This window comes from Patescibacteria group bacterium, from assembly GCA_041674405.1.
In the GTDB taxonomy this organism is placed as follows: domain Bacteria; phylum Patescibacteriota; class UBA1384; order XYA2-FULL-43-10; family XYA2-FULL-43-10; genus JBAYVT01.
Map to the genome: position 1 here is coordinate 1 of JBAYVT010000003.1, position 113,721 is coordinate 113,721.

120 protein-coding genes and 5 tRNA genes (1 of these 125 only partly in view) are annotated in these 113,721 nt (G+C 41.7%); 50 read left to right on the forward strand and 75 right to left on the reverse strand.

Features of this window, described 5'->3' with window-relative positions:
* Window positions 1-37: 37 nt before the first annotated feature.
* The 7 genes from WC080_02180 to WC080_02210 all read left to right on the forward strand — a co-directional run bounded on the left by WC080_02180 (window position 38) and on the right by WC080_02210 (window position 8,984).
* Entirely contained in the window at window positions 38-838 is an 801-nt protein-coding gene (locus tag WC080_02180; GenBank protein ID MFA7244070.1) for a hypothetical protein, read from the forward strand.
* Window positions 839-906: 68 nt separating this feature from the next.
* Window positions 907-1,659 carry a hypothetical protein gene (locus tag WC080_02185; protein MFA7244071.1) on the forward strand — a complete coding sequence of 251 codons (753 nt, stop codon included), beginning with the start codon at window positions 907-909 and terminating at the stop codon, window positions 1,657-1,659.
* Window positions 1,660-1,871: 212 nt separating this feature from the next.
* Window positions 1,872-2,828, forward strand: a complete 957-nt coding sequence (gene rsmH, locus WC080_02190) for a 16S rRNA (cytosine(1402)-N(4))-methyltransferase RsmH (GenBank protein ID MFA7244072.1) — start codon at window positions 1,872-1,874, stop codon at window positions 2,826-2,828.
* Window positions 2,825-3,379 (forward strand): epoxyqueuosine reductase QueH, encoded by a 555-nt coding sequence (locus WC080_02195; GenBank protein ID MFA7244073.1) that lies wholly within the window; start codon window positions 2,825-2,827, stop codon window positions 3,377-3,379. The genes rsmH and WC080_02195 overlap by 4 nt, the downstream gene beginning before the upstream one ends.
* A 252-nt stretch (window positions 3,380-3,631) precedes the next feature.
* Window positions 3,632-3,898: a hypothetical protein gene (locus tag WC080_02200; GenBank protein MFA7244074.1), complete on the forward strand. Its 267-nt coding sequence runs from the start codon at window positions 3,632-3,634 to the stop codon at window positions 3,896-3,898.
* 210 nt (window positions 3,899-4,108) lie between these two features.
* Complete coding sequence (locus WC080_02205; protein MFA7244075.1) at window positions 4,109-5,227, forward strand: AIR synthase related protein; 1,119 nt, start codon at window positions 4,109-4,111, stop codon at window positions 5,225-5,227.
* A gap of 244 nt (window positions 5,228-5,471) precedes the next feature.
* Window positions 5,472-8,984 carry an Ig-like domain-containing protein gene (locus WC080_02210; protein ID MFA7244076.1) on the forward strand — a complete coding sequence of 1,171 codons (3,513 nt, stop codon included), beginning with the start codon at window positions 5,472-5,474 and terminating at the stop codon, window positions 8,982-8,984.
* 3 nt (window positions 8,985-8,987) lie between these two features.
* Here the strand turns inward: WC080_02210 and WC080_02215 are convergent, their stop codons facing one another.
* The 12 genes from WC080_02215 to amrB form a co-directional block, all read right to left on the reverse strand.
* On the reverse strand, window positions 8,988-9,218 hold the full coding sequence (locus WC080_02215; protein MFA7244077.1) for a hypothetical protein: 231 nt from the start codon (window positions 9,216-9,218) through the stop codon (window positions 8,988-8,990).
* 146 nt (window positions 9,219-9,364) lie between these two features.
* Entirely contained in the window at window positions 9,365-10,510 is a 1,146-nt protein-coding gene (locus WC080_02220; GenBank protein ID MFA7244078.1) for a MiaB/RimO family radical SAM methylthiotransferase, read from the reverse strand.
* A 54-nt stretch (window positions 10,511-10,564) separates the two neighbouring features.
* Window positions 10,565-11,263: a 50S ribosomal protein L25 gene (locus WC080_02225; GenBank protein MFA7244079.1), complete on the reverse strand. Its 699-nt coding sequence runs from the start codon at window positions 11,261-11,263 to the stop codon at window positions 10,565-10,567.
* Between the two features lie 40 nt (window positions 11,264-11,303).
* On the reverse strand, window positions 11,304-11,606 hold the full coding sequence (locus WC080_02230; protein ID MFA7244080.1) for a hypothetical protein: 303 nt from the start codon (window positions 11,604-11,606) through the stop codon (window positions 11,304-11,306).
* 48 nt (window positions 11,607-11,654) lie between these two features.
* Window positions 11,655-13,655 carry an excinuclease ABC subunit UvrB gene (gene uvrB, locus WC080_02235; GenBank protein MFA7244081.1) on the reverse strand — a complete coding sequence of 667 codons (2,001 nt, stop codon included), beginning with the start codon at window positions 13,653-13,655 and terminating at the stop codon, window positions 11,655-11,657.
* Window positions 13,652-14,323 carry a tRNA (guanosine(37)-N1)-methyltransferase TrmD gene (gene trmD / locus WC080_02240; protein MFA7244082.1) on the reverse strand — a complete coding sequence of 224 codons (672 nt, stop codon included), beginning with the start codon at window positions 14,321-14,323 and terminating at the stop codon, window positions 13,652-13,654. The genes uvrB and trmD overlap by 4 nt, the downstream gene beginning before the upstream one ends.
* A gap of 156 nt (window positions 14,324-14,479) precedes the next feature.
* Window positions 14,480-14,836 carry a KH domain-containing protein gene (locus WC080_02245; protein ID MFA7244083.1) on the reverse strand — a complete coding sequence of 119 codons (357 nt, stop codon included), beginning with the start codon at window positions 14,834-14,836 and terminating at the stop codon, window positions 14,480-14,482.
* 48 nt (window positions 14,837-14,884) lie between these two features.
* Entirely contained in the window at window positions 14,885-15,403 is a 519-nt protein-coding gene (rpsP, locus tag WC080_02250; protein ID MFA7244084.1) for a 30S ribosomal protein S16, read from the reverse strand.
* A 46-nt stretch (window positions 15,404-15,449) separates the two neighbouring features.
* Entirely contained in the window at window positions 15,450-16,784 is a 1,335-nt protein-coding gene (gene fmt, locus WC080_02255) for a methionyl-tRNA formyltransferase (protein MFA7244085.1), read from the reverse strand.
* Window positions 16,781-17,938, reverse strand: coding sequence for a UDP-glucose 4-epimerase (locus WC080_02260; GenBank protein ID MFA7244086.1), 1,158 nt, complete (start codon window positions 17,936-17,938; stop codon window positions 16,781-16,783). Before WC080_02260 ends, fmt begins: the two co-directional genes overlap by 4 nt.
* Before the next feature lie 65 nt (window positions 17,939-18,003).
* Entirely contained in the window at window positions 18,004-19,947 is a 1,944-nt protein-coding gene (gene priA, locus WC080_02265; protein ID MFA7244087.1) for a primosomal protein N', read from the reverse strand.
* Window positions 19,944-20,747 carry an AmmeMemoRadiSam system protein B gene (gene amrB / locus WC080_02270; protein ID MFA7244088.1) on the reverse strand — a complete coding sequence of 268 codons (804 nt, stop codon included), beginning with the start codon at window positions 20,745-20,747 and terminating at the stop codon, window positions 19,944-19,946. The genes priA and amrB overlap by 4 nt, the downstream gene beginning before the upstream one ends.
* Window positions 20,748-20,822: 75 nt before the next feature.
* Between amrB and der the strand changes: the two genes are divergently transcribed.
* Window positions 20,823-22,133 carry a ribosome biogenesis GTPase Der gene (gene der, locus WC080_02275; protein ID MFA7244089.1) on the forward strand — a complete coding sequence of 437 codons (1,311 nt, stop codon included), beginning with the start codon at window positions 20,823-20,825 and terminating at the stop codon, window positions 22,131-22,133.
* A 1-nt stretch (window position 22,134) separates the two neighbouring features.
* On the opposite strand, the gene lepB is transcribed toward der, so the two are convergent.
* Entirely contained in the window at window positions 22,135-22,767 is a 633-nt protein-coding gene (lepB, locus tag WC080_02280) for a signal peptidase I (protein ID MFA7244090.1), read from the reverse strand.
* A gap of 109 nt (window positions 22,768-22,876) precedes the next feature.
* Here lepB and WC080_02285 point away from each other — a divergent pair, with 109 nt between their 5' ends.
* From WC080_02285 to WC080_02295, 3 genes are read left to right on the forward strand one after another with little or no spacing between them, the layout of a single operon-like run.
* On the forward strand, window positions 22,877-23,620 hold the full coding sequence (locus WC080_02285) for a prolipoprotein diacylglyceryl transferase family protein (protein ID MFA7244091.1): 744 nt from the start codon (window positions 22,877-22,879) through the stop codon (window positions 23,618-23,620).
* Entirely contained in the window at window positions 23,613-23,945 is a 333-nt protein-coding gene (locus WC080_02290) for a TraR/DksA C4-type zinc finger protein (GenBank protein ID MFA7244092.1), read from the forward strand. Before WC080_02285 ends, WC080_02290 begins: the two co-directional genes overlap by 8 nt.
* Entirely contained in the window at window positions 23,921-24,328 is a 408-nt protein-coding gene (locus WC080_02295) for a signal peptidase II (GenBank protein ID MFA7244093.1), read from the forward strand. Before WC080_02290 ends, WC080_02295 begins: the two co-directional genes overlap by 25 nt.
* On the opposite strand, the gene purD is transcribed toward WC080_02295, so the two are convergent.
* From purD to WC080_02330, 7 genes are all read right to left on the reverse strand, one after another.
* The gene (gene purD / locus WC080_02300) at window positions 24,309-25,613 is read right to left on the reverse strand and encodes a phosphoribosylamine--glycine ligase (protein MFA7244094.1); all 1,305 of its coding nucleotides are present in this window, start codon (window positions 25,611-25,613) and stop codon (window positions 24,309-24,311) included. The genes WC080_02295 and purD overlap by 20 nt on opposite strands.
* A gap of 84 nt (window positions 25,614-25,697) precedes the next feature.
* On the reverse strand, window positions 25,698-26,039 hold the full coding sequence (gene rplT, locus WC080_02305) for a 50S ribosomal protein L20 (protein ID MFA7244095.1): 342 nt from the start codon (window positions 26,037-26,039) through the stop codon (window positions 25,698-25,700).
* 9 nt (window positions 26,040-26,048) lie between these two features.
* The gene (locus WC080_02310; protein ID MFA7244096.1) at window positions 26,049-26,234 is read right to left on the reverse strand and encodes a 50S ribosomal protein L35; all 186 of its coding nucleotides are present in this window, start codon (window positions 26,232-26,234) and stop codon (window positions 26,049-26,051) included.
* Window positions 26,235-26,236: 2 nt separating this feature from the next.
* Entirely contained in the window at window positions 26,237-26,818 is a 582-nt protein-coding gene (gene infC / locus WC080_02315) for a translation initiation factor IF-3 (GenBank protein ID MFA7244097.1), read from the reverse strand.
* Window positions 26,819-26,942: 124 nt separating this feature from the next.
* Window positions 26,943-27,707 (reverse strand): diacylglycerol kinase family protein, encoded by a 765-nt coding sequence (locus tag WC080_02320; protein MFA7244098.1) that lies wholly within the window; start codon window positions 27,705-27,707, stop codon window positions 26,943-26,945.
* 87 nt (window positions 27,708-27,794) lie between these two features.
* A complete protein-coding gene (locus tag WC080_02325) occupies window positions 27,795-28,220 on the reverse strand; it encodes a polymer-forming cytoskeletal protein (GenBank protein MFA7244099.1) in 426 nt (141 codons plus the stop codon).
* 127 nt (window positions 28,221-28,347) lie between these two features.
* Window positions 28,348-29,226 carry a hypothetical protein gene (locus tag WC080_02330; GenBank protein ID MFA7244100.1) on the reverse strand — a complete coding sequence of 293 codons (879 nt, stop codon included), beginning with the start codon at window positions 29,224-29,226 and terminating at the stop codon, window positions 28,348-28,350.
* Between the two features lie 146 nt (window positions 29,227-29,372).
* Between WC080_02330 and uvrA the strand changes: the two genes are divergently transcribed.
* From uvrA to WC080_02350, 4 genes are all read left to right on the forward strand, one after another.
* Window positions 29,373-32,219 carry an excinuclease ABC subunit UvrA gene (uvrA, locus tag WC080_02335; protein MFA7244101.1) on the forward strand — a complete coding sequence of 949 codons (2,847 nt, stop codon included), beginning with the start codon at window positions 29,373-29,375 and terminating at the stop codon, window positions 32,217-32,219.
* A gap of 157 nt (window positions 32,220-32,376) precedes the next feature.
* Window positions 32,377-33,453, forward strand: a complete 1,077-nt coding sequence (locus WC080_02340; GenBank protein MFA7244102.1) for an HAD-IIB family hydrolase — start codon at window positions 32,377-32,379, stop codon at window positions 33,451-33,453.
* A gap of 55 nt (window positions 33,454-33,508) precedes the next feature.
* Window positions 33,509-34,738 carry a DNA polymerase gene (locus WC080_02345; protein ID MFA7244103.1) on the forward strand — a complete coding sequence of 410 codons (1,230 nt, stop codon included), beginning with the start codon at window positions 33,509-33,511 and terminating at the stop codon, window positions 34,736-34,738.
* Window positions 34,739-34,850: 112 nt separating this feature from the next.
* Window positions 34,851-35,186, forward strand: a complete 336-nt coding sequence (locus WC080_02350; protein MFA7244104.1) for a hypothetical protein — start codon at window positions 34,851-34,853, stop codon at window positions 35,184-35,186.
* Between the two features lie 12 nt (window positions 35,187-35,198).
* On the opposite strand, the gene WC080_02355 is transcribed toward WC080_02350, so the two are convergent.
* Window positions 35,199-35,357 (reverse strand): hypothetical protein, encoded by a 159-nt coding sequence (locus WC080_02355; protein MFA7244105.1) that lies wholly within the window; start codon window positions 35,355-35,357, stop codon window positions 35,199-35,201.
* Between WC080_02355 and WC080_02360 the strand changes: the two genes are divergently transcribed.
* A complete protein-coding gene (locus WC080_02360; GenBank protein ID MFA7244106.1) occupies window positions 35,350-35,745 on the forward strand; it encodes a DUF456 domain-containing protein in 396 nt (131 codons plus the stop codon). The two genes, WC080_02355 and WC080_02360, sit on opposite strands and share 8 nt — an antisense overlap.
* Window positions 35,745-36,383, forward strand: coding sequence for a methyltransferase domain-containing protein (locus tag WC080_02365; protein MFA7244107.1), 639 nt, complete (start codon window positions 35,745-35,747; stop codon window positions 36,381-36,383). Before WC080_02360 ends, WC080_02365 begins: the two co-directional genes overlap by 1 nt.
* Before the next feature lie 2 nt (window positions 36,384-36,385).
* Here the strand turns inward: WC080_02365 and WC080_02370 are convergent, their stop codons facing one another.
* Together WC080_02370 and cas2 are read right to left on the reverse strand one after the other, a co-directional pair.
* Window positions 36,386-37,138, reverse strand: a complete 753-nt coding sequence (locus WC080_02370) for an SDR family NAD(P)-dependent oxidoreductase (GenBank protein ID MFA7244108.1) — start codon at window positions 37,136-37,138, stop codon at window positions 36,386-36,388.
* A 159-nt stretch (window positions 37,139-37,297) separates the two neighbouring features.
* Window positions 37,298-37,894 carry a CRISPR-associated endonuclease Cas2 gene (cas2, locus tag WC080_02375; GenBank protein MFA7244109.1) on the reverse strand — a complete coding sequence of 199 codons (597 nt, stop codon included), beginning with the start codon at window positions 37,892-37,894 and terminating at the stop codon, window positions 37,298-37,300.
* Between the two features lie 136 nt (window positions 37,895-38,030).
* Here cas2 and WC080_02380 point away from each other — a divergent pair, with 136 nt between their 5' ends.
* The 4 genes from WC080_02380 to WC080_02395 all read left to right on the forward strand — a co-directional run bounded on the left by WC080_02380 (window position 38,031) and on the right by WC080_02395 (window position 39,609).
* Complete coding sequence (locus tag WC080_02380; GenBank protein MFA7244110.1) at window positions 38,031-38,531, forward strand: hypothetical protein; 501 nt, start codon at window positions 38,031-38,033, stop codon at window positions 38,529-38,531.
* Between the two features lie 8 nt (window positions 38,532-38,539).
* A complete protein-coding gene (locus WC080_02385) occupies window positions 38,540-38,881 on the forward strand; it encodes a phage holin family protein (protein ID MFA7244111.1) in 342 nt (113 codons plus the stop codon).
* Window positions 38,882-38,955: 74 nt separating this feature from the next.
* Window positions 38,956-39,030, forward strand: a tRNA-Lys gene (locus tag WC080_02390).
* Window positions 39,031-39,153: 123 nt separating this feature from the next.
* Window positions 39,154-39,609 (forward strand): hypothetical protein, encoded by a 456-nt coding sequence (locus WC080_02395; GenBank protein ID MFA7244112.1) that lies wholly within the window; start codon window positions 39,154-39,156, stop codon window positions 39,607-39,609.
* A gap of 49 nt (window positions 39,610-39,658) precedes the next feature.
* Here the strand turns inward: WC080_02395 and lepA are convergent, their stop codons facing one another.
* The 9 genes from lepA to tilS form a co-directional block, all read right to left on the reverse strand.
* Window positions 39,659-41,440 carry a translation elongation factor 4 gene (gene lepA, locus WC080_02400; protein ID MFA7244113.1) on the reverse strand — a complete coding sequence of 594 codons (1,782 nt, stop codon included), beginning with the start codon at window positions 41,438-41,440 and terminating at the stop codon, window positions 39,659-39,661.
* A 224-nt stretch (window positions 41,441-41,664) separates the two neighbouring features.
* Window positions 41,665-42,501 carry a deoxyribonuclease IV gene (locus tag WC080_02405; GenBank protein ID MFA7244114.1) on the reverse strand — a complete coding sequence of 279 codons (837 nt, stop codon included), beginning with the start codon at window positions 42,499-42,501 and terminating at the stop codon, window positions 41,665-41,667.
* A 6-nt stretch (window positions 42,502-42,507) separates the two neighbouring features.
* Window positions 42,508-42,861 (reverse strand): hypothetical protein, encoded by a 354-nt coding sequence (locus WC080_02410; GenBank protein ID MFA7244115.1) that lies wholly within the window; start codon window positions 42,859-42,861, stop codon window positions 42,508-42,510.
* A gap of 4 nt (window positions 42,862-42,865) precedes the next feature.
* Window positions 42,866-43,282: a hypothetical protein gene (locus WC080_02415; GenBank protein MFA7244116.1), complete on the reverse strand. Its 417-nt coding sequence runs from the start codon at window positions 43,280-43,282 to the stop codon at window positions 42,866-42,868.
* Window positions 43,279-43,905: a metallophosphoesterase gene (locus tag WC080_02420; GenBank protein MFA7244117.1), complete on the reverse strand. Its 627-nt coding sequence runs from the start codon at window positions 43,903-43,905 to the stop codon at window positions 43,279-43,281. The genes WC080_02415 and WC080_02420 overlap by 4 nt, the downstream gene beginning before the upstream one ends.
* A complete protein-coding gene (locus WC080_02425) occupies window positions 43,902-44,627 on the reverse strand; it encodes a hypothetical protein (protein MFA7244118.1) in 726 nt (241 codons plus the stop codon). Before WC080_02425 ends, WC080_02420 begins: the two co-directional genes overlap by 4 nt.
* Entirely contained in the window at window positions 44,593-46,188 is a 1,596-nt protein-coding gene (gene murJ / locus WC080_02430; protein MFA7244119.1) for a murein biosynthesis integral membrane protein MurJ, read from the reverse strand. The genes WC080_02425 and murJ overlap by 35 nt, the downstream gene beginning before the upstream one ends.
* 18 nt (window positions 46,189-46,206) lie before the next feature.
* Window positions 46,207-48,009, reverse strand: coding sequence for an ATP-dependent zinc metalloprotease FtsH (gene ftsH, locus WC080_02435; GenBank protein MFA7244120.1), 1,803 nt, complete (start codon window positions 48,007-48,009; stop codon window positions 46,207-46,209).
* A gap of 15 nt (window positions 48,010-48,024) precedes the next feature.
* Window positions 48,025-49,023 (reverse strand): tRNA lysidine(34) synthetase TilS, encoded by a 999-nt coding sequence (gene tilS / locus WC080_02440; GenBank protein MFA7244121.1) that lies wholly within the window; start codon window positions 49,021-49,023, stop codon window positions 48,025-48,027.
* 211 nt (window positions 49,024-49,234) lie between these two features.
* Between tilS and WC080_02445 the strand changes: the two genes are divergently transcribed.
* Together WC080_02445 and WC080_02450 are read left to right on the forward strand one after the other, a co-directional pair.
* A tRNA-Met gene (locus WC080_02445) sits at window positions 49,235-49,311 on the forward strand.
* A 74-nt stretch (window positions 49,312-49,385) separates the two neighbouring features.
* Window positions 49,386-49,462: transfer RNA gene (locus WC080_02450), tRNA-Met, on the forward strand.
* Window positions 49,463-49,528: 66 nt separating this feature from the next.
* Here WC080_02450 and WC080_02455 read toward each other — a convergent pair.
* From WC080_02455 to WC080_02485, 7 genes are all read right to left on the reverse strand, one after another.
* Window positions 49,529-50,476 carry a hypothetical protein gene (locus WC080_02455; protein ID MFA7244122.1) on the reverse strand — a complete coding sequence of 316 codons (948 nt, stop codon included), beginning with the start codon at window positions 50,474-50,476 and terminating at the stop codon, window positions 49,529-49,531.
* Window positions 50,476-51,105, reverse strand: coding sequence for a lamin tail domain-containing protein (locus WC080_02460; GenBank protein MFA7244123.1), 630 nt, complete (start codon window positions 51,103-51,105; stop codon window positions 50,476-50,478). Before WC080_02460 ends, WC080_02455 begins: the two co-directional genes overlap by 1 nt.
* Before the next feature lies 1 nt (window position 51,106).
* Window positions 51,107-51,667, reverse strand: a complete 561-nt coding sequence (locus WC080_02465) for a signal peptidase I (GenBank protein ID MFA7244124.1) — start codon at window positions 51,665-51,667, stop codon at window positions 51,107-51,109.
* Window positions 51,668-51,735: 68 nt separating this feature from the next.
* Window positions 51,736-52,263, reverse strand: a complete 528-nt coding sequence (locus tag WC080_02470; GenBank protein MFA7244125.1) for a TasA family protein — start codon at window positions 52,261-52,263, stop codon at window positions 51,736-51,738.
* A gap of 178 nt (window positions 52,264-52,441) precedes the next feature.
* On the reverse strand, window positions 52,442-52,849 hold the full coding sequence (locus tag WC080_02475; protein ID MFA7244126.1) for a septum formation initiator family protein: 408 nt from the start codon (window positions 52,847-52,849) through the stop codon (window positions 52,442-52,444).
* Between the two features lie 84 nt (window positions 52,850-52,933).
* Window positions 52,934-54,745 (reverse strand): hypothetical protein, encoded by a 1,812-nt coding sequence (locus WC080_02480; protein ID MFA7244127.1) that lies wholly within the window; start codon window positions 54,743-54,745, stop codon window positions 52,934-52,936.
* Window positions 54,746-55,187: 442 nt separating this feature from the next.
* A complete protein-coding gene (locus WC080_02485) occupies window positions 55,188-55,766 on the reverse strand; it encodes a CAP domain-containing protein (protein ID MFA7244128.1) in 579 nt (192 codons plus the stop codon).
* 140 nt (window positions 55,767-55,906) lie between these two features.
* Between WC080_02485 and WC080_02490 the strand changes: the two genes are divergently transcribed.
* The 3 genes from WC080_02490 to WC080_02500 all read left to right on the forward strand — a co-directional run bounded on the left by WC080_02490 (window position 55,907) and on the right by WC080_02500 (window position 58,073).
* Window positions 55,907-55,981, forward strand: a tRNA-Ile gene (locus WC080_02490).
* Window positions 55,982-56,021: 40 nt separating this feature from the next.
* Window positions 56,022-56,567, forward strand: a complete 546-nt coding sequence (locus WC080_02495; protein MFA7244129.1) for a hypothetical protein — start codon at window positions 56,022-56,024, stop codon at window positions 56,565-56,567.
* 78 nt (window positions 56,568-56,645) lie between these two features.
* A complete protein-coding gene (locus tag WC080_02500) occupies window positions 56,646-58,073 on the forward strand; it encodes a L,D-transpeptidase family protein (protein MFA7244130.1) in 1,428 nt (475 codons plus the stop codon).
* A 35-nt stretch (window positions 58,074-58,108) separates the two neighbouring features.
* On the opposite strand, the gene WC080_02505 is transcribed toward WC080_02500, so the two are convergent.
* Window positions 58,109-58,867: a C39 family peptidase gene (locus tag WC080_02505; protein ID MFA7244131.1), complete on the reverse strand. Its 759-nt coding sequence runs from the start codon at window positions 58,865-58,867 to the stop codon at window positions 58,109-58,111.
* A 92-nt stretch (window positions 58,868-58,959) separates the two neighbouring features.
* Window positions 58,960-61,476: an ATP-dependent Clp protease ATP-binding subunit gene (locus WC080_02510; protein ID MFA7244132.1), complete on the reverse strand. Its 2,517-nt coding sequence runs from the start codon at window positions 61,474-61,476 to the stop codon at window positions 58,960-58,962.
* Between the two features lie 21 nt (window positions 61,477-61,497).
* On the opposite strand from WC080_02510, the gene WC080_02515 reads away from it, so the two are divergent.
* A complete protein-coding gene (locus WC080_02515; protein MFA7244133.1) occupies window positions 61,498-61,689 on the forward strand; it encodes a hypothetical protein in 192 nt (63 codons plus the stop codon).
* 234 nt (window positions 61,690-61,923) lie between these two features.
* Here WC080_02515 and WC080_02520 read toward each other — a convergent pair whose 3' ends face one another.
* On the reverse strand, window positions 61,924-62,136 hold the full coding sequence (locus tag WC080_02520) for a ferredoxin (protein MFA7244134.1): 213 nt from the start codon (window positions 62,134-62,136) through the stop codon (window positions 61,924-61,926).
* A gap of 178 nt (window positions 62,137-62,314) precedes the next feature.
* On the opposite strand from WC080_02520, the gene WC080_02525 reads away from it, so the two are divergent.
* Window positions 62,315-62,449, forward strand: a complete 135-nt coding sequence (locus WC080_02525; protein MFA7244135.1) for a hypothetical protein — start codon at window positions 62,315-62,317, stop codon at window positions 62,447-62,449.
* A 73-nt stretch (window positions 62,450-62,522) separates the two neighbouring features.
* Here WC080_02525 and WC080_02530 read toward each other — a convergent pair whose 3' ends face one another.
* The 4 genes from WC080_02530 to WC080_02545 form a co-directional block, all read right to left on the reverse strand.
* Window positions 62,523-62,771 carry a metal-sensing transcriptional repressor gene (locus WC080_02530; protein ID MFA7244136.1) on the reverse strand — a complete coding sequence of 83 codons (249 nt, stop codon included), beginning with the start codon at window positions 62,769-62,771 and terminating at the stop codon, window positions 62,523-62,525.
* 242 nt (window positions 62,772-63,013) lie between these two features.
* Complete coding sequence (locus WC080_02535) at window positions 63,014-63,358, reverse strand: hypothetical protein (GenBank protein MFA7244137.1); 345 nt, start codon at window positions 63,356-63,358, stop codon at window positions 63,014-63,016.
* Between the two features lie 145 nt (window positions 63,359-63,503).
* Complete coding sequence (locus tag WC080_02540) at window positions 63,504-64,250, reverse strand: anaerobic ribonucleoside-triphosphate reductase activating protein (GenBank protein MFA7244138.1); 747 nt, start codon at window positions 64,248-64,250, stop codon at window positions 63,504-63,506.
* Between the two features lie 112 nt (window positions 64,251-64,362).
* Window positions 64,363-66,519 (reverse strand): ribonucleoside triphosphate reductase, encoded by a 2,157-nt coding sequence (locus WC080_02545; protein MFA7244139.1) that lies wholly within the window; start codon window positions 66,517-66,519, stop codon window positions 64,363-64,365.
* A 276-nt stretch (window positions 66,520-66,795) separates the two neighbouring features.
* On the opposite strand from WC080_02545, the gene WC080_02550 reads away from it, so the two are divergent.
* Window positions 66,796-67,401, forward strand: coding sequence for a class D sortase (locus tag WC080_02550; protein ID MFA7244140.1), 606 nt, complete (start codon window positions 66,796-66,798; stop codon window positions 67,399-67,401).
* Window positions 67,402-67,411: 10 nt separating this feature from the next.
* Here WC080_02550 and WC080_02555 read toward each other — a convergent pair whose 3' ends face one another.
* Together WC080_02555 and WC080_02560 are read right to left on the reverse strand one after the other, a co-directional pair.
* Window positions 67,412-68,827 carry an Ig-like domain-containing protein gene (locus WC080_02555; protein ID MFA7244141.1) on the reverse strand — a complete coding sequence of 472 codons (1,416 nt, stop codon included), beginning with the start codon at window positions 68,825-68,827 and terminating at the stop codon, window positions 67,412-67,414.
* Between the two features lie 136 nt (window positions 68,828-68,963).
* Window positions 68,964-69,239: an MGMT family protein gene (locus WC080_02560; GenBank protein ID MFA7244142.1), complete on the reverse strand. Its 276-nt coding sequence runs from the start codon at window positions 69,237-69,239 to the stop codon at window positions 68,964-68,966.
* Between the two features lie 107 nt (window positions 69,240-69,346).
* Here WC080_02560 and WC080_02565 point away from each other — a divergent pair, with 107 nt between their 5' ends.
* The 3 genes from WC080_02565 to WC080_02575 all read left to right on the forward strand — a co-directional run bounded on the left by WC080_02565 (window position 69,347) and on the right by WC080_02575 (window position 73,378).
* A complete protein-coding gene (locus WC080_02565) occupies window positions 69,347-71,341 on the forward strand; it encodes an MASE3 domain-containing protein (protein ID MFA7244143.1) in 1,995 nt (664 codons plus the stop codon).
* Between the two features lie 138 nt (window positions 71,342-71,479).
* A complete protein-coding gene (locus WC080_02570; protein ID MFA7244144.1) occupies window positions 71,480-72,157 on the forward strand; it encodes a response regulator transcription factor in 678 nt (225 codons plus the stop codon).
* A gap of 276 nt (window positions 72,158-72,433) precedes the next feature.
* Window positions 72,434-73,378, forward strand: coding sequence for a helix-turn-helix domain-containing protein (locus WC080_02575; protein MFA7244145.1), 945 nt, complete (start codon window positions 72,434-72,436; stop codon window positions 73,376-73,378).
* Between the two features lie 98 nt (window positions 73,379-73,476).
* Here the strand turns inward: WC080_02575 and WC080_02580 are convergent, their stop codons facing one another.
* From WC080_02580 to WC080_02615, 8 genes are all read right to left on the reverse strand, one after another.
* Window positions 73,477-73,962 (reverse strand): PH domain-containing protein, encoded by a 486-nt coding sequence (locus WC080_02580; GenBank protein MFA7244146.1) that lies wholly within the window; start codon window positions 73,960-73,962, stop codon window positions 73,477-73,479.
* Between the two features lie 103 nt (window positions 73,963-74,065).
* Window positions 74,066-74,785 carry a hypothetical protein gene (locus WC080_02585; protein MFA7244147.1) on the reverse strand — a complete coding sequence of 240 codons (720 nt, stop codon included), beginning with the start codon at window positions 74,783-74,785 and terminating at the stop codon, window positions 74,066-74,068.
* A 104-nt stretch (window positions 74,786-74,889) separates the two neighbouring features.
* Window positions 74,890-76,911: an ABC transporter ATP-binding protein gene (locus tag WC080_02590; GenBank protein MFA7244148.1), complete on the reverse strand. Its 2,022-nt coding sequence runs from the start codon at window positions 76,909-76,911 to the stop codon at window positions 74,890-74,892.
* Entirely contained in the window at window positions 76,908-78,689 is a 1,782-nt protein-coding gene (locus tag WC080_02595) for an ABC transporter ATP-binding protein (protein MFA7244149.1), read from the reverse strand. Before WC080_02595 ends, WC080_02590 begins: the two co-directional genes overlap by 4 nt.
* Before the next feature lie 93 nt (window positions 78,690-78,782).
* Entirely contained in the window at window positions 78,783-79,670 is an 888-nt protein-coding gene (locus WC080_02600) for a hypothetical protein (protein ID MFA7244150.1), read from the reverse strand.
* Between the two features lie 254 nt (window positions 79,671-79,924).
* Window positions 79,925-80,449, reverse strand: a complete 525-nt coding sequence (locus tag WC080_02605; protein MFA7244151.1) for a DUF5666 domain-containing protein — start codon at window positions 80,447-80,449, stop codon at window positions 79,925-79,927.
* A gap of 199 nt (window positions 80,450-80,648) precedes the next feature.
* Complete coding sequence (locus tag WC080_02610) at window positions 80,649-81,680, reverse strand: HAMP domain-containing sensor histidine kinase (protein ID MFA7244152.1); 1,032 nt, start codon at window positions 81,678-81,680, stop codon at window positions 80,649-80,651.
* A 112-nt stretch (window positions 81,681-81,792) separates the two neighbouring features.
* Window positions 81,793-82,464, reverse strand: coding sequence for a response regulator transcription factor (locus WC080_02615; GenBank protein MFA7244153.1), 672 nt, complete (start codon window positions 82,462-82,464; stop codon window positions 81,793-81,795).
* A gap of 361 nt (window positions 82,465-82,825) precedes the next feature.
* Between WC080_02615 and WC080_02620 the strand changes: the two genes are divergently transcribed.
* A complete protein-coding gene (locus WC080_02620) occupies window positions 82,826-83,593 on the forward strand; it encodes a PHP-associated domain-containing protein (protein MFA7244154.1) in 768 nt (255 codons plus the stop codon).
* Between the two features lie 64 nt (window positions 83,594-83,657).
* On the opposite strand, the gene WC080_02625 is transcribed toward WC080_02620, so the two are convergent.
* The 3 genes from WC080_02625 to WC080_02635 all read right to left on the reverse strand — a co-directional run bounded on the left by WC080_02625 (window position 83,658) and on the right by WC080_02635 (window position 86,564).
* A complete protein-coding gene (locus WC080_02625) occupies window positions 83,658-84,371 on the reverse strand; it encodes a peptidoglycan DD-metalloendopeptidase family protein (GenBank protein MFA7244155.1) in 714 nt (237 codons plus the stop codon).
* Between the two features lie 29 nt (window positions 84,372-84,400).
* Complete coding sequence (locus tag WC080_02630; GenBank protein MFA7244156.1) at window positions 84,401-85,096, reverse strand: CDGSH iron-sulfur domain-containing protein; 696 nt, start codon at window positions 85,094-85,096, stop codon at window positions 84,401-84,403.
* Between the two features lie 292 nt (window positions 85,097-85,388).
* A complete protein-coding gene (locus WC080_02635) occupies window positions 85,389-86,564 on the reverse strand; it encodes an aminotransferase class I/II-fold pyridoxal phosphate-dependent enzyme (GenBank protein MFA7244157.1) in 1,176 nt (391 codons plus the stop codon).
* A gap of 270 nt (window positions 86,565-86,834) precedes the next feature.
* Here WC080_02635 and WC080_02640 point away from each other — a divergent pair, with 270 nt between their 5' ends.
* Window positions 86,835-87,092 carry a GIY-YIG nuclease family protein gene (locus WC080_02640; protein MFA7244158.1) on the forward strand — a complete coding sequence of 86 codons (258 nt, stop codon included), beginning with the start codon at window positions 86,835-86,837 and terminating at the stop codon, window positions 87,090-87,092.
* Window positions 87,083-87,157: transfer RNA gene (locus tag WC080_02645), tRNA-Asn, on the forward strand. The genes WC080_02640 and WC080_02645 overlap by 10 nt, the downstream gene beginning before the upstream one ends.
* Window positions 87,158-87,328: 171 nt before the next feature.
* On the opposite strand, the gene WC080_02650 is transcribed toward WC080_02645, so the two are convergent.
* The 5 genes from WC080_02650 to WC080_02670 form a co-directional block, all read right to left on the reverse strand.
* Window positions 87,329-88,129: a zinc ribbon domain-containing protein gene (locus WC080_02650; protein MFA7244159.1), complete on the reverse strand. Its 801-nt coding sequence runs from the start codon at window positions 88,127-88,129 to the stop codon at window positions 87,329-87,331.
* Window positions 88,130-88,230: 101 nt separating this feature from the next.
* Window positions 88,231-89,460 carry a hypothetical protein gene (locus tag WC080_02655; protein ID MFA7244160.1) on the reverse strand — a complete coding sequence of 410 codons (1,230 nt, stop codon included), beginning with the start codon at window positions 89,458-89,460 and terminating at the stop codon, window positions 88,231-88,233.
* Between the two features lie 58 nt (window positions 89,461-89,518).
* Window positions 89,519-90,883, reverse strand: a complete 1,365-nt coding sequence (locus WC080_02660) for a hypothetical protein (GenBank protein MFA7244161.1) — start codon at window positions 90,881-90,883, stop codon at window positions 89,519-89,521.
* Window positions 90,884-90,908: 25 nt separating this feature from the next.
* A complete protein-coding gene (locus WC080_02665; protein ID MFA7244162.1) occupies window positions 90,909-91,514 on the reverse strand; it encodes a hypothetical protein in 606 nt (201 codons plus the stop codon).
* Window positions 91,515-91,523: 9 nt separating this feature from the next.
* Window positions 91,524-92,474, reverse strand: coding sequence for a hypothetical protein (locus WC080_02670; GenBank protein ID MFA7244163.1), 951 nt, complete (start codon window positions 92,472-92,474; stop codon window positions 91,524-91,526).
* 194 nt (window positions 92,475-92,668) lie between these two features.
* Here WC080_02670 and WC080_02675 point away from each other — a divergent pair, with 194 nt between their 5' ends.
* From WC080_02675 to WC080_02705, 7 genes are all read left to right on the forward strand, one after another.
* The gene (locus tag WC080_02675) at window positions 92,669-93,031 is read left to right on the forward strand and encodes a DUF1801 domain-containing protein (protein MFA7244164.1); all 363 of its coding nucleotides are present in this window, start codon (window positions 92,669-92,671) and stop codon (window positions 93,029-93,031) included.
* Entirely contained in the window at window positions 93,025-93,693 is a 669-nt protein-coding gene (locus WC080_02680) for a hypothetical protein (protein ID MFA7244165.1), read from the forward strand. Before WC080_02675 ends, WC080_02680 begins: the two co-directional genes overlap by 7 nt.
* Before the next feature lie 11 nt (window positions 93,694-93,704).
* Window positions 93,705-94,295 (forward strand): Type 1 glutamine amidotransferase-like domain-containing protein, encoded by a 591-nt coding sequence (locus tag WC080_02685; protein MFA7244166.1) that lies wholly within the window; start codon window positions 93,705-93,707, stop codon window positions 94,293-94,295.
* 226 nt (window positions 94,296-94,521) lie between these two features.
* A complete protein-coding gene (locus tag WC080_02690) occupies window positions 94,522-94,647 on the forward strand; it encodes a hypothetical protein (protein ID MFA7244167.1) in 126 nt (41 codons plus the stop codon).
* Between the two features lie 11 nt (window positions 94,648-94,658).
* Window positions 94,659-94,985: a hypothetical protein gene (locus WC080_02695; GenBank protein ID MFA7244168.1), complete on the forward strand. Its 327-nt coding sequence runs from the start codon at window positions 94,659-94,661 to the stop codon at window positions 94,983-94,985.
* 7 nt (window positions 94,986-94,992) lie between these two features.
* Window positions 94,993-95,502 (forward strand): hydrolase, encoded by a 510-nt coding sequence (locus tag WC080_02700; protein ID MFA7244169.1) that lies wholly within the window; start codon window positions 94,993-94,995, stop codon window positions 95,500-95,502.
* 68 nt (window positions 95,503-95,570) lie between these two features.
* Entirely contained in the window at window positions 95,571-96,185 is a 615-nt protein-coding gene (locus WC080_02705) for a DUF998 domain-containing protein (protein MFA7244170.1), read from the forward strand.
* A gap of 89 nt (window positions 96,186-96,274) precedes the next feature.
* On the opposite strand, the gene WC080_02710 is transcribed toward WC080_02705, so the two are convergent.
* On the reverse strand, window positions 96,275-97,186 hold the full coding sequence (locus tag WC080_02710; GenBank protein ID MFA7244171.1) for a hypothetical protein: 912 nt from the start codon (window positions 97,184-97,186) through the stop codon (window positions 96,275-96,277).
* 256 nt (window positions 97,187-97,442) lie between these two features.
* Between WC080_02710 and WC080_02715 the strand changes: the two genes are divergently transcribed.
* The 7 genes from WC080_02715 (at window position 97,443) to WC080_02745 (ending at window position 102,901) form a co-directional block, all read left to right on the forward strand.
* The gene (locus WC080_02715; protein ID MFA7244172.1) at window positions 97,443-97,706 is read left to right on the forward strand and encodes a hypothetical protein; all 264 of its coding nucleotides are present in this window, start codon (window positions 97,443-97,445) and stop codon (window positions 97,704-97,706) included.
* Window positions 97,707-97,920: 214 nt separating this feature from the next.
* A complete protein-coding gene (locus WC080_02720; protein ID MFA7244173.1) occupies window positions 97,921-98,121 on the forward strand; it encodes a hypothetical protein in 201 nt (66 codons plus the stop codon).
* 738 nt (window positions 98,122-98,859) lie between these two features.
* Complete coding sequence (locus WC080_02725) at window positions 98,860-100,008, forward strand: hypothetical protein (protein ID MFA7244174.1); 1,149 nt, start codon at window positions 98,860-98,862, stop codon at window positions 100,006-100,008.
* Window positions 100,009-100,085: 77 nt separating this feature from the next.
* The gene (locus WC080_02730; GenBank protein ID MFA7244175.1) at window positions 100,086-100,283 is read left to right on the forward strand and encodes a hypothetical protein; all 198 of its coding nucleotides are present in this window, start codon (window positions 100,086-100,088) and stop codon (window positions 100,281-100,283) included.
* A 92-nt stretch (window positions 100,284-100,375) separates the two neighbouring features.
* Window positions 100,376-101,431, forward strand: coding sequence for a fibronectin type III domain-containing protein (locus WC080_02735; GenBank protein ID MFA7244176.1), 1,056 nt, complete (start codon window positions 100,376-100,378; stop codon window positions 101,429-101,431).
* Between the two features lie 54 nt (window positions 101,432-101,485).
* Window positions 101,486-102,121, forward strand: a complete 636-nt coding sequence (locus WC080_02740) for a hypothetical protein (protein MFA7244177.1) — start codon at window positions 101,486-101,488, stop codon at window positions 102,119-102,121.
* A gap of 222 nt (window positions 102,122-102,343) precedes the next feature.
* Window positions 102,344-102,901, forward strand: a complete 558-nt coding sequence (locus WC080_02745) for a ferritin family protein (protein ID MFA7244178.1) — start codon at window positions 102,344-102,346, stop codon at window positions 102,899-102,901.
* Between the two features lie 116 nt (window positions 102,902-103,017).
* Here WC080_02745 and rpoD read toward each other — a convergent pair whose 3' ends face one another.
* The 6 genes from rpoD to WC080_02775 form a co-directional block, all read right to left on the reverse strand.
* The gene (gene rpoD, locus WC080_02750) at window positions 103,018-104,136 is read right to left on the reverse strand and encodes an RNA polymerase sigma factor RpoD (GenBank protein MFA7244179.1); all 1,119 of its coding nucleotides are present in this window, start codon (window positions 104,134-104,136) and stop codon (window positions 103,018-103,020) included.
* A gap of 159 nt (window positions 104,137-104,295) precedes the next feature.
* Window positions 104,296-106,035, reverse strand: a complete 1,740-nt coding sequence (gene dnaG / locus WC080_02755; protein ID MFA7244180.1) for a DNA primase — start codon at window positions 106,033-106,035, stop codon at window positions 104,296-104,298.
* Between the two features lie 34 nt (window positions 106,036-106,069).
* The gene (locus WC080_02760) at window positions 106,070-106,585 is read right to left on the reverse strand and encodes an NUDIX domain-containing protein (protein ID MFA7244181.1); all 516 of its coding nucleotides are present in this window, start codon (window positions 106,583-106,585) and stop codon (window positions 106,070-106,072) included.
* A 107-nt stretch (window positions 106,586-106,692) separates the two neighbouring features.
* A complete protein-coding gene (locus WC080_02765; GenBank protein MFA7244182.1) occupies window positions 106,693-107,355 on the reverse strand; it encodes a hypothetical protein in 663 nt (220 codons plus the stop codon).
* Between the two features lie 109 nt (window positions 107,356-107,464).
* On the reverse strand, window positions 107,465-107,935 hold the full coding sequence (locus WC080_02770; GenBank protein MFA7244183.1) for a hypothetical protein: 471 nt from the start codon (window positions 107,933-107,935) through the stop codon (window positions 107,465-107,467).
* Window positions 107,936-108,735: 800 nt separating this feature from the next.
* Window positions 108,736-109,014: a hypothetical protein gene (locus WC080_02775; GenBank protein MFA7244184.1), complete on the reverse strand. Its 279-nt coding sequence runs from the start codon at window positions 109,012-109,014 to the stop codon at window positions 108,736-108,738.
* A gap of 200 nt (window positions 109,015-109,214) precedes the next feature.
* On the opposite strand from WC080_02775, the gene WC080_02780 reads away from it, so the two are divergent.
* The gene (locus tag WC080_02780) at window positions 109,215-110,591 is read left to right on the forward strand and encodes a phosphoribosylaminoimidazolesuccinocarboxamide synthase (protein ID MFA7244185.1); all 1,377 of its coding nucleotides are present in this window, start codon (window positions 109,215-109,217) and stop codon (window positions 110,589-110,591) included.
* A gap of 379 nt (window positions 110,592-110,970) precedes the next feature.
* On the opposite strand, the gene WC080_02785 is transcribed toward WC080_02780, so the two are convergent.
* The 4 genes from WC080_02785 to WC080_02800 form a co-directional block, all read right to left on the reverse strand.
* The gene (locus WC080_02785; GenBank protein MFA7244186.1) at window positions 110,971-111,783 is read right to left on the reverse strand and encodes a hypothetical protein; all 813 of its coding nucleotides are present in this window, start codon (window positions 111,781-111,783) and stop codon (window positions 110,971-110,973) included.
* A 59-nt stretch (window positions 111,784-111,842) separates the two neighbouring features.
* Window positions 111,843-112,430, reverse strand: coding sequence for a peptide deformylase (gene def / locus WC080_02790; protein ID MFA7244187.1), 588 nt, complete (start codon window positions 112,428-112,430; stop codon window positions 111,843-111,845).
* Window positions 112,431-112,432: 2 nt separating this feature from the next.
* Window positions 112,433-112,897, reverse strand: coding sequence for a hypothetical protein (locus WC080_02795; protein ID MFA7244188.1), 465 nt, complete (start codon window positions 112,895-112,897; stop codon window positions 112,433-112,435).
* Between the two features lie 105 nt (window positions 112,898-113,002).
* A protein-coding gene (locus WC080_02800) for an EamA family transporter (protein ID MFA7244189.1) crosses the window boundary here: on the reverse strand, window positions 113,003-113,721 show its 3' portion. 157 nt of this gene lie beyond the right edge of the window; the window shows 719 of its 876 coding nt (coding positions 158-876); its start codon lies off the right edge, out of view; it ends in the stop codon at window positions 113,003-113,005.

The window sequence follows — 113,721 nt, forward strand, 5'->3', positions numbered from 1 at the left end:
CGGCGGCGGGGGCTTATAGAAAGGAGTAGTGTAGAAAGTGCTAGACTTCGTGCTAGAGTTGCTCACCTGTCTTCTCCTCGCCGGTTGCACCATCTTCGGCATTCTGTACCTGCGCCGATGGTGGAAAGACGGCGAGAGCGATCGCAGGCATGAAATGACAAAGGTCGCCCTCGGTCGGGGACACGTTGACCACGAGGCTGGTCGAGATATGCGGGCCCACGCTCGTGCGAATCTCGGCTTCGCCGGCGTGCCTGATTCCGAAGCGGGAGACGTGCTACTTGGCGTCCCCTCCCTCAATCCGGAGAAAGAAGGTTCGTGGGAGACAAATCAGCCAATCCTCACTACCTCGCGGATCATGCAACTGACCGAGGATGGCCCTGTTGACCTCGAGCTTCTGGAGCTGATGGCCAATGGATACGTCCTCCTGGTCAAGGGCTCCAAGGTGTTCCTGCTCAAGCGCTACAACCTGACTGCCCGTCAGGAGCGCTACCTGCAGGAGCAACGCCAGGACGCGGCGGACAGACACGATGGGGTTATTGAGGATTTCCTCGGCAAGCCATGGACCATCAAGATGGCGACCGGGGACACCTTCACTCCCGACGTGGGCCCTGCCCACAGCACCATCCAGGTGCTTTCGACTCATCCGCGGCTTGGTGAGGAAGGATTCCTGACCGTGCTGCCGCCCGAAGTGATGGACGGCGAGCCGCACAACTACTACGACCTGGAAGCAGTGGCTGACGACGGAAACGTGCTCGTCGCCTTCTACTGCAAGGGCGGCTGGACCTGTATGATCGGGCGGCTCTTGAAGCCCGAAGAGGTTCAAGAGATCCACAGCTAGTCGGACAGGCAAGGGTGTTATGCCCGGCCAAAAGCCGTACAATCAAGACCGCGAGAGGAAGATCAGACATGACAGGAACGGAAGAACATGGCAGCCTCGGGGAAGCCTTTGCGAGCTTCTGCCGGGGGATCGTATCACTCCTCACTACCGGCTCATGGGTAGTCGAGGGCGCTGCCGACAATGCGCGGAGCACCGAGCTTCTGCGCGAGCGCATCCCGGAGGCGGCTGAGCAAGACGCGCAGCGGACCCTCCAGATCGTGGACGAAGGCCTGACCAGCTTCGGACTCCTCAAGCAGAAGCTCGAGCGGGCCAAGCAGCAGAAGACAGACTGGGATAAGCGCGTCGAGACCGGCGTCTCGAAGTACAAGGCCTGCACCGACCCCGAGCAGAAAGCCAAGCTTGGCGATCTGGTCAAGCAGGCGCTTACCGAGCGCAAGAAGACCGAGACCCTCGTGAGCCAGCTACAGGCCGCCGTTGACGAGGCGGGTCCGGACGCCGAGGCTGCCCTCAAGGCCGCCGAGCAAGCCGGCCTGCGCCGCGAGGCCGCCCTGTCGCAGGTCGAGGTCCTGAGCATTCAGGATGCGTCGGCCAAAGCCAGGCACAACCTGGCGAGAGCCGCTCAGGGCGACGGCAACTCCCAGGCCACTGAGCTCCTCGCGGAGCTCGGGCGCAAGGTGCAGAGGCACCAGGCCGAGGCTTGTGCCGGCCAGCAGATCGCCGACGCGCTCCCGAAGAGCGCTGAGCAGATCGGGGCGGAACTCGACGATGTGACGGCACATGACGACATCGAGGCCGAGTTCGCCGAACTGGTGGGGAACTAATCCGTGGTACAGCCGCGGATAAGCGTCGAAGAGGCCGCTGCAGTTGCAGCGGCCTCTTCTCATTGTCTAGGCAGGGAATCAGTTTCTACTGTTAGACTAATAATAATGACTACCGTATTATCAAGATTTTGCATCTGGTTTTTGTGCCTCTGGTAAAGGACGATAGTTTCAACTTTACTTTTTGCCATTTTAAGAGTAACTTTTGAAGTGCAATGACTGAATTTTTGCACAAACCGGTTTTGCTAAATGAGGTATTGGAGGCGTTCGATTATCTAAAAGATAAGAAGAACGCCGTTTTTGTCGATGGAACTCTCGGGCTTGGCGGACACAGCATGGCTATTGCCGAAAAGTGGAAAATGGAAAGTGGAAAATGGAAAGTGGTAGCCATTGATAAAGACGAAGAAGCACTACGGATTGCCAAGCTACGGGCCAAGGACCACGGACTACAAACTAACTTTGTATTCATCCATGATGACTTTCATAATATCGATGGCATATTGGATAATTTAAAGATAAATAAAATCAATGGTATGCTGCTTGATCTTGGCGTCTCGTCAATGCAATTAGACTACAAGGACAGGGGATTTTCATTTGAAAATCCAAATGCCCCACTTGATATGCGAATGGATTCATCACAAATTCAAAGTGCCAAAGATATTTTGAATAATTATTCGATTTCCGACCTTGAGGGTGTGCTCATCCGGGGCGAAGAAAAATATTTCAAATCGATTGCACGGAACATCGCCGAAGTCCGCAAAGAAAAGCCATTTAGAACAATAGGGGACTTACTTGAAATTCTCAAAAAATCGATTCCAAAAAAAACAAATGGAAAAAATTTTGCTACCGATACCTTTCGGGCGCTCAGAATCGAAGTAAACGATGAGCTTGCCCCGCTCGAGAAAACAATCGAGGCGATAGTCCCCCACTTAAATTCCGGCGCAAGGCTTTCTGTCATTACCTTTCACTCTCTTGAGGATCGAATTGTAAAACAAACATTTAGAAAACTTGAAAATCCATGCACTTGCCCACCGGAATTCCCCTATTGTACTTGCGGAAATAAACCCTCGGTAAAACTAGTAAGTAAAAAGGCAATCGAGCCGAATACTGATGAAATTGCGGGGAACCCACGCGCCCGTAGTGCAAAATTAAGAATCGTGGAGAAAATATGAAAAAACTTTTGTTACATTCTTGTTGTGGGCCATGCTTATCGTCGGTTTACAAAATGACCGAGGCTGATTTCGAGGTTACTCCATTTTGGTTTAACCCAAATATCGAGCCGGAACGTGAATTTGATTTGCGGCTAGAAACTTTCACTACTCTTTGCAAAAAATACAAAACAAAACCAATTATCGAGGAAAGCGGTTTTCGAGAATGGCAGAATCAAATTCGGGGATTGGAAAGTTTGCCTGAGGGTGGCAAGCGGTGCAAAAAATGTATCAAATTCCGCCTTACCGAAACGGCAAAAAAAGCGAAGGAATTAAATTTTGACATTTTTGGCACAACTCTTTCTGTTTCACCGCACAAAGATGCCGAGATGATAAATCGGCTTGGAAAAGAAGTCGCTGATCGATATGAGGTCGAATTTCTCGAGGCAGATTTCAAGAAGAATGACGGATATGAAAAATCAATAGAACTTTCAAAAAAATACGATCTCTACAGGCAGAACTATTGCGGTTGCCGATACTCCGACAAAAATTTTGGCAACTTCAAGTCGAGCTAGGGTTTGATCTTTTTGGTTTATTTTAGATTCTTTTTATGATTTAATATGAATTGTAGCCTTACGGCTACAAAATTTTGTAAGTTCACCTAAACCTTTCTTAGAGGCATGGTGAAAAAATCGTGTCTAGAGACCAGAGATGGTCATCTGTTCGGTACTCTAGACACGTCTATGCTCGAAAGGGCGTAGGGCAAGCCCGCAAGGTCTTGTCGCCGACAGGTGGCCATTTTTGTAATTAATTTGGAGGGAGATCGAATGGGTGAAAAAGCTGAGGCAACAAAAGTGATTTGTGCTGATTGTGGAAAGATGGTTATTGAAATGAATAATTCTGATGAATGTCTAAATCACTTTTGTCATACAAAAAATATTATTTATCCAGAAGGATATAGCAGCACAAGCACACCGGATTTCTTGGAATGTGATTGTGGAAATATTATTGGAATCCTTGCAGAAGATAAAAACAAAATTCCCGCATATTATTTGATCGCAGGTAGATATAAATTAGAAGTAAAAAGATATTAATTCTTCATAGCGAAAAACAAACTGATCAATTTATCTAGCCGCTTGGGCTAACTCGCAAACGTAACACTTTCTTCGCGACCACGGAAGAATTGTTACGTTTTTATTTTGACTTTTATTGGAATCATATGCTAGTTTTGACTTGCGCCTTTTGGCGACAACAGATAAGGAGGGATTGCCCTGGCAAAAACAGACAAATATGCCGAGGACGGGGTGGACGTAGAACAAGGCGATCTGTTTAGCGCGTACGCAGGCAAGGTCTGCCATGCAAGCTTTCAGAACTCGCCTCTCATCGAGGTGTTGGATCTCTCTGCGGGATACTTCCGCGGAGTTAGGTCCTTCCGGCCAGTCGGACTGCCGGCTGATTGGTCACTCGACTTCACTTCCGACGGCAACGGCACCAAGCCGATTGTTTCGGATGCGGCAATGAAGCACGAAGGGGCTGCCCATGACCTGGTAGCGATGTGCTGCGGCGACATCACCAGAAACGGCGGCTGTCCCGTAGTCTTCAACAACCAACTCGATGTCGCCACGCTTGGCAAGGAGGGCGACTCCATCAACATGGTATTCCGCAGCATGATCACAGAACTCGGCGAAGTAGCTACGGCCATGAGGATCGTGTTGTTCCGTGGCGAAACCGCCGAACTCGGACCCTGTGTCGGAACAGACAACCCCAACCCGTTTGCTGCGTTCAACTGGTGTGGTGCGGCGCTTGGTGCCTATCTGCCACAACTGATGATCACTGGCAACAACGTGGCAGAGGGAGACCTGATCATGGCACTTCGGGAAAACGGATTCCGTGCCAATGGCATCAGCTCGGTCCGAAAGGCATTTGCCATGCGGTACGGAACCGAATGGTTCGACCATCCCGTGGTGATCGACCAGGGATATCTTCAGCAAGCGGCAGAGCCGTCCGTGCTCTACGATCCGTTCTTCACTCACCTGAACGGGTGGTGGACCGGAAGCTTCGAACCCCTCATTCAGGTGAAGAAGATCATCCATGTCACCGGAGGAGCCTTCGGAGGCAAGCTGGGCGACGACTTCCTGTTCCGTAGGGGAATGTCGGCTGACCTTCCCGATCTCTTCGACCCACCTGAGATCATGCTCCTCTGCAAGGAGTGGCGCGGCTCGTCAAGCACAGAGGCATACAAGGCCTGGAACGGCGGGCAGGGTGCACTGGCAATCATTAGCCCGTCCGACGCAGAGGACTTCCTGTCCAACGCCCAGGACTTCGGCCATGATGCCAAGATCTGTGGAGAGGTGACGAGGAGAGACACGCCGTCTATCACGATCACATCCAAGTTCGACGGAGAGGTCATCACCTATTCCTAACACCGCTTTGCTTCTGCCCAGAAAGGAGGCGAAACACCTCGGGTAGAAGCAAATACCATAGCAATTAAAGAAATTAATTATTAATTTCTGTGGTATATGTTAGCAAACGTAACAATTCTTCCGCGGTCGTGGAAGAATTGTTACGTTTTTACTGGTTGATGTTCTCTGTAAGGAATATTGTTGTGTTTTACCTTTTATGTTATTATTGTTGTGCTAATATTTTTGAAAATAAATAAGGAGGGGGATGAAAGCATTAATTAAATTATCTGCCGCTATAGCGGCATTTTTGTTAATCCTTTTTGCACAGAGTTGCTCCGCATCAGATTGGCCAACACAAAATTCAAACAATCAAAACAACCCGCTCGCTTTTGACACGTTTCGTGAAGGAAATAATTCATATTCTATTAATCTTGGCACAATAACCACCGGCCCAACCAATGTAGTTGCAAATGGAATTATTTATTCCACAGCAGAGCCGGCCAGTAAAACCCTTTCAGCATACAGACTCTCGGATGGGCAAATAATTTGGCAAAAATCTTACAACACTTCAATATATAATATTGTGTATGATTCCAGAAACATTTATTTTGCTTCTGACGAGTTTTATTCTCTAGACGCAGAGACTGGCGATCAAAATTGGAAATCAAGTATTTGTGGCACAAAAATATGTAAAGTTCTCAGAATTGATGGAAATAATATATATGGTTATCGCACCACATCTATTCCCTCAGCTCAAATAATACTTTTGGACAAAATCAGTAGCAATTTAATTGCACAAAATACCACTGCATCCACCACAATGAATATCGACGTGGAAATTGACAATTCTTCTCTGTATTTGATGTCGCAATATTCCGGTGGCGCGATTACCAATGTTTATAAGTTAAACAAATCAGATCTAACGCTCGAAAAACAATTGGATAATTGCCCTGTTCGCGCTTATGGAGGACTGCTTGATATAGAATACAGCAAATTATATTTATCTGCTGATACGGTGTTGTGCACCTATGATTTAAACACCCTCACCTTAAACAAGAATTTATCAGCTGGAACTTTTGGTGCTTTTGTCAAATACGGAAATAATATATACGGAAAAGGATCTTACAGCGTCAGTTCCTTTGGGGCAAACGAGACCACACCATTGCCTAAATTTTTCCAAACTATCGGTATGACTCCCTCATCCAATGCATTGGTAGTAAACGGAGTCTTATATTACGGCACAAACACCGGCAAAATTTGGGGTTACAATTTAGAAACCGGCCAACAAAAAACATGGGATATAGAGGTGGGTTCAGCAATTAACAGCCTCAAATATTCCGATGGCCACTTTATAATTACAAGCCGCGTAAGCAACTTATACAAATTGTTTGTAGTTGATCTAAATAATTTATCACTCAGATTAACAAATTTTACTCTTAATATTAGCAGTCCCTATAATTTATCCGGCACGAATCAATACCTTGGCCAAATTCATTGCCATTATATTCCCGATTTTGCCATATGGAATAAAATCTGGAACAGGGAGCCATCACCGGAATTTACTGCGAATGCTTACAAAGAAAAGGGTTATGACTTTGTGGCTCTCACGGAGCATAACCAAGTTGTATCGATGCCAGTGACAGATGGAATTCTGCAGATTCAAAATTCAGAAGAGTCAACGCAAGGACTCGGGAAACACCACCTGCTAGCGCTAGGAATTAATGATCCAATTAATGATGAGTCGTCTGACCAAGACAGAATTAATCAGATAAATTCCCAGAACGGAATTGCAATTCTGGCCCACCCCGACTCATGGGTGTACGGCGCTCTGTCTGCAACGATTGAAAAACTTTCGGGATTGAAATATTTGGAAACATATAGCCATGGTACAAAACAATACATGCCCGATGCATTTGCTTTTGATGATTTTGACTACCTCTTATCGAAACGCAACAACAAGTTTCTCACCGCTGGAGATGATTATACACCAGGAGATGGCTTTATCGATGGTGGGGCAATAGTCGTATTTGCCCAAAACAACAGTCAGTTGGAAATTATGAATAATATAAGAAATGGAAATTTTTATGCTCTTCAGGGCTCAGGCGCCCCGCGGATAAATAATATTTCCGCAGATAGCATATCCATGTCCATAAGTGTGAATGAGCCATCAACCATTACATTCATCGGTAAAAATGGAAACAAATTAAAAAGCGAAAAAAATGCATCAAGCTCAATATATAGTTTTCAAGGGGATGAAATATATGTTCGAGCTGAGATAAAATCTGATAAAACCGGCAAATATGCATGGTCCCAGCCAATATATATTTCAGAAGATCAGCAAAGTATAACAATTGGAAGTGGATTACATACTACAACTCTCGAGAATATGATTTTAAACTCTAATTCAAATAATGCGATTTTTGCTAAAACCGTTGCAACCCAAGACACACCTTCAGCAACTCCGCCAACAGGTTATTTGAGTCCTATCTATCAGTTTACGACCGAGGGTCAGGTAAACCCTGGAACAATTCTTTCGATTAGTTACAAACATGAAAATCTACCTGTGAATCCCAAAAAATTATCAATTTATTCTTTTGACGAATTATCCAATTCTTGGAATCCAATCCCGAGTGTAGTGGACGAAGAAAATATGAGTGTCGCAGCAAATCTTGAACACTTTTCCTATTATACCCTTGGGGCAGATATCCCGGACGATATTGAACCCCCCTCTGTTAGCCTTGTCGAGCCAGTTGATCTTTCCAACATTTCCGGTGAAACATTACTGGTTGCAAACGCGAGTGATAATGAGGCAGTGGTATCTGTAAAGTTTTATCTTGATCAAAAACTAATTGACACCGATCTTGACAGCAGAAACGGCTGGACCGCAAATCTAGATTCAACCAATACTATTTCCGGAATTCACAAACTTACCATAACCGCAGAAGACCTGGCTGGTAACTTATCGAGCGAAAACTATGATGTTACTATCGCAAGCCACATCGCAGCTCCCACAATCTCCTTAAATTCTCCATCAGAGAATCAAAGACTTTTTGTGGATTCAGATATTCAGGGTAATTATTTGAGCAGCATCACAGTTGAACAAATTGGAATTTATCTGGACAATGTTTTTGTTAAAAATGCTAGCGTTGATAAAGAAAAATCAACCTTCCTTGAAAAAATGAATTGGTCACAATTCAAAGAAGGTACCCATACGCTAGGTATAGTTTTGTCTGATACTGAAGGCAACACAACTTCATCTTCGATAAATATCGAGATTGCCCAAAATGTAACTGCTACAATTATTTCTCCAGCAAATCAAAACTATCTTTCGAACCAAAAAATTGATCTTGTGGTGAATGTTCAGCCAACAAGCGAAAATGTCGTAATTCTAATCGACGGTAAACAAGTTCCTAACAATACAAAAATTGATTTAATCGGTTACCATCTCGGCAGACATACCATCGAAGTTCAGTTCGGTGATAAAATTATCGCCTCATCGGAATTTCAAATCGTAACAAATTATGACGACACAAGAAGTATTGTGGCTCGATTATCAAGAGAAAGGCACATTAAAAATGCAGGGATTGCACATGCGATAATTTCAAAATTGAAAACCGCTCAAATGATGGGCAAACGAAAGAACCCTATCCCCGAGAAAACAGCATTAATAAAGCTTGCATTATATATATTCAGGCAATCAATCGGGTCCAATGCAAAAATCGATGGCTACGCAAGGAATATTTTATTAGAACATATTAGTTATTTGGTAAAAGATTGAACATCACAAAGCCACAAATATACCGAATAATCCAACCGCTAGAATTACAATCGACAATATCATCCCAATCACACTCACCCAGAGAGGATATTTTTTGCGATATGTAATTAAAAAAATTATAGGGTAGATAATCAACAATACTAATAATGCTCTATATCCCCAAATTAGAAAAAATAACGAGATAACAAAAAGCAACAAGGCTATAGTTCCGCTAATTGATGTTTTATTTTTCATTTCCCTCCTTAATTTTATTTTCAACATTCATTATAAAACAAACTGATCAATTTATCTAGCCGCTTGGGCTAACTCGCAAACGTAACACTTTCTTCGCGACCGCGGAAGAATTGTTACGTTTTTCTTCTTGATATGAATTCTAGAAATTATTTTTTATTTACTAAGTCGTTCAGGATTCGCCAGCGACGCTGTTTTTCGCTCCAGAGAACAGGATCACCGAGCTTGTAAGCTGCAGTGCCGGAGCGGGGTGAATACTTGTTGACGTAGGCAAGAGAAAAATTAACTTTTTTGAAAACTTCTATAGTTTCTTCGAAATCCTTTTCTGTTTCCCCCGGAAATCCAACTATTACATCTGTTGTGATCTTGATATCCGAATTTGCTTTTCGAATTTTGTCGATAATTTTCAAATATTGTGATTTTGTATAGGGGCGATTCATTGCTTTCAAAATTTTATCCGATCCGGATTGGAGCGGAAGGTGAATCTCTTTTTTGACTTTTGGCAATATCGCAACTGCTTCAATAATATCACCTGCCATGTCCTTTGGGTGGTTCGACATAAAAGAAATAATGAAATTGCCCGGGAGATCATTTAAATCTTCCAGTAGTATGGCAAAATCAGATTTACTTTTAAGTTTTGAGTTGAGATCCCTCGACTCCGCTCGGGATGACTCCGCTGCGTCGCTTTTGATCCCGAAGGGACCCCCTTGGGGCTTTGTCTTTTGATTTATTTTGTATGAATTTACGTTTTGCCCCAAAAGCATGATTTCTGACTCACCACGATGGATTAGCGCCTTTACATCTAGTATGACATCTTCATACGGCCTCGACTTTTCCCGTCCGCGAGTATAAGGTACAGCACAATATGAACAAAAATTATTGCACCCAATCATAATAGGCACATAATTGCTAGTATTGCCTGCCCCGAGCGCAGTCGAAGGGTTGAATTTTTGGATTGTTAAATTGCTGGATGGGCCTACATCTTTAGGCAATAATTTAGCAAGAGATTCAAAACTAGATGAATCGAATAGCTTGATGCCCCTACTCGTAAATTTCTTTTTGTCGCTATCAAGAATGCAGCCACCGACCAGAATTTTCTTATCCTTCCAATTTTTTATCCGGCCAAATATGCGGTCGATTGCAGTTTGCCGTACAGAGCAGGCGAGGATAATGACTATTTCTGCGTCTGCCGGTTTTTTAGTTTCCAAAAAATCAAGCTGGTCGAGAAAATATTTAACTCTCGCGCCATCCCATTCATTGTATTGGCATCCAATTATCCAAAGATAATATTTCATCTGTAATTACAAAATGCCTGAAATCAGGCATTTTGTAAATTTATTTATATCAAATTATTCTTCTTTTTTCTCTTCAGCCGGGGTTTCTTCAGAACCTTCAGCAGTCTCAGCTTCGCCAGCTTCTTCACCTTCGGCTTTTTCGCCTTCAACTTCGACAGCTTCCACATTTTCGACAACTTCTTCGTTCAGAGCCTCAAGCTCTTCCTCTGATCTCGGTGGCTGGACAATAACAACTACCTCTTCCGGATCATCAAGGATTTCGATCTTATCCGAAACTCGCAAGTCTCCCACTTTGATATTTTGTTCAAAGTCGGTCAAGACCGAAACATCAACATCGATGTGGTCCACAAGATCGGATGGCAAACACTCTACTTCGACAGCGTCTTTGTTCATGATCATGCTGCCTTCCTGGTTGATAACAAGATCGGTTTCTCCGATGATTTCAAGAGGAATTTCAGTTTTAATCTTTTCTTTAAGATTAACCTTGTAAAAATCAATGTGTTCGATTTTCTCAGTCACCGGATTTGTTTGAATTTCATGAATAAGGACTTTGATCTTCTGGTCTCCAACGCCAAGATCGACAAGGTTTGACGATCCCGCGTCACGGAAAAGCCTGTTAAATGCAGTTTCGTCTACAGAAATATTGATAGGATCGAAACCTTTTCCATAAATTATTGCAGGAATTTTTCCTGCGTTTCTTATTTTTTTTGCGTTCTCTTCGCGCTTTTCAGCACTAAAGGTAAAATCTGTCATTTCTGCTCCCAAAATGATGAGTATATATCAGTGCAAAAGACTAAATCTCCTGCTTGAAAATTTCCTGGAATGTCCCCTTAAATTCTTTTAGGAACTTGTGAGTTTCAATTACGTCGTTTGAAATAATTGGATCACCCGACTTGTTGGTAATTGCAGCCTTGTCATTCAACATGACTGTTGCCAAAAGGGGCATGTGATCTTTACACAAAAGTTCGAGGAAACAGACAGAATCAACAACCCCTCGAATTTTTATGTCATCAAAACAATACTGCTTGCCGCATTGAGGGCAACGGACATTTTTCTGAACGGTGCGGATCAAATTCGACAGGTCATTGTGATTCATATCTTAACGCATTATACCCAATTAAACCTAAAAAAGTCAAGTGTGATTCTACTTCATCTTAGATTCCAAAATTGTGATTGAGTCGCGAATTTCAGCTGCTTTTTCAAATTCCAAATTTTTAGCAGCTTCGTACATGTCACGCTCAAGCTCAAAAATCTGTTTTTTCTTTTCACTTTTTGAGAGTACAACAAAATCTTTTTCAATAAATTGTAATTTTTTCTCTTGTTTAATTTCTTTTTCTTTCACTGCTTTCTCAATGCTTTTTGGAATAATTCCATGAACTTTATTATATCGATCTTGAAGTACCCTTCTCCTTTGGGTTTCGGAAATTGCATACTTCATTGACCTGGTGATGGTGTCGGCATACATGATCACTTTGCCATCTTTGTGCCGTGCCGCACGGCCAATGGTTTGGATCAAAGAAACAGAAGATCGTAAAAATCCTTCTTTGTCAGCATCCAAAATCGCCACAAGCGAAACTTCGGGCAAATCCAGACCCTCACGTAGGAGATTTATTCCGACAAGAACGTCAAATTCACCCAGCCTCAAGGAGTGTAATATTTCTGATCGTTCCAATGTGTCGATATCAGAATGCAAATACTGAACCTTGATTTTTTTCTCAGCCAAAAAGTCAGTGAGTTCTTCTGCCATACGCTTAGTTAGTGTGGTAACTAAAACTCTTTCATGTTTCTCCGTTCGCTTTTCCATTTCAGAGATCAAATCATTTATTTGGCCTTCTGTTTTTCGAATCTCAACCTCCGGATCCAAAAGCCCGGTCGGACGAATTAATTGTTCAATAACCGCTGGATAATCCTTGTGCTTACCAGAAACTTCATTATCTTTGGTGCTTTTTTCAATTTCATACTCGTCCGGCGTTGCCGAAGTATATATTGTTTGGCTTATTTTTTTGTAAAATTCAGGAAATTTAAGCGGGCGATTGTCGATTGCTGCTGGCAACCTAAATCCATATTCAACCAGCTTTTCTTTTCGAGCCCGATCGCCAGCATACATACCCCGAACCTGAGGAATTGTCATGTGAGATTCATCAATCACTAAAAGAAAATCTTTGGGAAAGTAATCGATGAGCACATTTGGTGGTTCGCCAGGATTCCTGCTATCAAAATATCTTGAATAATTCTCAATACCGGAACAATAACCGACATTCTCAATCATCTCAAGATCATAATTTGTCCTTTCTTCTATCCTTTGGGCTTCAAGAAGTTTTCCATCTGATTTAAATTTTGCAACCTGTGCCTCAAGATCTTTTCGAATTTGTTCCGTGGCTCGTTTTTGAATATTTTCCGGAGTGATAAAATGTTTCGCAGGAAATACCTCAAATTCCTCCAAGTCTTGCAATTTACCTCCGGTAACCCAATCGATTTCTGAAATTCTTTCAACCTGATTGCCAAAAAATTCCACTTTAATGGAGTTATTCGCATAGGCGGGAAATATTTCAAAGGTATCACCCTTTAGGCGAAAGGTACCACGTTTGAGCTCCAGGTCGTTACGGCTGTACTGCTGGTTGGTTAATTTTTTCAAGAACTCGTCACGGGAAATATTTTCACCAATTCGAAATGTAAAGTTTTCTGACCGATACAATTCCGGCGAACCGATGCCATAGATGCAGGATACCGACGCGACTATAATTACATCTTTGCGGGTCAAGAGCGCATGAGTGGCTGCGTGGCGCAATCGATCAATTTCATCATTAATTGATGAATCTTTTTCTATATATGTGTCGGTCTGTGGTATATACGCTTCGGGCTGGTAATAATCATAATAAGAAACAAAATAATGAACTGCATTTTCTGGGAAAAATTCGCGGAATTCGTCTGCGAGCTGGGCCGCAAGAGTTTTGTTGTGGGCAATAACAAGTGTCGGTTTCTGCACTTTTTCAATAACATTTGCAATCGTAAAAGTTTTTCCCGATCCGGTCACACCCAAAAGGGTCTGATGCTTTACTTTTTCATCAATGTTTTTTGCCAATCTCTCGATGGCCTGAGGCTGATCGCCCATTGGCTTAAATTTTGAATGTATTTTAAATTTCATTTTTTGTGTTCATTCCGCCATTTTTCGATTTCTGCATGATTTCCGTTCTGCAAAACTTCAGGTACTTTCCACCCATTATATTCCACCGGTCGGGTATATACTGGATAGTCGGATTCATCGCCGTTCATAAATGATTCGTTGGCAGCAGATTCCTCTTTGATTACACCCGGAATCATCCTTGATATTGTATCAATCATCACCATTGCCGGAAGTTCTCCACCGGTTAGGACATAATCGCCAATTGAAATTTCTTCATCAACCAAATGCTCGTGAATTCGCTGGTCAAAACCTTCATAATGCCCGGCAATAAGTGTGAGCTCATCATATTTTGCAAGCTCGATAGCCTTCTTTTGATCAAATTTCGTGCCAGTTGGAGTTAATAAAATAGTTCTTACTTTTTTTCGATTTGAGATTTGCCCGCCCTGAGCGAGGCCGAAGGGAGATTTGAGATTTGAGATTGCGTGATCGACAATGTCGACGCGCAAAACCATCCCGGCGCCACCACCATACGGGGTATCATCGACGGTTTTGTGCTTGTCGATGGCAAAATCGCGCAAATTTATGAGGTTGATATCGATTAAACTATTTTTCTGAGCACGTTTAAGAATACTCTCAGAGAGAGGCCCCTCGAACATCTTTGGAAATAATGTAATGACATTGAATTTCATATTTGTCCAAAAATTATACTTGATTACTCGTAATTTGTCTATGATAACAAAAAGCCGCTAAACAATTGAGCTGTGGCGGCTTCTTGTATTGAATGTATTATCTGTGCAAATCTGACCCAAAGGGTCCCCTTCGGGGTGAAATAGATCTGTGAGCGTCTATTCTTCGTCCAGTACATCTCCGGGAATGTCAGACATCTCATCGTTTTTTTCTTCTACTTTTTCTTCTGCAGATTCTTCAGATTTTTCGTCTTTTCTTACGTGATCAGATCCCTCTGGCTCAACAATCTTCAGGTTAACTCTTGCATTATTTTTGGCCCCGAGAACTCGAAGTAAGGTTCTAATTGATTTTGCAGTTTTTCCCTCTTTACCGATAATTTTACCCATATCAGCAGGATCAACGGTAAGCTCGATCAAGACTCCCATTTCATCAACAGTTCTCGCAGTTGAAACCTTATCCGGATTGTCAACAATTGCCTTAACCACGTCTTGCACAAATTGCTCGTCTCTTTCCATAAAAATCCTTTCTTGCTTGTGCCCCCTCGCATTATTAATGAATAATAATTATTCCTTGCTCGTATCTTCTGCTTTTACTTCTTCATTTGTCTCAGTATTTTCAGCAGTTTCAGCCGGGACCTCAGTTTGAGACTCGGGTTCCGTTTTTTCTTCTTGTGGCATTTCGGTATTTTCCGATTCCTGCGTTTCTTCGGCCGGTTCTGCTACTGCGTTATCCCCCTCAACTTCGGCTTCTTTTGTTTCAGCTGCCGGTTTGGCTTCAGCACTTTCTTTCATGGCCTTTTTTGTCTTTTCTCTGCCATATACTTTGTTTATTTTGTCGCTTTTTTTCAAAATCCCCAAATCCGCCATTAAATTGCGAACGGTGTCTGATGGAATTGCGCCTTTTTCCATCCAAAAAAGAGCCCGATCTTTGTCAATAACAATCTCTTTGGGCTGCAAAATTGGATTATAGTGTCCAATTACTTCAATAAATTTTCTTTTAACTGCTCTTCTTCTGTCGGCCACAACCACGCGGTAGGCGGGACTGTTTTTCTTGCCAACTCTGGTTAATCTGATTACTACCATTATCCTTCTCCCGATTTTCTTATAAGACTGCTCATAGATTAACAAATTATTCTGAAAATGTCAATTCCTCTCTGTATCCATTTTTAAAATCATCATAACTCATTTCATTCTTACCGGCCGGTTTGACACGATCGATAACTAAATGCTTTTCTTTATCCAGATGGGCAGCCGTTATCTGAATTCTTTTACCCTTAATATCAGTATATACTCCTGGCCAAGGATAAAATGCTCGAATCATACGATCAACCTCAACCCCACTGGTTTCCGGTACCACTTCCCCGTCTAATTTTTTAAGAATTTTGGTGTAAGTCGCTTTTTTTTCGTGCTGAATCACTGGTTTTATGTCACCAGTTATATAATATGGCAAGGCTGTTAATAAAAGTGAAGCACCCAGCTCAGAAAGATAATCGTGCAATATCTGATAATTTTCACTTCCCGAAAGCTTAATGCTCGTCTGGGCAATAATCGGGCCGCTATCTACGCCTTCATCAATTTTAATTATCGATACCCCAATTTTGTGGTCACCATTCAAAATTGCGCTTTGGATCGGAGTTGTCCCTCTGTATTTCGGAAGTAATGAAGGATGAATGTTGAGTGTTTTGTACTTGGGAATTGTAAATATTTTTTTTGGGATAATAAAGCCAAAATCTGTCACGACACCCAAATCCGGCTTAAGTGATTTTATCTGTTTGAAAGCCTTGTCGTCTTTGAGTGTTTTGACCTCAATTACAGGGATTTTTAATTTATTTGCAAGTAGTTTTATATTGTTCGCATCAACTTTTTTACCTCGTGCTAGTTTTTCCGAGCTACCCGTTATCACAGCCTTGACTTTGTATTGTGGATCGCGATGCAAACTTTCGAGAGTATGGAGACCAAAATTTCCAGTTCCAAAAAATACCACCGATACTTCCTTAATATGATCGACAAATAGTGTTGAATTTAAGTGATCAATTTCATGCTGTATAACTCTGCCCTGGATGTTATCAGCGCTAATCTCAATCGGTTTTCCATATCTATCCTGCCCAGTGACAGTAATTTTCTGAGGTCTCTTTATGACCAGTTCCATGCCCGGAAAAGAGAGGCACCCCTCCACCATTTTACATTGTTCGCTTGAAGCTTTTTTAATTTTGGGATTGCACAAAATTGTTAATGGAAATTTTTTGTAACCTTCTTCTTCGTCTTCTTCATCTGTTTGATATTCACAAACCAAAATTTTTTTTGAATGTCCAACCTGTGGAGCAGCCAGGCCAATTCCATTGTGTTCTCGCATCGTATCCACCATATTGTCAATCAATGTCTGCAATTCCATATCAAAAGACTCAACCTTTTCAGTGGCCTCTCGTAATACCGGTTCTCCGTCTTTAAATACTTTTAACTTCATCTATTAAATCCTTTCGGATGGCTTGTGTGCCAATTCCAAGCAGTCTTCGCCATATCGGCTAGAGAATATTTTGCTTTCCATTCAAACATTTTTTCAGCTTTGTTGCTATTTGCGACCGAAACTGCCGGATCACCGCTTCGCCGACCAACAAAGCTGTATGCAACTTTTTTGCCCGATGCTTGATTAACAGCAGCAATTACTTCAAGAACAGTCGAGCCTTTACTAGTTCCCAAATTGAATGTGTCAGAAACAGAAGTTTTGAGCAAATAATTCAATGCTGACACATGCCCAGCTGCTATATCGGAAACATGGATATAATCTCGAATGCCAGTTCCATCAGGCGTCTTATAGTCGTTACCGAAAACCTTTAACTCGGGTATTTTTCCAAGAAGATGTAAAATACAAACCACCATGAGTGTTGTCGGGTTGGCCTTGTCTTCACCAATCTCACCTTCCGGATCAGCGCCGCAAACGTTGAAATAACGCAATACAATTGATTTAATACCAGATATTTTATCATACTTTTTAAGAAGAACTTCGTCAAGCATTTTAGATAAGCCATAGATTGAAAGTGGGATTCTCAATGCAGCCAACTCCTCATCGGAAAGAGCAATTTCTGGCCGGTTAGCGTATATACTATTATATGCGGCAATAAATTTTTGGAAGAATTCTTCACCCTCAACATCAGCCCCTTCCCACTTACCGGCAAGAAGGTATGATTTTTCCGGTTTAAACCGTTCAGTGTAATCCTCAACAAAAGGAATTTCTTTCTCATCCTCCGGATTGCCATATGTGGATGCAGTCGAGGATTTGATAATATATTTACACCCAACTTCAGACATTACATCGAGCAAATTGACAAAATTTTCGACGTTATTTTTAAGATATTTTTCCGGTTTCTCCATTGATTCGCCGACAGCGAGATAAGCTGCAAAATCTATAACTGCATCAGGTTTGTGCTTTTTGAAAATCTGTCTTACTTTTTCTTTATCGGCAAGATCACAAAGTTCAAATTCCGCTCGTGACTCAATCGATTCTTTGTGTCCAGTCTCTAGGCTGTCGAGTACAACCACATCAAATCCGGCATTCTTGAGTTCTTTAACAGTGTGACTCCCAATATATCCGGCACCACCGGTGACTAAAATCTTTAGCATTTTATATTCCCGTTAATGATTCTATTTCATTTTAACAAAGTTATTAGGTTTAAATCCAGTTTATTCTATAGCATATCGATCGGATCTACGTCCCAGATGACGTATGGAAATTTATGATAAATTGCGGCCAATTTTTCACTGGGTAATTTTGATATTTTTATTATGGCATGAAGCCGACATCGGTTGTTTAATTTCTGAAAAAAACACATGCCGGGACCGATAAATTCTATGCCAGAAATCTCTAGCTCTTTCGTGATTTTTTCAATTTCAGATCGGGCTCTTTTTTCATTTCTGTCCTCGGAAACGATTCGAACAATGTGTGAAAATGGAGGATAATTTAGTTTTTTTCGATGATTGATTTCTTCAGAATAGAATTTTTTATAGTCATGAGTTGCAGCATATTTAATCGCCCTTGACCCGGGCCAATAGGTTTGAATTATCGTCCGGCCGACATTATGGGTTCGGCCAGAACGGCCGGAAACCTGAGTTATGACTCTAAAAGTCTTTTCACTCGAACGAAATTGCGGAAGATGCAGGCCAACATCAGCGGAAATTATTCCGACAAGGTCTATCCCCGGAATATCAAATCCTTTCGAAAGCATCTGGGTTCCGATGACGATATCAATTTTGTGATCTTTCAGATCCCGATAAAGCTTCTTATGGTCTTTCTTGTTTTTAATTGTCGTTGAATCCACCCGAAAAATTCTGGCCCTGGGAAATAATTTGCATATTTCCGCCTCAATTCTTTCTACTCCTGAACCAAATGACTTTATCTTCGAGCTTTTACAATTTGGGCACTTAGACGGTGTTGAAATTGAATAATCACAATGATGGCAACGAAGATTTTCGTATTTTCCTGATCCGTAAGAAATCAGCGGGATATCGCAGTTTGAACAATTTATCACCTCGCCACATTCACGACAGGAGGTAAATGTCGATTGACCGCGCCGGTTTAAAAACAGGAGAACTTGTTTTTTGTTTGAAAGGGTTTTTGCAATTTCTTTTTGCATCCTTTCTGAAATCGGTGAATAATTACCGGACCGCATTTCAGATTTCAAATCAACAACTTCTGCTACCGGCATTATCAATTTTTGATATCGCGATTTAAGCTCAAAAAGATCATATATGCCAGAATCGGCCCTAAAGAATGATTCGACTCTTGGCGTAGCGCTTCCAAAAACTAAAAGAGCATTGGTTTTTTTTGCCAGAACCTCTGCGACCTCTCCAGTATGGTATCTTGGCGCATGGTCCTGCTTGTAAGCCTCCTCCTGCTCCTCATCAACAATAATTAAACCGAGGTTTTTTGATGGAACCAAAAGCGCTGATCGTGGCCCGATAATAATTCCTTTTTTGCCTTCGTAAAAATTTTTATAACAATAATATTTTTCCGAATCCGAAAGTCCTGAGTGCATGAGGCAAATATCGTCACCAAAAACTTCGGAAAATCTTTCAACCGTTTGCGGGGTTAAGATAATTTCTGGCACTAAAACAATTATTTGTTTGCCTGATTTTCTAGCCTCCTCAGCCAGTTTAATATAAACTTCGGTTTTTCCCGAACCTGTTACACCATAGAGGAGCGCTGGTTTTTTATTCTTGTCAGCAAATTTTGCTTTCAATGATTCAAATATTTTCTTTTGTTCTTCTGAAAGTGTCTTTGTTTTGATATCGCAATTAACGTTTGTTTCTTCCATACGGGGCCGGCTAATCACAGGTGGCATAAATAATGAAATTGACTCACCCAAAGAACAAAGGTAGTAAGATGAAATCCATTTTGCAAGATCGATATAGTGATTCGGCAATGAAAATTTTTCTTCAACCCTTTCGATGTCTTTGGTTTTATATGCTGGCTTCTCCTTATTCAAACCAATCACAACACCGCGAATTTTCTTATCACCAAACGGAATATATACTATTGAGCCAATTTTAATTACAAAATCCTCTGGAATATTATAAGAGTAGAATTGTTTTTCTTTTGCAGTTCTAATTTCTGGTACAACTTGAGCAATCATTCGGATACCTGAAAGTCTACTACCAGATAACCAACACCAAAAGGATGCTCATACGATAAGACCTCTGGTTCAATTTTTTTCTGAGCAATAGCGCCCAGCGCAATTAAAAGCGATCGATAACCACACTCTCCTGCAGCCTCCTGCATATCTTCGTCTGCATAGATAATTTTTTCCGGATCGAATTTTTGCAGGCTATTTCTAACAAGATTGTCAAATTTTTCCGGAGCACCATCGATCCCGCCAAAATTGTTTTGATGTTTGTGGGATAAATCGCCGGAAGCAATAATTGCGATGCGCCTCTCATCTTTTTCGCAAATTTTACCGATTATTTCCCCAAACGAATAATGGGCCGCGCGATCGAGCATCGAATATCCAATCGTTACAATTTCAATTTTTGCTGAATCTTTGGTTAAAAAGTAAAGCGGAACCATAACCCCATGGTCTAAAACATAGTAACCATCATCGTGATTTTGTGTTTCAGCCGGCACTTTTTCTTTTCTTGCACCATTAAGAATATTATTTGAAAGCTCAATATTGCCGGGAAATGACATCGAGATTTCTGGGGCATTAAATTCTCCAAAATTACCGGAAAACCTGGGAGCCATTCCAATAGTCATCGCGTATGGATTTAAATTCCCATGAGGTGAAATGATTAGAACTGAATCAATATCATTTTCTTCAAACCTTTTTGAGAGCTCTAACATCGCTTCTTCAGTTGGCTTAACTTCTTTTAGACTTTCTTTGCCAATTTCCGGAATAAGGAGTGGTGGGTGAGGAACAAAAGCAGCGAAAACAATCATTTGTCATCCTTTCGGGATTGAATAAAATCCCGATATGTGCTATTATTTGTTGATTCAATCATTCATAATAATCATATGCGCAAAGAAGCCATTATTGCAATAATCGGACGACCAAATGTCGGCAAATCAACGCTTTTCAACCGCCTGATCGGGAAGAGAAAAGCAATTGAAACGCCTACCCCTGGCACAACAATCGATCGCCTATACGGAGATCTTTCTTGGCAAGGTAATAAGTATATACTGATCGATACTGCCGGAATTGCGGCAGCAGGAAAAGATGAACTAATAAATGCTGCTCTGATCGGAGTCGATCTTGCTCTCGAAGAAGCTGATTTAATAATATTTGTTGTCGATTCGACCACCGGCATAGATCCAAAAGATATTGAAATTGCCCGAAGATTGAGAAAAGCCAAAAAACCTGTGGTTTTGGCAGTGAACAAAGCCGACAATGTCGAGAGAAGTGAAAAAGCATTGGATTTTCGTCGTCTCGGTTTTCCTGATCTTGTACCAGTTTCAGCAATCTCCGGAAAAGGATCAGGCGACCTACTTGAGACAATTTCAGATCTTATTCCCAAAAATGCAAAAAAAACTGAAGGAAATAAAAAATCTGATTTCAGCCTGGCAATTATTGGTCGGCCAAACTGCGGTAAATCAACACTTCTAAATGCAATTGCCGAATCTCCAAAAATGATTGTTTCCAATATCGCCGGCACAACCCGCGATGCTGAAGAACATATTGTCAATTACAAAAGCAAGAAAATTAAACTCACAGATACGGCAGGAATCAGAAGGAAGAGTAAAATTCCCTACGATTCAATAGAAAGTTACGCACTCCTACGTTCTCTTCGTGCGGTCAAAGAAAGCGACGTCGTGGTTTATATGATCGATGCGATAGAAGGAATGGCATCAATAGATCAGAATATCCTGGGTGAGGCCAAAGAGCTTGGCAAATCGATTGTTGTTGCCGTAAATAAAATTGATCAATGGAAAAACCCCGAAGAAGAGATGGCAAGATTCCTCGGCGCCCTGACAAATTCACTCAATTTTATGCCCTGGGTGCCGGTAGTTTTTATCTCAGCCAAGGAAGAAACTCATATCAGAGAGATGATGAATCAAGCAATCAAAGCTTTTGAGAGCCGATTTATTGAAGCTGATAATGAAACTCTAAAAGAAATTCTAGAAAATGGAAAAGCGACTCATCCCGAGCTTTCATACATAAAGGAACTATATTTCGAGCGAACCAACCCTCCGGTTTTCAAAGCAAAAATTTGGAAAAAAGAAAAACTTCACTTCTCGCACAAGAGATTTCTTGAAAACCGCATCCGTGATTCTTACGGATACGAAGGCTCGCCAATCTTTATTGACTGGATCAAGATCAAAAAATAGCTTAATTTGCGACGTAAGAGATTCTATGCTCTATCCCAAAACGGTCAAGCGGTTTGATAATGAGCCAAGCACGACCGATGATATTTGTTTTGGGCAAAACCCCCCATTCACGCGAGTCAGATGAATGTTCTCTGTTGTCGCCCATGACGAAATATTCTTTATCTCTTAAAGTGATCGAGTAAATTTTTTCTCCGGTTATTGTTTGTGTTCCGGATGGCAAATAAGCCGATTCGTCCAACATAAAGCCGTTTGGATGGTCATTATTAATAATTTTAATAGTATTGTTTTCTATTGTAACCGTTTCACCAGGAAGTCCGATAACCCGTTTGATAAAATTGACTGAAGGGTTTTTGGGATATTTAAAAATCACTACATCCCCACGATTTGGCTGATATAAGGAATAAGTCAGCTTTTCAGCAAGTAAATACTCTGTATCGATAAAATTTGGCATCATTGAGCTACCCTCAACCACAAAAGGCTGGATCAAAAAATACCGAATTGCGAAAGCAATAACAAATACAACAATTCCGGTTTTAAGAAGATCCCATAGAAAATATAAAAAATCCCTTGCTGGCTGATTTTCTATTGGCATGTTATTTAGCTCTTCACCATTTTGTTCGAATTTCTTTTCCACTGATTTCCTTCACACTTAATTCATTCCTAACCATTTTATCTTTTATTGACATCATTGGTCAACCTTAATGTATAATGATGGTGGGCGACAAAAATCGTTTTTTTGTTATATGATAGGAATTTCACTTTTTAAAATTGGTTCGGCAACCATTTATACTTACGGGGCATTCCTAGTAATAGGGGTTCTTCTTTCGTGCCTAGCGATGTTTTTCATGGCTCGCTCCTCCGGTAAGCAAGCTGCATATTTATTGGATTATATAGTATATACGGCATTATTTGGGATTATCGGAGCCAGAATTTCATTTTATATAATATACCATTCACAATTTTCAAGCTTTGTAGATATCTTCAAAATCTGGCAAGGCGGTTTAATCTCATATGGCGGCTTCATTCTCGGCATTATTGCTTTTATCCTAATCGTAAGAAGTACCAAAGAAAAAATTCTCCCTTGGCTTGATATTTTGATTGTGTCGGCACTTTTAGGCTTGGCAGTTGGAAGATTTGGATCATTTCTATCCGGTGAGCTAGCAGGAATTGCCGCAACAGGATCGTTTGCGATTAATGGCTTATATCCGGTCACTTTATTTGAAGCAATATGGAATCTGATCATTTTTGCATTTTTCTTTATTTTCTTCATGCTGGGCAACTCAAGAATAAAGAGCGGGGTTATTGCCGCTCAAGCTCTTGCCATGTATTCATTGGGCAGATTTTTTATTGAATTCTATAGGGCTGAGGATAAGATTTTTATTGGATTATCCATAAGCCAGATAATATTAATTGTAATTTTTGCATTTGCTTGTATCTTATTTATTAAACAAATTAGTTTCAGGAAAAAAGGAGCCAGGAATGCTTGAAAAAAACTTTTTGGAGCAACAAAAGAAATCCCTTCTTGCCGAGAAGGAAAGGCTTGAAACAAAAATAAAAGAACTGAACAAATTTCCGGAATATGGCGAGAGTGAGGATGACAATGCAATGGAAATGGCGGATTTTGAAAGTAATTTATCAATAGAAGAGCAATTAAAATTTTTATTGAAAAAAATAAATGATGCACTTAAAGCGATTGATGACAGCACTTATGGCACTTGCAAAAGCTGTGGCGAAGCAATAGAAGAGGGCCGGCTTGAGGCAATGCCGTATGCCGAGCTGTGTGTGAAATGTTACAAAGATTCAAAAAAATAATCCCATATCTGATAGTTGCTGTAGAAATAGTCTGCTTTTTCTTGGCAGACTATTTTGCAATCTGGCATGCAGATTTTTTACTCAATAAGAATTTTATTTTTGGCAGTTTTACCGGATTACTTGTGCTTAATATTGCAATAATTATCTTGATTCTCTTTGCTTTTATTCTCATTCGTCGGTATCAATTCGGAATTGGCTTAATTCTCGCCGGCAGTATTTCCAACCTACTCGATCGTATATTCTACGGCGGCGTGATCGATTATTTCCGCCTGCCATTTCGGTTCCCCGCTTTTAATCTCTCTGACATATCGATCTGCTTCGGGGCATTCTTGATAATTCTGACAATCCTGTTTGGAAATAAACTTACAAACAAGACTTCTTAGATTTCAAAAAAGCTTTTGCTCCAATATCAGTACGGAATTGCATTCCCTCAAATTTTATTTGATCAACCGCCTGGTAAACGCTATCCAGAGCTTGTTTTAGAGTTTTTCCGGTTGCTGTCACACCAAGTACTCTTCCGCCAGAGGTGCATATACCACCATCTTTGATTTTCGTTCCGGAATGAAATACAACAACATTCGGAATTTTTTCCGCTCCATCAATGCCAACGATCGGAATCTCTTTTGACTTACTAGCCGGGTAACCTTTGGAGGCAATTATTATGCAGGCTGCGAAGCCCAATTTCCACTTCACATCCAGATCTTTTAATTTGCCATCGATACAAGCCTCAATAATTTCGATCAAATCAGAGTCGAGCAGCCGCATGTATGATTGGGTTTCTGGATCGCCAAATCTGGCATTAAACTCGAGAACTTTCGGTCCGTCTTTCGTCAATTTCAACCCGGGATACAAGCAACCGGCATATTCAATATTTTTCTTTTTGAGCCCTACTAAAACTGGCTTAATCACTTTGTTTTCTGCCCATTTAAGATAATCCTTTCCTGCCCAAGGCACAGGAGCATAAGTTCCCATTCCGCCAGTATTCGGACCTATATCGCCATCGAAAATTTGTTTGTGGTCTTGTGAGGTTGGGAAAATAACTGAAGTTTTTCCATCGGTTATGCAATGGATAGAAAGTTCCTGGTCCGATCCCAAATATTCTTCGATAACAACCGAATCTCCGGAGGCGCCAAAAGCTTTCTCAACCATTATTTTTTTAAGAGCAGCTTTTGCCTCTTCTAGACTATTGCAGATTGAAACGCCCTTACCCAAAGCCAAGCCGTTTGCTTTAATAACAATCGGCATATTTTGTAATTTAATATAAGACAAAGCTTTCTCAAAATTATTAAAAGTCCTAAATTTAGCGGTGGGAACAGAAGCAGCCTTCATCAAGTTTTTCGAAAAGATTTTTGAAGACTCAATCCGCGCGGCTTTTTTGCTAGGGCCAAAGATTCTCAATCCGGCCTTCTGAAATGAGTCGACTATTCCTAGGGCGAGCGGATCGTCGGGACCAACAATCGTAAGGCCAATTTGATTACTTTTTGCAAAATTGATCAATGCCTTAAAGTCTGTCGACTTAATATCAATATTTGATGCCAGCTTAGCTGTTCCGCCGTTTCCGGGTGCGACAAAAATTTTTGCGACTCTGGGGGATTGGGCAATTTTCCAAACCAGTGCATGTTCTCTTCCGCCACCACCGATAACCAATATATTAATCTTCTTCTTCATAACTCTATTATAGTGGTAAATTTGAGAATCAAAAAACCGCCTCATAGATCTCGGCGGTTTTTTGCAAATATCTGAAATTGGTTCTTATTTTACTTCGGCGACCAGCTTTTCCATTACTTCAGGATTGTTTTTGGCAAGGTCAGCAAGGATTTTGCGGTTTAGATCTATCTTTTTCTCGGCAAGTTTGTGTATGAACTCGGAATAGGAAATCCCCTTGTCTGAAAGAAATGCATTGATTCGGACGATCCAAAGTGAGCGGAATTCTCTCTTTTTCACTCGTCTGTCACGATATGAATACTTACCAGCCTTAAGGACTGCTTGCTTGGCAAGCTTAAAAACGGACTTTCTTCGTCCAGTATATCCTTTTGCCGCTTTGATAATTTTTTTGTGTTTGGCATGTCTTACCGTGCCACGTTTTACTCTCATTGTTCTCCTTTATAGGTATGGGGCAAGTTTTTTAACTTTCTTGATATCTGCAGTTGTAACTCTTTGCGGCACCTTCTTGCGATCAGATTTATGGGTAAGGAGGTGGGAAACCGCAGCTTTGTCTCGCATCAAAATACCAGATCCGGTTTTTCGGACTCGTTTTACTGTTGCTTTGTGAGTTTTAAGTTTTGGCATGTCTAATCCTCTTTTTCCGATTCGTTTGATTCTTCTCTAATTCCCTTAACCATCGCATTTAGCATATTTCCTAGTTTACCAGGCCTAGATTCGTAAATAAGGCCAGAAGCTTGTGAAAATCTATCAAATACATTAATCGCATTTCCTACAAAGGCATTCTCCCTGCCACGGAGACGCATTGAAACTTTGATTTTGAATCCTTTGTCGAAAAGTTCCCTTGCCTGTTTTGCTTTGTATTCAATATCATGGTCACCGATATTGGCAGTAAGGCGTATCTCTTTTAGGCCGGTTTCTTTTTGTTTGGCTTTGTTTTCTTTGTCTTTTTTAGCCAATTCGTATTTATAGCGGCCAAAATCCATAATTTTGCATACAGGCGGGCGAGAAGTAGAATTTATCTCCACAAGATCAAGCCCTTTTTCCTTGGCAAGGCTAATAGCCTCGGCGTTGGATATTTCCCCGAGCTTGTTTCCTTCTTCGTCTATGACAAGAAGCGGTGAGAACCGGATATTTTCATTGATCCGGATAAATCTGTTCTTGCTAATTCTGAACTCCTTTTTTCCTTTTTGCAGCCCTAAGAATAACAAAAAGTTGGCGAAAAGTCAACAAACAATTAATAGAAAAAAGAGATGTGAAAAAAGAGATGTGAAAAACTAGGAAACTGGCTTTGAAAATCCAGATTTCTCAGTGCAAATTTTTCGATACCCAAGTTCAATCTTCAATATGCTTACCAACAATTAACCTCAATTTTTCATCCGTACTTTCGATATATTGTGGAGTTTTTGATATTACTGACCCTCCCGATGTTATAAATACCGACTTATTGGTAAAAATTCTCATCGATCTTGCGCGAAAGGTGCTAATATTTTTTTCAAGTATTTTATTCAATGTAAACAAACCTGATATTTTTTCCAGAATACCATTTTCATGTTGAATATCAGATTGGATTGTTACGTCCAAATATTCCGGTTTCGGTTTTTTCACATTGGGTTCAATATTTGAAATCGTCATTTTGCTGACTTTTGCCTGAACTAGATAACCCTTGAATTCGATCGTAATTTCCGTGGATTTCTTAAGTTCGAGCTCGGCAGATGTAATAAAATGCCTTCTGTTTCCAGTCATGCCAAGATTAATCTCTTTGATTCTGCGAAATCTTAGAACATCGATAGCATCTCTTGGATTTCTAACCCCGATAACATTTTCGATTTCGGCCGATGCCTCGAGTGGAATTATTCCCATGGCTTCTGGTTTACCAACCATTTTGTCAGCTACTTGATTTATAATATCATCAGAACCAACCGCGACGATTGTTGAATATTTTTTTCGCAGTCCAATCTCAGCAAGCTCTGAAGCTGATTGCACACCAGTTACATAAGTGAATTCACCAGAAATACCAATATGGGCAAGCTGGTCCTTGATTGCTTCAACCTGAGTTTTCTTCTTACATTTTTTCGGATCAAAAATATAGTAGTACATCAATATATCTAAAAACTAATATCTAATAACTAAAACCGCAGGAAATATTCTTGAATGACCTAGCAACTAGTCACTAGAAACTAGAAACTACTTTTTATTTTTATCCCAGAAGCCTGCCTTGGGAGTGCTTTCGGCTATTACTTCATCTTTGAGTTCATCTTTTTCAGTTTTTCCAGGGGTTTCTTTGGCACCAGCCATAATACTATTTCCATTGAAAATTGCACCTTCGCGAATAATCAGGGTTTTGGTTTTAATATCGCCGGAAACCGCTCCGGTCGGATCGAGCTCAACTTTTTCAGTCGCTTCCACCACCCCATCAACTTTGCCCGAAACCAAAATATTTTTGGCCATCACCGGACCCTTCACACTCGCAGAAGAACCAATGGTCACATTTTCATCGCTCTTAATCTCCCCCTCGACATTACCATTGATCTGAATCGAACCCTTGTTTTTCAAGTTCCCCTTGACGCTGACATCCACACCAATGATTGTGTCTGCTTGTTGGGCTTCCATTTTGCTCCTTATGATTGATTAGTATTTACTATTTTCTTTACTAAATCATATCACAGATAAATTTTCAAAGAAGGGGATAAATATGTTGATAAAACTTGTACCGCTCGCCCATACCAGGGGCGAGCGGTCAGTCAGTGTCTGGTAACCCCCAGATCCGTATCCAGAGGAAAAGGAACAAAGTAAGAAATAGGTGCTGCGTTAGCACGGAGCCAAGGGAGAAATATGTGGCTCCGGCTCGCCGAAAGCGGTAGAGGTCACGATAGCGCATTATGCCGCCGCCGCCGATGATGGGGAATCCCTTCGGCAAAACACTCCTCAAAGTCGTGATCGTTTCGCGGGCAATCTTCTGGATCTTGCTTCCCGAAACGGCGCCTTTTACTCCGAGCCATCGCTCGAGCGGGGAGGGTTTGTTCCCAAAGATGCGTTCCCAGCGAACGGTATTGATAGCGCTCACGGCCTGTATATAACCTTGTCTCGCTGCACAAGCAACTGCCTTTATTTGCCGCTCGTCAGCGGCAATTTTGGCAATGACAGGTCGTGGGAGGAACCTGGCAACCCTCAGGATTCCCAAGAAGTCGATGGCTTCGGCGACGTTCGGGCATGAGAGATTAATCTCGAACGCCAGAACGTGCCTGAACCACTCCGGATGAAGCTTGTGGTATTTTCTCACAAGCCGAACCATCATAGCCATTTCGGCCGGAGACTTGGCATGAAGTGATACGATTACGTCGTGCCGCAGCCTAGGAAGAATGACCAGTAGAAGATGCAATAACCCTTTGTTACCGAGGGCCATAGCATTGACACAACTTTCCATTCCCCACAGCATACGGAGGGCTTTCCACGGAGGATTGCCTTTGTTAGGTAGGTAGGTGACGGATTTTAGTACCGGAATCATTGCGACCATCCAGTAATAAATCCGCTGCAGTGGAATCCAACCCATGCCTGTCATCCCCATCGCGCCAGAAGCGACGATGAGTTTTTTGGGCAGAAGCAGTGTCTTACTCATCGACTCACTTCCTTTGCAATGTTGTCGGTGCCTCGAAAAAAGTATATTCGAAAATCCGAAAGATCACAAATGGATGATTATAACCCTTGAAGAATCTTGACAAATGGTGTATAATTGCATAGATTTTTGCGAATCAGAAAGTATATATGGATCAAATCAAAATACATGGTGCCAGAGAGCATAATTTAAAAAATATAAGCCTTGATATACCAAGGAATAAGCTTGTTGTGATCACCGGATTATCCGGTTCGGGCAAGTCTTCCCTCGCCTTTGATACGATTTACGCCGAAGGCCAGAGAAGATATGTTGAAAGCTTGTCATCCTATGCAAGGCAATTTTTGGGCATAATGCAAAAGCCAGATGTTGACTATATTGAAGGATTATCTCCGGCCATTTCGATCGACCAGAAGTCAGCGTCTAGAAATCCAAGATCAACCGTGGGAACAATCACTGAAATTTATGATTATTTAAGATTACTTTTTGCCCGGGTTGGAATTCCACATTGCCCGAATTGCGGCAAACCAGTTTCTCGTCAATCGGTTTCTGAGATTACAGAGCAGGTTTCAAAATCAGGAAATAACACTCGCCGAATAGCAATTTTAGCACCACTTATTACTGATAAAAAAGGTGAACACAAGCAAATTTTTGAACAAATTAAACGCGGCGGCTTTGCTCGCGTCCGGCTTGACGGCACAATTATGGACCTTGAGGAAGCTGAGAATCTTGAGCTCGATAAACAAAAAAAACACTCCATTGATGTTGTCGTCGATCGCCTTATTATTGAACCCCTCGACCTTGCTCGAGGTAAAAAAGGTATTGACGAATCAAACCGGAAGCGCCTCTTTGATTCTATAGAAAAGGCTCTCGAAGTTTCGGGTGGGAAACTTACCGTTTATAACTTTGAAACCGATAAATCAAAGTTTTATAGCGAGAATTTCGCTTGCGCTACTTGTGGCATTTCAATGCCAGAGTTAGCGCCGCGATCATTTTCTTTTAATTCTCCTCATGGCGCTTGTTCTTATTGCCAAGGACTCGGCACTCGCCGGGAAATTGACCCGAAGTTAGTTTTGCCTAACCCAAAATTATCAATTCTGGAGGGAGCAATTCGCCCATGGATTCGTTCGACTTCGAATTCAACCTGGTATTTTAGAATTATGGAAGCTGCTGCCCGCGCACACAAGGTTGACCTTGGTAAACCTATTAAGAACCTGAGCAAAGATGATCTGAGGGTAATTTTATTTGGCACAGGTGAAGAAGAATTCAATGTCCGAGGATATATTACAAAGTATGAAGGTGTCATACCCAACTTAATGCGACGTTATAAAGAAACTGATTCCGATTATGTAAAACGAGAAATTGAAAAATACATGGTTGTAAAAACTTGTCCATCATGCGGTGGAGCCAGATTGCGTCCGGAAGTATTGGGTGTAAAAATTAATGACAAAAATATTGTTGAAATTTCTCAAATGACGATTGAAAATTCGGCTGCTTTTTTTGATTCACTTGATAAAAAACTTACTGAGAGTGAAAAAAATATTGCCAAGCAAATTATTAAAGAAATTTCCCAGCGTCTGAATTTCTTAATTAATGTTGGCTTACCATATTTGACCATCGATCGAAATGCTGCCACCCTAGCAGGTGGAGAAGCACAAAGAATTCGCCTGGCAACCCAAATTGGTTCTGGCCTCATGGGTGTTTTATACATATTGGACGAGCCTTCGATTGGCTTACATCAGCGCGATAACGGAAGGCTTTTGACAACACTTAAAAATCTAAGAGATCTCGGAAATACCGTTATTGTAGTCGAGCATGATGAGGAAACAATGGAAGAATCAGACTATCTCATTGATATTGGTCCTGGTGCCGGTGAGCACGGCGGAAATGTTGTGTGCCAAGGCACACCAAGCGAGGTGAAAAAAATGAATGGATCTGTGACGGCTGATTATCTGTCTGGTAGAAAAAAAATTGACATACCTAAAATCCGCAGAAGCGGTTCGGGAAATTTTCTGGAAATTATCGGAGCCGAGGAAAACAACCTTAAAAATATTGACGTGAAAATTCCATTAAACGCTTTTGTTTGTGTCACAGGGGTCTCGGGTTCAGGCAAATCAACATTGATCAATGATATCCTAGCCAAAGATCTTTCGCATAAATTTCATCGATCTCAAGAACTTCCTGGAAAACACAAGGAAATAGTTGGATATGAAAATTTGAACAAGATTATCGATATTGATCAGTCTCCAATTGGTAAATCTCCACGCTCCAACCCCGCAACTTATACTGGGGCTTTTACCCCAATCAGGGAACTTTTTGCTAGCACCCAGGAAGCAAGAATGCGCGGTTACAGGCCTGGTAGATTCTCCTTTAATGTCAAAGGTGGACGCTGTGAAAAGTGCCGCGGTGATGGCGTTATTAAAATAGAAATGCACTTTTTGCCCGATGTATATATAACTTGCGAGGAATGTAAGGGCAAAAGATACAATAAAGAAGCTTTAGAAATTCATTATAAAGGTAAATCGATTGCCGATGTGCTAGATATGACAGTTGAGGCAGCAACAGAATTTTTCAAAAATATTCCGAATATATACCAAAAATTTGTGGTCTTAAGTGAAGTTGGTTTGGGCTATGTTAAGCTCGGACAGCCAGCAACAACTCTTTCTGGCGGCGAAGCTCAGCGAATTAAGCTTGCTACCGAACTTGCTAGGCGCGGAACTGGAAAAACCCTCTACATTCTCGATGAGCCGACAACCGGCTTGCATTTTGATGATGTGGGGCGGCTTTTGAAAGTTTTGAATGCGCTTGCGGACAAAGGCAATACTGTGCTTGTGATCGAACACAATCTTGATGTAATTAAATCAGCTGACTATATCATAGACATGGGCCCAGAAGGCGGGGACAAGGGTGGAAAAGTTATCGCCAAGGGCACTCCCGAAGAAATTGCCAAGTCAGAAATTTCTCATACCGGCACTTATCTTAAGAAAATATTGAAATAATTTTTCTGAAATTAAAAATGTAGGAAAATCGCCACGATCGCGATAAAATTCCTACATTTTTATTTGAAATAGATATTGCCCACATTTGCTAAATAAATTTTTATCTGTATAATTTATCGTATATTATCGTATAAGTTATACTTTTAGGATCAAAATAATGGAAATCAAAAAACAAACTTACATTTTTTATGATGTGGACGGCACATTGGCACAGCCCTTTCAGTCACCTCCAGAGAAATTAAAAAAGGTGATAAAAGGTATAGACAAGGCGGGAATAAAACAAATTCTTTGTTCCGGAAAGAACAAAGAATATTTGGCCGGAATGGCGCGCAGCCTCGGAATTGAAAGTACTTCGCATATAATTGCTGAAAATGGCGGCGTCATTTACGATTGGCGGAAGATGAAAATTCATTATAAAAATCCGGATGGAGAAAAAGTCAGAAAACATAAAGAGAAAATTTTGTCCGAAATCAAAGGCAATAAATTTGCCGAGGAAGCAAAAGAAACTATTGTTACCATATTTATGGAAGATCTTGATAAAACTCCGGCGTTAGCAAAGAGGATTACTAAAGCGTTAAATGATCCAGACTTAGCTATTAAACACTACAAAGACGGGGCGATTGACGTTTTCCATTCAAAGGTGAACAAGGGTAAGGCCCTGGAATATTATTTTAAAAATTTGACTGAGTCATCCGATGCACAAGTTTTCACATTTGGAGATGGTGTCAACGATCTTGAGATGCTCGAGTTTGGAACCCCTGTAACATTTGCTGATGCCCACCCGGAAGTGATAAGGGCAGTAAAAAATCGAAATGGACTTGTCTCAGAAAAAGATGGCCCTGATGGCGCAGTCGAGGCTCTATCCAATTTATCTTCGGACGGGCTGCTCCCGGAGGCCTTCAACCACATCGGATTTGCTTATCGTCCCTGGGGCAGCTGGGAGGTTTTGTCAACCGGTGACGGATTCAAGGTAAAGAAAATGGTTGTAAAACCTGGCCTTAAATTAAGTTTACAGAAACATAAACATCGATCTGAACACTGGTTTGTTTTTGAGGGCACTGCAACCGTTACACTAAATGGTTCTACCCTTAAAATTAACCACGGTAATGACATTTACATCCGAAAAGAAGCGATACATCGCGTTAGCAATAGGGGCAAATCTGATTTGGTAATCATAGAGGTCCAACGGGGTAAGTATTTAGGCGAAGATGACATTGTGAAAATTAAAGAATAAATGTACTAGATTTATCCACATTGCATGTTCGGTATTTGTTCGGTATAGTTCTAGCATGGACCTAAAGAAAAAACCCAAAGATTTTTCAACTCTTTTTCTCGATATGAACGCTTATTTTGCCTCTATTGAGCAGCAGGTCAACCCACCTCTTCGCGGCCAACCTGTCGGTATCACGCCCTATACCGGCCCAACCGGCTGCGTAATTGCGCGTTCATACGAGGCCAAGGATTGGGGAGTGGGGACGGGGGACCTGGTCCGCGATGCTAGAAAAAAATGCCCCAAAATCCAAATTATCGAGGCACGACCAGCGCTTTATCAGCTCTATCACCGGGAAATTTTGAAAGTTTTGAAGGCTCACTCTCCGTATGTCACTCCCCTTTCGATTGACGAATTCTTAATTCATCTTACGGGCAGTGATTGTTCAGAAGTAAATTCGCTCAAGATGGCGGAAAGTCTGAAGAACGGAATCACAAAAAGTGGCGACTACCTAAAGTGTTCAATCGGTATCGGTCCAAATTATTTTCTTTCAAAGGTAGCCGGAGAGTCAAAAAAACCAGACGGCCTTACTGTTATAAAGTTAAATAAACTAGATGAATTTTACAAACATTTAAGATTGCGTGATTTACCAGGAATTAATCACAGAATGGAAGCCCAGCTAGCGCATCGTGGTATATACTCATCTTCTGATTTTTTTCAAGCAAATTTAGTTTCCATGTCGCGAATGTTCGGCCACATTGGCAAAACCTGGTATTACCGATTGCGTGGATATAATATTGATGAATTTGAAGTCAAGACTAAAACCATCGGGCACTCGCATGTTTTACCACCGGATTTCAGGACTCGTAATCAAGCAGTGGCAGTGATCGAAAAATTAGTAGCAAAATCCGGCTATCGGCTTCGCAATCAGGGCTACTTTGCTGCCGGGGTTGCTATTTCTGTTGGTTTTATGGAAGGCGGAGGGTTTCACAAGACCAAAAAGTGCACCGCTTTTTCTGATAATCGGACATTTCTCCTGGAAGTAAAAAGTCTACTTAAAAATTGCCAAATTTGGCGCACACCGCTTTATGTTGCCGTCTCTGCCTTCAATTTATCTCGGCAGACGGGGCGGCAAATCTCGATCTTTTCAGAAATAGAGCGTTCACGACGGATTTCCGAAGCGATGGATGAGGTGAATGATGAGTTTGGTGCAAGCACGCTGTTTACCGGCTCGCTTTTCCCCGCAAAAGACACAGCGCCTGATCGCATTCCATTTGGGAGAGTAAGATATGAAATACTCAATTTTTGAGTATTTCATAAAATTTAAATCCCAAACTAGGATTTAGGGGTTAGAATTTTGCTTTTTGTTATTTTATGAACTAGAATATGGTTGAAATATTAAATCTAAACGCGGAGGTAACATGGGGAATGTTCATTTTGGCAGGTGGGCGTTTGTCGCTGGAATGGTATTGGCAGTAGCAGCAGGATTTTTCACAATTCCGTATGTTCTTACAATTTTGGCAATCTTGGGTTTGGTTGTAGGATTTATGAATATACGCGCCAGAGAATCCGAAAGATATTTAATTGCCGTAATTGCTCTCCTTATTATGGGTACTGGAATTTTAGAAGCGCTGTCTGCACTGGGTTCGCTTTATGGCCTTGGCGAATCAATCCTAACTAATCTGATTTCATTTATAGGCGCCTCCGGTTTGGTGGTTGCAGTAAAACAAGTTGTCACAATGGGACAAGGCGAGTAAAATCACGTCAATTTAGAAAAAAGGATCAGCTGATCCTTTTTTCTTTTTCACAAGATCGATATAATATTTGCACATGACTATCACAATATTTATTCTACTTTTGTTGTTTCTTCTTGCCGGAATCGCCGGCACGTTTTTGGTGGTTTTACCGGGAATTCCTTTTATGTTCATTACAGTCCTTGCCTATGCAATTTTTGACCGCTTCCATCGAATAACCGGGTGGAACATACTTTTTTTTGCCGCTTTGACCTTAGCCTCATTATTCATTGATTATCTTTCGGGGATTATGGGTGCAAAACTTTTTGGTGCTTCAAAATACGGCACGATTGGAGGAATTATCGGCGGATTAATTGGTCTTTTTGTCTTTCCACCATTTGGAATTTTCATTGGAATGTTTCTGGGAGTGATAATTTTCGAGGTAATGCTTTCAAAAAAATCAGTCACGAAATCAGTAAAATCCGGCACCGGATCGATATTGGGCTCCATCGCCGGCATTGTCATCAACCTGATAATTGCCCTGGCATTCCTCGTCAGTTTTATAGTTCTATATTGGAAATAATGTCGAAAGATTATTTACAACTTAATAAAGAAACCTACGATCGCCTTGCAAAAGAATTCCAGGATAAGATTGGAAGCCGTCTGTCCTCCGACAAAAGAGTCGTTGAGAGGTTTGTTTCATTTTTACCGACACCGAGCAGTAACATCAATATCTTGGATATTGGACCAGGCAATGGAAATATGAGCATGCTGCTATCTGAGCTGGGTTATAATGTAACGGCTATTGAAATTTCGCCAGAGATGACCCGAGTTGCTTCAAACAACGCACCCAAGGCAAAAATAATTACAGATGATTTCTTGAGCCACCAATTTGATAAAAGTTTTACGGGAATATTGGCAATTGCCTTTATCCATCTTTTTCCGAAACAAGACTTATTTAGGGTATTAAATAAAATAAAAGATTTACTAGAAAATGATGGAAAGGTTTATTTTTCTACAACTAAGCATCGGAATTCCGAGGAAGGGATGTTTTCAAAAAATAATTTCAAGGATAAATCAAAACGGTTTAGGCATAAATTTACAAAAGAAGAGCTCTGGGAGCAGTTAGAAAAAATAGGATTTAGAATAATTGATTATTCTGAAGATATAGGTTGTGAAGAAGAAAATAAAATTTGGATGAATTTCATCGTTTCAAAATAGATTTATCTTAGTGTCCAGCCACCGTCTACAATAATGGTTTGGCCAGTGATGTAGTCAGCTTTGCCTGAAGAAAGAAAAACAGCCAAATTTGCAATATCTTCCGGCTGGCCCATGCGTGCCAACGGAATGGCCGAGATAGTTTGTTGTTTTGTTGTATCGTCTGATTTTGCACCTGGGGTTTCAATCGCACCCGGAGCTACTGCATTCACATTTATCTTTTTTGGCGCAAGCTCGACCGCAATAGCGCGGATAGAGGCATTGATACCCCCTTTTGTTGCGCAATAGTGAGCAAGTCCGGAAAATCCAACGAAGCCAGCAATTGAAGAGATGTCAACAATTTTACCTCCGTTCACCATTTTCTCTGCTGCTGCCTGAGTACAAAGGAATGTTCCCTTCAGATTTACCGCCATTACCTTATCCCAATCCTCCTCTGTAAGCTCGAAAAATGGCTTCATGGGGTATATGCCGGCATTATTAACTAAAATATCAAGCTTACCAAATTCAGAGATGGCTGCTTCAATCATTTTGTCTACGTCAGCCTTGCTCGAGACATCGGTTTTTATTGATTTTGTTACATATCCTTGCGAATTTAACTTTTGTGCGCTCTCGGCAGCGGCCTCTTCGTTCATGTCAGCAATTAAAACTTTAGCGCCAGATCTTGCTAATCGTTCAGTAATGCCCAGACCAATCCCCATTGCCCCGCCTGTTACGATGGCAACCTTATCTGTTAGGTCGATGAATTTATCCACTTCCATATATCCTCCGTGTTAATATTCCAGATCATTATATATCCAAAATATATTTTTCGCCATGTACATTCTCGGGTTTGTCGTTCAAAAACAAAGCACATAAGTTAATATTGATAGCAAAAAAACGTAACAATTCTTCCGCGACCGCGTAAAAAGTGTTACGTTTTATTCTGAGATCAAATCTTCCTTAAACAAAATTCCACGATCAATGAATTCTTCAATAATATTTTGTTCTCCCTGAAAAATTTCCGAGATCATAATTACGACATTTTCAGAAACTCCAAGCCTTTCAGATAATTCCGATATCTCCCGCGTGCATTCAAACGGATAAACATGCACGCTTTTTTGAATCTGAATAAAGCCAGCGTTTTTAATTGCTTTACGAAAAATATCTCTCTCATCCCGCATCTTCTCGGGAATATCAAATATTACAACTCTCCATTTTCGATCCCAAATCTCCGATCGTTTCACCCGAATATCAAAAGTCATTATTTTTTTGATATGGTTAATTCCCCTGGGTGTAATTTCAAGATATTTTTCTTTATCCCGGGTAAATGATTCAATATATCCGTGCTTTTTGAGATAATAGATCTTTTGGCGTAGATTGATTTTAGAATTTTCGATTTCATCTTTTGCTGCCATAGCTGATTTTCTATAAACGGGGCTTGCTTCAAAAAAAGGCATAACCGTGGCATCGAATAATGCTAAAAGAATCTCTTTCGCGCTCAATTTTGCAATTTCTAAACTTTCTCTTTTTAACATTTGTAACAATTTTATCACGATCGTGATAAAATTGTTACATTTTTGTTTTAGATCATTTGGATTATTATGTTGACACAAAAATAGCTTTGAACGATAATGGTATTAGCGAATTATTCTTGATTAGGAGGGAATTTTCATGCCACTCCCCACATGGGATGTTTTTATTGGGTTGGCATTTGTTATCGGCATTGCTTACGGCTTTATTTTGCGTCGTGAGAAAACGATTACCTTTTTGTGCTCAACATATATAGGCTTGGTTATTGCGTCCTCTTTTTCGCAATACGTTTTTGACCTCTTTAACGGCAACAAAGTAGTAGCAAATCAGGTTTGGATTCATTCAAATGCCTCAACCTCGACCATTTCTATCGTTCTTCTGCTTCTCTCGTCATTTTTCATATCAGGAGCAATAAATTCTACCGCCAAATCTGGTGGTGATTTATCACCCCTAGAAATTATTATTTACAGCGCACTAAACATGGCACTAATTGTCTCGTCAATCATTGGATTTCTGGCCCCAGACAAAAGAGATGCAATATTGGCAGCTTCAAAGATAGGATCTTTTCTATATGGCACGAGAGGACTCTGGGTAATTATCCCTCCGATTGCCCTTGTCATCCTTAATTTTAAAAAGAAATAGGAGTGAGGATGTATTTTCTTTTGCGTTGGATAATAAATACTCTGGCACTTTTAATTGCGGCATATCTAGTGCCTGGTGTTTCATTTTCTGGCTTTTGGTCAGCTTTGATTGCCGCGTTGATTTTTGGTTTGATCAATGCTGTGATACGGCCGATCATGATAATACTTACTCTGCCCGTAAATCTGGTTACGCTTGGCTTGTTTACGCTTGTAATAAATGCCCTTATGTTCTGGCTAGCATCGGCAGTAGTCAAGGGGTTTACAGTAACAGGATTCTGGCCAGCTTTTTTCGGCGCATTGGTTTACTGGATCATTATTATATTGGTTAATCTTATCGAGAAAGCCGATTAGCCAGCCTTGACCCTGACTCAAAAATAAGCTATAATCTGTATGTTTTTGGCGAACAAAAACATGAGTTAAATTCTGGATTGCTAGCTCAATGGTAGAGCAGTGGCCTTTTAAGCCATTGGTTCTGGGTTCGAGTCCCAGGCAATCCACCAAAAAAACTTTGACCTTGCGTCAGAGTTTTTTTGTTGGAATTGGACTTGAACATTTTATGATTTTATTGTATTATTACGCGTGTCCCATGATCATAGCACACTTCGAAACAAGGGGCTGAGCGCATGGAGCCGGTAACAAAGTCTATTGAGAAGATCCTCGACCGGTTGCCGAGTAATCCCAATCCGGGATTCGGCATTGTCCTGATTTGGCTCTTGCTAAGACAGGACACTGGTGGTCGAGCGAAACGGTGCGACAGTGACCAGGAAGATCTGACGATTGCGGCCAAAATGATCGTTCAGACCGGGAATGTCTTAGCATCCCTTGGGCTGATCCTGCACGCACAGCAGACCGAACCTCTGAGGGAGGTATGCAACGACGAAGTACTCGCAGCAATACCCCCACGCGTGGCTACCAAGATTCATGAGGAAATCTTGGGTGCTGCAACTTCTACCCTGTTGGGAATGAAGACCGATCGTCAACGGCGCTTTCACGTTAGAGACTATATCGCTCAAATTCCCTGCACAAATCCTCAAGACGCGGCCGAAAAGCCGCAAGAACCGCAACCTACATCGAAGTAGAATACGAAGTACCGGTCGCTCCAGCTCACAAGCTGGAGCGCCGTTGTTTTTACTCACTTCTTAGAACTTTTATAAAAACATCGGATGGAATATTTACCTTACCGATCATTTTCATTTTCTTTTTCCCCTTTTTCTGCTTGTCAAGAAGTTTGTTCTTACGAGTGACGTCGCCTCCATATAGCTTGGCAGTCACATCCTTGCGCATAGCAGGAATTCTTTCAGAAGCAATGATTGTGGCCGAGATTGCCACCTGGATTTTAACTTCGAAATTCTGGCGCGGAATAAGATCTTTTAATCTTTCAACGATTCTTCGCGCTTCCTTCTGTGCTTTTTGCGAATTAATAATAAAACTCAGCGCGTCGACACGATCCTCAGCAATCAGAATATCGATTTTAGATAGGTCCGCACTACGATAATCAATCATCTCATAATTAAGAGAGGCATACCCGCGAGAAATACTTTTTAGCTGGTCATAATAATCAATAATAAGTTCAGCAAGCGGAATTTCATACTTTATAACCACCCTATTATCATCAAAATATTCAGTATTTTTGTAAATTCCGCGCTTACTTTGCGTTAGATCCATGATTACACCAATGAATTCTTTCGGAGTAATGATTTCGAGAGTAGCCCAAGGTTCAAAAATTTCGCGGTATTCGTGCGATGCTGGTAGATCGGCTGCCTTTTCAACGATCCTTGCCTCCCCATTCAACATTGTTAATTTATAAATAACAGTCGGGCTAGTGATTACAAGATCAAGGTCAAATTCGCGTTCAAGGCGTTCACGAACGATATCGAGGTGTAAAAGTCCAAGAAATCCGCAACGAAAACCATGGCCGAGCATTTCTGATCTCTCGGCCTCGTACGATAGCGAGCCGTCATTTAATTTAAGCTTTCCGATTGCCTCCTTGAGCTCGGGATATTTGTCCGAATCGGTACAGAATATCGAAGCATAAACAAACGGCTTAACTTTTTGATAGCCCGAAAGGGGAGAGACTGCTGGAATTTTTTTCTGCGTAATGGTATCGCCGACAGACGCTTCAGAAACTTCTTTAAATCCGGTTACAATATAACCAATTTCGCCCGATGATAGGGGAGAGTGGGGGAAATATTTTGGTTTAAAATAGCCACACTCCTCTACTTTTCCCCCACTTTTAGTCTGCATCAAAAATATCTCGTCATTATTTTTTATTTCGCCCGAAAACACCCGGACATAAGCAACTACTCCCCGATAGGGGTCATATACCGAGTCAAAAATTAAGGCTCTTGTCTTCTCTTCTCCCTCATCATTGGGTGCTGGTACGCGTTCAATTACTTCTTTCAAAATTTCTTCCACTCCTTCGCCGGTTTTTCCCGATGCATAGATAATTTCATTTTCACGACAACCAAGAACTTTGATAATTTCATGAGCAACTTCTTCCGGACGAGCTGCCGGTAGATCAATTTTATTTACAACCGGTATAATCTCGAGATCATGGTCTATCGCCGCATAAAGTGTCGAAAGGGTTTGGGCTTCAATGCCCTGAGTAGCATCAACAAGGAGGATCGCTCCCTCAACAGCTGCCAATGACCTTGAAACTTCGTATGAAAAATCAACATGACCCGGGGTATCTATCAAATTCAAAATATGTTTGCTGTATTCCATGCGAACAGGTGCAAGCTTGATAGTAATGCCGCGCTCACGCTCAATATCCATCTGATCAAGGAGCTGCTCTTTCATCTCACGTTTTTCAACCGTGCTGGTAATTTCCAGCATTCGGTCAGCCAGCGTTGACTTGCCGTGATCAATATGCGCGATAATACAAAAATTGCGGATGTTTTTTTCTTCCATAACAGATGAATCTTAGCAGATTTTTACTCGGAAATCGAGTGTCTGGGAGATCAGCCATCTCCTTCAAGTCGAACTGCACACATTAAGAAACGTAACAATTCTTCCGCGGTCGTGGAAGAATTGTTACGTTTTTATATTTAACAAACAAATTAATTACAAAAGAAATTTACTCATGTAATACATTTAATAACTAGGATGCATTTACATTTATTTCAATAAATAAATCAATCTAGTAGTTCGCGGAGAATTTTGAGATTATCTATATCACCCTTGCCCTTTATGCTGGGAGTTTCGAGAATTCCTGGCAGCTCTTTTAGTTTGGGGTGATTTACTATAACCTTAAATCCATTAATGCCGATGTATCCTTCGCCAATATCTGCATGACGATCACGACAAGAAGCAAATGGCACTGCTGAATCATTAAGATGCAAACAGATCAATCGGTCAAGGCCAATTTCTTTGTCAAATTCAGCAAGAGTATCATCGAGCCCGCCTTTAGTCGCAACATTGTACCCCGAACCGAATGCATGAGCTGTATCAAGCGTAACTTTGACTCTGTCGGAATCGACTTTTTTGATAATTTCCCCAAGTTCAGAAAATTTATCGCCAATAATGTCTCCCGCACCGGCAGAATTTTCCAATATTAGGAAAGGTCCCTCCGGGGAAGCAGCAAGGATATTTTTGATTGCCAGCACAATTTTGTCCATCACCTCAGAAAGCTTCCTTCCTTTGGTCGAACCAACATGAAAATTTGTGCCGATAGCGTGAAGTGCTTTGGCCTTTTTCATATCGTCAATTAACGATTTTATAGATGCTTCGTAAAAGAATGGATTATTTGTTGCAAGGTTAATAAGATATATACCATGAATCATTACCGGATCGATTTTCGCTTTTTTATTTTTCTCCACAAAGCCCGCAACTTGATGCTCCGGAATAACAAGGGGATTCCAGCGCTGTGGCGCATTGGCAAAAATCTGCATGCATTCGCAGTGAGCTTCAACCCCGCGATCAATCGCATCAGAGAATGGTTCACGTGTAGAAATGTGCATTCCAAATTTCATATGCTCCTATTCGTCAAAACCAATTCTATTGAAATAATCATAGGAAATATTCTGCCCGTCCAAGAGTTCCAGAACTTTGTATTTCCCTCTTGTGAAAATGTTTCCGTCATCTAAATAATGTGTAGCTTCCAGGATTTGCACACCAGCTAACGGGGGAGATAAAACTCCCTTACCCTTGGTTTCAACGAGAGGTACTTTACCGTAAAGCCAATAATTCTTCTGATCTGACTTCAAAAATGGATAAATCTCTCCGATTTCCAATTTTTCCGGAATACATTCTTCCTTTTTTCTGTTTCCGTTTTTGTATTCGCTAATATTGCGAAGCGCCATATCCGGCGCGAATTCTACCGGTATACCCATATTATTACTTAATTTTACTTAAGTCTCCGTTAATTATCAGCGGATTGATCATCGCGATTTCGAGTGTGTAAGGTTGGTTTTTGTCGATTGGATTAAGCAGAAAAATTTTCTTTTTTAGGAAATAGGCCACGCCAATTTCCATAATTACATTCGTTCCAAGATATCCGCTTATCCCTTTTTTCTCATTGTTGACAATAAGCATTGCATCACTCTCAGCGATTTTATTAAAAAAGCTTCTTATTATGTCATATTCTTTCGAGAGGCGCAGTTCTTCTTCAAAATTGTTTTTGATCGAATTGTCTCTTACATAATGATCGATGTCATCAGTCGTTAAAACAGAATGCCCGGTTTTCTCCAAGTCATTTTTGATTCTCAAGATATCTTTGGCAAAGACCATACTGCCGGCAATAGTAATTTTCATTTTAACTCCTTAAATTCCACTTTCAGATTTTCTAAATTCAATATAGCATAATGGCCGGTTTCGGAGGAGGCGAGTTTGATAACTTTTGTTTGGCCCAGATAGCCGACGCCCCATTTCCAGTGCACATGGCCACAAATGTGGACAAGAGGTGCATCGGAGAATTTTCGTTCCGGCATCATTCTGGGGTCATCAAATTTTGATAAATTAATAATTCCCGGCGGCGGAACATGCGAGAGAAAAATTGATCCGGCAATGGCTTTTTTGTCTACGCTTCGCTCTCCTTCGTATTGTCCCGACCACGAAGCAGGGGAGCCGCCAACTCCCGTAAAAGTCCGGCCAAACATTTCCACAATTTTCCCCTCAAGTGTTTTATATTTTGCAGACACTTTATAGTATGCGCGGCCAAAATCATTATTTCCCGGTACCCAGAAGAGAGGAATTTCGAGCTCGTCAATCATTTTGATAAATTTTTCGGCGTACCAAATCGGTTCGCCCATGTTCACGATATCGCCAGTAAAAAGAAGCAGATCTGCTTTCTCGCCCAAAACTGCTTGTTTGATTTTTTCGAGCCCTTTATTTGATGCATGCAAATCTGAAAAAAGAAAGGCAGTTTTTTCTTTCATAATGCCGTCCCAAGCAGATCTATTTCATGGGGCTTGAGCACGACTTCTTTAACTTCAATGCGCCCGATATCTGAAGTATAAGTGGAAATTTGATCGTCAAAATATTTATTTAAAGCATCTTTAATCGATTGAGGCAAAACAGCAACTCCAGAAGAAGCCTTTGAAAGTTCAATTTTTAATTTGCCATTTTCAGCTTTAGGAATCGCGACTATTGTTATAGGGAACGAAAAAAAACTATCGCTAGTTCTTCCGGAAATATAGACGCCGTCATTCTTGATTTCAAGAGACGATTTTTTAAGGGGAAAGTCAGCCGTACCCACACCCATAAAATTCGCAAGCTCAGATTCTGTTATCGGAATACTCACACTTTCGCCGCTTGTTTTGTCACTCAACTCTTTTACCACCTGGTCAGTAAGATACTGATCTGTATTTTTTCCATCCGAAACAATACCTTGCCGGGAAAGAGATCCTCGCAAATTCCATAGCCCATAAACCATCAGAACAAATAATCCAGTGAAAATAATAAGCATAAATGCAACAAACGGCTTTTTACTTTTTCGCTTGCGGTCGAGTTCATTATAAAAATTGCTAAAATCCTTGTTTGCAGATCCTTTGTCAGCATTTACTTCCGGACGAAAAATATGTGTATCCCGTCCTAAATTTATCCCGTCGATTTTTCGGCCATTATTATTGGACTGGTTCCCCTTCAATTTCTTTTCCATTTATTTTCCGCTTTAGTGCCCATGAAATTTCTTCGAGTTTTAAAACGTAGGAAAGAGCCACAAAAATAACAAAACCGAGAGCTAGTGTAAGCAATGTTTGTTCCAATACCCCGATAAATTTATTCATATTCACCAAATTGGCAAAATATAGCATGCCTTCTCGCGCAATAAAACCAGTAATAGCAGAAATGATAACGATTTTTATGACTGAATTAATTACTTTATTAGATAACATCCCTCGATATTTTGCCACTAGAAGAACATACAGGAGAATTAAATTAATATAGCTTCCGATTGTAAAAGAAAGCGCTAGCCCAGCTACTCCCATTTTTTGAGCCAGGGGATAAGCAATTGCTATGCTTACAGCTACCGTGATTATAGAGATGTACATGGGAGTTTTTGAATTTTTCATGGCATAAAAAGCTCTTGCCAAAAGAGGAATAAGCCCTTGGGCAAGAAGAGAAAGAGAGAAATACCCAAGCGCAAGGGCGGTTGCCTTTGTGTCGCTCCAACCAAAACTACCCGATCCGAGGATAAGACGAATGATCTGAGCCCTGAGTAGAATGAAGGCAACAGAAGTCGGGATAAGAAGATATGAAACTGTCCTGATCGTCCGATTCAAATAAAAAACAAATTTGTCGGTTTCATTTTTTGTAAATGCTGTTGTTAGTGTTGGAAATACTGCGGTTGCAAAAGATGTGCCCAGCACTACCACCGGCATCGTCTGGATATTATTTGCAAAATTAAATGCAGAAATTGAACCGATCGCCAACGCCGAGCCAATCGCAGTATATACTAAAAGCATCAGTTGATTTACTCCCATACCAATAGTTCGCGGCAGCATTAGCCGGATAATTTTTTTAATCGACGCATTTTTATAATCGAAAGAAAAAGTGTATTTGAAACCAAGTTTAAACAATGATGGTAGCTGAATCAGCATATGAAGAACTGCGCCAATTATAACAAAGTAAACTACCCCGATGATTCCAATATTCCTTCCCAAAATAAACGTGCCCAAGATAATAGAGAGGTTATACACAAGTGGGGCAAATGAATAGGCAACGAAACGATTAAACGAATTAAGTACTCCGGAAAATATGTATGAAGCAGAGAAAAAAATCGGAGTTAACATCAAAATCCGAGCAAGCTCTGTAGTTTTTTGCATTTTTTCGAAAGAAAAATCCGGAACAACCAGTGGAGTAAGATATGGCATCAGGAAGAATAAAACAATAGCGGCAAAAATCATTATTACAGCTGCAATATTTAGAAGGATACTCGTAACTTTCCAGCCTTCTTCCATTTTATTGTTGCTGATAAAATCGCAAAAAACCGGAATAAATGCTGATGTTATAGCGCCTAAGATAAGAAAATTGAAAATAAGATCAGGTATACGAAATGCTGCAAAATAGATATCGAGTTGTGAAGTCGGAATATAACTTGCCAAAAAATGGTCGCGCAACATTCCTAGCACATTGCTGATAGTCAGTGTAATAAGCAAAATTGCACTGGCCATGCGAACGCTATTTTCCGAGTGGAAAAAATTAGAGAATCGTTTTATCATACCAGATCATACTTTCTACTATGTTTTCGCCTTAAAATATTTGAGAAAATCTTCTTCGTTAATTGTTTCTTTCTTTATCAGTTCGTCAGCCAATTTTTCAATGATTGATTTATGGGTATCAATAATTTTCTTGGCTTTTTTTCTGCCTTCATCGATAAATCTGGAAACTTCTTGGTCGATTACGGCGGCAATATTTTCGCTATAATTGCGCTGCTCGGCAAGTTCTTTCCCCAAAAACGGCATTTCTTCCTTGTGGCCATAAGTCTGTGGACCTAATTTTTCAGACATTCCAAATTCAACAACCATCTTGCGCGCAAGAAGAGTTGCTCGTTTCAGGTCGTTTTGTGCTCCAGTTGTTATTTTATTTGAACCGAAAAATTCTTCTTCGGCAACGCGGCCCGCAAGAAGTGAAGCAATTTCGTCCTCAAAATAATCTTTGGCTTCGAGCCTGCGGTCTTCTGTCGGCAAATTCCAAGTATATCCTAGAGCCATGCCGCGAGAAACTATCGAGATTTTGTGAACCGGATCGGCATTTGGCAAAATATGGCTAACAACAGCATGGCCTGACTCATGGATAGCGGTAATTTTCTTTTCATGGTCAGACATCTTCTTGCTTTTTCGCTCTGGGCCCATCATCACTTTCTCGATTGCCTCTTCCATGTTTTCTTGGGTTATGGTCTTGCGGCCAGCCCGAGCTGCTAAAATAGCTCCCTCATTTGCTAAATTTTTAAGATCAGCCCCAGAGAAACCGGCGGTTGTGGCGGCAATTCTTGAAAGATTAACATTTTTTTCGATTGGCTTATTTCGAGTATGAATTTTTAAAATTTGTTCACGTTCGCTTCTGTCTGGAAGATCGATAGTAATGTGCCTGTCGAAGCGGCCCGGACGAAGAAGTGCTGGATCAAGTACATCTGGCCTGTTTGTAGCAGCCATGACGATGACGTTATCACCGGTATCAAAGCCGTCCATTTCAACCAAAATTTGGTTTAATGTCTGCTCACGTTCATCGTGGCTTCCACCGAGCCCAGACCCGCGCTGGCGGCCGATTGCATCCATTTCATCAATAAAGACGATTGCCGGTGCGCTCCTTTTCGCTTTAGCGAAAAGATCGCGCACTCGGGACGCACCAACACCAACAAACATCTCGACAAATTCAGATGCGGAAATTGAGAAGAAAGGAACACCTGCCTCACCAGCAACCGCCTTTGCAAGCAAGGTCTTACCGGTACCAGGAGGCCCCACAAGAAGGACTCCTCGTGGAATTTCTGCGCCCAAATCGCGAAACTTTTTTGGTGACTTCAAAAACTCGACTACTTCGCGAAGTTCCTGCTTCGGTTCCAACAGCCCGGCGACATCATTAAATGTAGTTTTGCGCCCCAGTGAAAGACGGGCTCCAGATTTACCGAAACTCATCGCCTTCATATTTTGCCCCTGGGCGGAACGAAGCATCCACCAAAAAAATGCGGCGATCAAAATCAAAGGCAAGAGGGTATATAGAAATATCGACGACCAGGCAACAGATGAGCTTGTGTCTACAACTTTGATATTGACCTTGTCGGATGTAATACCATATTCATTCAAGCCAACGCCATTTTCCTTGTATGCCTGCTCGGTACCTTCGCCCTTAACGTTAGCGGTAACCTGATTATCTTTCACCGTAACTTGGTCGATTTGGCCATCCTGGACCTGTTTCGCAATCTGCGAGATATCAACCTGAGTTGGTGTTTTTGGCCGGCTGGCATAATAACTTCCGACAAGAACCGCTGCTATAAATATAATAATGATCCAATATACTGCACGGTTTCCAGATTTCTGATTCATTAAGCTCCTTAGTCTTCAATTCTTAGTCTTCAATACAATGATTTTACCACGCTCAAGGCTAACCTGTAAATGATGGGGGAGAGGCAAACTTTTCCGTCCCTCTTTTTTATATAGTAGCGTTCGCACGTTTTCAATATGAGAATAGTTAATATCTTCACCGCCACCAAGGTACTCGACAGACAGGCGAAGGGTAAGTCGTGAAAGCGACGGGCTGAGAGTTGCCCATTTTTTATAATTAAGCACAATTTCACTATTACCCCTTTTTTCAATGATCTGCCTAAGTTTATCTTCTGTCACAGACTCAAGGAAATCATAATCGTCCTCGATAGCCCGCGACGTGCTTCCTAGTGCTTCAATAACATTGGGGTTGATTTTTTTAAGCTGTGGAAGGATTCTGTGGCGAATTTTATTTCGCAGAAAATCCAAGTTAAAATTTGATTTATCTGTCCTGTACTTGATATTTTTTAATTTAAGGTATTCCAAAATATCTGTGCGTGAAAATTTGAGTAGGGGACGGATAAAATTTTCACGCTGAGAGGGGATAGATTTAAGCCCCTTTAAACCGGTACCTCTGATTAATCTCTGTACCAGGGTTTCGGCAAGGTCATTTGAATTATGTGCAAGAGCGATTTTGGCCTCTCCCCTTTCGGTTTTTAAAATTTTTTCGAAGAACTCATAGCGGGCATTCCTCGCTTCTTCTTCGCTGGCTTTTTTATTTTTTGGTTTATTGTTCCAGTCAGCTTCAATGAGTTCTACGCCATATTTTTGGCATAGTTTTTGGACAAATTTCTTGTCTCTCTCGCTCGCCGCTCCCCTCAACTTATGATTGAAATGGCATGCTTTTAAATTATTTTTTAATTTCGAGCGTAGAATTGCGAGAATATCAAAAAGGCAGACAGAATCTGGTCCGCCGGACAAGGCAACAATTACCGTGTCGCCTTCCCCTATCAACCTCTCAGCAATGATGTTTTTGTACACCTTGATAATTAAATTTTTTTGTGAGATTTTTGGCATATTTTAGCTCCCAACGCCTCAAAATTCTAGCACAAAATTACGTTCATATCCATAGAAAATGTCTGACTAATTGTTTTTGTATTTGGTATTTACTCTTTAATGAACGTATTAAAACCCTCACGATCGTGAGGGTTTTAATACGTTGCCCCATTTTTCAAGCAATTGGATTGACTTTTCGAACAAAATTTTATATACTTTTTAAGTAATATTCTGCGGGGTGGAGCAGCCCGGTAGCTCGCATGGCTCATAACCATGAGGTCGTTGGTTCAAATCCAACCCCCGCGACCAAATTTAAAAGTTTCTAGTTGCTAGATACTAGTGGCTAGAATTTTTTAACTAGAAACTATAAACTAATAACTAGCGGCAGGGTAGCTCAGATGGTTAGAGCGTGGGACTCATAAGCCCGAGGTCGTGGGTTCGATCCCCACCCCTGCTACCAGCAAATAATATGGCGATTCGCAAGAATCGTTATTTTATTTGTTAAGAAGATCGGATCGAACCCAACCTAGTCAGATTCTTTACGACTCGAGATCAAATAAAGAAGAATATAATATATTACAAGCTCGGCAAGTTCGAGCCAAACAAAATATTGGCACCATTTGACCGGATTGTAATAATCATGCAAAATCCAATGGACTAAGTACAATACCACGCCGCCAAAAATCGGCCAAACCCATCCGAACACGAACCCATTTGCACGATAATTAAAATAGCCATATACAATTAGAAATAAAGCGTAAACGATAAACAAAATCCACCACCAATAGCAATAGATCAGCGAGCTTGTTTCTGCTCCCAGCGCTTCCCCATCCTCCGACTCATCTTGCACAAAATTCCCATTCGGATTTGTTGATGCCTGGATGTTTTCAACTGGTGTGATTTCCGCCAACTGATTGCCAGTACTAAAATTTTGGTTGTTAAATTGGTCAAAGTTATTTGTAGATTCAGATTGGTCTGTGCTCTCGTTACCCACTACGAAGTTAAATGATGAAGTCAAAGTCCCTTGGTAATCATTTCCAACCCCAGCGGGCAAAATAGCAATGAAATCAATATTGACAGAGCTCCCTGGGGCTATAGAACCGACTATCACATTACTTTGGGGACTTTTTGCGATATCAGCAATCGTCTTATTCCAAACAGGAACCCCATATACTCTTGGTTCCAGCCTCAACATATTGGCAAGAGATCCGAGTGGACCATCAGTGGCGATTGAGAAAGAATGTGCGACGTTCCCAGTATTTTCAACAGTTACCGTCTTGACCGTTTCAAATCCTGGCGCAATGTTGGTTTCGTTAAAAAGTGGGCCAGTCCCATCATAGGTAATTTTCAACACGCCCGCATTTACTTCTGCAGCGTTCACTCTATAGGCAAAAACAAAAGTTGAGATCAGGCCAACTATTAGCGAGGCTACCAACAGACACAAGATTAAATTTTGTTTTAGGAAGCTCTTCATCATGCTCCTGGCGTCGGTGTTGTTAAATCAATAAAATCTGAAGCAAGATCCGAATCAAACCCAAGAGAACTTCTCGACAACGAATGACCAGCGGTAACATCGGGACATGCTGGGTTCCATACAGCGGTATCTGTACCATAATTCATTTGATCGACAGTAGTCCCAGAAGGGTTATTTAAGATTATTCTATCTCCGGCATTGCTAAGCCAATCAGTATTCCCGCCAAGGTTGATTGTCACTATATTGTCCCCGCTTGGGTTGCCCCAAAGCTGCCAAGTATTGTTATCATGTGACAACAAAACGAAACCATGAGCCGGAATACTCACATCCGGATTGATGGTTTTAGTATAGTAGTTGTCTGAGATAGACCAACCTTTTATGTTAATTTCGACATCATTTGGATTGTACAATTCGATCCATTCATTTTTTCCCTCGTCACCGTGGAGAGCATCAACATCATAGTAGACTTCGTTAATTACGACTCTATCTGGCGACGGTGTTTCCCAGGTTCCGGTTTGAAAAGTATTATCTGAAACTTCAACTTGATCTGTAAAAACTGCGTTTGTGGCAAAACTTGCCAAACACATTACTGCGGAAATAATGAACGCGCTTTTAATAATTTTTAACATGTCATTCCCCTTTGTTCTTAGTCGTCTTTACGGTCGCCTTTTTCGCCTTTTTGCGATCGGCAATTTCTTTCTTAATCTTGGATATCTCATCATATACGATAATCGTTGCTGGAACAATTATGATTATAATTAATCCTGGAACTGTCCTGGAAAAGCCGATGGGATAACCAATATACGGAACCTTCAAAACCACTTTTCCAACTACATTATCTTGCAGGACATAGAATTCGTCCGGAACACTATTTGCATCCCCTTTGGTCCGGTATTTTACCGTACCATTGTCGGTAGATAGTTCAACAATTCTATGAGTTATCTTTTCGTTGGGCTTTTCAATACTTTTATAAGTAATAATATCATTAACGTAATAATTATTTTCAGACTTCGTTATTATCAAACTACCCGTTTTGATTGCTGGTTCCATTGATCCAGACTGGACGGTTAAAAATCTGACACCCCCAATAGATAATTTTGCCAAAATCGCTGCGACTGCAAACAAAATTACGATTGCAAATACAATCCAAGTAATGATCTTCCAGTAATCTACCTTTTTTACATTAGTCATATTAATTTTTTTCTGCTTTAAAACCCAGTTAGGCCGCTTTCATAAAGCGGCCCTTAAGGTTTTTAAACCTACAGACTGCTTTGAGCATCCATAACTATATTGAATCCAGTTGCAAGACCTTGGACACTATCACCAGTTGCAAGCGGAAGAGTGACCTTGACCCAAATTCTTTGTGACCAACCAGCAGGCATTGGATTGAAAGCAAAAGCACTTGAGTTTATCCTATTTGCGGAACCAGTAATACCATCCAGGGAACCTGAATAAATTAAAGCACCCGATGAATCATTATTTCTCATCTCAACTGTTAGAGCATCATAAAGAGCGTTGTCCATTGTTGTATCTACGTGGACAAAATAATATGCTGGCAACGTCCCGATATTCATGACGTCCATATATTTATTTGTTGTATCACCAGGCTTCATGTTAGAAACCGAGAATGGTAGACCAGCCTCTTTGTTAATTTGTATTTTCAAAGTGCCTGTCGCAAACGAATTCCCATTAACTGACGCTTGGCTCGTAAACACTGCCGATGTTGCCCCAATTGCAAGGGCAGCAACAATTGCGATCACTGATAGACTTTTTACAATTCTTAACATAATAACTCCTTCTTTCATAATTTTGAAATTATTCATAAGGCATCGACCACCCCCAAAGTGGCCTTATGTTAAGCTAACATTAAAAACCAATGAGCACAAACATTCCAAATTGCAAAGACAATTTGTTTTTCATGAGCTAAATATATGCCCGGCAATATATACCTGTCAATAGTTGAGTTCAATTAAAAAAATATTTTATCCAAAGCCTATAATTAGGTGTTTTTATCGTCTTCTCGGTTCTGCCCAGATCAGCAACTTGATCCTCCGGGGTGTCTTTGGGTAACACAATCACTTTTTCCCCGGGTGCCATATAACCCAATTTTGCCCGCGCCTCCTTTTCTTTAAACGACTGGGTCTTGTAATATGCTATTTCCATTTGCAACATCTCAACATCTGATTGTAATTTCGCGACCCTTTGCCTTTCCCCTTCGACTTGTTTATTCGATTCATAATTTACCCAGATACTACGTCCTACGACGAACAAAAGGTATAAAATAAAAGCAAAAATCAGCAAATTGCTGAATGTCATCGGCAAAATTGATTCTATCCTGTCTTTGGTTCTGGCAAAAAAACCTTTCCGTTCCATAATATTATTATACAACAAAGTTTATCCAAGACTAAAAGAAGCTCCGTGTTCACGGAGCTTCTTTTTTGAATGCCTATGCGTAAATTACCATCTTCTGGATTTTTTATTATTTTTTGGCGCTACTTTTTTGGCTGAGTCTTTCTTTACTGGAGCCGCCACAATTTTCTTTTCTTTAACTACAGCCGTTGCCGCAGTTCCTTCGCTATCGCCGCCAAACCAGTAAAAATATCCGCCCGTGGCCGCACCAGCCAACAGAATCAAGATGAAGAGTATGATCCACGGGGTCCAGTTGATTTTATTATCTTCCGAATCATTACTGGTATCCTCAGCGGCTTTTATCTGCCCATTTTGGTCAAGATCGGATTGCTCTTCACCAGAAGGAGCCGCTGTAGCAGCTTGGGCTGTAGCAGGAGCTGTGAAAGAAACAGCCGTGGCATTACTGGTGGTTACACTTGGCCCAACGACCGGAACTGGTGCAGTTAATTTGACAGAAACAACTTCAGAGCTTGAGGTTTCAGTCGCGCTCTTAGCAACAACCTTGACGGAATAATCACCATAAGAAGCAACTGACACATTTTCCTTGTAAGCATTACCTTTATCATCAGCAGCAACCGAAATGGTTTTGGAAATAATTCCGTTCACATAAATTTCGTATGAAGTAACACCGCCACCGACCCCGTTGAAGGAAACATTTATACTCTTTCCATCACCCGGAGTAGCCGCAACAACAGGAGTAGGCAAATAGTCTACATGCGCATTAATTACATTCGAAATCGCCGACTCATTCCCAGCATTGTCGAAAGCTTTTACGTAATAGATAAAATCGCCATTACCTGGCATATCTGTATATTTCGCATCCGTAATCAATGCCAAGTTAAGAGAAACATCGGTTGGGCTTGGGACTTCAGTGCTTAAAATTCTATAAACATTGTACCCGGCAATGCCATTTGCGTCGGTCGAATCACTCCATGCAAGATCAACTTCATTCTTCACTACATTGCCGGCCAAATCCGTAATCGCTGTTGGAACCACGGTGTCGACGGTGAATGACGAAATTCCGGCCATTTTTGAATCCTTTTCGCCATCAGAAGCTATGACATACCAGTAATACTGGCCGTCGGATAATTTATGTGGATTTGTGCTCTGAAAACTTGTAGAAGTTAAGCCGGTTTTGTGAATCTTGGCGGCACTATCACCAACTTTATACACGAATAATTCATAAGTAATGGCGTCATTATCCGAATCCGTCGATGGTTGCCATACAAATTCTGGATTTTGGCTCTTAACATACGAGCTATCTGCCGGCGATGTCATCACGGGAGCAGTTGGGGCAGTATCTTCAGAAACAAATGTCACCTTGAAGTTCACAAACGAGTTGTTGCCATCATCAGAATTTTTTCCTAACAGCTTGATATTAACATCACTCTTTCCATAGAAATGATAATCATCATTTAGAGAATAATAGCCCGATAGCTTACCATTATCTGTGCTGGTCTTATCAGCCTTTTTTGTTTGGTCAATACTTGGAATAATCTCAGTTGCACCTGCGCCTTGTGATATTTCATAAGTAGCTTGGTGCGTGTGATTATTCCACACTCTCCACTCTGCTTCAATTTTATAAATTCCCGGCAGATCGACTGAATTATCCAAGGCATCATCCGCTTCTACGTATGCGCCTACCACACTACCATCAGTGTAAAGTTCTTTTCCATAAGCGTTGGTGTAAGTATGCCACTCAGCTGACGGAAAAGCAGTAACACCAGAAACACCAATAATTTTTTCCGGTGCGGCTGCCATGGCCGGTTTGGCGGTTAAAATTCCTGTATAAAGCGATGCGGGTATCATCAGCATTGTTGCAAGCAGGCATACCACCCACTTTTTAGTTCTTAATCTCATAAAACCTCTCTCATTGTTAAATTTTAATACAGACAAAAAAGCTAACACAAAACGTTAACACTTTAGCAATCTAGATTGTTAAATTCCCTCCAGAATACGAGAAACCTCGTTTGGTCTAGGTCTGCCCTCACTTTTTCGGGAATTTTTGATGATTTCAGCTATTTATTTTTCCTAAAGCAAATTTGCCTTAAGATGAGTTCACTTTCGCCATATCCTACCCATAGTCGAAGTATCACACTTTATCATACTTTTTACTGACCATAAGCAGTGCTTTTCTGGCTGAGGAGTAGAATATCAATCATGTTATCGCTTGTCAAATTTATATTTTTTCTAGCCCCCACCTTATAAATAATAAGTTATCCACAAGAGATATCACACAGTAACAAAAAAGCCCTGAAGGGCTTTTTTGTATTTTTATTCATCTCAATTTTTTTGTTATACATTAGGGAATATTAAAAGATGCAATTTTAGAAACAATATTGTCAAAAATCTGAAGCACAACAGGCTTTTTGCGGCCAAACATATTTGTAACCATATAAGTATCATGCGAACCATTATTATCTTTATAAGCCCCCTTTACCACGCCGATTCCCATGTCAGAATAATCAGGGTTTAAAATATTGTCCCTATGGGCCGGTGATTTCATCCAAGCATTTACTGTGCCTTCGGCAGTATTAAAATCCATAGCAAGGTTTTCTCCAGCATAAAGATAATTATATCCTGCGCTTATAATAAAATCCCACGGGGCAAGATCAAACGCATAGTGTTCAAAATAGTTTCGATTTACCATATCCAAAGACTTATTCTTGGCGGCCTGATCGAGGCTTTTATCAATCCTAAGAGGAATTAAACCGTTTGCAGTTCTTTCGGAATTGATCAATAGCTCAATATTCTCCGGAGTAATTTCTGAGGCAAAAGCACCAGAAATTGAAGTAAAAATAACAATAGCAGCAACAATTAGGCCAAAATATGTTTTGAATTTTTTAAAATTATTTACCATTTTTGTATTTGTTTTATTCATTTTTGTTTTTATTTTGTATTACAGAGTATGAAATTATACTATTATATCAATATTCTTCATTCTTGTCAATCCTAGCCAAGCTGATCTTGTTTAACCTTGAATTTATTAGCATAATTCTGTTATTATATCTTCGTGCGATTGGGCCCATAGCTCAGTGGTAGAGCGCCCGGCTCATAACCGGTTGGTCGCAGGTCCGATCCCTGCTGGGCCCACCAAAATACTTTTCGACTGCGACAATTAGAATGAAATAAAATTTTGAATACGAACAAAGAATTCATGACGCCAGGTAGCCCCGTTTTCGACGATGATTTATATTTGGCGATTTATTTAGTTAAAAGTCAATCAGGGATAGACAGAATCAGATCAAAAGCCGAAAACGATGGATTTAGGGAGCAAAATAATCTGCACATTACCGTATTGAGTGAAAAAGTATTTCTTCCGCTACTGCAAGAATCTTCGCCGGCAAAAAGAACCAAAATCATACAGAAAATAATTTCTCTGATTTCGCATACCGACTGGAAATTTAAACTCGAAGATATTTATTATGTCGCAGGCTTAATACCAGCCGCCAGAACTGGAACCCGTGACGAATATCGAGAATCATACATTAGAACAGTTTGCATGCCAGGATTCAATCAATTTATAGAAAATATAAATAACATTCTTGAATCAAGAATCCCCCTTCCTTTTCCGCATATCACCCTCTTTACAAAAGGAGAGGGCAAAAACCCAAAATATTACGGAATTCCAATAAATTCAAAAGAAGAATTTCAGGGACTAAAGTCGAGACAAATCCGCTAAATAACAATTTTTACATGTTTGATTTGTGTTTAACCGGTGGTTTCTTGTAAAATATTAGTATAACTAGTGGGGGCAAAAGTGACATTCAAGACAAAAAGAATTCTCGAATGGGTAGCATTTTCTTTCTTCGCGCTACTTCTTTTATTATCCGGATCTCTTTTTTTCTATCAACAAACCTATGCTGGAAAAATTTATCACAGAGTAAAAATTGCAGATATTGAATTATCCGGAAAGACAAAACAGCAAGCGATAACTCTCTTGGAGAGCAAGAAAACTAATGTTTTGACAAAAAATGTTACGCTCACCGCAGGAGACAAAAGCGCCACAGCAAAGGTATCCGATACCGGCTTATCGATCGATACAAACAAGTCCGTAAATGAAGCATATGCGGTTGGAAGAAACAATAAATTTCTTGTTCAGATCTATCTTTCCGCTATGACGATTTTGAAGCCAAATTCAATTAATCTGGCTGTTTCGGTAGATGAAGAAAAATTCAATAGTTTTGTTTCATCACAAATTCCTGGCCTGGGTATTGAACCCAAAAATGCGGAGCTAAAAATTGAGAATGGGGTTTTGTCTGAAATTCCAGAGCAATCAGGCCAAGTAGCAAATTCCGGTGACTTGGCACAAAAAATAATCTCTTTAAGTGGAAATAACGATACTACAGAGAGTTTTAACATTCCCCTTGAGACAAATGTGGTCGCACCAGAAATCAAAATTGCCGATTTGAGTTCAGCCGAAGCAGCGGCACAAAAATATTTATCAAGCAACATTGTTTTAAATTATAATTCGCAATCTTATAAACCAACTAAATCGGATATCGGAAAATGGATCGTTTTTTCCGTAAGCGAAGGCCTGTATAAAACGAATCTAGATGACAATGTGATCAAAACCTATCTCACCACCATTGCGAAAAATTTTGAAATACAAAGGGTGGACAAAAAAATTAATGCGGTGGACAATAGCGTAATTGAAGAAGGTAGAGAGGGTTTATATTTGAACAAAGACCAGGCCCTAAAGGATATAAAAAATCAAATTAATTCTCAGAACTCATTCAGCATCGCCCTTGCGACAACCACCGAGGCACCAAAAGAAGTAAGGGTTTTTCCCGCAGAAGGAATCGTGCCTGGCCGTTTTGAAGGTAAATACATTGATATAGACCTAGCCCAGCAAAAATTATGCCAAATTGAATTTAATACAATTCTTGCCTGCTATACTATCTCTTCAGGTAAAGCCTCTACGCCTACTCCGGTTGGCACAAGATACATCCAAGACAAAAATCCAAAGGCTTGGTCAGCTCCATATGGACTCTGGATGCCATGGTGGAATGGATTGGGGGGCGGCTATGGAATTCATGAGCTGCCAGAATGGCCAAATGGTTACAAGGAAGGCGAAAGCCACCTGGGCACGCCAGTATCACATGGTTGCGTGCGATTAGGCGTTGGCTCAGCACAGGTTGTATATGACTGGGCACCGATCGGAACTCCGGTATACATACACAAATAGTCCTTAAAGTCTATCGAGTCACAATACCTTGAGCTCTATTTTGTTACTATTAGGAGCTCTTTTTGTCCGCCGTCGGGATTTTTGACTGACTCAAGAACCGTTTGGTAGAGGTAATAATATCCTTCGCCCTTCCTCGTTCCAGGATCGTTGGTAATAAATCCAGCGCTATCATAGCCCTTGATCACCAGCATATGGTATTCTGGCCCGCCGTTTGTGAAATTTGGGTTGCCCAAAAGCCGCCCGTCAGTTGGGACAATTACCGGTACCCCACTAGCAATTAATCGCTTGATTGAATCAACTGAGTAATCAGATAATACTTCGCCAGATAGTCCGTAAACATTTTGGGCTAATATAAGAGTTTTTTCAGCAGTAAGATCATAGTGCCCACCCCAATTCTTCATCTGCCAATCTACCATAGAGAGAATATCATCGCGCATTGACTCTTTGGACAAAGTTTTTTCGTTTAGATAATATCGAACAATATCGATCGATGCCTCCTCGCAAGCATTCTGCCAAGGCTCAGACCAGTCGCCAGAAGGAGCCTGGGAAGCGAAAGACATCGAGAGAACTTTTTTTGAGGGAATTTCCAGGGGTTTATCTTCTGAGGCAGTTATTTGAGTCTCCCCTAAATTCTTCTCGAGAGAAGACTGGGAAATTTCGGCCTCCGTATTTTCAGATTTTTTGTCTTCAATATCAATTTTTGGATATAGCAAAATCAGAGCAGATATCAAGAGAATAATGCCGAATATTATTAAACGAAGAGAAAAGGCCCCCTCTTTGTCGTTTTTTTTCATGTGGAGATTATAGAGGAATGGCAACAAAAAATCAATCTAAACAATATTCTCACAGAATCTGTAGGTGTACTATAATCGTTCAAAAATTGGACTTATAAAATGTCTTTTGAGGACATAGTGATCGAGTCACCTTTTTGAAGTTCACCCGAAAGAAACTTTTTTGCCAATACATCTTCTAGTTTTTCCTGAATGGCGCGAGACATGGGACGGGCACCCATCTGTGGATCATACCCTATTCCTGCCAGCTTTACGATCGCATCTGGCATCACAATCAGATTGACCCCTTTGTTTTTAGCAACAATATCGGTAAGATTTTTAACCATTAGAGTTGCAATTTTGACTATGTCTTCACGTGTTAATGGAGAAAATACTATAACGCTTGTAAACCTGTTCAAAAATTCCGGACGATAAATATTTTGCTCGATAATATAGTTCAAGAGATCGTTTTTTACTTTTTCATACTCGACTCCCGACTGAACCGATTGGCGTATTAAATTTGCACCAGCATTGGACGTGGCAATAATAATAGTGTTTGTAAATGCTACTTTGCGTCCTGACCCATCCGTCAAGTGGCCTTCATCCAAAACCTGCAAAAACAAGTTCAATATATCCGGATGCGCTTTTTCAATCTCATCAAACAGAAGAAGGGAAAAAGGCCTTTCTCGCACGGCAGTAGTAAGCACTCCCTGTGTTTCTTCTCCAGAAATATTTGATCCGATAAACCGGTAAATGTCTTGTTTGTTTTGAAACTCTGACATATCAAATCTAATCATGCGGCTTTCGTCACCAAAATATGCTTCGGCTAAAGCTTTGGCCGTTTCCGTTTTTCCTACACCGGTTGATCCCAAAAACAGAAAAGATCCGATTGGTTTTTTTGTATCCGTCACACCGGCGCGGGAGCGGCGCAAAGCATTGGCAATGGCATTTATCGCCTCCCCTTGCCCGATCACCCTTTTGTGCATAATGCTTTCAAGATCTAAAAGCTTCTTCTTTTCAGACTCATCAACTTCCCCGCTCGGCACGTCATATTTTTCAGAAACATAGGCCAAAATATCATCTGGAGTAATAATCGTCTCTCCCCTTTCGGATGTTGCTTTGGCCGATGCTCCATCTAAAAGATTGATCGATTTTTCAGGATTTGGCTGATTTAAAATAAATTTATCCGCAGCATGGATGGTTTCTTTGATTGCCCCATACGAGATTAATGAATTCGTATGGTATTCGATTTGAGGAACAATATCCTCCAATATTCTAACCATTTCATTTTTATCCGGTTCTTCAATGGTTACCCTGGTAAAACGCTCGACCAAGACGCCATTTGTAGCAAAATATTTATTGTAAGATGAAATATCGCAGGTTCCAACAAAATAAACCCCAGAACCTTCCAAATAAGGAAGGATGACTTCGGATGCATTTACCCTTCCGGCATCTCCAGAAGAAAACAGATTTTGGATATTTTCAATAAACAGAATAATATTGCCCGCTCTTGTGGCTTCATTTAATATCTCTGTCAATCTTTGCGTGATTTCCCCTCCGCTTACAGCACCCGAAAGCAGTGAATCAATATCAAGTTTCAAAACATGTTTATTGGAAAGCGAACCCATCGCTTTCCCCTCATAAACCCTCTTCACAAAACCAAGTGCTGTTGTCTTCTTCCCAACACCAGCTTCTCCAACCAGTAGAACATTGCCTCCAGTTTGTTTGGTAAGCGCTTCTTCCATTGCTTTGATCTCTTTGTCATGACCCACAATATGCAAATTTAATCCGGTTTCGGCGATAGTTCTGGTAAGATCTTGCGAATATTGTTTCAAAAGGACCGCCGCTCCAAATATCCAATCCTTACCTACCCCTCCGGTCAACTTTATATTGTCTGGATTTATAAATTTCTTTTTATAATATTTTTCACGGACTTCGGCAGTTTGCCAGTAAACTATATTGGCCAAATCTTGAAGTTCAAGCCGATAATCTGACATGAAACGCTGTAATCCTTTGTCCTTTTCACAGAGCGCCACAAAAAGGTCGCCAACCTCAATTTGGTGATGAGATTCTGCCTGGGCAATTTTTAGGGCGCGTATAACCAACTGCAAAGTATCAGAATCGCCCGATTCTCCTTCCAGATATTCGCCAACTAAATCTTTCGAAGTTCCAATTCTTGCAAGAATAAAAATCATATCCGGCGAATTTAATATGGCTTTTGCGATGTCTTTGGAGGTCGCATTATCGGCATATCCCCTGAGTCCTCGGGACCATGCTTTTGCTAGTTCAAATGAAAATACCCCGAACAAATTGCATTCCCCGCCGTTAGCAATCGCCTCTACAAATTCATTTAATTCGTATTGTTTCGGATATCTCACACGAACTTTATAAAATGCTACCGCAGTTAAATACAAAATAAACACGCCAATATCCAGCAAAACCCATCCTCTGTACGGATCAATTTCGTTAAAATCAAACCAACTCCCAATATCGGCAACTATAGCGGCAGCAGAAATTAAATAGAATATAAAAACAATAAACTTAAAAAAATAATTCGAAACAAGGGCATCAATCTTGATCGCTTTAGCAATTATTGTGCCATTTTCTTCAATTTTGCAATTTGAATCTTTCATCAAAATGCCCTGATCCCTCTAATGATCAAATATACTGCCAAAACTGGAACCAAGGGCCAGGCGATCACCATAATAATTGACCCGGCTAAAGTAAAAATCGAGGACACTAAATACGAAAAAAGCGTCATTAATTTAATAATGAAACCAGTAAACCTTGAAGCTAAATTCAGAGTCCAGGCCTTGAATTTTTCCTGTAGAGTAAGGCCCTCATAATTTATAAGGTCCCGCTTCCACGGAGAAAACAGGGTCGTAATACACACTTTCACCGAAAAAAGATCAAAATTTATAATAAAAAACGCGCGAATGTACTTAAAAAGACGGCCGTATGCGTACCCATACCACCAAGAAAGATATAGGATCGGTAAACTGGTTGTCCCCTCCATTCGAATCCTCGTATCAAGTATTGTGCATTAAGCCTAATACTTTATTCTTAATACTTTATTCTCATTATTCAATCTCTATCGCATCAACTGGGCAATGGTCTGCCGCTTCCTTTGCTTTTTCAAAATCTGAGCACCCTTTTTTGGGCACTGATTTACCTTGTTCGTTCAGCTCAAAACATTCCGGAGCTAAAGAAATACACGTACCACAACCGATGCATGTATCATCGTCAACCACAATCTTGGGTTCTTCATTCTTCTTTGCTTTTTCCTCCGCCATAATTTCCTCTCTGTTAACTTCCAAAACAAGGCTTAAAGCCCACTATTATTGTACGATAATATGTTCAAAAATAAAAGCAGCCATGCTCTAATCCTTGACATTTCATTACAAAACTGCTACAATGATTTAATCATCAAAAACAATCCGATGAGAAAAACAAAAGTAATTAGGAGGAAAAATGAGAAAAGAAATTGCGCGCGTTGGCACCGAAGCTGTAGATCTGGATAATCTTAAAGCGATCGAAGCCGTTGCGATGTCAGCAGTTGCCATCCTTGCCGTTACCTTCGGCACTATCTACGGATCAATGCTTTAAATCAAACTAAAATTTTCATGTAATAAAAAATCCTTGAGAAATCAAGGATTTTTTATATGGAGATATTCAGAATTTATTTTTTGATAAACCTGTTGATAATTGTAATCTCGTCTTCACCCAAGACCACATTCCCGTCCTCGTCGCGGTTCTTGATAATCAAAAGTTCTACAAATGTTGAGATAGTAGAGGCCAGAGATGATTTTGCAGCTTCAAGCTGAATTAATATCTCTTTCTCCGGTTTATTTTTATCCAGCATATCTTCAATGCCGCGGATCTGGCCCTCAATTCTGCGCAAGCGATTAAAAATTGTTTGATAATGCATGGTCGTTCACTTTATGGACATTACGAACTTTATAGACTTTCGATTCGCTGCGGGCTTTGTCCACAGCCATACCCCCCTCTTTCCACAATATACCCCCCACCGGTATATTTTACAAGTTAAATAGTGAGGAAACTCCAAAATCTAGACTCTAAAATGCAACATATTTTAAATATCTTCTATTATTAAACGGAAAACGGCGGTCCACATGGGACCGACCGCCAGTTTTCCCCTTCATGTTGTAGCTATTCCTGTGTTGACTGCTCTTGAGCCTGATATGCCAGCAATTCCCACCAGAATTCCTTCATCACCTCGTGATGGATGACCTTCAGAGGCACCCCTCCATTGACTGACAACCACGGACGGCCATCCTTGCGTACCCACACCGATAGTGTCAGATCGCCCGTGATGACAAGACGGAAGCACTGCACCCCATGGATCGTCGGCTGCTTCCACAAAGGAATCGTCGCCTTCAGAAGCATGGCGACTACTCTGCCCAGACTGTTGTAGGCTCGCAGAGCCATCAGAAAGAGCAACAAGAAGACAAATGCGGCCAAACCAGCAACCATCGAAGCGAATGCGCTATTCACTTTGAGTACCCCCAGTGTTCGGATTTGTGGGCGGAAACTACACCTAGGTAATTTACACTCTCTTAGTGAGAAAAGTCAACAAAAAATGGCAGCCAACAACTATTAACTGCTGTTTATTTTTAAACTTCAGAGTGCTTAAACAAATTTATCGGATTTCAACCGACTTAACGAAAGGCTTGATAGCGTTTGCCATTTCCCTGAGTTCTTTGTCTAAAAATGGCGCGAGTTTCATTTCTTCGGAGATTTGCTTCGTCTTCAAATAATTTTGGATGACGTATTTGTTTGTGCCCTTGATCATTTTGCCAATGCCAATCATATCGTCGATGTTGTGCAATGGTTTGGCTAGAGTCGTCCGAAATTCATATGAAATGTCAGAGTTCATAATAAGTTTGACTGATTTTTGGACACCAGCTATCAGCTTGCAACTTGCAGCTGGCGGCTTCTTTGATTTGGAATTTTTTTTGAAATTGGAAATTGGAAATTGGAAATTGGCGACATCTCGATACTTATCAATCGGTGACTTAATATCCATGGCAATATAATCGACATCGCCATCCTTGATGATTTTTTCAAGCAGTTCGGGATTTGTGCCATTCGTATCAAGCTTCACTTGAAATCCAAGAGCTTTGATGTGAGATATAAATTGCGGCAAGTCATTGTGTATCGTCGGTTCTCCGCCCGTAATGCAGACTCCACCCAGCTTTCCATAGCGAGACTCAAGAAACTCAAAGAAATCTTCTTCGGGAATCAAGGGGTTAAACTTCTCGGGTAATACCAATTCTGGATTATGGCAATAATGGCACTTAAAATTGCAGCCGCGTGTAAAGACTGTAGCCGCAACTAACCCCGGGAAATCCACGAGAGTTGTTTTTGCAAGACCAGCAATTTGCATTTTATAAATTCAAAACTAATATGTAATAACTAATAACCGAATGAATCATCCTCATGGTTTTTAGTTTTTCGCCCCGTAGGGGCCCCTTTGGGGTTTTTAGTTATTAAATGTATTAAATTAGCTCTGCTTGTTCTACATTTTCATCCACTACTACTTCTTCTTTAGCATCCTTTGTTTTTTTGATCTGAACAGTTTGTCTATCATCAAATTCCGCTCTTTTTCCTTCATTCCATTGTTTAATCGGGCGAATATATCCGACAATTCTGGCATAAACTTCGTTTTCCGAACCGCACTTTTCACATTTCTCCACTCTGCCAGGAATATATCCATCTTTCGGGCAGACAGAAAACGTTGGGCTAATCGTAAAATATGGCAACCGGTAATTTTCGCAAATGGTTTTAATTAGATTCTTCATTGCATTTAAGTCCTTGATTTCCTCACCCACAAACAGATGAACAACGGTTCCACCGGTATATTTGGTCTGTAGTTCATCTTGAAGATCGAGAATTTCAAAAATATCATTCGAATAATCAACTGGAAGCTGTGTAGAATTTGAGTAGTAAACTGGCAATCCGAGCTCTTCGTGTTGGGCTTCATTTGCAACCATAATTTCGGGATAAAGCTCTTTATCTATACGCGCCAAACGATGAGACGTACCTTCGGCAGGAGTAGCTTCAAGATTGTAATTGTTGCCAGTTTCTTGCTGATATCCTGAAATTTTTTCACGCATATAATCCATTACCTCAAGAGCAAATTTCTGGCCTTCAGCCGTGGCAATGTCGCGACCGAGCAAATTCAAGATTGCCTCATTCATTCCAACCAATCCGATAGTTGAGAAGTGATTCGACCAATATTTGCCATCGCGCTTTTTGATATTTCTCAAATAAAACTTCGAATACGGATAAAGACCGGCATTTGTCATTTTCTCAAGCGCAGTCCGCTTCAATTCCAAACTTTCTTTGGCTAGATCCATAACATAGCTTAGATTATATAGAAATTCCCTCTTGTCACGCGAACGATAGCCAAGCCGAGGCAAGTTGATAGTGACGACGCCGATCGAACCAGTAAGAGGATTTGCACCAAAAAGACCGCCGCCTCGCTTCATAAGCTCGCGGTTGTCTAGTCGCAGACGGCAGCACATTGAGCGTGCGTCTTCCGGTTTCATGTCCGAATTGATGAAGTTAGAAAAATACGGAACGCCGTATTTGGCTGTCATTTTCCACAAGCCTTCGAGTTTCTTATTCTCCCAATCAAAGTCTGCTGTGATGTTGTAAGTCGGGATCGGAAAAGTAAAAATCCGTCCCTTAGCATCGCCCTCAGAAACAACCTCGGCAAATACTTCATTGAAAAGATCCATCTCAGCTTGAAATTCCTTATAGGTTTCCTTTTGCGGCTTGCCTGCAACCATAACCGGCTGATCAGCAAGAGTGGAAGGCACGGTTAAATCGAGTGTGATGTTTGTGAAGGGTGTCTGAAAGCCAACCCTTGTCGGGACATTCATATTAAACATGAATGATTGCAAATCTTGTTTTAGCTCGGCTCTGCCAATTTTGTCATAGCGTATGAATGGAGCAAGCAAGGTATCAAAATTTGAAATTGCCTGTGCTCCCGCAGATTCACCCTGTAAGGTAAAAAAGAAATTAACCAGCTGGCCGAGGGCTGCCCGAAGATGTTTGGCTGGCTTGCATTCGATTTTGCCTTCCACCCCCGAAAAACCGACCGCCAAAAGGTCCTGTAGATCCCAGCCGACGCAGTAAACCGAAAGTTTATCGAGGTCATGAACGTGCATATCGCCTTCAGCCGCCGCGCGTTTGATTTCTTCAGGGTACACTTTGCCCAGCCAATAACCTTTGGAGATTTCTGAAGAAATATAGTTGTTAAGGCCCTGAAGCGAATAAGCCATGTTGGAATTTTCTTTCACCTGCCAGTCCAAATTACCGACATATTGTTCGACTAGGCCCACTTGTTCTTCAAGAGCTAACGCGCGAAGTTCGGCATGTTTTTGGCGATATATGATATAAGCCTTCGCAGTTTGGCGATATTTTGATGACAAGAGCACTTCTTCCACTACATCTTGTATTTCCTCAACGGTGGGAATCTTTCGGCGAATTCTCTCCGGTGCAAGCTCGATTACCTTTTTCGCTAATTTCTTGGCCGCGTCTTCGCCAAATTCTTCTGTTGCCTTGCCAGCTTTTGCGATTGCGCTCGCAATCTTGGCTTCAGTAAAATCAACGATTTTTCCGTCGCGTTTTCGAATCTTAGTAAACATCCCTTCGGCCCTCCATTCTAGTGATCAATATATGCAAATTTGTATTCGGTAATTTACAATATACACCCTTTTTGCCATCGTTCAAAGCCTTAACATACTACATGTAGTGTTTATGCTTAGTTCGGTTTTTGTTTGCTATTGTTTGGCGCTTCTAAATTAGGTTTTTTGATTTTTTTAACATAATATGGGTTATTACCGACTGAAAAATTAGCTCGACCATCAATGTATAAGATTTACATTGTAGCCCAACCCCAACGCTGATACAATCAAAGCGAAATGCTAAAAAATATCATTGTAAAAATATTGTTGGCTGCAATCGTCGTTTCTGTGGTAAGCGTCGGTGCTTACTATTTTTTTGGCAGAAACACAAAAGCCGATGACAAGACTGCTGTTACGATTAGTGACCAACCGCTTGTAGCCGGAGTAACAAATTCAAATCCTGACAACCAATCCGAAGGAAAAATGACTTTGGAAATCCCTGATCTTAAAATAACAGCACCAATTGTTTTAAATGTTGATGGCAACAATAAAGAAAGTTATATGAAAGCGTTGGAGGGAGGCATCGCCCACATGAAGGGCACAGCCCTTCCAGGTAATTCTGGTAATAGTGTGATTTTTGGCCACTCGAGCTATTATGAAGATCAGCCAGGAAATTATAAGTCAATCTTTGCCACCCTTAATAATTTGAGCATCGGAGACCCAATAACCGTCGAGAAGCAAGGTGGAAATCTAAATTTTATAGTATTCAACAAACAAATTGTTGATCCGGATGATGTCAACGTGGTAAACCAAAATTATAGTAAAAAAGAATTAACCCTTATTACTTGCTGGCCAATAAATACAACAAAACAAAGATTAATTGTCTCCGCAGAATTAAAATAGCCGTTAGCTGCTAGCTTTTATTTACAATCATAGTACTCGTTCCAACATTTCCTACGGGATCATAAGCTTTTATTACTAAATTATAACTGCCGTTTGGCGTGCCGCTTCTGAGCCAAATCCTTTCGATACTGCTGGAATCTTCGCTTGCAACAAGAGAATCATTAACATATATTTCCATTTTCACAACTGCCACATTATCTGTGGCTGAAGCTAAAATATGCAAATTATCCTCCGTCCAGTTCACTGGTGATGACAAGGGATCAGAAATAGTCACTACCGGTTTTTCCGAATCGGTTTCGGCATTATTCACGTTTACGCTTTCAGAAACTTCAACCGACTGATTGGAATCAAAGGCTTTTGCCTTTATGGCGTGAGTTCCGTTTGAATAACTCCGAGTCTCCCATGCCCAGCTGTATGGCGCAGACATAATTGTTGCAGTTTTTGCACCATCAACATATATCTCAACTCTGGTCACAGCAATGTTATCGCTTGCATTTATAACAATGCTTGTAACCGCAGAAACATTTGAGCCGTCCTGGGGCGAAGAGATTGCCACAGAAGGAGGTGTTGTATCTTCTTCCGGCGGCGCAGATGACATCCCTGAAAGCCAAGTCTTAACCCACCCCGATGGGTAGCCGTAAGTTCCGCTCATTGCGTGATAACCATAACCAGAAAAGAGGTAGGAATAATCTTCAGCCACGATTTCAACATCGCAATTCCCCCAACCTAGCGAGTAATCCGGAGCAGTGGACGAAAGGCTTAGGGGACGAGATGAATAATATTGCGATGGCCAACGCTCCCCTGTTGGAATATTATTGTCCACCCAACGATGGTAAAGCGTGTAATGATGCCCGTATTCATGAGAAAAAACCAACTTCATATAATCTGCAAAATAAGGAGAACTTTTGTACGAATAAACATTTAAAGTAATCCAGCCAAAAGCTTTGGTAATTTTGCCGTCAGAATTAGAGATGTAACTGCCGGTGTATAAACCGCCATAACCGCAGTTGGAACAATCGACGATTCTAAGCTCGTACATGTATGAAATATCCGAGCCTGACCAAAGCAAACTATTTTTTAAATAACTTTTTATTGTTTCGCCCAAAGCAGGATAATTTCCTGTCGTGTCATTATAGTAAATATTCGAAACAGGACCTTCACCCGCATATTTTTGCAAAGTATTTATGTCTTCCGGTGAAATGGTGCCTTCGGAAACCACAGTCGCTTTTCCAGCCGAAGTTGAGACAGACGATCTTGTCGATCCTTTTGAGGCATGCTTTGGTGGATTACTCTTAACTGCTTCTGGTGCATCTGATTGTATTACCAAAGTCGGGTTTTCATCACCTTTTTGAGATTCGGGCGAAGGCACAGCAGCAGTATTTGTATTACTTACAATTTGCGGATGGTTTTTAACATAAGCAAACACACCGACCCCGGTTAACAAAACAAAAATTAGCCCGACTGACAAAACCGGAGGAATACGCCTTATATGCTTCCAAAATTTATGGTCTTCTTCGAAAATTTAACCCTCCTTGCTAACCCAAACAGAATTTTTCACAAAACTAACCTGAAAATATTTTCTTACGCGAATTGCGCTCTTTTTCTAGAATAATTTTTTTTAGGCTTAGGCCCTTGTTGTATCCGCCGACGCTTCCGTCTGCGCGAATCACTCGATGACACGGAATGTTTTTATCGTGATTTTTATGCAAAATATTGCCGACAGCACGATATGCGTTAGGATTGCCAGCCCTTTCCGCCACCTCTTTGTAACTTAGCGTGTCGCCACATGGAATTTTTGCCACTACAGCAAAAACTCGATCTTTAAAACTACAGGACATAACTACATTATAATGTATATGAAAACTAATATGAATTTAATGCCCATCACTTTACAAATTTATTCCTTTAGATTATACTTTTGTTCCAATAAAGTAATCGCAATCCTATGCGGAAAAACATATCATTAGCAGAGAGATATGAACTGGAGATCCCGCAATATCCATATTTCATTGCAGGAATATGTGTTGTATTGGTACTCGGAACTTTGTACTTTTTAAAACAATATAACTTCAATCTATTCCATAGTTTTGCAGAGGGTTTTGCTATTACAGTGGGCATTACTATTTTCTTTGCAATATGGAACTCATCACGCCTTCTTAAAAATAATTTCTACTTCGTAGCAGGTGTATCTTTCATCTTTGTTGCGTTATTCCGATTTTTGCATGCCCTGGCCTACAAGGGGGTGGGGCAATTTTATTTCCCCTCGTTCGACCCATCGAATTTGGCGACACAGCTTTGGATCGCCGGGAGTTTATTTCAGTCCTTATCTTTTCTAGCAGCAACGTTCTTTGTGAGGAAGCGAGCAACCCACTGGCTCACATTTTTGATTTACTCTTTTGCTTCTGTTGCAATAGTGCTTTCAATTTTCTATTTCAGAGTATTCCCGGCTTCATTTATCGCAGGCAAAGGATTAACTGAATTCAAAATTATTTCTGAATATATGATATGCGGGGTGTATTTGGCAGCAATTGCTATACTTCTGGGCAGAAAAAAGGAATTTGATTATTCAATCTTACGCCTCACTATTGTCTCGATAATCTTTTTAATAATGTCCGAACTATCTTTCACTCTGTATACTGACCCTTTCGGATTTTCTAATATGATCGGGCATTTTTTTGCTATTTTTGCATATTACCTTTTCTACAGAACGCTCGTCGTGTCAATAATTTATCGACCGCAACGAATTATTTTTCGCGATTATGTCAATAACCAAGAAAAACTCTTGGAAAACCAGGACAAGCTACGGGAATATGCTAGGCAGCTCCAACTTGAGAAAAATGAAGATGAAGCCCTTCTTTCGAGTATCGGGGACGGAGTCGTTGCCACAGACAACTGCGGAAGAATCATGTTTGCAAACCGAGCTTTTTCTGATCTTTTCGATCTTGCGAATACAGAATTAATAAACCGGAATCTTGATTCTGTGGTCCCACTTGTCGATGACGGAGGGCGAAAAGTGCCTATTGAAAAACGCCCGCTTGGCTTGATTTTGTATTCGATGAAAAACACACAAAAAATCATGAAAACGGATCAATTTTCATTTAAAAGAAAAGACAAAGTTATCATCAGGCTTCTGATTACCGCCTCCCCTATTATTAATAAGGGCAGAATTACCGGGGTCATCGGAATTTATCGAGACATAACAAAGGAAAAAGATTTGGAGAGAACAAAATCTGAATTAATCTCATTCGCTGCCCATCAACTCCGCACCCCCCTAACAACTCTCGGATTAACCACCGAACTTCTATATTCCGGAAAGAAAAAAATTGATAAAGAAACGCGGGAAAATTTAAATTATTTAAAACAAGACATCGACAGTATGGCACACCTTGTAAACACTTTTTTAAATGTTTCACGGGTAGAAACCGGAAGATTGAAGATCAACCCAGAACTTGATGATGTGAAGCTAATGATAAAAGAAATGGTTAATAGGGCCAAAAAAGTTGCCAAACAAAAAGAAATCACGATTATTGAAACGTACGCCAACCATATGCCTTATATTAAAGTCGACCAAAACATCTTCAATACCATTATTGAAAACCTTTTGATGAACTCTATAAAATACACTCCCGAAAATGGACAAGTAGTTGTCAAAGCAACCACCTTGCCAAAAAACTTATTGGTAGAAATTGTCGATTCAGGACCAGGGATTCCTGCTTCGGAGCATGGAAAAGTTTTTGACTCAATGTTCAGGGGCAGTACTTCTCACGGCGCAGAGGGCTTAGGATTGGGACTCTATATCGTGCGGTCCATGATAAAACAATGCGGCGGAAAAGTATGGTTTGAATCACCTTCTCCCTACCACATCAATTCCGATATTATAGGCACAACATTCTATTTTTCGCTCCCACTCACCGGAATGAAACAACAAAAAATGAAATGATAATTTTTTAATGAAATATTCATAAAATGAATATTATGATAATAGATATGTAAAAAGTAAAAATTTAGAAGCGAAAAAGCCAAGAGAATAATTTAATTGGTTGTTTGTTGTTAATTTTAGCTTATTAGTTGAAAAATCATGAGAATACTGATTGTAGAAGATGAACATCGGCTCGCCAACGTTATCAAAAAAGGTCTCGTAGAAGAGGGCTACGCTGTTGATGTTTCTTACGACGGAAAAGATGGGCTTTATATGTCCGAATTAAATCAGAATGAATACGACACAATTATTCTTGATATTAATCTTCCCAAGATTGATGGCTTCACATTGTGTAAACGTTTGCGTGACCAGCACATCGATACGCCGGTTCTTATTCTATCCGCTATAGCCAACCTTGATGACAAGGTAAAGGGCCTCGATTGCGGAGCTGACGATTATCTTACCAAACCATTTGCGTTTAAAGAGCTAAATTCAAGAATCCATGCCCTTATTCGCCGAAGCAAACATGAAAGCTCACCAACTTTAAAGATTGCCGATCTTGAGCTTGATCCGATCTCACATTCAGTAAAAAGACAGAGCAAAAATATCAAATTAACCCCAAAGGAATTTTCAATTTTAGAATATCTGATGAGACACAAAGACTCAGTCGTAACCAGAAGTACTCTGATAGAACATGTTTGGGATTATAACTACGATGGTATTAGCAATATTGTGGATGTGTTTGTCGCTGCAGTAAGAAAAAAAATCGACAAGGACTCAAATCCCAAACTAATCCACACTCTCCATGGAGTTGGCTACAAAATTTCAGAAGAATGATTGTAAACATTGAAAAGAATGCAGAACGAACTCTCAAGAATATAATAAATCGGTATTTCCAATTTTGGCTATTATGAAACATTTGGTTTCATTCAATCCCAACATGGTGAGCGCGGCTCATTTTTTTAATATTGTGGTTTGTTCTAAAAATATCTCTTCCCGGACTTGTAATTTGCTACAAAATTAAAGATTTCTTAATATTTTTTTAATCTTTGCTTCACAGATGATTGTTTATGCTGTTCTTGCAGAATCAAATTTTTAAAAAAAGGAGTTAAAATGCCGACTCAAACATTACGGAGAGAAAACAAAAATTTGAGCAGTTTCATGGGTCGATTCAAACAATCGGAATATGAAACTGCGGCCAAAAAGGAAAATGCTGAAGAAGTGCACAAAAAAGCCAGCGATAATTACGATTTTGGCGACCACATCTTTACTGAAATGGTCGACCATTTCAGTAAAGACAATATTTACGCATACAAAAGTGCAATTTCCGTGATGGGTTATAACCTGGATTCTAAAAGGATGGCAATATTGGTGCAACTATCGGGCTTTCGCGACTATGTCTTGGAGTCACCCGAGATGATGTCGATTGAACGAGAAGACTTAATAAAAAAATGGAAAAGAAAAGTTGAGGAAGCACTTAATGCTTTTTTCTCGCGAAATACCGACATTATAGTGGCATATGTCGGAGATGAAAATTTTCTGGTCCTAAAATCGATTGAGGAAAATGAAGACAGAGTGCGCGGGATGTTGCTAAAATCATTCGGGTCAATATTTTCCCCTCTTAAAAGCTCACAGATTACCGAAATCAGCGTTGGTTTTGGAAACGCTTACTATGAAGTTGATGGTTGGTGTGAATCTATCAAAGAAGCAAAAACAGCATTGACACTTGGAGACAAGCTCTATGGAAATGGCAAAAGTTACTATTTCAACGATTTCGGAATACTATTCGCCATTGCAGATGGAGATACAAAGAAAAAAGCCGATCTTGCTATGAAAATTTTAGAGAGATTAAGAGACCGCGATTTAATGATGACTCTAAAAAGTTTTCTTGAGGAGAACCTGAACACAACAGATACTGCAGAAAAACTGGGAATTCACAGAAATACCGTGCTCTACCGCCTTGACCAAATCGCCTATCGTATTGGCTTAGACCCGCGTAATTTCGAGGATGCTTTCAAAATAAGAATGGCGCTTTATGTCCGCGAGATTTGCTGTTAACGCATACATTGCGTAAGCGGCTTATTTCCATCGATGTCGCCAAAATAAAAACATTCCTTGCTATACAACAATATAGTAAGGGATGTTTTTTGATCTAATTATTTCAAAAATTGCTGAAAATATTTTTTATATTGAAACGGTTCAACAATTCCCCAAATCTGGATAATGTCTTTTTCGTTATTTACATTATTGATAAAAGTCAGGCTTAAATCGCCATATTTCAAGACTCTGCCAAGATAACTTGAATATGCGTCTATCGAATAGAGATTATTTAAGTTGAATATCACTTCTTCCGGATTGTAGAACCCTCGATATTGAATCAACCGATTATCTTCAATGTGATAAAAAATGAAAGTCCAGGCAAATGTCATTTTAATTGCAATGACTGATAACACAGCTAGTTTGGCCGCGATGAGTATCAAAAATAAGTAAAACAAGACTACCCGATCTGACGTTAGGGACAACAATATTATAAAAACAATAAATAGAACAACATCGAATAAGAATGATAATAAAATAATTTTAACAATCAACGGATAATAGGCTTTTCTAATTTCCGTTATTTTTAAATTGTCTTCTTTCATTCACCATAAGTATAGCAGAAAGGTTTTTTAAAAATAATCCATAGAACCAAAGAAGGCCGCTGCGTGACACGCAACCGCCTTCCCGGTGCGGAGACCAGCTGGTTCAGCCGGACTCCATACTTACTACCGCATCCTCCGGCCCGAGCAGCCGGTACCCCCTCTCCTCGTGCACCAAGCCGAGCTTCTCGGTCACTACTACCGCTTCCTCGCCACAAGGCACGTGAACCGAGTAGAACATGAGAATGTCGGAGACCAGACTCACCTCGTCCACCCACAATCTCGCCATCTCTTCGGCGATTAGCGGCCCGCAACGATCCCACCAGTACACATCAGACGACATAGCCGCTAGGTCCACTTCCTGGAGGAACGACCATGTCATGCCGTGACAGGTATAATCCTCCAGATCTCCTTCCGGGTCGAATGGCCGTCTCCAGAGAAGAAGCTTGGCCAGAGCTGTTGCCGTTCCCCGACCCTTGAGCAACTGCTCCAGCTTGTTGAGCAGATCCGCAGGATGTTCCCCATAACCAGCGAGAACGCGGATCGCCACCTCAGGATCTATCCCTTCGGGAAGGCGCGAGCCAGATGGAAACAGGTGTCCGAGCATACCCTCAATTGAGGGATCCATCCCCTCGGACCAGCCGCAGTTGGGACATTGCGGCTTCCAAATCGTGTCGTTCGGAACGCTGGAATGCGCTCGCTCAATCGGGTAGTGGTGGCAGCGTTTGCAGGTCAGTCCGTTTCGCCGCCTAGACCTTAGGTAGATGATGGAAACCAGCAGTGCTGCAATCAGCAAAGCCAGTCCGTGCGGAATATAGTTGGTCATTACGCAACCTCCAAGAAGAGTGTTCCGGCTTTACTCGTTCCTGTTATAACAAAAAACGAAACTGAAGTCACGCAGTTTAATGCAGAATTTAATAATAATAAATATTAGATCGTTTCCGGCGCCGTGAATTGGCTATTGTATAGAGAAGCGTAAAAGCCGTTTTTCTTAAGAAGTTCAGGGTGTGTTCCCTGCTCGACAATATTGCCGTCGCGCATCACTAAAATTAAATCGGCTTCGCGAATTGTTGAGAGACGATGAGCGATAACAAAGCTGGTTTTATCCTTCATCAAATTTTCCATCGCTTTCTGGATCAAAATTTCTGTTCGAGTATCGACTGAGCTTGTCGCTTCATCGAGGATTAGCATTGGAGTCTTGGCGAGCATCGCCCGGGCGATAGTTAAGAGCTGTTTTTCACCCTGGGAAATATTGTCGGCCTCTTCGTTAATCTCCGCCTTGTATCCTTCGGGAAGAGCGTGAATGAAGTGATCAGCATGCGCCGCCTTGGCTGCCTCAATGATATCTTCTTCCCTCGCATTAAGTTTACCATAGGCAATGTTATCACGGATCGAGCCATTGAAAAGCCAGGTGTCCTGTAAAACCATGCCAAAAGTTTTTCGGACATCGGCGCGTTTCATTTCGCGAATATCAATGCCATCAATTTTGATCGCGCCCTTATTTACATCGTAAAAGCGCATAAGAAGATTGACCATCGTCGTTTTACCGGCACCGGTCGGGCCGACGATAGCAACTTTCTGGCCGGGTTTAATATTGGCATTGAAGCCCTTGATGATTACTTTGTCCGGGTTATAGCCAAAAACAACATTATTAAACTCCACGCCACCTTTCACCTTATCAATAACAACAGGGTTAGCTGCTTCGGGAACTTCCTCAGTTTCATCTAAGAATTCAAAAACGCGTTCAGCCGCAGCAGCCGTTGACTGCATCACATTGGCAATCGTCGCTGATTGTGCAATCGGCTGATTAAATTGATTCATGTATTGAATGAATGCTTGAATGTCTCCAATTTGTAACCTTCCCTTAAAAGCAAGCCAGCCACCCAAAACGGAAATGCCGACAAATCCAAGATTACCGATAAAATTCATAATCGGGAACAAAAGACCAGATAAAAACTGTGACTTCCAGGCGCTATCGAAGAGTTTATTGTTAATTTTCTTGAATTTCTCAACTGAACGTTTCTCGCCGTTAAAAACTCTCACTACATTATGGCCGGCATACATTTCTTCAACATGGCCATTCAAATGCCCGAGTTGATCTTGTTGTTCTTTAAAGAAATGTTGGGACTTTTTGACGATAGAAGCAATTAGCCCAAAGCTAATCGGCAAAATCACAAGCGCGACCAGAGTAAGCAACCATGAGATTGTAAACATCATTATAATGATGCCGATGATCATCGTGACTGCAGTGACCGTCTGGGTCAAACCTTGGGTTAGAGTTTGACTTACTGTATCGACATCATTGGTAACGCGCGATAAAACCTCACCATAGGTGCGCGAATCGAAATACTTGAGCGGCATTCGGTTAATTTTTTCCGAAATATCACGCCGGAATTGATACGTGATTTTCTGCGAAACTCCGGTCATAATCCACCCTTGAATATAGGTAAATATGGATGAAAGAAGAACCAGTATGAGAAGAATGATCGCGATATGCCTAACCTTGGAAAAATTAATACTCGGGCGATGCGTGAGATCTAGATTTGTGATGCGATCACGAATATTTGAAGGAATTTTGGAAACCATATCCTGTGGTAAATTCTTGATGAATTGGCCTCCGGTTGTTCCAGAAGGCACGGTCACGCCCTTTGGTAAAGAACCGATTATTGCGTCATAAGCCTTCATGTCAATGAAATCGGATACGACTTGGTTGGTCATATTGCCCAATATTTTCGGAGAAAGGATCGAAAATATTGTCGAAGCAATAGCAAAGATGAAAACGACGACGATTGTTACCAAAAATGGGCGCATGTAGGCGAGAAGTTTTTGCATCGTTTTCTTAAAATTCTTTGGTTTTTCCGCCATCATGCCCATGGCGTGCCCTGGCCCGCCCATTGGCCCGCCGCCACGCTTTTTTGGCGCTTCCGTTTTTGGAGTATCTTTGTCTGTCATTTTGCTCCCTTCGCGGCTAATTTTTCACCATCTAGGCTGACCTGATAGGCTGAAAGTTCGCCGGGAGAGAGCTGTGATGATGCAATTTCCCGATAAATATCGCTGGTCTTCATCAGCTCCGAATGAGTCCCCTGCCCAACAATTTTGCCATCATCGAGTACCAAAATTTTATCAGCAGACAATATCGTTGAAATTCGTTGGGCAACGATCAAAATCGTTTTATTCTTGACCTCTTTTTTGAGTGCCTTTCGAAGCGCTGCATCAGTTTTGAAATCAAGGGCAGAAAAACTGTCATCAAAAATATAAATTTCCGGTTTGTGGATTATTGCCCTCGCAATGGAAAGCCGTTGTTTTTGGCCGCCGGAAACATTGTGACCGCCCTGGGCAATATTAGATTTATATTTATCAGACAGATCTTTTATAAATTCCTTGGCTTGGGCAATTTCTGCCATTTTTCTCACTTCGGATTCCGATGCCTTTGGCGCACCGTATTTTATGTTGCTCTCGATTGTACCGGAGAAAAGAACGCCCTTTTGCGGCACATAACCGATTTTGGAATACAGATCTTCAAGTTTCATTTTGCGGACATTGATTCCATCAATCAAAATTTCGCCGGATGTAACATCATAAAATCTTGGGATCAGAGAAATCAAAGTGGTTTTTCCCGAACCGGTCGAGCCAATGATAGCGGTTGTTTCACCTGGATTAGCGACAAAAGAAATGTTGCAAAGCGCCGCCTCATCTGCGCTTTTGTATTTGAAAGTTACATCTTTAAATTCAACCAAACCCCTGCCTACTTTTGCAACTTTAACGGGCTTTTTTGGATCCGCAATCGTGGGCTTAGTTTCCAAAATCTCAGAGATCCGGGCACCAGAAACCGAGGCACGTGGCACCATGATAAACATAAATGAAAGCAAAAGGAATGACATTATAACTTGCATCGCATATTGCATGAAGGCGAGCATGTTCCCTACCTCTAAATTCCCGGAACCGATTAGGTGGGCACCAAACCAGATAATGGCAATTGCAGTCAAATTGAAAATAAGCATCATTGCCGGTTGCATTATAACCATTACCTGGTTTACAAATAGATTGGTATTGGTAAGGTCAACATTGGCTTTCTCAAATTTATTTTCTTCAATATGTTCATTATTGAAAGCACGAATAACGCGTAACCCTGTAAGATTCTGGCGCGTGACCATGTTGAGTTTATCAACAAGCTTCTGCAAAAGCTGAAATTTCGGTAGAGCAATAGTAAAAAGCACAATAATCACACCAATTAAAATGCATACAGCAAGCGCAATAATCCAGCTCATTGACGGAGCCAGATCATAGGCCTTTATGATTGCGCCAACGCCCATAATCGGTGCCTGCAAAACCATGCGTAGCAATAACACTAAAACCATTTGAATCTGCTGAATATCGTTGGTCGATCGTGTAATTAATGAAGCAGTGGAAAATTTATTAAATTCAGAGAGCGAAAAACTTTCGACTTGAGAGAAAACCTTGTTTCTAATATCCATTGAGTAACCGGTGGCAACTCGAGCAGCAAAATAGCCAACACCGATTGTGGCCACACCTCCCAAAAGTGAATATAGGAGCATGGTCAATCCGGTAGAGAGAATAACATTATTGTTATTTAAAACAATACCTTCGTTTATGATCTTTGCCATGTAATCCGGAAGAAGAAGAGTGGTATAAACAGAGACTGACACCAAAATAAACAGAGCAACAATCTGCCAAATATATGGCTTCAAATATTTAAGAATTTTCAACATAGATCATTATTTTACTACTCTTGGCAGCCAAGGTCAAGAGAGGCTAAAGCTTAAGATCACTAGCTAATTTTCATCCAAGCCGGAAATCTTTTGTTAGAAATGGAGAGTCTCAATGGAAGTATCAATCTCGTCCATGTATTTTGCAAAACTTAGTGACTCTCGAGGAGTTGTTGTCATAAGGCTAACAAAATCTGCATGAACTTTTTTGTCTTGCGCATCAGTTGGGCTCGTTCCATATTGCTTGGAAAGAGTGGCCACTTCGGTAGAGAACGATGTTAATTGCCGGTTTATCTCAATAATCGCATCGTGATCGGGATTATAAACAAATGCATGATATTCAATCGGTATACCGTAATCCTGGCTATGCGTACCGATCATTGCAACACCTTTGGATTTTCCATCCGTGCTTTTCAAATAATCCATATAAACCCTATCAGCCTTGGCATAGGTCAAAAATTCAACGCTGTATTTATTTAGATCATTCTTGATATTATCGGTCAATTTACCGGCATTATACAAGTCCTTTACCGCCGCAAGGAGGGATACCCTATCGGAAGCAGACAACTGATACGGCTCGTCACTTCCTGCGCCTTTTACCCATTCGGAAATTTTATATTCATTTATTACCCCATATACTTCCCCGCCTTTGTTTATAGCATATGTCGTAATTTGAGTCGAAACTCCTGAAGTATCAGCCTCTTTGGTCAGGGTCCAAGAATCCGGATATTTAAGAGTACCATTTGTGAGCGGAAGAGTTAGTGTTTTCCAGTTTGAAGTGTCGACAACAGCTTGAGAGGATAAAGAATTTTCGGATGACGAAGAGTTTGAACTTTTTGCATTAATTTTTGCATTTAAATCATCAACCTGTGACTGCAAATCGTTCTTTTCCTTCACATACTGGCTATTTAAATAATAGTAGCCGCCGGCCCCGAGAGCTGCCATTACAACTACTGTGATAATCACGATCCAAATTGGTTTCATATCCCTCCTGTTTTATGTTCCTGCTACTATTATAGTTTTTTTGCAAGCAATATCAAAACGGCTCACCGTGAGCCGTTTTGATCATTTATTTTTAAAAAATTTAGAATCCGTATGTACTTAAATTTTACATTTAGGCCAATTTTGCAAAAAATAGTATTGATTCAAAGCGGGATACTAAGCGCTGGAGGGGGTAGCGCTTAGTATCCCGCTCCCCTTTGCTGCAAGCTAAAAGATATCACTTATCAGCTTGCGGCTTATTGCGTTACTTGAATCACGACCGCTTGAATAACTCCGTTCGAATTCGGCCGGCCACGAACGATTATTTGGTCATCAACCTTAAGATCGCCTTTGGAGATTATTTTCCCGTCTGCGTTATAAATAGAAGTTGAGTCAAGAATTGCGACTGAAGTATCGGAACTGCCGTTAGTCATAGTCAAATTATCGCCATTTACAGCGGTAATTTTTCCTTCATGCCCGCCTCGTCGCATGCCGGATTCCCGCATCCCGCCGTTGCGATATTCACCCATCATATTGTCACCAAATCCGCCCATCATGTCCGGCCCTGTTCGTTCAACCGACACTCTTTCAAATTTTCGCTCACTGTGGCCATGAAAAAAGGCATGTCCTACAGCCGCCATTCCACCAACCAAAATTACAACCGCGATTATTGCCAAAGTGATAATTGCCGCTTTGTTGTGGTGGCGGTATTTATCCTCGAATTTCGGGGAAATTTTTTCTTCTTTCGGGCCTGGTTTTTCCTCAATTTTATCTTCTTGCATTTGCTCCTTTCCGGTGCCCAGCACCAGATCAGCTGATGCTGGGACCTGTTCTAATGAAGTATGAATATATAGTATAAAAAGAGTCTGAGAAATGGCTTAGTATGTTTGTCAAATTTTGGCTAATCATATTCATTCATATCTGTCACCCCAAAAACCACACAAGTGTGGTTTTTTAAGTATTAACGGACATTTCTCTGGATTAATAAAGAGGCAGATTGACTGTGAAGGTGCTGCCCTCATTGGGTTTTGAGTCGGCAGAAATAGCTCCACCATGTAGTTCTACTATGCGTTTGGCAATTGAGAGCCCAAGGCCATAACTTTTTGTTTTGTCTTTTGATCTAGAAGAATCGGCCCGGTAGAAACGACCAAAAATATGCGGCAGATCAGAAGGCTCGATACCAACACCCTGATCCTTGATTTTAATTTCGGCATGCTGGTGTTCCTTTTTTATCATGATAGATATTTTTGACTCCTCTGGGCTGTATTTGATCGCGTTATCAAGAAGTATGACAAACAATTCAATCAAGCTCGGCCTATCACCCTTAACTTTGGCTTCGGCAAAATCATTTTCAAAACTTATTTTTTTGCTTTTGGCAATTTTTTCAATTTTTTCATAGGCCTCAACAGCAACTTCTGACAAAGAAATTTCTTTGAATTCTTTGTGCGAGTTATCTTCATATTTTGCCAGTTTCAAAAGGGCGTTAGATAGCGTTTCCAATTTTCCAATTTCTTCCAAGTTGCTATTTAGTAGTTTTTTCGCTTCGCTCAAACTGATTTTTTGGTCGCGCAGGTTCACCTCAATTTCTGATCTCATGGCCGTAAGCGGGGTTTTTAGTTCATGAGAAGCGTCGGCAGCAAAACGGCTTTGTGCCAACATCATATCTTCGATCGGCTTTAGAGCCCTTTGCGCAAAATAGTACGATAAGAGTGACGACAAAACCAAAATTAACAGATTGAAGTAGATTAGATTCAATTGCAGGCGACCATTGGTTTCATCGATCTGTTCGTCGCGAATTTTTTCAAGTTCAGAGATGATCGGATTGCAGTTAACTTCTTCGCAAACGTTTTGCGAAGGTTGAATATTTTTTAAAATTCCGGTTTGGCGCCTTAAGCCCTGTCCGACCTCTCTGGCAGAAATTTGATAAATGGCCGCAGAAAAAGACACGCTAATGATCATAATGATCAAAACATAGAACAACGTAAGTTTAAGATAAGCGATTTTAAAATGCATAATAGATATCTCAAATTTCAAATATCAAAAGTCAAAGCTAATGTATTGTACTATATTATTTTTCGGATTTTAAGATGCAAATTTGAGATTTAAGGTTTGGGTTTTGAGCTAATCAGCCTATTTTGTATCCGAATCCTCTTACCGTCTGAATCAATTCCGGTTTTTTGGGGAATGGCTTATCGATTTTGTTTCGCAGGTAACCGATGTAAACCTCAACGGTATTGGGCAAAATATCAGCATCGTAGTCCCAAACATGGGCGATAATGCTGTCTTTGGTCAAAATCCTTTTTGGATTTCTCATCATGTATTCCAATAGTGCAAATTCCTTGTTTGAAAGCAGAATTTTCTTCTCGCCACGCAATACATCGAATGTCGAAGTATTCAGGGTTAAGTCTTCGATTTTGAGGGTATCGGGGGTTATTTCCTGTGGACGGCGCATCAGCGCGCGAACCCGAGCCAAAAGTTCTTCAAAGGCAAAAGGCTTGGTAAGATAGTCGTCCGCTCCTGCATTCAAACCCTCTACCCTGTCTTCAATCTTATCTTTGGCCGTGAGAATCAAAATAGGCGTATTATTTTTCTTGTCGCGTAAAGCTCGGCAGATATTTATTCCATCAACCCCGGGTAACATTCTGTCCAAGATTATCAGATCGTACTCAATCGTTGCGGCCTGGCCAAGCCCATCTTCCCCATCATAGGAAACATCAACAGCAAAAGATTCCTGGGAAAGCCCTTTTTTGATCGCATTTGCTATCTTATGATCGTCTTCGATTACTAATATCCGCATGTTTTTATCTTATAACTAATATGTAACAACTAATAATCTGTTGAATAATTTCCCTCAGTTTTTCGTTTAAAGCCCCGAAGAGACCATTGGGGTTATTAGTTCTAAGTTGATAATATACTATATTATCTGAGAAATTGCTGTGATTTTTAACTAAAAAGTTAAATCTAATAACTAATATCCAAATGAATAATCTTCTTTGGTTTTTCGTTTTTCGCCCTGAAGGGGCCCCTTTGGGGTTATTAGTTTTAGGGTTAATATCTGTGCTAGAATAAGTTGTCTATAATTTTTGAAAGGTTCCTTTGGTTATTAGTTTTTTCGCCCCGACGGGGCCCCATTGGGGTTATTAGCTGTTAGATAATTTATGGAATATATTGAAAAATTTGGAAAAGCTGACCTTCATATTCATAGTACTTTTTCTGATGGCAGCAATTCAATCGAGGAAATTCTTGATTATACGGAAACAAAAACCGACCTCAATATCATAGCCATTTGCGATCATGATACGGTCGAAGGTGCATATTTGGCAAAAAAGATTGCTCATGAAAAAAATCTTAGAATAAAGGTTGTTATTGGCGAAGAAATCTCAACAAAGGAAGGACATGTGGTTGCTCTTTTTATCGAGAAAGCCATCCCCCCAGGTTTATCGCTGCCCGAAACATTAGATCAGATCGAATATCAAGGTGGTTTGGCAATCGCTCCTCATCCCATGTTTCACACTAGAGTTCGTGGTAAAGATGAGGCGGTAATGGATGGAATCGGTTTTGTGAATTTGATCAAATACAAGGAGAAGTTCACCGGTGTTGAGATTGTGAATGCCACCCCTTGGATGGGACGCAAGAATTTAAATGCCCATTTTATAAATAGCTCTCTTGTGTTCAAATCGGAAACCGGCGGATCGGATGCCCATATTCTTGATGCGATCGGAAAGGGCTACACGGCATTCGAGGGCAAAGATATTAAGAGCTTGAAATATGCACTTGAAGTCGGGCAGACGATTGCCATAGGTGTCCGCTGGAAAACATTGTCGCTTCTAAAATATGCTTTCTTTTTTATCCCGAAAGGAATTCGTATTTTTTTCTTCACTCTGCTGCATGGTTTCACCAAAAAACGGCCACAAATCGATCTTTAAGCATTATCTCAATAAAGTTTTATATGATAATTTGTAAAGAATGCCTACTCCCTTGGGCATTCTTTTATTGCGCTCCCAAGCTCGCAAGCAACACTTTTGGATCAACCCAGTTTGAGAGATCAGACTTTGTCGGAACGTAGCCGCGGACATCAATCCCCGACTCCTTGTGCAGCCCGAAATGCAAATGCTTTCGGACGTTTCCATTGGTATTCGAGCATTGCGCACCAAGCTCGGCTAAATTTTCTCCAGCCACAACGCGATCTCCAACCTTAACAGCCGTAGTTGATAGATTGACGTGGCCATAATACGCAGTATAGATACTTCCGCCTAAGTTATACTCGATAACGATTAGGCCGCCATAACCGGTGACTGAGCTTGTCTCACGCACCGTGCCATCGGCAATTGATTTTGCAATAACCGGTAAATTTAGTTCGTTTGGAAAAATCTCGAGATCATCGGCAGTGTGATAGCCGACATAATATGTTGCATTAGGACAAACTTTTTTATCCGGATTTGTGGTTCCTCCCGGCGGATAATACACACCGAAATCATTTGCCATGATACGTGCAGCAAAATTATCGAGAGGATAAACCAAAGTTGGCACCGATTCAGTTTGTGAAATTGGGTTCTGGCTTGAAGAGCCTGAAGGCGCTGGATTTGTTGTTGTGTCTGTCGACTGAGAAATTTTAGCCTTCCTGTTCTTCAAAAGATAAAAACCACCACCGGCGGCAGCAAGTATTATCGCTCCAATAATGAGTAGTGGAAGGATTTTTTTCATCAGGATTTTTTAGCGATATCAACAGAAAGTTATTTTAGCGAGCTATCGCCATCATTAAACCCAAACTCGATGTGCGAGCGGTCGCAGAATGGCTTGTTCTTGGATTTGCCGCAGCGGCAAAGGGTGACGCGGTTGCGGACTTCGTAGGTTTCACCATTTGCAGATTCTACTGGAATTTCCCCTTTCACCCAAAGTGGACCGGAAATTTTCATGTCTGGATCTTCAATAATGCCAATAGACTTTTCAAGCTTTGGTTCAATAATTTTTCCCGTTTTCTTGTCGCGCACAACGAGACGGCCAGACGGGCAATCGCAGCATTCTTCTATAAGCATTTTTTTGGAATCTGGGTCAGATGATTCTCCTACTAGATTCCAGGCAGTATCTCCGCGATCGCAAAATCTGCCCGAGGCGCAGATTTTGCTCTCATCATACATAACTGCATCCGGACCATCCAAAACTTCGGCCTTGTCAAAAAAATTCTCAAATTCTGCTGTTTCTGTGCAATCAACACCAGCTGTCATATGTGTTTTATCACAATATGGCTTACTCTTAGATTTCCCGCAACGGCAGAGGTGATAATGTTCACTCTTGGGAAATTTTTCGCCGTCTTTCCACCTCTCCGAAATCCCATTGCCATCGCCGACAATTATTTGCCTCTGAAGCGGAACATTCCCGGTCACTTCGTAAGGCCCATCTTTAATAATTTTAATCCTCTTCTTTGACATTTTCGCCTCGACTTTATGATCTTTATGAACTTTAACTACATAGAATTATATCAGCTATCACCAAGTTATTATTGTAGAAGTTAACAAAAGAAGCTCTTGTATTCAATCATAATGAATCTGAGATGAAAGAATCCGGCGAGATGATGGAGAAAATGGATAAAGACATGGATAGTAAGGACATGTCTTCGGGTGAGATGTAATTACAACGCTTCTTTTTGGCTCAAAGCTTAAGCAAAAAAGGGCGGTGAGAAACCAGTCTACAGCTTCTCACTCGATCCCCCCTACTTCTTGATTACCCCGCCTTCATGGCGCGGGCGATCCGGTCCAATCCCTCCTCGATCTCCAGATCGTTGTACGTAAGGCTCATCCGGAAGTAGCCTTCCCCGCCCGCGCCGAACGCCGAGCCCGGGGTGAGGACGACGTGCGCCGTTTCCACCAGATGCTCACAGAACTCCGCACTGGTCGAGAACCCATCCGGGATCGGCGCCCAGATGTAAGGAGTCGCCTGAGGCGGTTCGATGCTCCAGCCCAGCGAGTTCAAGGTACCGACGACGAGGTCCCGGCGCTGGCCATAGACGAAACAGATGTCCTCGCAGGCCCGCCGATATTCTTTGAGCACCCGGGCACCGGCGAACTGGATGAAACGAGGGGTCCCATTGTCGGTGTTGCCCTTGTAGCGCTTCAGGTACGACAACACCTCTGGGTTGCCGACGGCCGCGCCGATCCGCCACCCGGTCATGTTAAACCACTTGCTGTGAGAGATGATCTCCACAGCGACCTCAGACGCCCCTAGTACCTCCAGGATGCTCGGCTGCCGGATGTTGCCCAGATTCACCAGGCTGTAGGCGGCGTCGTGGACGACAAGGAGCTTGTGCTCCTTTGCGAATTCGACGGCCTCAGCGAAGAAGTCGAGGCCAGCCACCGCAGTGGTGGGGTTGTTGGGGTAGTTGAGCCAGAGGATCTTCGCTTTCTGGCAAATCACCCCCTCGATACTACCCAGGTCGGGGAGCCAGTACGGCGGCTCGAGCTTCATGTGGTAGGTGTTCGCCCCGAACATGTGCTGGGCGATCTCGTAGGTAGGGTATCCGGGGTCAGGCACAATCCCGAGATCCAGCGGATTCAGGAAGGCCCCAGCGAGCTGGACGATCGCCTCTTTGGACCCACTCGTCCGCAAGATCTGGTTGTCCTCGAGCGTGACGCCGAAGTAGCTCTGGTAGAACCGGCACACCTCGGAGTCGAAGTCCGTGACAGGCATGTCATCCCCGTAGCGAAACCGATCGGGATCCGTGACATCGTTGGCGGCACGGACCATCTCATCCACAGCACAAAGCGGAGTGGGCATGTCGGGGTCGCCGATTCCGAACGAGACGACATGGACACCGCTCGCCTTGAGAGTGTTGATCTTCTCCCGCAGCGAGGCAAACGGATATGGCGGCAATGATGCGAGACGGCCTGAAGGCTCAAGCATGAACGAAACTCCTCCTGGAATGTGATATGCGTCCCGAGCGAGATAAAATTAACACATTTTATCATTTTTGTCTAGTCAAATAGCAGCATGATTTGTGAATTTCAATACCAAGCGATCTTTACAGAACGCTTCATTTTTGCTAAAATTCTTGTGTGTTTGAGAGTTATTCCCTCCGTCTCCAGCTTGCTGGAGCCGAGAGTTACCCGATAGCTCCCGTCTCCAAGCAAAACTTGGAGCCGAGGTCTCGGCTTGATATAATCAAGACGGACAATGGCAGACCATTTTATTTACATTTTAGTAAGTAAAAACGCCCCCAAAACTTATATAGGTGTAACATCAGATATCGAAAAGAGAATATCTGAACACAATTCTGGCTCAAATGCTTACACCAGAAAATATAAGCCTTGGAAGCTTTTTTATTCCGAAAAATTTGATGATAGATCAGTGGCATTAAAAAGAGAAATTTATCTGAAATCGCACGCAGGGCGGAACTTCATAAAAAAGCTTTTTCAAAATATTCCCCGATAGCTCAATGGCAGAGCGCTTCGCTGTTAACGAAGATGTTGCTGGTTCGAGTCCAGCTCGGGGAGCCAAGAAAAAAGATTGATTGTGTAATCAGTCTTTTTTCTTTGTTCAGTAGAATGGACTCGAACCAAGGATGGGGTCGGGAAACATGGGTTTCCCGCTGAGGAAAATACTAAAAACCGAGGGTTTTTAGAGTGGTTCATATGTCCAGCTCGGGGGGCCAAAGAAAAATGACACTTTTATGATTTTGATCCTTGAAATGTCCCACTGCAGCGTCCCGAGCTCCAGGTGCCGGAGACTTTGCTACCGGAAAAAGTCATATTTACGACTGTTGGGGTGGAGCCAGCGCTAAGCGTCTCAGCCGCCTTACCATTCGAATCGATTTTTGCATTGCCGCCCCAAGGATTTTGAACCTCGCCGCCAGTGACATAGAAGGCTGTCAGCTCGACTGACGAGTCACAATTCGGCTTTTGCATTGTAGTTTGGTAATAACCGTCCCAGTTGTTGCTGATTGGCCCGCCAGGCAAGTCGGTCGTTACATTGGTGACAGTGTGGTGAATGTACGGCCAGATAAAGACAAAAAAGACGACGACTAAAATTATGAACATAGCAGCGACTGCACAGCCACTAGCAGCTGTCTGCTTCTTTGCAGCCGGCGGAGACATTTCTGCGGCAGAATTCTCTTCTTTTTTGTTAGATTCTTTCATCTTGAGATTCTTTTTGTTCTGTTTCACTAAGGCCCAGATTCCAAGGATAAAAATTGCCAAGCACAACAAGGTTATTCCGAGAACTAATTCGGTAGCATTTTTAGTTTTATTGCCAGTGAAAAAATAGGCGGTTGTCCCGCTCAGGGCCAAAAAAGAAATGATGATCAAAAAAATTAAAAGGCAGGAAAGACAACCTGTGTTTTTCGCCGGAGGAGCAACCGGTTTAATGTCCTTGTCTTTATTATCACCAGGGACGTCGCCAATCAGATTGCCGCATTTTGGGCAGAACTTATCTTTCGCCTCGACTTTCTCGCCGCATTTAGAACAAAACATTCCCCCTCCGAAATTTTTAGGTGATCTGACAACATCACAATTATACCACAAGTTGCGGAAACTTATGTTTTGCTGCCTTATTATAGATCAATTTCAAATTCTTACTTTAGGCTTTCTGATGCTGCGGTGATCAGATCGGAAATAAGTTTTTCTCCGGTTGTCTGGCCGCGATTCGCCTGCATCGCCGCCCAATCAGCATTCAGAGTTTCATCGCCCATCGCTGTAATCAGCGCTCCGGCACGATCAAAATTATTTTTCTCGCGATTATGCTCGCCAAAAATCAGCGACATTGCCTCAAGTTTGTTGGCAACGCCGGTCATCTTCTCATCTTTGGACGCAAGGCTTTTTTCAAGATCGGCTTGCGCCATTACAAGATTATTTTCTGCATTCTTTTTGTCATTGGTTAAATTTCTATTTAGGATAAATAGCCAGGCGGAGACTGCGATGAAAATTAACATTAGAGATGCGGCTATCATGCCAAAAGCTCCAATGCCGGATTTTTTTCGTAAGTATAATAACCAGTATAAAAATAAGGCGATAAGAATGAGCAGAACCGCTCCGGCAATATAATATATAAGATATGGGTTTTCGGAAGCTGAATTATTCCCCACATTTGCCGTGGTAGTTTCGACACCTGTTTGACTGCTGTCGTCTGTCGCGGTCGTCGCTGCCGTCGATGCAGCGCCATTGTTTTGTGATGTGCCAGAAGCTGAATTTGCCGATTGTCCGCTTCCACTCGGAGCAGCCTGGCTTCCGGTTCCTGAAGAACCGCTGCTACCTGTTGTGTCTCCGCCATTTGCGATATTCTCTGTAAAATTTACGGTTACTGAAAGAGTCAATGACGGCGCACCGGGAAGCAATGAACTTGCTGTGTAGGTGACAATTTTTTCTCCCGGGGTTGATGACTTCAGAGTGAACTCTCCTGTCCCAGAAATTAGATTGTAGTCCGGCAGGATTCCACCGCTGCCGCCCAATGGGTTTGGAGACACATTGTTGCCCGAACCGGAAATCGAAAGGGTCATTTTATTTGAATAAGCCGCTGCTCGGCATAGCTGGCCATCGTCAGTATCAACCGTTGCCGGCAATGGAGTCTGCGGCGATGCCCCATCACTACAGTCAATCTCAAAAGGAGTTTTCTGGGTATAGTAAGCGCCATACCAAAAATTAATCGTGTCGCTTCCATCTGCAACTGCCGTAGTTTTGTTGTAGGTAAGTGTGATTTTTGTAGCATCGACTGAGCTCACAGTTTCCATTGCCGACACTTGGTTTACAATTAGAAACGGCAAACAGAAAGTTGCAAATAATGCTCCTAAAACTAGAACTTTTTTCATATTTCCTCCCTCCTTGTTCGATTTACATTGGTGCGTCTAATCCTCCGAGCTGGTAATATTAGCTCTGGCTTTTCGGCGGTGTTGGAGGCGCAGGTGCTGGCCCGACATTTGCTGCAGTCGGAGTTGGCGGTACGGCCGTCGGTTTCTTTTTCCTCGTAGCAAGAATAATGATCAATATCAATATTATTAAGATAATTGCGCCACCGATGATTCCCGCCCACAACCAGTTCATCACCCATCCTGATTTTACTGAAATTTTGTTTGATCCGACTGCCGTTGTGAATGTCAGTTGTTTGAATCCCTTGGTCACTATAAGCTCGTTAGAGACAAACTTCTTTGTTTTGTAACCAATTCCCTCCATCGCCGCCTTGATTGCAGTCAGATCGTTGTCAGCTACATTCCTGCCAAGAATATAGATTAGTGTGCGTCCCTTCTGGGAAGCGATTTTAGCCTTGTCATCATAGACCTTCTTTATTACAGGAGTTACGACAGCATCAGTATTAGCTCCTTCGCCGGTTGGGACTACTGGAACGACATCGGGATAGCTGGTACCACCCCCGCCGACATCGCCTCCTGTACCTCCGGCGCCAGCGGTTGCGCTAATAACCATGTTGTATTCCGAAGCCGCAGTTTCACAGCCTGAATTAATATCACAGTTGATGCCAACATAGACTACTTGATCAGACGAAAGATCAACGCTGACTGTCTTAATTTCGCCAGCGTTTCCTGCCATTTCATATCCAAGTTCCGTGCGATTGCTGTCAAAAACTTTTACTGTCGGCACAGCCTTGGTATCCGGAGTAAGCTTGACAGAAAAAGGTCCCGCCTTGGCAGAAACAGCATAATAATCGTCGGTATCGACAGACGAATAGTATCCTGTGTAAGTCCCCGGATTAAGAGACATGGCTGATGTGATTGCTTGACCGGCGTCAGTGGTCGATCCGGCGTCGAAGCGGTCGGTTAGGGAAACTTCAAACGTGCCTGATTCCGTTCCCCAGGTGTCATCGGAAAGGCGGATGTAGAAAGTATGTGTGCTCTTGGTAGAATTGGCGAGTGCAGCGACTGTGATCGGAGCAGGGGCGTCTTCAAATTCCGAGACCATTGACTCTTTATCATCGGAAAATAACTCGATTGTATTCAGTGTTCCATACTGCGCATTTTCAGTCAGAACTTTGAATGTTCCAGTGACCTTCAGCTCCTGTCCGGCTTTAACGCTAATTGAGTAAAAATGTTTTTCGTTCTCCACCAGTCTACCGACGGTGTAGCTGCCGGCAGCAATTCCAACCGCGGTATCAATCGTACTGCCGCCGCTTGGCAAACTTGCGGCTTGAACCTTGGAAAAAGGAATGAAGATAGTCATTAAGGATAAAACCAAAAGAGATGCACAAATTTTGCCAAAGAATTGCGCAGTGTTTTTTATCATTTTCCCTCCTTAAAAATTATTTAACTTAGAAATACCAAAAAATCCGCTGTACGCCAGAGCGCAAAAGCTCTTTGAAAATTTCCGGATTCATCATATTGACCATAACGAGAGCGACTATAATAATTATCACCGAAAGCCACTTGGTGTAGGGCCCGGCTGTACGAAACAAAAGAATTAGTGATAAAACAGCCATCAATGTCGGTCCTAAGATCTTGATGTCGCCGAGGGGGACGTACTGGCCTCCGGCATAGATGGAATCCAAATTGAGATATTGTCCGAGATCATAGCTTACGCCGAAAGCAATAAAAATTATTTCCAGGACGATTACGACTGCCAGCGCCCACGAAGCGAATGTTGTTGACTCTCCCTTGGTTCGGTAAATTTCATATCCGACGACTGGCAACATGAAAAGCGACAGAATGAGCACGCTGTGAGTGGCAATCCCGACCAGCAATCCGATTATTGCCCAGACCGTGAGAATGCTACAAATCATCGCGGGAGAAATTTTATCTTTGGTTTTCTTTTTCTCTGTATCGGGTGGGCTTGCCTGGAAGTCTGCACTCTTTTGATATTCAATCTCCGTACCCTCCTTGGCAACGGGTGCCGGCCCGTCTGATCCGCCTCCTATCATTGGTCCTCCTTAATTTAACTTAGAAAAAAGCTTCTCGAATATTTTCTCAACTTCATCTTTGTTCAAAAATCCCTCGGCTCCTATCGTACTTGTTTTCGGGCTGACCTCCGTCCGGTGATATGTAGCACCTTCAACTCGTTCGCTGATTTTTTTCGAATCAAACTGGCTTACCGATTCGCAAGGAGTGGCGCCATCCGGTAATGATTCGTAGCTATAGAGCAAAGAGCCGGTAATCAAATAATTCTTCACTCGAACTGCAATACAAAAACGTTTTTTCTCGTCTTGGATCAAGAATACTGCTGGTCGGCCGAGCACCGTTCCTTGCTCATTCTGAAGCCCCGATTTTTCTCTTTCCGCCTTTATTTTCGGGGCCGAGCTCTTCATCAGGGATTGCATCTTGTCCATTTGAGCTTTTTGCGTCGGAGTCATTTGAGCTTGAACTACTTTGCTATTCAAAACTTTTTCGAGATCCATACCGGCCGGTGCACCGGGGATTTGCGAGTTATATAAATTACCTTCCGCCGTGTCACTTTGATTCTTCATAGCTTCTCCGGCGGTTTTTTCGTCTGGATACTCGACGACAATTATATCTGCTACCATGTCGTACTCTTCAGGATGAGATTTGTTCATCTCTTGCCTTAGTTTCTCAATGGTCTCGACGGTGACTCCCGGCATGTACCCAGAGGCTGCGCAAGCTTTCATCCCTTTGTAAAAATCCGCCAGATTTCCACGGGTCATTTCTTTCGAATATTTTACTCCGGTGGCCGCAACCGGTTCTGGCCCGCCAGAAATCAAGCCGCCATCCACCAGAGTGCGATCCATCTTAATCTCGGGGCTAAAATGACCGACAGAAACGACGGTCTGATTTACTGAAGATGATTTTTTGAACGATTTCCATTGGCTACCGGACAGGGCATCATCGATGGCTGAAATGGTTTTGTTAGATTTTTTGGCTTTCATCGCGAGCTCATCATAAATTTCTTGCTACAATTAGCATTGTACCACTCCGCTACAATAATAAAAGTAGAGTAAAGCACCTTCTTGTGGTCGTGCAAATTTATTTTAGCGAGAGATGAAAGAGAAAATGGTAATGTAATTTTGCGTTTATGATAATCAGCATTGTAGCACCACCAATGCAAGCGTATATTTAAAGCATGAAAAAATATGCAACGGTTGAGGATTATATTTCTTCATACGATCCTGAAACTCGGGAGAAATTGGAATTGATGCGGAAAATTATTAAAGAAGCCGCACCGGAAGCCGTCGAATCGATCAGCTACGGCATGCCTGGTTATAAACTGAACGGAAAGCAGTTTCTCTACTTCGGCGGATTTCCTACCCACATCGGTTTTTACCCCCTGCCGTGTGCGATCAGAGAATTTTCCCACGACATTAAGAAATTCAAACACTCCAAGGGGGCAATTCAATTTTCCCTTGCTGAACCTTTGCCGATAGGGTTAATAAAAAGAATGGTTAAGTATCGAATAAGTGAACTGGAAGATAATAACTCGTGTTAATAAATATAGAGGAACCGATTATAAATTATCTTTCGAATCTATACAATCTACCCGGGACGGTCAGCTACTGCGAGCAAGCAATCGGCCACATAATCAAACGGCCATTTGATACCGGTGGCAATATTGTCTTTCTAATTGTCGGGATAATAATTTTATTGGTGGGCAGAAACAAAGCACTCGCTAGAGCCTTCGGTTGGACGACAATTTTGATCTGGCTTCTTTCATCGATCTGGGATGCAACTGCTAGTTTTCTCTTTCAGATTTTCGATTTCACCGGAATGTTTATTTTCGTAACATTGCTTTTATTTTTGAATTTCGAGCGAATGGGGTTAAAAGTGGCTAAAATTTATCGCTGGCTGGTTGTGATTCTCGGCGCGGCGATATTTTTGGTATTTGGTGGACTTTCGCCTCATGTTTTCTTCGGCGCATTGGTTTTTGCCGTCATAATTACTGAATTTTTGGCGAGGCAAAAATATTCAAGAAAACTTTGGTACTTGGGCTTGGCTTCTTTCGCCACCGGATTCATATTTTGGATAATTGATATGAATAAACTCATTTGTGACCCGACAAAAATTTTCTCTGGCCGCAACTTAGAGCACCTATTTTTCTCGATAGCAATATATCTTCTGTGTGTACATTATAGTAAGATTCAAGAAGAATAATTGAGGGTAATATGAATATTTTTCTTACTTCACAAGCGTCGAGGGTTTTGGATAAGATTGTGGAAATGCTACCAAAACCACCCAGAGAACTCAGGGTGGCATTTATTCCGACAGCATCCGATCCCTACGAAGAGCATCCGTGGTTAGATGAGGATCGAGCGAAGTTTATCGAACTTGGATTTAATGTTATTGACTTCGATTTGAAGTATAAAACAGAGGATGAAACGCGCCAAGCTCTTAAAAATTTTGATATTTTGTTTGTTGCTGGTGGTAACACATTCTATCTTCTGAGCGAAGCAAGGAAGAGCGGGTTCTGCAAAGTTGCAAAGGAAATGGTTGAAGCTGGCAAAATTTACATTGGATCTAGTGCGGGAAGTTACATCGCTTGCCCAACAATCGAAGCAGCCACATGGAAAAATCCGGAGAAAGAACGATTTGGGCTGGTTGATCTAAGGGCTTTGTGCTTCGTAGATTTTATACTCACAGCACACTACAAAGACAAATATAAGGATGCAGTGGCTGAAGGCAAAAAAACTTCTAGATACCGTGTAGTTGTATTAACTGACGAACAATTTGTTGATAAAGATGGAAAAATTTACTAAAAATCTAATAGCCCCTTGTGGGATGAACTGCGGAGTTTGTCTTCACTATTTACGGGCAGAAAATAAATGCCCTGGTTGCTTTACCGGTCGTAAAGTAAATAGTCGACCGATCAAGTGCGGGCGCCGCCTATGCAAAAGCCGAACTGGCGTTTTCTGCTTCGAGTGCAATAAGTTCCCTTGCGACAGCATTGAGCGATTAGATGCGCGCTATCGTGAAAAATACGGCATGTCGGAAATTGAGAATTTACTATATATAAGAGACAATGGAATTGACGAATTCTTAAAATCGCAAGGGAAGAAATATATCAAAGGCGACAAAATATATTGCGTGCATGATAAAAAATATTATTAGAAATCTAAGCCATGAAAAATAGTACAGCAAAATTTTTCCTTTGGATTCCCAGAATTCTCTCGATCCTTTTCATTATCTTCATCAGCATATTTGCTTTGGATGTTTTTTCTGAATCACAATGGCTATTTGCTCTTTTAATGCACCTGATCCCCACTGCTATTTTGATTATATTAACAGCGATTGCCTGGAAAAACGAGTGGATCGGCGGAATGATATTTTTTGCATCTGGAGTGATTTTTTTGATTGCGACTCGCCTTGAGGCCTACATAATCGCTCTCCCATTAATTGCCATCGGGGTATTGTTTTTACTGAGTAAAAAATATGGTCTAAAGAAATGAGGTGTAAATGGCAAAACAATTAAATGAGAATGGAAAAGAGCTGGGACCGAATGATGAAACCGGCTGCTGCCCGCGATTTGATCCCAAACCGTGGGATGGAAAAGTTATTGAATGGGAAGCTAAAAAGTTTATAAAAGACCGCGTCAGAACGTTTATGTTCATGCCGATTAACTTTGGCAAAGTAATGACTAGAGCGATGAAAAAGATCGATGATTCAGATGCCAAGTCAGACGTCGGACTCTGCTTATCTGACCATACTTCAAAATGGAATATGGACATTTACATTGCCGTATCCAAAGAAGTTAAAGACGCGGATAATGTGACGATTTCCGGCAAGTTTTTATCCAAAGTTTACGATGGCCCGTTCAAAGATACGGGCATTTGGTGTAAGGATTTCGAGAATTATGCAAAAAAAGAGGGTCACGAGATTAAAAAGTGGTACATGTCCTACACTACCTGCCCTGCCTGTGCCAAAAAATACGGCCATAATTATGTGATTGTCTTGGGACAAATTTAATTCAAATCTTATGGGAAAAATAAGACTGAAGAGATCACAATAAATTCTTTGGAGATATCATTAAAAAAATGAAAAAAATATCAATTTTCGGTTTTCTTGGGACCGCTACATATCTTTTAACAATTATCATCGGTGGACTTTTTAGAGACAACTATCGGCTTTTTATTGACCCGATCAGCCGTATTTTTGCACGAGGCCTTCCTGGAAGCTGGGCCATTGCCCTGTTTCTTACACTAGGCAATTTTTTGATAATTGCGATCGCGATTGGGATATTTATTCGCTCAAAAAATACTTTTATCAAAACCGGAATGATTTTTTTGATTTTTTCAGGGATCATCGCGAGCATACTGTATAATTTTTTTCCAATGGATCCATGGCTCGGCGGCCGGACCCCGGCAGATGTCATACACAATGATATTTTTGGGGTTGTTGTTGCGAGTATTATTTTTGCCTTGTTTTTCTTTGCCCTGGGAGCCAAATTTGAACTGAGATACAAGAGTTTGTCCAAATATCTTTGGGCGACATTTATTGCGTTCCTCGCAGTTAGTGTTGCCGGCGGAATATCCTGGGATAATTTTCCCTATCTCACCGGCTCACTTGAGAGTATTTTTTTGTTAATCTTCATGCAATGGCTCATTGTGATTTCAAGAACGCTTCAACTAGAGCATAATAAAAACAATTAGATGTTTGGAAGGAAAATGAACGAGGACCAAGAGCCCAAAAAAGAAGTTTTTGAGGAAGACGACGAATCGGAATGGGAATAAATTTTATATCAGTAGGAATGGGTTGAAAAGAAAGCCCGAGCTTCATCTCGAGTTGAACTTATAGGCACTCCGCTTTGATAGAGCATCCTGATCGATCTTTGATCATTGGCCTTAAGCCCACCCCAATACATCATAATCGGATTACCCATCTCTGACTCTCCCAACCTATTCGAATGGCCCATAAAACCAACCGCATGCATCATTTCGTGCTTTAGAGACCAGCATTTTTCTTCGTTGCCCCAATCGCTATTATTTGGAAGATAGATTACCGCCGAGGTCATATTCCCTAAAGTATCATTTGTCGTATCCGCAAACGGTAAATAATTACCATTCATTTCCCGAAGTTCCTCCATTGTGACCATCTCGATCCTTATCTGCATCGCCGGTTGGTTGGCATCATGAACAATCCTAACTCCTCCAGAATTATTGTTGAAATCAGCAATGAACATATCAAGACATTGGTTATACTCTGATAAAATTACGCCAGGCCGCCCTGCGGCATAAATTGTACTTCTCGACCAACGTTTTGTATTCCTGGGTTCAAATTCACCGATACTGGAATTTGCTAGATCAAGATAGAAATCCAAGAAACTGACAGATGCGGCTGGAGGTGTCGTTCCTGGATTTGATCCTCCGGAGTTATCTTGTCCATCTGATTTATCACTTTTGGGCGCATCTTTTGTATCAGGAGTTTTTGTTTCCGGATTATCTGCCAGATTTTCAGCCGAGGGTTCTTCGTTGGGAAAATTTATTTCGATATCGTCTTTTGAATTTGGACCGAGAAAATATGAGCGATAACTAGCATATCCGGTGACAGCAAAAAATAAAAAAATTATTACTCCAAGAATGATCCAGCGGGTTTTTTTGGGGGTTTTGGCCTTTTGTTCTTCGCCAGGTTTTTGATCTTCCCTTTTTTCCATCAAAATTTATTATATTCCTCCGTCATCAAGTTGAAAATAAGTTTATGCTTGAGTAAAATAAAAGCAATATTGATATTGCTTAGTTGATTTCGAAATGGAGTCAAATGGAACAGTGGATTTTGATCCTTGGCTGGGGGTCGCCGATAGGCATCGGGATTTTCCTAGTCGCCATAGCGACTATGGTTTATATTCTGTCCAAGGCCAACAAGAAAAAAGAATAGGAATATTCTAAAATATTTCATTGGACGAAGGAATCATGAGACGATGGTTCCACTGGATTTTTTTGGGAATTGGAATCGTGCTCTTAATTCTTGGTGCAACCCTGGCATTTTATTACTACTACCGCTTGCCGATGGAGATCAAGTCCGGCGAATTCACCCACACAGCGATTGATGTCGTCCAAAGTAGCGGCAAATCGCCAGGAATTGTAACTTGGAAAATCGGCTCAAATACCTATACAATCGATAATTCGGGTGATGGCGGTGGGGCCTCCACTAAAGATACTGATACAAAAAAATAATTGACCTCGAGGAACTCTTTCGCTATATTTTAGCTGTTGGAAAAATGTTCTCGTGTTCTGCCCTTGGAACAATCAAACGAGCCCAACCGGAAAACTCAAGGGCCCCAAAAACTATTCAAATGCGGACTTGCCTCGAGTCGAAAAGGTTTACCTCGAGCTTAGTCGAGAGGTCGAAATTGGATAGTCTTATCAACCTAACTTCGCTGGAGAATTCATGGATAATAAAGAATTCAACAAGGCCTTCGATGAGGCAACAAAGAAGAAAATGCTCGAAGAGCCGGAAATTTGGTACAAACCGCGAAGGCACAGATGGGATGAGTGGGGCTCGCCGGTCGGACTGGGAATCTGGTGGTTGCTATTCTGGGTTACACCAGCAATCGTCATCTACATCCTCCATCTCGCCGAACTGATCTAGCAAGCAAAATAAAAATCGCCCGACATTTCTCGGGCGATTTTTATTTGGCAAACAATTTGAAAGTTTGCTCAAGAATATTGCAAAAAAGGCAAATTTATTGTATAAAATATACGCTCAATAAAACGGAGAAATCTGTGACTCGGAAAGGAGTTGCTGCGGTACCTATGACCGAAACCACCAACCACAAGAGACAGAGACAAGCCCGACTCCGCACTCGCCAACCGTTAATGCTTGACTTGAGCGACGGCGAGCTTCTGAAAGAGCTCGGCAACAGCGTCCGCGTCCACTTCCGGTGCGGCCACATTGAATGGGTCGACACTCGCACCCTCCTAGCTCAAGACGGAGGTCGAGCCGTCGCCACTGCAGCAGTCAAGTACAATGCGGTGATCCGTCGGAGCCAGACGTACTGCCCGGCCTGCAACAAGTGACGACTTCGCTACTCCGTACACCGCGCCCATTCCTGCAACTCGGGAATGGGCAAGGCCAGAGAGATCAAATAATTGATCATTCTGGCCTTTTTTGGATCAATTTCCATATTTATCTCCATACTCTCGAGCTAAAATAGAAATAATTTAGAATGTAAAACCTAAAGCTGGGACGATAAGCGAATATTCGGATCTAAATAAACATTAAAAGGTGGTAACCAACAGATTGTAGCTAGTGATTTTGGAGGAATTACTCTTTATTTGGCCTCTACAATTATCTATAATTAAATTATCTATTAACAAAAAGGAGCTTATGAAAAAAGTTCTCGCAGCAATAGCGTTATTGATTACAATATCAATGATGCCCTCGATGGCGTTGGCGGCAGATTTTCGAAGCGCAAAACAAGGACCTCTCGATATTGGAAAAGATGAAGCGGCCAAGAATCTATATGCCGCAGCCAGCACGATAAATACTTCCGCAAACATTAAAGGAGATTTGGTTGCTGCCGGAAGTTCGATCAACGTGCAAGGTGATGTCGAAGATAGCTTGGTTGCCGCTGGGTCCAACATAAATGTCCAAGGCAAAATTGGCCAAAATGCAAAACTGGCAGGGTCGAATATTAATCTGACTGGCAATATTGGTGGCGATTTGTTAGCAGGCGGAGCAATGATTTCCGTTTCTGATTCCTCAACCATTGGCGGCGACTTGATAGCTGGCGTAACGACTCTTTCGTTGAGCGGAACAGTTAGCGGCAAAGCGCGAATTGCCGGAACGGACGTTACATTAAACGGAAAAATTGATGGTGATACCGATATTTGGGCAACCAATGTAACCCTCGGCGACAAAGCAATAATTAACGGAAAATTAACCTATCATTCCCCGAACACAGCTGCAATTTCTGAATCTGCGAATGTAAAAGGTGGAATTGACTATCAAAAGACAGAAAACCAAAAGCAATATTACAGCAAAGCAAAGATGTTCGGGCTTTTCGGAACACTTGGAATTTTAGGCATTCTTGCAACACTTGCCTTATTGTTTGTTGTCGTTTATTTGCTGCCCAAAACAAGCAAGAATTATGTTACGGAAATGCTTTCTTCTTTTTGGAATAATCTCGGTTGGGGTTTCCTCACACTCGTTGCCGTACCGGTAGGCCTAATAATCGTTTCAATTACCATAATCGGGGTTAAACTCGCCGCAATTCTATTCCTTCTTTATGGTGCGCTTTTAGCAGTCGCAGGGATCTATGGCACTATTGCAATCGGCGCCCAACTGCTTAGATGGTTCGATTCCCGCCTGAAGGAATTTCGTGTTGATTGGCTAACAATTCTGATAGCGACGCTTGCAACAATCATCCTTGCTTTGATTCCGATTGCTGGCGGCCTAATTGTCTTCGCTTTCATGCTTGTCGGCCTCGGGCAACTAGTTCAAAATATTACTCGGTTTCTAAAAAGCCAACGCTAATTTTCTACTTGACCACGGTTTGCTCAATATCTATAATTGTAGTGTATTATTTTTGATTTAATTATCGAGGGGAGTTTATGAAAAAAGTACTCGTGTATGTAGGACTGGTCTTGTCGATAGTGGCTGGTTTAGTGTTGTTTGCGTCAAACGATTCCAAGGCAGCGGCCGAGGGGCCAACATGTAATTTTATCCCCGATAATACAAATTCTCTCTATGGAAAGACAGCACAAACAATACTCTGGCTGAAACATTCACAACAACCTTTGACAAAATAACAAAGGTTGATGTCAAGGCAAACAGCTTAGGAGGCTTTACCGGCACTATCACGGCTGCGATTTATTACGAGCCTGAGATGGGCATAGCAGGCATGACGACACGGAAATTTACAAATATGTCAGCCATGGATGATTATGAATTTACTTTTAATTCCCCTTTCACCGTACACCCTGGAGTAAATTACCAATTAGTGCTGTGGCTCACAGACAAGAATGAAGCTGATTTGTCGGGCACTTTTTATTGGAGGGTTTCGACAGATGCATCTTGCTATCCCGATGGTTATATCAAGATCAATACAATAAATGATTACCCGGCTTTGGATTTTGGTTTCCAAGTTTACGGAACAAAGGCATCGGTCCCAGCAGATGGTGATAATCCTTCTGACCAAACTGAAGAAACGACCGGGTCTACGCCATCCGAAAATGTTTCATCATCTATTGCCAAACCGACTTCCCTTGCTGCGGCATATGTCTCTGATTCAACACCCAAAGGCGTGAAATTGACTTGGAAAGCATCAACAACTACAGATATCGATGGCTATCGCATTTACCGCTCAACCGTGAAGGGAAAGAGCTATTCCAGGATTGGGCAAGTTGAAAAGACCAAATTGGAGTTTGTCGACCAGGCCGCCGAAGCATCACAAACATACTATTATGTAGTCCGTGCTTATAAAGCTTCTGATGAATCAGCGAGTTCCAACGAAGCTTCGCTTCAGGTTCCAGCCGATGCCGCACCTATTTCACCACAAAATTTGCACGTTGTTTCATTTACTGACTCTAAAATCAAAGTTGCTTGGGATAAAAATCCGGAATCAAATATCACAGCTTATACCTTGGTGATTTACAAAGGAGACAATGTTGTCGAGACAGTAACCCTGCCAGTTGCAAGCACAGAAAATATTTTTTCAAATTTAAGTGCCAATACCGATTACCGCATTACGGTACTTGCTTCAAACGATAAAGGTATCTCCTCTTCCGTATCCGAAATTACGCAGAAAACCGCAGCGGGCGCAACTCAAGTTTCTGCCGGGAAATTCGAAATGACGACCTTGACCTGGATATTGTCCGGAATAGCGGTCCTCTTGATCGGCACCTTGATACTCCTAATTTTGCGACGAAAAAGATTGGCAAAAAAGATCATACGATAACAAACTGGAAAAAAGCAGATTTTATAAAGTCTGCTTTTTTCGTATAATCAGTGCATGAATAATAAAAAACTTCTAATTTGGATGACTTGCTATGGCGGCTGGGCACCGGATTTAAGATCGAGGATTGAAATTCGAGGTCATGATGAGTATTTAAATGGCGTCGTCGATTTTGTGGTAAAAAATAACAAAAATATAGTCAGCTTTTTTATTTCTGGCGGTATGTTTGATAGTAAGGGCAGGACCGAATGTGAGACAGTTAGACCGGAACTTATTCGTCGCCTTGCAGTAAAAGGCATCCAAATCAATATTGAAACTGATAAAAAGAGTATTACAGGCCAAGAGATAATGGAAAAATTTCTATCAACTTGGCAATCAGAATATTCCGATGCTGATCCCGTTTTATTTGTTGACCAAGTTCGGGCTGAAGTTAATAGATACTCTTTTCATTATTATTGTAAGAAACTAGGTATCGATAATCTTAATGAAGACGTAATCCATCCACTACACCGCCTCGACGATCACCCAGACAGCACATTAGAAAAACAAGCTAAAAAACTTAAGATGATGAAGGAAAAAGGCGTTGACTTCGTCGAAAAAGAAGAACGGAAAATTCGTCTTGAGCTAGCTAAAAATAGCGAAATTAATACGATTTGTAGAAGAAAAGATAGTAAACAAGGCCATAAACAATAGCAGCTGCGACCAAATAAATCACTATCCATAACCAAACCGGCGTCTTCCCGTAGCCGCCCTTATCCTCTTCGGGCATACTTCTCCTTTTTTAATTAACTGCTTCGATTTTATTTGATAACTCTGCTGTAATCATTGTAGTTTTCTTCAATTTTGTAGAAAAAATGATCGACTTTTATTTCTATCCTCGCTAAAATGTATAAAGAATTAAAAAAGTGAGGTTTTATGAGCAAAACACAGGAGAATTTACTTAAAGCGTTTGCCGGCGAATCGATGGCGAGAAACAAGTACACATTCTTTGCCAAGAAAGCGACAGCTGAGGGATTAATTTGGATTGCTAAAGTGTTTGAGGAAACGGCCGACAATGAGCGGGCGCATGCCGAGGAAGAATACGAAAAAATGGAGCCAGCTGTCGAGATGACAAATACTTACGACATTAATTCTTTGGGCACGACACTCGAGAATTTACGCCATGCCGCCGCCGGCGAGAATTTTGAATGGACGAAAATGTATCCAGAATTTGAGAAAACCGCGGAAGAAGAAGGAAACGCTGAAGCTGCCAAACTTTTCAAGGAGATCAAAGAGGTCGAAGAGAAACACGACGAGCGCTATACAATTCTTGCGGACAAACTTGAAAAGGGTGAACTATACAAATCCGAGAATGAGATTGAATGGAAATGCCTAAATTGCGGATACATTCATAAAGGAACTTCCGCACCCGACAAGTGTCCTCTCTGCACCAAGCCACAAGGCTGGTATATGGGATTGGGAATCGTCAGATAACTAGTCCTTAGTTTGTAGTCCTTAGTTTGTAGTAATGAAAAAATGACCATGTGATGGTCATTTTTTCATATTTGTATTTGCTGAGGACTACGGACTACTCACTAGAGACTAGCGAACTATTTCAGGTAGTCTCTTAACTCTTCTGATTTTTCGTGTTTCTTGAGTTTTTGCAGGGCTTTAGCTTCGATCTGGCGAATTCGTTCGCGGGTGACGCCGAATTCCTGGCCGACTTCCTCAAGTGTATGCGTGCGTCCGTTCTCAAGCCCAAATCTCATACGCAAAATTTTCTGCTCGCGCGGTGAAAGCTCGCCAAGAAACTCGTTAACGTGGCCCTTAAGAAGTTGATAAATCGCCGATTCCTCCGGCGACAAGTTCTTGTCGTCTTCGATAAAATCGGAAAGTTTAGAATCCTCCTCTTCGCCCACGGGTGCTTCAAGAGAAACTGTTTCTTGTGAAATTTTGATAATATGTTCGACTTTATCAAGATCAAGCCCCATTTCTTGGGCAATTTCCTCCGGAGTCGGTTCGCGGCCAAGATCCTGAACCAGTTGGCGTTGGACACGGATCAACTTGTTAATCGTCTCAATCATGTGAACCGGAATCCGAATTGTTCTCGCCTGGTCGGCAATAGCTCGAGTTATCGCTTGGCGAATCCACCAAGTGGCATATGTCGAGAATTTATAGCCTTTTTTATAATCGAATTTCTCAACTGCGCGCATCAATCCCGTATTTCCCTCTTGGATCAAGTCGAGAAGCGATAGCCCGCGGCCAAGATATTTTTTGGCAATGGAAACAACCAACCGCAGATTAGCTTCGGCCAACTTTTTCTTCGCAACCTTGTCCCCTGATTCAACTCTCTTTGCTAGGCGGACTTCGTCTTCAGTGGACAGAAGAGGAATGCGGCCGATTTCACGTAAATACATGCGGACAGAATCGTCATCGGCAATTCCTGATATATCAAGGTCTTTGTCATATTTACTTTTGGCTTTGTCATCGCCGATTGCAGTTGCAATTATTCCGCCAGGTGCACTTTCTTTGAATTCGATGCCCTTTAGGAACATATAATCAAATATCTCATCGAGTTCAGCAACATTTTTTTCCGGCTCCGGCATCGCCTGGATCATTTCTCTTGCCGTAACAAAACCATGGGATTTACCTTTTCCAAGAAGCTTATTTACCTCTTCTGAAAATGGCAGTGGTTCTTCTTTTTTGAGTTGAAATACTTTTTTTGCCATAATATATAACCCCCAAAAACTAAATTCTAAGCCCTAAATCCTAAACGATCCTCAAACAATCTCAAATCCGCATATTTACACTTTTGAAATTTTGGATTTTGGATTTATTTTGAGTTTAGGATTTTTTCGTATAACAATCGTGATTATATCATTTCACGCCTACTTAATCAACTCTTGGAACTCAGAGAGAAGTTTTTTAATCTTCTCGTGATCGCCGGACTCTTCGGCCGCTTTTATTCGAGCAGCAAAATCGAGCTTGATATGTTCATTCGAATCACGCTTAATTCGCTCAACCAAAAATTCGATTTCTGACTTTAATACATTCTCATCACCTATTTCAATATCTGCTACTGATAATGCCGCGATCCCGTCCAAGGCGAGCTTTTCTTTGGGCAAATATTTGTCTGCCTCCATTTTTTGATCAGCAATTTCATTCAGGAATTTAATCACCGGCTGATTTTCCGACTCCAGACTTGAAAGGCGCAGTTTTTTTGTGTCGACGAATTTGGTCACTTCCGGTTTGGCCCACAAAATCCCAGCCAAACGCTCAACCGCGGTTAGATTTGGGGCTTGGGCCTGCTCCACAGAGCCTTTTTTGGCCTCATCGGATTTGGTTTTTGAGAGCGCATCCAAGAGCGAGGATTCAGAAATGGCTAGCTTGCCCGAAAGATACTTCAAGTAGTGCTCCTTTTCAATATCGGAATATATAATTTTGATCACGGGCAATATTTCTTTGGCAATTTTTTTCTTGGCAGAAACTGAAAGATCGGGATCTTTGCGAACAAGAAGATCAATCCAATACTCAAGTGCCGGCTTAGACTCTTTTACTGCCCGCTCCCAATTTTTTGGGTCAGCCTTGATCGCTTCATCGGGGTCCTTGTAAACTTTAGGCAAAGAAATTATCCGTGCAGTAATGTCATTTCGCAGTGCAATTGTAATCGCTTTCTTCATCGCCGCTTCACCCGCCACATCGGAATCGAAAGAAAAAGCGACTTCTGATGCGTAGCGAGACAATATTTTGAGCTGATCTTCGGTCAAGGCCGTTCCGGACGAAGCAACGACATTTTTAAAACCGGCCTGATGACAAGCGATCACATCCATATTGCCTTCAACAAGAATGGCAAGATCAGCCTCTTTAATCGCCATTTTTGCCTTATCAAGCCCGTAAAGCACCTTGCCCTTAGTATAAATCTCCGTCTCAGCGGAATTGACATACTTTGCCTGCTTCTCATCGTCTTCCAGAACGCGTGATGTAAAAGCAATCACCGAGCCCATGACATTGTCAATCGGAAACATGATTCGGCCGCGAAACCGATCATAATAATCGCCTTTCCCACTCTGCGCCATTAACCCGGCTTTGGCGATCTCCGGCGGTTTGAACTTGAATTTAATGCCAAGAAATTTGCGTAAAAAATCCCAAGAGTTCGGCGCATAGCCAATGCGAAATTCACTTATCGTCTCATCGGTCATCCCACGTTTTTTCAAATATTTACGCGCTTTTTCAGCCTTCGGATGATCGGTAAGAATTTTATGATAAAGTTTTGCAGCAATCTCGTTAATTTCATAAAGGCGAGTTTTTTGATCGGCCCTGTGTTCAACATTGCCATATTTAACCGATTGCGATTTTAATTTTATACCGGCGCGATCAGCAAGGATTTTTAGAGCATTGTAAAAATCTATGCCCTCAATTTTCTCAATGAAGGTAAAAATGTCGCCGCCTTCCCCACAGCCAAAGCACTTGAAAGTTTGCCTCTCCGGTGAAACCATAAAGGAAGGAGTTTTTTCATTGTGAAAAGGGCAGGCTGCCTTATAATTGACGCCCGCCTTCTTAAGCGTAAGATAGCTTGATATCACCTCGGTAATATCAAGCCTCTCCTTTATTTGTTCGACTTCATCCATGTAGACCAATTGTATAGAAAAAAATCACTTTGGTCTAATTAGCATCAAATTGCATACAATATTTGGCATTTTGGTTTTGCAGCTTTTTGGGCTTCTCTTGCTTGATGTGATATGCCAACACAAGCTCGTCATATAAGCCTTCAATCAGTTCATATCTGCGCGCTTCTGCAAGATCCACCCATGCAAAATCAATTATTTCATCACCTAATTTTATTCCGCCCCCAGCATAATCAGCGGCAAAACTTATCACAATGGTCGGAATGTTATCTGGCCGTATAAAAACTAAATTTTTTATATACGAAATATTCCTAATTTGGATCCCAACTTCCTCGGCACATTCTCGCATTACCAAATGGTCAAGAATGTGATGCCAATGCTGTGAGGTATTTTTGGGTCGATGAATATAATCGTTCAAATTTAATTTTCCACCGGGGAAACCCCATAGTCCCGCCATGGCAGTTTCTTTTTTCGATCTCCTAACAATCAAAAACTTGTCGCCTCGCATTATCGCCGCCGTTGCCACCACATAATGGTTGTTCTCTTCTTTCATAAACCTCCTTGGGATTATTATCCCAAGGATAAACCTGCCGGTTTTGCATGTAAAAAAATAAAAAATGCCAATTACTTATTGACACTAAATGTCGTAGGAAAGAACAACTATTCAAAATAATTGCATTCGCAAGGAGTTTTCTTGCAGACATGGCAGCCATCTTTAAACATGGCCAGAAATTCATCTTTAAAGTCAATTTTGAAATAATTAAATATTCTAAGCAGCATAACAAAATAATCCGCTGTTAATATTTCGATCTCTCGAAATCGGCTTTTTCTTTTTTCTCTCACAAAGGCGCGAAAAGCTGACATGAGTTCCTCGAATTTAGAGCGCAATTTTAAATGGTAATTTTTTACTTTTGAAACTGGATATATTTTTAGAAGTATTTCCTGCCACTCGGAAATATCTTGGGGTTTTCGTGATGGCGGCCGACCGGTTTTCTGCGATTTTTGTGGTTCTAATTCATTGCAAATACAAGGAATTTCAAGGCAGAAAGGGCATTTATAAGAATATCTTTTCCAGAGATTTTCCGGCAAATCAATGTGAAACCGATTTACAAAAGCAAAAAGCCATGCGAAAGAGACCATCATATTATTAAACGCTTCGGGAAGCCTATTTTTATTTTGTTCTTCCATATATGCGGTAAGAAAACGCTGATGGTTATAAAGCAGATCTTCGACAGAATAAAGGCGATCATCGGGTACCTGATAGATTGCTTCAATACGAAGAAGGATATCGTTCAAGGATAGATTTTCTTCATTTGTTCTCATGCATTCATAGTATCATATTTGTCAAATTGGCCTTTAAAAAGAAACCGCCCGTGCCAGCATAGCTGACACGGACCGGTCTCCCCTTTCTTTGGTTTGTTGCCACGCGACGCTACCCACCTTCCGGGCTGGTCAGGACCTCCTCAATGACCAGGATTGACCTCTCCAGATCAAGGCCATCCAAGATAGCCTCACATTCGTTCAGAATCAGCCTGGCGCCCTCCATCGCCGTTGTCTCTCCTGTCCTCTGAGTCTTAAGAGACTCGATCCGGGCACGAAGGGTTTCGATCTCTCCCTCGATTCCCTCGATCTCGTGATCAAGGCGGTCAACTTCGAGACGATGCCCCTCGATTTCTTCTCGCACCTTGTCGGACGCTTCCTTCAAGTCCTGGTACGGACCAGAGGCAAGAAATCTGTGCATCCACTCGAGACACGCCCGGGATTCGCCATCATTCGGCCTGCGCCCAAGCATCTGCGAGATGGTGCCAAAGGCACAAGATGTGAGAGAGTAGTGCCCGTCCACGCGACACAGATCCCGCTCCTTCACGCGAGCAACGGCATCACGCACACCCTCATTGGTCACTCGGCTCGGTGACCCAAGTATCTCGCCAAGGGCCCTCCGTGCGGCGCCCTTGACTTGGCCCTCGGTCAGCACAAGCCTACTCTTTGTAGTCATCCCGCGAATGATCTCGTAGAGCACGAGCCCATCCTGATCGCTGAAGCGCAAGAGTGCTTCCATTGCTGCGTCGTGTTCGGCTTCCTCGGAGTTGGGTGGTAGGACCTGTTCCTGTTCGGTGTGCTCAATCTCCTCAGTCTCATCAACCTCGAGGGCCTTGCCAGTCACGACTGCGTCGAGGCGGTTGAGCAGTTCGATGATCTGTGCCGGGCTCGGGCCATTGCTATCGGTGCTATAGACCCGGTAGGTGAAAGTGCCATGCATGGCCCGCCGGGGCATCTTGCACCTGATGAGGGCGTAATCCCGATCACCGGGATTGTCTACGCGCACTCCCCAGACACGATCCTCTTTCGGGCCACTTGTGGTGTCCACATCTGGTATCGAGATGGCCTTAAAGGGTCCGTGAAGGCCGGCTTCATCGAACTTCCCAGCTAGCCATCTCGGAAAACCAGGTGGCGACCACGACCCTGACGGGTGTCTGGCACTCCCGACGACCTCTACGCTCGTTGTTCCTACCATTGCTTCGAACTGTCTACGTTTTGCCAAAGCGGTTCACCTCTCCCTGAAAGCGTTGGTACGGCAACACACTTATACCACAAAAAGCCAAAATTGACCAGCATAATAGCTGATCTTATTGCTAGCGATTAATATGAAAATGCTAAAACCGAAAAAAGGTCAACAAAAATATTTTAATATTGAGGTTGTTCTTAAATCCGATTGATCTTTAAAACTGAATCTTGCAAAGAGGCTTCCACTTCTTGCCCGATTTCCAGATTTAAATTTTGGCGCAGGGTTTTCGTCATACCAATGAATTGATCAATTGAACCATCAATAATAATGGCAGATAATCCATTAATAATTGATTTACCCTTACAAACGCCGAGATTCTTTTGATTCTTTGGGCTTAGAGCACACAGAGGAGTGCTTTTGACATCTTTAAATTTTTTTAACGTCTCTTTCTTAAAACCACGAACGATTAGTTTCATAATTCTCCTTTGAATTTAAATATTTGTACAAAGAATAATAATATTTCACTACTTTACATAATAACAGAAATATTGTTTTACTTAGCCAATGGTTCAATAATAGTCATTTGATCAATAATATTTCATTTACTATATTTCTCTGGTATAAGCATATTATGGTTGTCTCGACGTTATCCTAAAGGAAGGACTGGTGGATACGATTGAAAAAGGTACCGACTAACCGTAATCCGAGGAGAGGCAAGCTGGAAGGAGAGGGAAAGACCAAGCGGCTGTACCATGCAGTCGGCAGAGGATTTGGGGAGGTGGTGATCGTAGAGCAGAAGAACACGATCACCAAGCACAACGACCCCTCCCAGACCGAGGAGTTCGAGTCTAAGGGCCGCTGTTCCACGACATTCGCCTCGCGGGTTTTCGAGCTGCTCACCGCGGCCGGAATCCCCAATGCCTTCATTCGCCAGACGGGCGACAACGAGTTTCTCATGCACAGATGCAAGATGCTGGGACTCGAGGTCGTCATCCGCCGTCTCGCGATGGGCAGCTACTTTGACCGCAACCCCCACATGAGGCCCAAGGCTGGTGATCCGGCTCCGCGCCTCCACCGGCTGGTCATCGAGATGATGCTGAAGACCACGGAAGGGATCGTTCCGCTCTTGAACGGAAGCACGCACGACACCGGCATCCGCGATCCCAAGCGGCAAGATCCGCTCATTGTGGATCCATCGGCCGAGATCTGGAAGCTCGCACACCCGCATCTCCCGCTCTGGGACACCGAGTCCTACATCGGCGAGATCGAGGCCAATCGCGTGATGGATCCTGTCCATCTCGAACAGATCGAACGGCTGGCGCGCCTCATCTTCCTTCTCCTGGAGTCAGCACTCACCAATGTGGGTAGCCGACTGGCGGACCTCAAACTCGAGTTCGGCTTCCTGCCAGACGGAACACTGGTGGTCGCCGACGTGATCGACCCGGATTCGCTCCGGCAAGCCGTGTGGAACAACGATCTGGACGCGTGGATAGACTTGAGCAAGCAGAGCTTCCGGGACGGCATAGGCCTTGAGGAAGTCGAGCGCAAGTACCTGAACGCGGCCATGCTCGCGGAGAGGATCCGTGTTCCTCGCCAAGCGCTCATCACGTGGATAGGATCGCCCAAGGACACCCACCCGCCGGTGGACAGTAAGCTACTGCTTCACACCGGCATCACCCATGAGAAGGTCATGATCTCGGGACACAAGCAGCCCGAGCACGTTCTTCCCGAACTCGAGCACCTCCTCGCCCAGTACCCCGATGGCGGCGTGATTATCGCCAAGGTGGGGATGTCCAACGGCTTGGGCCCGATCCTCGCCGCTCGCACCTCTCTGCCCGTGATCTCGGTCGTCGCCAACGCGGCCCCGGACGATCACGGGGTAGTACACCTGGAAGATGCGTGGAGTTCGCTTCGCATGCCCTCAGACGTGCCGAACCTCACGGTGCTAAGCGAGAAGAACGCCATCACCGCGGCGCTGAACATCCTTGCCCGGAAGGATCCGGTGCTGTACATGTTCCGGCAGTACGAGATCGAGAAGCTTGCGGCGGTGTAACCGCCAGCGAGCCCGTACAAAGTTCTTCCATCCCGGAAGACAATAGCAGCAAACGCTTCAGGCGGCCCGACTCGGGCCGCCTGAAATGCTACAGAATCAAAATTCTCATTAATTATCCGATGATATACCGACATAAAATACATTAAGAGAAGGAGGCCCGCGCAGTACAGTCGGGCCTCGTTGCTCGGCGGATTACCGCCATCGGTCACCTTCTTCTCTCCTTGTGATTCTTTAGCGCCCAACGAATGAGAAACTATTAAAAATTAGACGAAATATTTCCAGCAGAATCAACAATACTAAGTTTATTGTTTGGCATATGCAAAAGTATTTCAGCATGACTGCAAAAATTGAAATAGAGAATATATTTGAAAACGATAATTTACTTGCGATATTTTTTCAGCAATCTATCGCTTACCGGAACAATTATCATCAGCCCGGCTAATAGTCCCAGGACCAGCCACTTATTTTCGGAGACAGGATTTTGCGGCCCGGTTTCCGGCAAAGCTGTTATCGTAGTAGTTGTAGCGGGTGTAGCAGGATTGTTAACAACAATTCTAACTGTTGACGAAAGATAAGTGTCCTCGCCTTCAGCCTTTGCCTTGTCGAGATCAAATACCCCCGCAATCCTTTCTGCATCTGGACCAACAACATAAAATGTGCCAGTTATTACTGTCTGATCGGGAACGTCAGATTTTATTCTAGCCGAGATTGACCCAATCTCGGCGTCCATCGTGGTGTCCAGACCATTACTCAAAATAATTGCTTCGGGCGAAGAATATTCGAAAGCATTAGTGTCAAGGTCCAAATCTCCCATTCCAGAGCCGAAAATATCAAGATTCTCAAGATATTCCGCGTTTGTGAAAGAAACGCCAAAAATCGGGTTTATGCTAGTGTTACCCTCGACCCGAGTGAGTCCGAGAAAGGTCAAATTATCACCAGGACTTGCTGTCAACGTTTCGCCAAGGCCACCGGCCATTTCCGGATTGGCCGAATAGTCGGAGTAGTTATACAAATCATCATTTGTCGCCTCAAGAAAACAATTCTCTATCTTGCACACCAATGCGGCCATATAGAGAGAATTCCCCTCTCCTAAGTCGTAGTATGTTTCCGGAGTAGCGCCAGCAATCGTGGGAAATAATGAACTTATAGCCATAGCGATCATCGTAGTCCAGACTAGACAAAATTTTTTCATATCCCTCCCTTATTTATAAATACATTATATCAAATCAGGCTATTGACAGATATAAAGTCTCAAAGATATTTCACGGTTTTTTTTGTTATCACCGACGCCGTTGTCTGAGCTTTAGACATCTTGATGTCTCTGATATAGAATTCGGCCGACGTTAGTTTTTTGTAGTCGGTTATTTTTTCAATGAACTCAATTCCGTTTAAATGATCATATTCATGCTGGATAACCCGTGCAAGAATGCCGTCGCAGCTAAGCTGAAACTTTTTTCCGTTTTGACCGGTCGCTTCAATTGTGATTTCTTTCGGCCTTTTCACCGGTCCGAAGATCTGGGCATTTGCGAAACTGCCACATCCTTCGTAGGCGATTGATTCTTCGAGAGAACTTTTGATAATTTTCGGGTTAATGTAGATTCTTAATTCATCAGATTGATCAGCTGTTCTGAACTTTGTCTCTCGCGGTTCTGTAACAAAAATTTTGAAATTTTCACCAATTTGAGGAGCAGACAGCCCGACGAGAAGCTCTTTACTCCTCAAGCTATCGATCAGATCATCAATCACTTGCTTGGTTTTTGGGTCCCCAAAATCAGTCACAGCTTTATTCTCAGCCTTCAGCCTTGGATCGCCAACTTGTATTGTTTCGCGAACGGCCATAATTATTCCTCAATATTTTCAAACCTTCCATCCTCATATGGCGGCAGACAAATTTCATATGCTGTCAGCGCCGAATCAGGCGCCGCTTCCCATTGCATCGTATCATCAATTCCAATTGAAAAATATTCCGGTTCCTCATCTTCCTTCTCTACATCATAGATTTTTTGGCTCCCATCAGGTTTTGTAACGGTCAATTTGCCTTTGCCGGCAAGATAACCTTCAATTGTTGATTCTCCTTTGAGGACTCGCTGCAATGGTGTTTTCATACCTGGCTGAACGCGGATAACACCGAGGTCCTTATCAGGATCGTCATCGAAAGTGTAGACATCACACTCGACCCCATCGATGACTTGCATAGTCTCGATGAACGAGACCGGTTGCCAGTCATGTTCGTGCCTAAATGCACCAATCTTGTCATGATTTACTTCGGCATATTCGCTTGGGGTTGTGCTGCCTTGTTCGTTCATCGCATGCTCCAGTGAAATTGATATTTACTAATATTACCAGAAAGGCTGAAATTCTCAGCCTTTAGCTCCGTTGGTATCTTCTCAAATTCTATGGATTATGCAAAATTATAACCCAATTTTAACCAGAACAACACCAAAAATTAGGATTAAGCTGCCAATAATTGTTTCAAGTTTTGGCTTATCTTTGAAAAAAATAAAGCTGAAGAGCAGAGCAAAGAAAACCTGCGATCGAAAAAGCGCTGTGACAATTCCTACGTTTCCACCGCCTATCGATACAAATCCCAAAATATTGCCCATTGCGAATAACACTCCCAGGGCAAGTAATACCCATATATTCATTGAGATCTGAGATATTACTGCGCTTCTTCTGGCAAATAAATAAGGCAACAACCCAATGATTATTACCATATTTTCTATGAATAATGTAAAAATGACGTTTTTCGGAAATGTTCCTAGAATTGCAATTTTGTCGAAGACTGAAACAAATCCAAGCGCGATAACTGAAATAAGCATTAAGAAGGCATATTTGTTTTTTACTAGAATTTTGAATGGTTCAAGTAATCCCTCTTTTGCAGTACTGACATTTATTGTATAAATTCCGACAAGCGAAACCATGCTTCCCGCCAGAGAAATCAGGGAAGGTCTTTCTGAAAGCGGCGGCAAGAATGCCAGTGTCATGGTGACAATCGGACTCAAAATAATTATTGGATATATTTGAGATATGGGAGCATCTTTGATCGCTCTAAATTGAGTAATTCTCGATAGTGTATAGAAAATGGTTGAACATAGTACGCCAACAATAAATAGGACGCTGAGATTTGGAA

What these genes read in the sequence shown, in the direction of transcription:
- WC080_02185 (MFA7244071.1), top strand. Translation starts at nt 907, where the DNA reads ATGACAGGAACGGAAGAACATGGCAGCCTCGGGGAAGCCTTTGCGAGC.
- rsmH (MFA7244072.1), top strand. Translation starts at nt 1,872, where the DNA reads ATGACTGAATTTTTGCACAAACCGGTTTTGCTAAATGAGGTATTGGAG.
- WC080_02195 (MFA7244073.1), top strand. Translation starts at nt 2,825, where the DNA reads ATGAAAAAACTTTTGTTACATTCTTGTTGTGGGCCATGCTTATCGTCG.
- WC080_02200 (MFA7244074.1), top strand. Translation starts at nt 3,632, where the DNA reads ATGGGTGAAAAAGCTGAGGCAACAAAAGTGATTTGTGCTGATTGTGGA.
- WC080_02210 (MFA7244076.1), top strand. Translation starts at nt 5,472, where the DNA reads ATGAAAGCATTAATTAAATTATCTGCCGCTATAGCGGCATTTTTGTTA.
- WC080_02215 (MFA7244077.1), bottom strand. Translation starts at nt 9,218, where the DNA reads ATGAAAAATAAAACATCAATTAGCGGAACTATAGCCTTGTTGCTTTTT.
- WC080_02220 (MFA7244078.1), bottom strand. Translation starts at nt 10,510, where the DNA reads ATGAAATATTATCTTTGGATAATTGGATGCCAATACAATGAATGGGAT.
- WC080_02225 (MFA7244079.1), bottom strand. Translation starts at nt 11,263, where the DNA reads ATGACAGATTTTACCTTTAGTGCTGAAAAGCGCGAAGAGAACGCAAAA.
- WC080_02230 (MFA7244080.1), bottom strand. Translation starts at nt 11,606, where the DNA reads ATGAATCACAATGACCTGTCGAATTTGATCCGCACCGTTCAGAAAAAT.
- uvrB (MFA7244081.1), bottom strand. Translation starts at nt 13,655, where the DNA reads ATGAAATTTAAAATACATTCAAAATTTAAGCCAATGGGCGATCAGCCT.
- trmD (MFA7244082.1), bottom strand. Translation starts at nt 14,323, where the DNA reads ATGAAATTCAATGTCATTACATTATTTCCAAAGATGTTCGAGGGGCCT.
- WC080_02245 (MFA7244083.1), bottom strand. Translation starts at nt 14,836, where the DNA reads ATGGAAAGAGACGAGCAATTTGTGCAAGACGTGGTTAAGGCAATTGTT.
- rpsP (MFA7244084.1), bottom strand. Translation starts at nt 15,403, where the DNA reads ATGGTAGTAATCAGATTAACCAGAGTTGGCAAGAAAAACAGTCCCGCC.
- fmt (MFA7244085.1), bottom strand. Translation starts at nt 16,784, where the DNA reads ATGAAGTTAAAAGTATTTAAAGACGGAGAACCGGTATTACGAGAGGCC.
- WC080_02260 (MFA7244086.1), bottom strand. Translation starts at nt 17,938, where the DNA reads ATGCTAAAGATTTTAGTCACCGGTGGTGCCGGATATATTGGGAGTCAC.
- priA (MFA7244087.1), bottom strand. Translation starts at nt 19,947, where the DNA reads ATGATTGCTCAAGTTGTACCAGAAATTAGAACTGCAAAAGAAAAACAA.
- amrB (MFA7244088.1), bottom strand. Translation starts at nt 20,747, where the DNA reads ATGATTGTTTTCGCTGCTTTTGTTCCTCACCCACCACTCCTTATTCCG.
- der (MFA7244089.1), top strand. Translation starts at nt 20,823, where the DNA reads ATGCGCAAAGAAGCCATTATTGCAATAATCGGACGACCAAATGTCGGC.
- WC080_02285 (MFA7244091.1), top strand. Translation starts at nt 22,877, where the DNA reads ATGATAGGAATTTCACTTTTTAAAATTGGTTCGGCAACCATTTATACT.
- WC080_02290 (MFA7244092.1), top strand. Translation starts at nt 23,613, where the DNA reads ATGCTTGAAAAAAACTTTTTGGAGCAACAAAAGAAATCCCTTCTTGCC.
- WC080_02295 (MFA7244093.1), top strand. Translation starts at nt 23,921, where the DNA reads ATGTTACAAAGATTCAAAAAAATAATCCCATATCTGATAGTTGCTGTA.
- purD (MFA7244094.1), bottom strand. Translation starts at nt 25,613, where the DNA reads ATGAAGAAGAAGATTAATATATTGGTTATCGGTGGTGGCGGAAGAGAA.
- rplT (MFA7244095.1), bottom strand. Translation starts at nt 26,039, where the DNA reads ATGAGAGTAAAACGTGGCACGGTAAGACATGCCAAACACAAAAAAATT.
- WC080_02310 (MFA7244096.1), bottom strand. Translation starts at nt 26,234, where the DNA reads ATGCCAAAACTTAAAACTCACAAAGCAACAGTAAAACGAGTCCGAAAA.
- WC080_02320 (MFA7244098.1), bottom strand. Translation starts at nt 27,707, where the DNA reads ATGTACTACTATATTTTTGATCCGAAAAAATGTAAGAAGAAAACTCAG.
- WC080_02325 (MFA7244099.1), bottom strand. Translation starts at nt 28,220, where the DNA reads ATGGAAGCCCAACAAGCAGACACAATCATTGGTGTGGATGTCAGCGTC.
- WC080_02330 (MFA7244100.1), bottom strand. Translation starts at nt 29,226, where the DNA reads ATGAGTAAGACACTGCTTCTGCCCAAAAAACTCATCGTCGCTTCTGGC.
- uvrA (MFA7244101.1), top strand. Translation starts at nt 29,373, where the DNA reads ATGGATCAAATCAAAATACATGGTGCCAGAGAGCATAATTTAAAAAAT.
- WC080_02340 (MFA7244102.1), top strand. Translation starts at nt 32,377, where the DNA reads ATGGAAATCAAAAAACAAACTTACATTTTTTATGATGTGGACGGCACA.
- WC080_02345 (MFA7244103.1), top strand. Translation starts at nt 33,509, where the DNA reads ATGGACCTAAAGAAAAAACCCAAAGATTTTTCAACTCTTTTTCTCGAT.
- WC080_02350 (MFA7244104.1), top strand. Translation starts at nt 34,851, where the DNA reads ATGGGGAATGTTCATTTTGGCAGGTGGGCGTTTGTCGCTGGAATGGTA.
- WC080_02360 (MFA7244106.1), top strand. Translation starts at nt 35,350, where the DNA reads ATGTTCATTACAGTCCTTGCCTATGCAATTTTTGACCGCTTCCATCGA.
- WC080_02355 (MFA7244105.1), bottom strand. Translation starts at nt 35,357, where the DNA reads ATGAACATAAAAGGAATTCCCGGTAAAACCACCAAAAACGTGCCGGCG.
- WC080_02365 (MFA7244107.1), top strand. Translation starts at nt 35,745, where the DNA reads ATGTCGAAAGATTATTTACAACTTAATAAAGAAACCTACGATCGCCTT.
- WC080_02370 (MFA7244108.1), bottom strand. Translation starts at nt 37,138, where the DNA reads ATGGAAGTGGATAAATTCATCGACCTAACAGATAAGGTTGCCATCGTA.
- cas2 (MFA7244109.1), bottom strand. Translation starts at nt 37,894, where the DNA reads ATGTTAAAAAGAGAAAGTTTAGAAATTGCAAAATTGAGCGCGAAAGAG.
- WC080_02380 (MFA7244110.1), top strand. Translation starts at nt 38,031, where the DNA reads ATGCCACTCCCCACATGGGATGTTTTTATTGGGTTGGCATTTGTTATC.
- WC080_02385 (MFA7244111.1), top strand. Translation starts at nt 38,540, where the DNA reads ATGTATTTTCTTTTGCGTTGGATAATAAATACTCTGGCACTTTTAATT.
- WC080_02395 (MFA7244112.1), top strand. Translation starts at nt 39,154, where the DNA reads ATGGAGCCGGTAACAAAGTCTATTGAGAAGATCCTCGACCGGTTGCCG.
- lepA (MFA7244113.1), bottom strand. Translation starts at nt 41,440, where the DNA reads ATGGAAGAAAAAAACATCCGCAATTTTTGTATTATCGCGCATATTGAT.
- WC080_02405 (MFA7244114.1), bottom strand. Translation starts at nt 42,501, where the DNA reads ATGAAATTTGGAATGCACATTTCTACACGTGAACCATTCTCTGATGCG.
- WC080_02410 (MFA7244115.1), bottom strand. Translation starts at nt 42,861, where the DNA reads ATGGGTATACCGGTAGAATTCGCGCCGGATATGGCGCTTCGCAATATT.
- WC080_02415 (MFA7244116.1), bottom strand. Translation starts at nt 43,282, where the DNA reads ATGAAAATTACTATTGCCGGCAGTATGGTCTTTGCCAAAGATATCTTG.
- WC080_02420 (MFA7244117.1), bottom strand. Translation starts at nt 43,905, where the DNA reads ATGAAAGAAAAAACTGCCTTTCTTTTTTCAGATTTGCATGCATCAAAT.
- WC080_02425 (MFA7244118.1), bottom strand. Translation starts at nt 44,627, where the DNA reads ATGGAAAAGAAATTGAAGGGGAACCAGTCCAATAATAATGGCCGAAAA.
- murJ (MFA7244119.1), bottom strand. Translation starts at nt 46,188, where the DNA reads ATGATAAAACGATTCTCTAATTTTTTCCACTCGGAAAATAGCGTTCGC.
- ftsH (MFA7244120.1), bottom strand. Translation starts at nt 48,009, where the DNA reads ATGAATCAGAAATCTGGAAACCGTGCAGTATATTGGATCATTATTATA.
- tilS (MFA7244121.1), bottom strand. Translation starts at nt 49,023, where the DNA reads ATGCCAAAAATCTCACAAAAAAATTTAATTATCAAGGTGTACAAAAAC.
- WC080_02455 (MFA7244122.1), bottom strand. Translation starts at nt 50,476, where the DNA reads ATGAAGAGCTTCCTAAAACAAAATTTAATCTTGTGTCTGTTGGTAGCC.
- WC080_02460 (MFA7244123.1), bottom strand. Translation starts at nt 51,105, where the DNA reads ATGTTAAAAATTATTAAAAGCGCGTTCATTATTTCCGCAGTAATGTGT.
- WC080_02465 (MFA7244124.1), bottom strand. Translation starts at nt 51,667, where the DNA reads ATGACTAATGTAAAAAAGGTAGATTACTGGAAGATCATTACTTGGATT.
- WC080_02470 (MFA7244125.1), bottom strand. Translation starts at nt 52,263, where the DNA reads ATGTTAAGAATTGTAAAAAGTCTATCAGTGATCGCAATTGTTGCTGCC.
- WC080_02475 (MFA7244126.1), bottom strand. Translation starts at nt 52,849, where the DNA reads ATGGAACGGAAAGGTTTTTTTGCCAGAACCAAAGACAGGATAGAATCA.
- WC080_02480 (MFA7244127.1), bottom strand. Translation starts at nt 54,745, where the DNA reads ATGAGATTAAGAACTAAAAAGTGGGTGGTATGCCTGCTTGCAACAATG.
- WC080_02485 (MFA7244128.1), bottom strand. Translation starts at nt 55,766, where the DNA reads ATGAATAAAACAAATACAAAAATGGTAAATAATTTTAAAAAATTCAAA.
- WC080_02505 (MFA7244131.1), bottom strand. Translation starts at nt 58,867, where the DNA reads ATGAAAAAAAACGACAAAGAGGGGGCCTTTTCTCTTCGTTTAATAATA.
- WC080_02510 (MFA7244132.1), bottom strand. Translation starts at nt 61,476, where the DNA reads ATGAAAGATTCAAATTGCAAAATTGAAGAAAATGGCACAATAATTGCT.
- WC080_02515 (MFA7244133.1), top strand. Translation starts at nt 61,498, where the DNA reads ATGATCAAATATACTGCCAAAACTGGAACCAAGGGCCAGGCGATCACC.
- WC080_02520 (MFA7244134.1), bottom strand. Translation starts at nt 62,136, where the DNA reads ATGGCGGAGGAAAAAGCAAAGAAGAATGAAGAACCCAAGATTGTGGTT.
- WC080_02525 (MFA7244135.1), top strand. Translation starts at nt 62,315, where the DNA reads ATGAGAAAAGAAATTGCGCGCGTTGGCACCGAAGCTGTAGATCTGGAT.
- WC080_02530 (MFA7244136.1), bottom strand. Translation starts at nt 62,771, where the DNA reads ATGCATTATCAAACAATTTTTAATCGCTTGCGCAGAATTGAGGGCCAG.
- WC080_02540 (MFA7244138.1), bottom strand. Translation starts at nt 64,250, where the DNA reads ATGCAAATTGCTGGTCTTGCAAAAACAACTCTCGTGGATTTCCCGGGG.
- WC080_02545 (MFA7244139.1), bottom strand. Translation starts at nt 66,519, where the DNA reads ATGTTTACTAAGATTCGAAAACGCGACGGAAAAATCGTTGATTTTACT.
- WC080_02550 (MFA7244140.1), top strand. Translation starts at nt 66,796, where the DNA reads ATGCTAAAAAATATCATTGTAAAAATATTGTTGGCTGCAATCGTCGTT.
- WC080_02560 (MFA7244142.1), bottom strand. Translation starts at nt 69,239, where the DNA reads ATGTCCTGTAGTTTTAAAGATCGAGTTTTTGCTGTAGTGGCAAAAATT.
- WC080_02565 (MFA7244143.1), top strand. Translation starts at nt 69,347, where the DNA reads ATGCGGAAAAACATATCATTAGCAGAGAGATATGAACTGGAGATCCCG.
- WC080_02570 (MFA7244144.1), top strand. Translation starts at nt 71,480, where the DNA reads ATGAGAATACTGATTGTAGAAGATGAACATCGGCTCGCCAACGTTATC.
- WC080_02575 (MFA7244145.1), top strand. Translation starts at nt 72,434, where the DNA reads ATGCCGACTCAAACATTACGGAGAGAAAACAAAAATTTGAGCAGTTTC.
- WC080_02580 (MFA7244146.1), bottom strand. Translation starts at nt 73,962, where the DNA reads ATGAAAGAAGACAATTTAAAAATAACGGAAATTAGAAAAGCCTATTAT.
- WC080_02585 (MFA7244147.1), bottom strand. Translation starts at nt 74,785, where the DNA reads ATGACCAACTATATTCCGCACGGACTGGCTTTGCTGATTGCAGCACTG.
- WC080_02590 (MFA7244148.1), bottom strand. Translation starts at nt 76,911, where the DNA reads ATGACAGACAAAGATACTCCAAAAACGGAAGCGCCAAAAAAGCGTGGC.
- WC080_02595 (MFA7244149.1), bottom strand. Translation starts at nt 78,689, where the DNA reads ATGTTGAAAATTCTTAAATATTTGAAGCCATATATTTGGCAGATTGTT.
- WC080_02600 (MFA7244150.1), bottom strand. Translation starts at nt 79,670, where the DNA reads ATGAAACCAATTTGGATCGTGATTATCACAGTAGTTGTAATGGCAGCT.
- WC080_02605 (MFA7244151.1), bottom strand. Translation starts at nt 80,449, where the DNA reads ATGCAAGAAGATAAAATTGAGGAAAAACCAGGCCCGAAAGAAGAAAAA.
- WC080_02610 (MFA7244152.1), bottom strand. Translation starts at nt 81,680, where the DNA reads ATGCATTTTAAAATCGCTTATCTTAAACTTACGTTGTTCTATGTTTTG.
- WC080_02615 (MFA7244153.1), bottom strand. Translation starts at nt 82,464, where the DNA reads ATGCGGATATTAGTAATCGAAGACGATCATAAGATAGCAAATGCGATC.
- WC080_02620 (MFA7244154.1), top strand. Translation starts at nt 82,826, where the DNA reads ATGGAATATATTGAAAAATTTGGAAAAGCTGACCTTCATATTCATAGT.
- WC080_02625 (MFA7244155.1), bottom strand. Translation starts at nt 84,371, where the DNA reads ATGAAAAAAATCCTTCCACTACTCATTATTGGAGCGATAATACTTGCT.
- WC080_02630 (MFA7244156.1), bottom strand. Translation starts at nt 85,096, where the DNA reads ATGTCAAAGAAGAGGATTAAAATTATTAAAGATGGGCCTTACGAAGTG.
- WC080_02635 (MFA7244157.1), bottom strand. Translation starts at nt 86,564, where the DNA reads ATGCTTGAGCCTTCAGGCCGTCTCGCATCATTGCCGCCATATCCGTTT.
- WC080_02640 (MFA7244158.1), top strand. Translation starts at nt 86,835, where the DNA reads ATGGCAGACCATTTTATTTACATTTTAGTAAGTAAAAACGCCCCCAAA.
- WC080_02650 (MFA7244159.1), bottom strand. Translation starts at nt 88,129, where the DNA reads ATGTTTTGTTCTAAATGCGGCGAGAAAGTCGAGGCGAAAGATAAGTTC.
- WC080_02655 (MFA7244160.1), bottom strand. Translation starts at nt 89,460, where the DNA reads ATGAAAAAAGTTCTAGTTTTAGGAGCATTATTTGCAACTTTCTGTTTG.
- WC080_02660 (MFA7244161.1), bottom strand. Translation starts at nt 90,883, where the DNA reads ATGATAAAAAACACTGCGCAATTCTTTGGCAAAATTTGTGCATCTCTT.
- WC080_02665 (MFA7244162.1), bottom strand. Translation starts at nt 91,514, where the DNA reads ATGATAGGAGGCGGATCAGACGGGCCGGCACCCGTTGCCAAGGAGGGT.
- WC080_02670 (MFA7244163.1), bottom strand. Translation starts at nt 92,474, where the DNA reads ATGAAAGCCAAAAAATCTAACAAAACCATTTCAGCCATCGATGATGCC.
- WC080_02675 (MFA7244164.1), top strand. Translation starts at nt 92,669, where the DNA reads ATGAAAAAATATGCAACGGTTGAGGATTATATTTCTTCATACGATCCT.
- WC080_02685 (MFA7244166.1), top strand. Translation starts at nt 93,705, where the DNA reads ATGAATATTTTTCTTACTTCACAAGCGTCGAGGGTTTTGGATAAGATT.
- WC080_02690 (MFA7244167.1), top strand. Translation starts at nt 94,522, where the DNA reads ATGTCGGAAATTGAGAATTTACTATATATAAGAGACAATGGAATTGAC.
- WC080_02695 (MFA7244168.1), top strand. Translation starts at nt 94,659, where the DNA reads ATGAAAAATAGTACAGCAAAATTTTTCCTTTGGATTCCCAGAATTCTC.
- WC080_02700 (MFA7244169.1), top strand. Translation starts at nt 94,993, where the DNA reads ATGGCAAAACAATTAAATGAGAATGGAAAAGAGCTGGGACCGAATGAT.
- WC080_02705 (MFA7244170.1), top strand. Translation starts at nt 95,571, where the DNA reads ATGAAAAAAATATCAATTTTCGGTTTTCTTGGGACCGCTACATATCTT.
- WC080_02710 (MFA7244171.1), bottom strand. Translation starts at nt 97,186, where the DNA reads ATGGAAAAAAGGGAAGATCAAAAACCTGGCGAAGAACAAAAGGCCAAA.
- WC080_02715 (MFA7244172.1), top strand. Translation starts at nt 97,443, where the DNA reads ATGAGACGATGGTTCCACTGGATTTTTTTGGGAATTGGAATCGTGCTC.
- WC080_02720 (MFA7244173.1), top strand. Translation starts at nt 97,921, where the DNA reads ATGGATAATAAAGAATTCAACAAGGCCTTCGATGAGGCAACAAAGAAG.
- WC080_02725 (MFA7244174.1), top strand. Translation starts at nt 98,860, where the DNA reads ATGAAAAAAGTTCTCGCAGCAATAGCGTTATTGATTACAATATCAATG.
- WC080_02730 (MFA7244175.1), top strand. Translation starts at nt 100,086, where the DNA reads ATGAAAAAAGTACTCGTGTATGTAGGACTGGTCTTGTCGATAGTGGCT.
- WC080_02735 (MFA7244176.1), top strand. Translation starts at nt 100,376, where the DNA reads ATGACGACACGGAAATTTACAAATATGTCAGCCATGGATGATTATGAA.
- WC080_02740 (MFA7244177.1), top strand. Translation starts at nt 101,486, where the DNA reads ATGAATAATAAAAAACTTCTAATTTGGATGACTTGCTATGGCGGCTGG.
- WC080_02745 (MFA7244178.1), top strand. Translation starts at nt 102,344, where the DNA reads ATGAGCAAAACACAGGAGAATTTACTTAAAGCGTTTGCCGGCGAATCG.
- rpoD (MFA7244179.1), bottom strand. Translation starts at nt 104,136, where the DNA reads ATGGCAAAAAAAGTATTTCAACTCAAAAAAGAAGAACCACTGCCATTT.
- dnaG (MFA7244180.1), bottom strand. Translation starts at nt 106,035, where the DNA reads ATGGATGAAGTCGAACAAATAAAGGAGAGGCTTGATATTACCGAGGTG.
- WC080_02760 (MFA7244181.1), bottom strand. Translation starts at nt 106,585, where the DNA reads ATGAAAGAAGAGAACAACCATTATGTGGTGGCAACGGCGGCGATAATG.
- WC080_02765 (MFA7244182.1), bottom strand. Translation starts at nt 107,355, where the DNA reads ATGAGAACAAATGAAGAAAATCTATCCTTGAACGATATCCTTCTTCGT.
- WC080_02775 (MFA7244184.1), bottom strand. Translation starts at nt 109,014, where the DNA reads ATGAAACTAATCGTTCGTGGTTTTAAGAAAGAGACGTTAAAAAAATTT.
- WC080_02785 (MFA7244186.1), bottom strand. Translation starts at nt 111,783, where the DNA reads ATGAAAAAATTTTGTCTAGTCTGGACTACGATGATCGCTATGGCTATA.
- def (MFA7244187.1), bottom strand. Translation starts at nt 112,430, where the DNA reads ATGGCCGTTCGCGAAACAATACAAGTTGGCGATCCAAGGCTGAAGGCT.
- WC080_02795 (MFA7244188.1), bottom strand. Translation starts at nt 112,897, where the DNA reads ATGAACGAACAAGGCAGCACAACCCCAAGCGAATATGCCGAAGTAAAT.